Origin of the sequence: Chryseobacterium sp. PET-29 (assembly GCF_025736815.1) — a bacterium.
GTDB lineage: Bacteria > Bacteroidota > Bacteroidia > Flavobacteriales > Weeksellaceae > Chryseobacterium > Chryseobacterium nepalense.
This window is the reverse complement of sequence record NZ_CP107053.1, coordinates 288,357-403,699: the sequence shown is the minus strand read 5'-3', so window position 1 is coordinate 403,699 and position 115,343 is coordinate 288,357. Positions and strand designations below refer to the sequence as shown.

Sequence of the window (115,343 nt, the reverse complement as noted above, 5' to 3'; positions counted from 1 at the left end):
TCTAAATTTTAAAATTTCCTATCGATGGTCAGCGGTCAATGGTCATGATTCATTCAATTCCATAATAGATAACGGATCTTTTATGAGGATCAGCCGATACTTCCCTACTTTCGGATATCAAGCCGGTAATGAAATTGAAGATGAAGAAAAACGGGCAGAATTTAAGCTGGGAAAACAATCGGAATTGAAAAAATTAGAAGCTCCCGAGGTAGTCAAAAAGGATTTTATTAATCTTGATATGACCGTTTCCACAGAAAAAGATCAGATTGCGGTAGGAACCGGAGATCTGATTCAACATTACCGTAAAGATAACCGAAACTATTTTCATTACAAATCGAATGGAATTCCGTTTCGCTTTGCGGTTTCTTCTGCCAGATACCAGGTAAAAAGCATCATTTATAAAGGGATAACAATCAATATTTTCTACAGCAAAAAACATTCGGAGAACGTAGATCATTTACTTAAAAATGCTAAAATCACGTTGGATTACTGTACAGAGAATTTTGGAAAATATCCGTTTAAAACCATCAGCTTTGCGGAAGTTTCTTCATTCACCAAAGGTTTTGCCGCTACCGCCTATCCATCATCCATTTTTATGACGGAAGATATGCTTTTCCATGCGAATATTCATGCAGATCGAGGTCAGGATGTTATCAATGAACTTGCCGGACACGAACTTTCGCATCTCTGGTGGGGAAACAGTCAGATCGATCCCGACAACAGAGAAGGTGCAACAATGTTAACCGAAACACTGGCTATGTACACCGAAATGATGATCTACAAAAAAATGCACGGTAAAGAAAAAATGCTGGAAAAACTGAAAATGCATCAACAGATATTTGATAATGAAAAAGGGTTATCTGAAAATCAGCCGCTATACAAAGTGAACGGTGAAAATACGTATATTTCTTATTCAAAAGGTGCGGTGATTATGGTAAAGCTTAGCGAATTGATTGGAGAAGATAAAGTAAATACAGCGCTTAAAAATTTCCTTTTACACAATCAATATCCTAAAAAACCCACGAGTCTGGATTTGCTGCAAGAATTTTACAAGGTAAGTCCTGATGAAAAGATTAAGAAGAAAATCTATAATTTATTCAGTTCTGAATAACTTTAAAATCTGTAGACATCATCAGATCACCAATCACATTTCAATTAATGAAAAAAGATCCCCGCACTTTTACATTGCGGGGATCTTTTCAGGAAGTATTTCAAAATCTAAATAATTTGATGGTCATATATCAATCTTCTTTGGTCACTTTGACATCAGTAAAGTGTCCTAAAGTTCCGGGGCCTATCCATAATCCAATACTTCCCCGAAGATCTTTACCCTGCTTCAGGTCGTTGACGATCAAAGTAGGCTGAGAAGAACCATTAACATACAATCTGGCGGTTTCATTCTTTACTACGATTTTTATTTTGATCCATTCTGCAGGCACAATATCCACGTATGATTCATATTTTTCCGGTGTTTCCTTTCTTAGTTTTTCCCAGGGGAATCCCGGAATGGAAATATATTGGCTGGAGTGGTTTCTGCGAACCTGATCGTCTGCACGGCCATTGGTAGGACGTAAATAAAAAACTTCCATTTTGGAAGCATCTAAAGCTGCCCTGAATGCAATACCTACAAACCCACGAGCTGTCTCTCCCGCGTTTGCCATAGGCTGGCCACTAATTGTAGCTTCAATAACGCCGTTATGAAAATCAACATCTTTAAGGATCGCCAGTGTGTTGTCTCCAACGGCCTGTCCTGGCATTTCCAAGACAAGGGCATTTTTACCCTTATAGACAGATTTCTTGGCAGTTACCTGAAATAGCAGTACATCAGATGGTAATAGGGTGCTGTTTTGTGCCTTGGATTTCGAACCAAACATTAAACTAAATCCCAAAATAAATAACAGCTTTTTAAGCATACGAAAGGTCATTTAAATATTTTACCCGTCTAAAATAAGAAAAAAAACGATTCTCATCTTCTAATTTCCGAATGCTAAGCAGGGCTTTAAAAAAAATAAAAATTAAATCTATTTTCATTGTTAAATACAAAATCGGACAATTGCTTAACCCAAAATAAGAAACCTTTAGGCAAAATAACCAGAAGAATTCCAATGATTTTTTTAAATTTGAGTTAATAGATACATTGAACTCATGGAAAAACCTGAATATGCTGAGATATTAATTCGGCTGGCAAAAAAAGATTTATCAGTCAGAGAAAAGCTTTTAAGGGAAAATCAATTGGGTGGTGGCTATCATCCTGAGATGGAAAAAATCCATCGCAAAAATGCAGAATCACTCCGCAATATCATCAAAGACATTGGATTTCCCGGCATTTCAAAGGTGGGCGAAGAAGCAAACGAAGCAGCATGGCTGATCGTTCAGCACTCCATTGCAGAACCTAAATTTATGATGGCTTTTTACGGATTAATGAAAGAAAATGAAATGGATATCAATAAAAAGCATTTGGCATATCTCTATGACAGGATTCAGTATTTTCAAGGCAAACCTCAGCGCTTTGGAACCCAGCTCAATGCAGATGGAAGCATATATCCGGTTATTGATAAAGAACAATTGAATACCTTAAGAGTGGAATATGACCTACCCATTATTTCTTCTGATGATTTGAACCGTATTGCCAGAGTCGAAGATATTGAGCGTATCGAAAATGAAAACCATAATTACATGACATGGCGAGATGGCGTTGGTTGGAAATCAATTTAGTATTGTTATTTACTTAAGTTCCTATTAAATTTTGCCAAAATTAAAAAGCTACTCAATAGTCCGCAATAATCTAAAGCGTATGAGCCCAGAAGAAATAAATAAAAAGATAATACAACATCTGTAGAATTCGACAATGTGCTATTCTTTTATTTGTAAAGCTCGATAAAAAGTTATCTTCCAGAATTTTACGATGCTTTGAAAACAAATTTTGCCCAATATAGAGCTGAAAAGGTTTATTACATACCTTTAGAATTCTGTAGAGAACGTTATACTTACCTTAAACTCAATCCCACGATTTTTAAAGTTTTTAAATTCCTTATTAAAACAAGAAGCAATTTTTCAAAACAAAAAGGTGATTATGTTATCCTCAACACTGATCTTTTTAAATTTTATGAAATAGAATTCGCTAAGTATAAGTTTATATAACTAAAAAATTTGCAGCAGGCATAATCGATATTTTAAGAAAGTCAAATACGTATATAGTCCTTCAAAAAAGTTGACAATAATCTCAAAATTAATTAAATTTATTGTGTATCCGTTATTTCCATTGATTTTTATAAAGACTACCAAAATAAGAAGCTAATAGCATATCTAAATTTAACTATCAATTAATATCGTAAAAAGTCAAATATTGAACGGCAAATTATGTTTTGGAGTTGTAATCAACTGAAAATATAAAACTTCGTCATTTCGACTAATATTATAACCGATTTGACTTAATTCTAGCTTCGGTAAATGTCCAACTTTGCATCAACAAATTAATCAAAATCATGCAAAAGACAATTTTTATAACCGGAGCTTCATCCGGATTAGGAAAGGCAACCGCCCGATTATTTCAGGAAAAAGGATGGAAAGTAATCGCGACCATGCGAAGACCCGAAGAAGAAAAAGAACTCAATCAACTTCCCAATGTAGCCCTGCTGGAACTTGATGTTACTGATACTGTAAAAAGCCAGGCAACTATATCTGAGATTTTAAAATCCCAAACCGTCGATGTCGTGCTTAACAACGCAGGTTACGGCCTTGTCGGTCCCCTGGAATCATTAACCGATGAACAGATCCAAATGCAGATCCGGACCAATTTACTGGGTGTGATTCATATCACTAAAGCCTTTCTTCCTTATTTTCGGGAAAGAAAAAGCGGAACATTCATCAATATCACCAGTACATTCGGCCTCTTGGGATATCCTACCTGCTCCATCTACAATGCCAGCAAATTTGCCGTGGATGGGTTTTCAGAAGGCCTGGCCTACGAGCTCGCACAATTTGGAATCAATGTTAAAGTCATCGCTCCGGGAGGGATGCAGACTAACTTTACAGGGAGATCCCTTCAGGGAGGAATGCATGAAGCATACAGTCAGCTGGTAGCAAAGGTTAGCGAAGGCTACAGTGAGGAGCAGATCGCCAATTATACAAAAGCAGAAGAAGTGGCTCAGATCATTTACGAGGCTGCGACCGACGAAAAATCCCAGCTCAGGTATGTTGCAGGCAAAGACGCTGTTGCCCTTTACCGGGAACGGTTGGAATTAACACCGGAAGGACAGTTTGAGAAGATCCGCCAACAGTTTATATTCTAGCCGAAGGTCATTCCCGGACTATAATTTTTAGCCGTCCGGGAATAACTTACTAATTACTTAAATTTGTATCATGAAAAAGCAACCGGTCATCTTTAATTCCTTATCCCAGCTTCATAAAGCAATGGGACAGCCGGCCCCTTCACATCCCCTCATCAGCATTATCAACTATGGGGAAGCCCGGTTTGACCCCAAGGATTTCGAACAGGGCATCATCCTGAACTTTTATAAAATTTCCTTTAAAACAAGCTTTTCCGGAAAATTGAAATATGGTCAGGGTTACTACGATTTCGAAGAGGGAGGAATGTCGTTCATTGCTCCGGGCCAGTTGCTGAAGATACAGGAAGAAGAGGCTGATTATGATGGGATGACTCTACACATCCATCGTGATCTGTTAAGCCCTTACCCGCTGGGCTCGAACATAAGGCATTATGGCTTTTTCAACTATTCTGCAGCAGAAGCGCTCTACCTTTCGGAAAAAGAAAAAACAACGATACTCAGTATTTACCGGTTTATCCAGGACGAGCTAAGCGAGCGCATCGATAAGTTCAGTCAGGACGTGATCATTTCCCAGATCGAGTTGCTGCTCAATTATGCCAACCGTTTCTATGACCGGCAGTTTCTGACCAGAAAGGCGGTCAACAATGACCTTCTTGCCAGGCTCGAACAGCAGCTGGAAAGTTATTTCAATAATGACATGCCGGTGGTCAATGGAATTCCTACCGTAAATGCTTTGGCAGAGAACCTTAAGGTAACACCGCGCTACCTGAGCGATCTTTTACGAAACCTCATTGGATTGAATACGCAGCAATACATTCATGAAAAGGTTATTGAGAAAGCCAAGGAATATCTTGCTAAGGACAAACTCAGCATCGCTGAAATTGGCTATCAACTGGGGTTTGAACATCCACAGTCGTTCAATAAATTATTCCGAAGCAAAACTTCCACATCTCCTTCCGAATACAGGAAATCTTTAAATTAGTAATGAATATCTGCTATGTTCCAGATACATAAACTTTGAGAAATATTCCCTTTAATCAACTTTTGCGATATACTTTTACCGGGGACGCTGATATTATCTTTATTTGTCCACCATCTTTTCCTGTGCAGGCGAGTATCTGTTGCCGTGTATTTTGATTGCAGATAGCTGCTCATTAATTTTCGTAATTTCGTCAGTCGTAAAATTTGCATTGGCAACGCCGATATTCTCTTCTAATCGTTCTAATTTTGTTGTGCCTGGAATAGGAACGATCCAAGGCTTTTGTGCCAGCAGCCACCCCAACGCTACTTGTGAAGGTGTAATTCCTTTTTTCTTTGCCACCGATTCTACAAAATCTACGATTGTCATATTCGCTTTAAGATTTTCTTGCGCAAACCGAGGCACAGTGCTGCGGAAGTCGCTGCTGTCAAATTTTGTATCCGATTTGATCTTACCTGTCAGAAATCCTTTGCCAAGTGGGCTGAAAGGGACCAATCCAATTCCCAACTCTTCCAGTAATGGTAAAATGTCCTTTTCAGGATTTCTGTAAAACATAGAGTATTCACTTTGTAAGGCTGTCACGGGATGCACTTCATGAGCTTTCCTAATATTGGTTACACCCGTTTCAGAAAGCCCGAAGTGTAAAACCTTTCCTTCTGTGATCAAATCTTTTACTGCACCGGCAACATCTTCAATAGGTACGTTAGGATCAATCCTATGCTGATAATAGAGGTCGATGTGATCGGTATTTAATCGCTGTAAAGATCCTTCAACCACCTTTTTTATATGTTCAGGTCTGCTGTCAATACCTCCCCAACGGGATTTATCCGGATCTCTTTCCAAGGACTTAAATCCGAATTTAGTAGCAATCACGACCTCGTCTCTGAATGGCTGGACAGCCTCTCCCAATAGCTCTTCGTTTACGAGTGGTCCATAGACCTCGGCAGTGTCAAAAAAGGTAACCCCGCTTTCGAACGCCTTGCGAATAAGAGTAATCATTTCATTTTTATCCTTTGCTTCCCCATAGGACCAGCTCATCCTCATACATCCAAGACCTATAGATGAGACTTTTAATTGATCATTTCCTAAAAATCGCTTTTTCATTTTGTTTGTTGCTTTTTATTAATAATTAGGTTTTATTTTCTTTTACAGATGCTTCACAACTTTGGCAGGAATCCCGGCTACAACTGTATTATCGGGGACATCTTTAGCAACTACAGCTCCTGATGCAACGACGGAGTTTTCTCCTACGGTAACACCGGGTAAAATGGTGGCACCTGCTCCGATCCATGCATTCCTTTTAATGCATATTCTTCCAGGCACCAATGAATGTCGTAGTTCAGATTCTACAGGATGCCCTTCTGACAGAATACTCACTTTAGGAGCTATCAGTACATCATCTTCGATCGTAATACCACCAAGTCCGAGAAATACACAATCAAAATTGATGAATACATTGCTGCCGATCTTAATATCCTTACCATAATTGATGTAAAGCGGCGTGAATACAGTTGTCGTTTCGTCAATTTCGGCACCAATGATTTCACCGAGATAATTTCTTATTTCCGAAGCTTCTGCCGTACTGTTTAGTTTCATCAATATTTTTTTGGTTTCATAAGAGGCATCCCGCATTCTGATGCTCTGGGAATCACCTTGATGAATAGTCTCACCTCTTTTCAGCCTTTCGAATATGTCTTTTTCTCCTTTCATCGCATTATTCTTTATTAGCAGTCTCGTAATCTTCCTCATTTACAGCTTCCATCCATGTATTTTTATTAGATTCATGATCAGGCATTATGGATAGATGTGCAAACCAACTATCTTTTGTAGCACCATGCCAATGCTCTACATCGGGTCCGATCTCTATAATGTCCCCTTCTTTGATCGTTCTGCTCTTTTTTCCACGCTCCTGAAAGAGTCCTTCCCCACCTACTACAATCAAAATCTGTCCGTTTGTATGCTTATGCCAATTGTTTCTGCAACCCGGTTCAAAAGTCACATTAGCTATTGGCAGATTCAATTCTTTATTGGATGTAAGAGACGCTACATACGATTTGCCGATAAAATACTTTGATAAATCTGTATTCTCTTTTCCAACCGGAAATGCACTCACTGTGGATTGGCTATTGCCATCTTCTCTTCTATTATTAAATTTGCTGAAGATCGTCATCATAGTCTTTGTATCCAGAACATTCATATCCATTAACTTCAGAGATTTAACCATAGGAAGGGTCGACTCTTTATATTCTTTAAAGTGAGGTGTTTTCAAATGGCTTTCGTAAGCTTTTTTGTCTACATATATCTCTACAATTCTAACCTGATTGGGATTTTCTTTCTGGAACATCGGGAAAATAGCAATTACTCCGGGTTCAATTCTTACAGAAGCTGCCGATTCTTCTTCCAGTATCGATTTGTACCGATCTAAGAATTCAGGTACAATTTCAATTTCCGAAATGCGTACCATCATATCACTTGCAATCAAAGGCAGCTCTTTTTCACCAATAGCATTTCTTAATACATTGCCTTGCTGAGGACTAATGTACTGATCAATGATCAAAGCCAATTCATTCAATTGCTCATCCGTAATACCAGTATTTTTTCCCATACCGATATGGGCTTTCAACTGGGGTTCTACACCGGGCATAGCTGCCAATGCCGAAATCGTCACAAATTCGCGCTGACGGAAATTCAGCACATCACTGTTAAAAATATCTGCAAAAAGATGCTCTTTTAAAAAAGCGTCAGCTCGCGGTGCGAATTCTCCGAAACCCGGCGCAGGTTTTTGCTGGGGTGCTTGGGTTAGTTCTTCCAGTACTTTGCGCCCCTGCTCATACTTATCCTGCGACGTATTCTCTACAGTAATTTTTTTTCCTTCTTTGTCTATGATGCCTTTAGCTGCTCTTTCTTCTACTACCGTCTTAAAAACCCCTAAGGCATTTAAACTGCGAGGAAATCCGCAATAGGCATATAGTTGAACCAAAGCTTCTTTTATTTCATTAATCGCAAGGCCTGAATCCAGACCTGAATTCAGAACTTTTGAAAGATTTTCCGTATCTCCTGAAGCGGTAAGGGCTGATATGGCAGACAAATTTTGCTGATGGTCATTTAAGTAGGTAAAACCATTACTTTTCTTTACTTGTGCATTCATTATATTATTCATATTGATTGTGAAAAAAAACGCCCACAAAAATTTTGTTATTTTTAATTTCATAAGATTATTTATTTCGCTCATGGAGCTGACTTGGTTTGTTATAATTTTTCCCGTTTTCCGTATTATTCAATTTTCAAGAATAAATTGATTGATCCAAATGATGACAAAAACAAAGTTCTTCATTGTCTGGATTAATTTATTTATACAGAATACGGAAATATTTACCACTTTTACGGATTTGCTTTATAACATTTAATTACTGTCAAAAGGTTTTATAAATTTGTCTAAGTAATAAAATAAGATGGAACAGGTCATCAGAATAGATACTGTACGACAGTATAATGACGCGATGGGTGCTGACACAAAACATCCTTTGGTAAGTGTGGTTAACTTCGACGAAATTCCTACCTATGTACAGTTCAGGAGGTATATGGGCTTATATTGTGTGTTTCTTAAAAATATAAAGTGTGGTGATATACGTTATGGCTGTCAGCCCTATGATTATGAAGACGGGACACTGGTTTTTATTGCACCTGGCCAGGTGTACGGCATTGACAGCAGTGGGAAGATTATTAAACCATCTGGAAAGGCTTTGGTATTTCATCCGGATATGATTACAGGAACCCACCTGGGAAAAATAATCAAAGACTACACTTTCTTTTCTTATGACGTCAATGAGGCACTGCATCTTTCAAAAAAAGAACGTGCAATTATCAATGACTGCTTCGATAAGATTGATAGTGAGATCGATCTAAATATTGACAAGCACAGTAAAACACTGATCGCATCTAACATAGAACTTTTATTAAATTACTGTATGAGATTCTATGACCGGCAGTTCATCACCAGAAATAATGCAAATACAGATCTATTGGTGAAGTTTGAAAGTCTATTGCATGACTACTTTAGATCCGGGAAATCCCAGGCGCTAGGATTACCCACCGTAACTTATTGTGCAGAACAATTAAATCTTTCGGCCAATTATTTTGGTGACCTCATCAAAAAAGAAACGGGAAATACGGCACTTGACTATATACAGACAAAATTGATTGAAGAGGCCAAGGAAAAAATATTTGAGTCTAATAAACCAATAAACGAAATCGCCGATGAACTTGGATTTAAATATCAACAGCATTTCACTCGTCTTTTCAAGAAAAAGGTTGGTGCAACTCCCCAACAATTTAGAAATCTACATTAGGCGGTAAATAATTAATGTTACTTTATATTTTTTCTATAAACATTGAGTTTCAAATTTAAATGTACAAAGGTCTATGATTTTCTAGGTGTGTATTTACAGATTCGTACTCTTTCAGATGTGGAGTTTGAGCTTATACCCTAAGCTGGTGCGGCCATTTTTATATTTTATCTTGGTGTAAAAGCCAAAAGATCTGACTGATGCAACATCTTTTACATGGAAAACTTTCTTAAAATGTTTGTTGGAGGAATAAAAGACCAGACCTGAAGTTAGTTTGTGATTCTTTTAGTAAACAATTTAAGGGAAGCATTTAATGCCAAAAATACGGCAGTAAAAATGGCAGAAATATAAACGGTCCCGTTATGATTTTGGTTGGCAACCCCAATAGCTACCAATGCCCAGACAGCTACCAATGCAAATGAAACCATACCCCGCTTCCACACCATATATAAGTGAACAAGCGTGGCAACGGCAAACATGATAATAGTCCAACTGGTCTCGGAAAAACCAAAACCTGACCATTCTATTTTCTTGAGATAAGCCGATACATTCGCGATCAAAGCAACGGAAATCCAACCTGAGTAAATATAAAAAGGTAACCGAAGAAAGACTGCTGTTCTCAAGTCCTTCGCTTCTATTGTTCCTTTGCTATTCATTATTATTTTCATCAATGAAATAAAGATAAGGATCATAATCGGGATGCTGATTAAAGTATATTCGTACAGCCAAGCCACGATCCAGAGACAATTTGCCACGCAGGAAATAACAAACCACCAACCGATATTTGAAACTGTTTTTTCCTTAACTTCCGTATTTTTTGTAAAAGAACCATAGTAGATGACAAAGCCGAGAAGACCAAGATAGATCAGTCCCCAAATGGAAAAAGCATAACCAGCGGGTGTAAATAAATTCTGATACTTTCCTGAAATACTTGCCATTGTTTCGTTATTGAAAAAGCCGGTATTGGAAAGATAATTGACACCAATGGTTACAATTAATGCCACTATATTCAAAATTTGATAACGTTTTACCATATTTAATTTTTCAAAGAATGTTTCTCATTTTAGCAAGTTAAATTAAACAAATTTCCTCAAACCTGAGAATGATACACAAAAATATTGTGTGGTTCTTGGGAAAATTAAATTTAGATCTAATAACACTTTAAAAATGTAACTTTAAGAATTATTTTTTAATCCAGAATGTATTCAATCCTTGAAAAATTTATCCGAAGCAAAGGCGATATCTCTCAGGAAAAACTGGAGAAGATAACCTCCTGCTTTAAAGTTTTGAAGACGAAGCGAAACGAAATTTTGATTCAGTATGATGAGGTCTGCAAATATTACTATTTTATCAACAAAGGCTGTATCAGGCTTTTCACGACCACGAAAGACGGCCTGGACAGTTCGCGATATTTTGCCTTTGACGGAAATTTTGCAACCGCCCTTCCCAGTTTTATAAACCAGAAACCTGCAGAAGAATATCTTCAGACCATCGAAAAATCTGAACTGCTCTATATTTCACGTCAAGATTTCTATCGTCTGGTTGAAACAATGCCGGAATTTTCAAAAATATATACTGAGATTCTGGAACTCGGATTTATATCACCGCTCAAAAAAGAATCTACGGATTTCAGGGTTTTGACGCTTTAGAAAAGGTAAAATGGCTGATTGAATTTCAACCTCAGCTTTTGCTTCGCGTTTCCAACAGAATGGCTGCATCGTATCTCGGTATATCACCCTCCACCTTAAGCAGAATAAAATCTAAGCTGTAAAAACCTTGACTTAGAGCAACGTTTTTGATTGTGAGACCTTCTAACTTTGTAAAAAGTTATGACAATATCATTTATTGCAATTTCATTTCATCATCATTTGTAGGAATTACATCCTCAAAATAATTTTAAATCAATCTAAAAAAATGAAATCACTTATCATCACCATTCTTCTGACCGTTTTGTCAATCAATACTACGGCACAGAATAAAGATTTTCAGCTCTCTACCCATATTCTGGATGTTTCAAAAGGCCTTCCTGCTCCGGATGTTCCAATCAGACTGGAAAAGTATAATCCACAATCCAAAGTGTGGACTTATCTGGACGAAAAAAAGACAGATGCCAATGGCAGAATTCCGAATTTTCTACCGTCTGCGTTTGCAAACAAAGGTATCTATAAACTTATCTATCTAACAAGCGATTATTTCAAAAAGAATAAAACAGAAAGCTTTTATCCTTTCATCGAAGTTGTTTTCGAGATCAAAGATGAAAATCATTACCACGTTCCCATTACGCTCTCACCGTATGGCTACTCCACTTACCGGGGAAGTTAATTATTTTTCAATTTCACCCTCACTTTGAATCCTATTTTAAGTGACATCATACTTTAATGAACCCATTTAATTTTCTAAATTGAATGGGTTGTTATTTTCAATGAAAAAATAATGATTCCTAAAATATTTCAAAATATCTTATTTCATTCTGACCACCACTTTGCCTTTCGCCCGTCCGCTTTCCACGTATTTCATGGCATCATTGGTTTGGCTGAAAGGAAATACTTTATCAATTACCGGTTTTATAATTCCTGCTTCAATTAATTCCGTAATCTCCGAAAGTTGTCGCCCGCTGGCTTTCATAAAAAGGAAATCGTAACTGATGTTTTGTTTTTTTGCCTTTTTTCTGACTTTACTGCTGAGCAATCCGACAATAATTTTCACGTACCAAGGGAGATTTAGCTTATCGGCAAAATCAGGTGTGGGCGGTCCGGAAATAGAGGTGATTTTTCCGCCAGGCTTTACAATTTCAAAAGATTTATCCAAAGTTTTGGCATCCTGACTGTTCAGCACAAAATCATAATCGTGAAGCAGATCTTCAAACTGCTGTGTTTTGTAGTCGATGAGTACATCTGCACCCAGACTTTTCAGCACATCAAAACTTTTTTCGCTGGCTGTAGTGGCAACCGTCAATCCAAGATGCTTCGCAAGCTGGATGGCAAAAGTCCCCACACCGCCGGATCCTGCCTGGATAAATACTTTGTCACCTTTTTTCAGGTTTGCATTTTCTACCAATGCCTGCCACGCCGTCAATCCCACCAACGGAATAGACGCTGCTTCTTCCATAGAAAGGTTTTCGGGTTTCAGTGCCACATCTTCCTCGTTCATTGCAATCTGCTCTGCAAATGTTCCGAATCTGTAATCTGCAGGTCTTGCATAAACGGCATCGCCTTCTTTAAATTTTGTAACTTTTGAACCTACTTTGATAACAATTCCCGCCACATCGTGACCTAAAATAAAAGGTGTTTTATATTTCAGAAATATTTTGAACTCGCCATCTTTGATTTTGGAATCCAGAAGATTGACACTCGCCGCGTGGATTTCCACCAACACCTGATTGTCTTTAACAACCGGATCCGGCATATCGCTCAGTTGCAGTTCGCCTCCTTTCTTGTAATTTTTAATGATAAATGCTTTCATAGTTAATGTGATGTTTTGATGTTTTGATGAGCTGTTTTTGGGTTCACCAGACTGAATGCTAATTTCGGGAAAAACCGGTGAAGGAAATACATAATTTTACTGTCGCCTACCCGAATGGTGTACTGGTTTTTTTCTAAACCTGAAATTAAGCCTTTTACCAATTGTTCGGGCGTTAATTTCTTACCTGTTCTGGACGCCGTCATTTCTGTATCCACAACGGGCGGAAGTAACTCAAAAATTTCCAGGTCACTGCCAATGATTCTGAGATGTTCCCGCAAAGCTTTGGTGTAAAACGCAAGTGCGGTTTTGGTAGCAGAATAGGTCGCTTCTACCAAAGACGGAACATAACTGAGAATTGAAGTGGTGTTGATGATGGCCGCTTCTTTTCGGGATTTCAGCATTTCCATAAAAAGATTGTTGAGGCGGATGATGCCGATGTAGTTGACCTCCATTTCATAAGCTGCGTTTTTTACGTGATGATCATTGGCGATACCCAAATTAATTGGAGCCACGCCCACACCAGCATTGTTGTAAAGAATATCGATCCCACCAAGCCCAAATACTTTTTCAAAAAGTTTTTGAGCATCATCTGCGTTGGAGACGTCACTCTGAATGGTAATCAGATCCGGAAACTGCTTTTTGGCAGCAGTTAATTTATCCTGATTTCTGCCTGTTATGATGACTTTTGCGCCTTTCTCCAGAAACTGTCTGGCGGCTTCTAATCCTATTCCTGATGCGCCACCGGTAATAAGAATGGTTTTTCCCTGAATTTTCATTGCAATGATTTTTTTTGATAAAAAGCCACTCCGGATTATACCTAAAGAGTGGCTTCTTAATCGGTTAAGAATTGGCTTCCTGGGCAGCTAATTTTGCCATTGCCTCGCCTACGGCAGCAGCATATTTTTTCACTTCACCTACAGGAATATCAAACTGATCTTTTTCTAATCCCAAGAATAGTTCCTCTGCCACTTCTGATGCAGGAATTCCGTTCTCCCCGCCGACATAGGATGAAAATTCAGTATTGGTCAAAGGAGGATAAACTTCATAAATCTGCAGGTTTTTCTGCTCTTCATAAGTATATCTTAAAGCCACTGTATAACTGTGTAAAGCTGCTTTTGTAGCGCCGTAAGTCGGAAGGAATTTGTGGCTTCCATAAACGGCCAAAGAAGAAATATTAACTACTGCTGCATCATCTTTTTGTAATAAATGAGGAATCATAAGCTCATTGAAATGTATGATGGCGATATAATTCACATTCATTTCAATCTGTGCTTTCTCAAATGCATTGGTCTCTTCACTTAAAAGGTATCCAAAAGCAGCTCCGGCGTTGTTGATAATCACATTCACCTCAGGATGATTGTTTTTCAATTCTTCTGCCACACGAATTCTATCTGCTTCTACAGCAAAATCCCCCTGAATTCCTACAGCGCCCGGAAGCTCTTTCAAGGCATTGTCCAGACGTTCCTGATTTCTTCCGTTAATGATGATGTGGTTGCCCTCAGCGGTTAATTTTTTAGCGATGGCTAAACCAATTCCGGCACTTCCTCCGGTGATGAATACGGTATTTCCTGTTGTTTTCATTTTTTCTGTTGTTTAAATGTTGTTACTGTTGTTGATTTGATGACATTTTTTTTTGCGACAGGGATTTACTTCGTACAATTCGGCCTAAAGGCCTCGGGTGAAGCGGCATCCTTTTGTGGAGCTTCAGCGGAACAAAAGATATAGCGGAAAGCCCGCCCGGTCGCCCAAATATTTTTATCGGTTAAGCGTAGGATAATCGGTGTAGCCTTTTTCTCCCGGTGTGTAAAAAGTCGCCTGATCGGGCTGACTGAGCGCAGCATTGGTCTTGAAACGCTCTACCAGATCCGGATTGGCAATAAACGGAACTCCGAAGGAAACCAGATCTGCATCGCCGTCCTGAAGCACTTTTTCGGCTGTTTCTTTGTTGAAACCACGGTTGATAATGATGGTTCCTTTGTAAATTTTGCGAAAATGTTTGGCCACTTCCTGTATGGCGTGAGGATTATTGGAAACGTCTGTAAATGGCTCGATGAGATGAACGTATGCCAGATTGTAATCATTTAATCTGTTGACGATGTAATTGTAAAGCTCAATAGTTTCATCATCGACCAAAATTCCCATAATGCCGCTTAGCGAAGGATTAAGACGGACTGCAACTTTCTCTGTATCTGCCACTTTTTGGATGGCATTCAGAATCTCGAACAAAATTCTTGCTCTGTTTTCCACCGAACCACCGTATTCATCGGTTCTCAGGTTGGCATTTTTACTGAAAAACTGCTGTAGCAAATAACCATTGGCACCGTGAATTTCTACACCGTCAAAACCCGCTTCGAAAGCGTTGACAGCGGCATTTGCAAAATCTTCTACCGTTCTTTTGATATCTTCTGTTGTCATCGGTTGCGGCTCTCCCGATAGCTGAAAACCTGATGCCGTGAACACCTGCTGTTGCGGATTGACATTGGATGGAGCCAAAGGTTTTTTACCACCGTGCAAATCCGGATGAGAATAAGCTCCCGTATGCCAAAGTTGCGCAAAAATTTTGCCGCCTTCCTGATGAACGGCTTCTGTAGTCAGTTTCCAGCCATCAACCTGTTCTTTGGAATAAATGGCAGGAACATTAATAACGCCGACCGCTTCCGGGCTTATGAAAGTACCTTCTGTGATGATGAGACCTGCGGTTGCTCTCTGCTGGTAATATTTAGCGGTAAGTTCAGTTGCTTTGTGCTCCGGATTGTCTGATCGGCTTCTGGTCATTGGCGCCATTACGATGCGGTTTTTCAGCTGTTGTCCGTTAAGGTCGTAGCTTTCAAATAAGATTGTATTCATATTAAAAATTTTATTGAGATTAATATTATAAAATATACTTTTTAGTATATTTTTGGTTAAAAAAAATTACAGACTGTAATTCTGGAGTTCATCTTTCAAATCCTGAACCAAATCATACATTGGTTTTGCAGAATCGATCGTTCTACAGATGACAATGCCCCCTTCTATGGCCGCAACCATCTTAAAAGCAAATCTTTTTGGATTCAGTTTTGACGAAAATTCTCCGCTTTCTATGCCCTCCTGAAGAATTCCGGAAAGCGCTTCCTGACCTGCTGCAAATCTTGCCGCCACTTTCTGTTTAATGGAAGGAAAATTGTCGTCTGCCTCCACTGCTGTGTTGAACAACGGACAACCGCCGTCTATAAAAGTATTGATGGGATTTTTGTAAAAATCCATAAACGCGTTGATTTTGTCTTTTGCACTTTTTTCCTTCAAAACAGCTGCGGTAATTTTCTCAGTAAGATGATTTAGAGAATATTCTATGACCTGCTCGGAAAGATCTTCCTTTCCCTGAAAATGTCCGTAAATACAACCTTTCGTCAATTTCGTAGCTTCCAGAACATCATCAATGCTCACACCGGAAATACCCTTTTCATTGTAAAGTGGTGCCGCTGTTTCGAGAATAAATTGCTTTGTTTTTTCTGCTTTGGTTGCCATTGTAGTTTATTTTTTAATGCTTTGCGAAAGATATTAAGAAATAGGGAACATTGCATTTCCGGTTGCGGTATTTTCGGGCTTTACCTCTTCCTGAAGTACATCCCAGTGCTCCACCAACTTTCCGTCTTTCACTTTAAAAATATCTACAGCGATGTAGTTTTTGCCGTGCCAATTGGAGAAACGACCGTGAACCATCACGATATCCTCATTTTCCGTTACCGTTCCTACTTCATATTTGAAATCTTCCGGCAATGTTGGAATAACCTGTTTCAATGCGGCGGTACCGCTAGGCAAAACCGGATTGTGCTGGATATAATTACTGTCGAAATAAAGATCCAACGCAGACAAATCTCTTCGACCGAATACCGATGTTACTGCTCTTGTTACTAATTCTTTATTGGTCATATTTACTGATTTTTGCCTAAATTGATTAGTTCTGTTTTCTTGTTAAAAAATCAGATAATGAATTTCTGATACAAATATACTAAAAAGTATATTTTAAAAACAAATAAAATATACTAAAAGTTTTATTTTATTAGACAACAGTGATAAATAGTCACGGATAAAGAAGATTAGTATATTGTTATAAAGTTTTTTAAAAACCAAATGAAACCTTTTTGTTGTTGAATCTTTTCTTCAAATCTTTGAGATAAATGCTCAAAAATATAGATTCCCCAAAATTTGCAAAGCAAGTCGGATAAACCTTTTCCCTCAACATACTCTTTAACAACTTCTTCAAATTTTAGTAAATCGTTTCCTGTTAATTCTGCAAGTTCCTTCATTATTTCGCAAGAAGCATTATTAGCTGCAGTCTCATCCATTCCTTCATTTGTTTCAGAACAAAATACAAGAAGAAAATCCAAAACTTCTTGAAAAGTCTTCCCTTGCAATGATCCAAAACCAATGTCAGTTAAGGTTTGTTGTAAACCAGTATTTCCAAGTCTAGAAAAGAAATTGGCAATTTTACCAGCAGATCTAATTCCAGCTCTACCTATCGAAGAAGATCGACCACTAGTAAAATTAATAAATCATGGTTTCGGAAGTATTATTAGTAAAAGACATTTCACAAGAAGTTATTGGAAAACTTAATGCTAATGACAATGAAACCTTATTATCATTACTTGAAAAGGAACTGATTAAATATCCTGAAAATGCTAGTATTCATAAAGTATTTATTGAAATGATGGTGCAAAATGTGGCTGGTGTAATTTAATCGTATGGCAGAGCCATTAAAAAAACTGACAATAAAAAGATACCAAAATTTACTTGTATCTCTTTTTTTAGATACAATAAAAAATATACAAGAATAAATTCATAAATTTGTATAAGTGAAAAATTGTAAAAGACATATCACTTTAGTTTTACTGTTAATTTTGGGATTTTTACTGACTCCCAACTTAAGTTATGCCTGTTCAAAAGCATCAACTAAAACAGCACATCAGAAAGTTTCAAAAAATCATCACGAAAGAGCAGAAAAAAAAGACTGTTGTGAAGATAAATCCTGTAATAATCATAAACACGATAACGATTGTAGTGGCCGATGCAAAGACAGCTCCTGCAGATGTGGAAACTCTTCATTCAGCATTTTGATTTCTACTGATCTGAAATCAAATATTTCTTTTGATTTAGTTGAAAATCGTCAGTTTGAACTTACACAATCCTATTATTCTTTAGGGTACTACTCCATTTGGCAACCGCCAAAAATAGGTTGAAAAACTAGTTGAACAGCCATAATTCCGTCTTGTCAAAAGCAAATCTGCTTTTGAATTATCGACTTTAATTTTAATCAGAAATGGATATAAGAAAATCTATTTCTCAAAAAGTAATTCTTATGAAATCAATATCAAAAATATTGATGGCAGTCACTGTACTGTTATCATCAGTCAACATTTTAGCTCAAATTAAAAATGCAAAAACAGAAACCTTTAAAATCTATGGCAACTGTGATATGTGCAAATCTAACATTGAGAAAGCAGGAAATCTAAAAAATGTCGCCCAAGTAGTTTGGAACAAGGACACAAAAATGGCAACATTGAGTTATGATGAAAAGAAAACCAATCAGGATGAAATTTTGAAACGTGTGGCATTAGCCGGTTATGATAGTGAAAAATTTCTAGCTCCGGATGATATCTATGCCAAACTTCCGGAATGCTGCCAATACAAACGAGACTTAAAGCCAGCCGCAGCAGTTAAAGATCATACTATGGATATGAACTTTGAGCAAAGTAATCATAATCACGCTGGAATGGCGATGGAAAATTCGGGAAATCAAAATCAATCGACGTTAAAATCAGTATTTGAAAATTATTTCTCTCTGAAGGATGCTTTGATAAATTCTGATGGAGCTATTGCTTCTGCTAAGGCATTGTCTCTTACCAAAGCTATCCAAAGTGTTGATATGACAAAGCTTTCGACCGAAGAGCATACTGTATGGATGAAAGTATTGAAAGACCTATCTTTTGATTCAGAGCATATTTCGGATACAAAAGATGCTTCACATCAGAGAGACCATTTTGTATCGCTTTCCGAGAATATGTATAAATTAATGAAGATTGCAAAACAAGATACTCCAGTTTATTATCAACATTGTCCGATGTTCAACAATGGTAAGGGTGCCAATTGGTTAAGCAAAGAGGAAGCCATTAAAAATCCTTATTACGGCTCACAAATGTTGACTTGTGGTAGTACCGTTGAAACCATTAAATAACAGCAATATGATTCCTCTCAAAAATAACATTTTGCGGTTATTCCAGGCTATTTTCTTGCTTGTATTTTCACAATTACTTTTCGCACAGAAAGTCGTACGTTATGAACTGTTTGTAAAAGACACTTTGGTTCATTATGCTGGAAAGGAAAAAAGAGCCATTGCCGTAAACGGACAAATTCCGATGCCTACACTTACTTTTACCGAAGGCGATACAGCAGAGATTGTAGTCCATAATCAATTGAAAGAAAGCACTTCACTGCATTGGCACGGGGTTTTTCTTCCCAACAAAGAAGATGGAGTGCCGTGGCTTACGCAAAAACCCATAGCTCCAGGTGAAACTTATACGTATCGTTTTCCTATAATACAAAACGGTACGCATTGGTATCATTCACATTCGGGATTACAGGAGCAGATTGGGATGTATGGAAACTTTGTTATGAAGAAAAGAAGCGACGACAAAACTTTCAGAAAAGGAATAGATGATTTGCCGGAAGTCCCCATTGTTTTAAGCGAATGGACTGATCTTAATCCTAAAAACATCAACAGAATGCTCCATAATGCCAATGACTGGGCTGCGATTAAGAAAAATGCGACACAGTCTTATGCAGAAGCCATACGTGAGGGTTATTTTAAAACCAAACTTAAAAACGAATGGAAACGGATGACAGCAATGGACGTAAGTGATGTCTATTATGATAAAGTATTAATGAACGGCAGCAACGTTACTGATTTAAAAACCATCGATGGCAAATCTTTAAAAGCAGGCGATAAAGTGAGGCTAAGAATATCCAATGGTGGAGCATCATCGTATTTCTGGCTGCGTTATGCAGGTGGAAAAACTACGGTAGTCGCCAATGATGGCAATGATGTAGAACCTATAGACGTGGATCGGTTGATCATCGGTGTTTCAGAAACCTATGATGTGGTCGTTACCATTCCTAATGATGGTGTGGCTTATGAATTTCTGGCAACCACTGAAGACAGAACGCAGTCTGCCAGTTATTTTGTAGGTGATGGCATTAAACAGTTAATCTCTCCTCTTCCCCGTCTTAAATATTTTGAAGGAATGAAGATGATGAACGGGATGATGAAAATGAATGGCGACCTGGATGATATGGGAATGAAAATGAGCCTGAACAAAATGGATATGAATGTAGTAATGTATCCCGAGATTACAGGAAAAGAAGAAAATAAAGAAGATCATAGCGGACATAATATGGATATGAAATCGGGAATGAAGATGGACGACAATCCGAATCGATACAACGCCAACGCTTTGGGAGACATTACGACGCTTAATTATTCGATGCTGCAATCTCCTTATAATACTACATTGCCTAAAGATGCACCTGTAAAAGAACTAAACTTTACACTCACCGGTAATATGAACCGCTATGTCTGGAGTATGGATAATAAGATCCTTTCTGAAACCGATAAAATCCCCGTGAAGAAAGGCGAAATATTACGTATAACTATATACAACAACTCGATGATGCGCCATCCGATGCATCTTCACGGGTATGATTTCCGGGTAATTAATGGAAAAGGAGAAAAATCACCCCTTAAAAACGTGTTGGATATTATGCCTATGGAGACCGACACTATTGAATTCTTAGCCAAAGAAGAGGGAGATTGGTTTTTCCATTGCCATATTCTTTATCATATGATGTCGGGTATGAACCGTGTTTTTGCAGTCGGTGATTATCAAAATCAAAATTTACCAGATAAGAAAGAGGCCTATAATATGTTGCAGAAAGAAAGTAATATGCCTCATTTTATGGTTGAAAATGATTTTGCAACCAACGGAAATGATGGACAGGCCATGTTGCAAAATGCAAGATGGAGTTTAGGTACAGAATGGCGTTTAGGCTACAACAGTATGCACGGTTACGAAGTAGAAACTCATTTTGGCAGATACATCGGAAAAATGCAGTGGCTGATGCCTTTTATCGGTTTCGACTGGCGGTACCGCAAAATGGGAATTGACCAACAGGAAAAAAACTTATTTGGACAGACTAATGAAAAAGACACCAGGAGAGCATTTAGTCTGGGTGTTATGTACACTTTGCCGATGCTGGTCAACCTTCAGGCAGAAGTTTATCACGATGGTATTGTAAGATTAGCATTGATGCGTGAGGATATTCCGATTTCTAAAAGGTTGAGAGGAGGATTTATGGTGAATACCGATAAAGAATATATGGGCGAACTGAAATACATTATCAATAAAAATGTCGGAATCCGGGCTCATTACGATAGTGATATGGGTTGGGGAGCAGGAATATCGTTGGTTTATTAATATTATTTAAATTTCAGAATAAATTCAGGAAATCCTGACAGAAGAAGTTGTATTTATATCTTTAATATTATATATACTATTTTCAGAAAAAAGCTGGCGAAGCTAAACAAAGGCATATTTTTTTGCAATCTTAATTCAGAATTGAAAGATAAACAAAAACTAAAACTGCATAATAAATAAACTACAAGAAATTACTGGATAAAATTGAGCTTTGTAGTTCTTGTTTAATTTGGCTCAAACGAATTAAATCATCGACAAAAGTGTTTGAAGATACGCTCGTCGAGGTCACAAGACCGACATTTGAAGATTTTACTCTCTTATGTCGGTTTTTTTATTTCCTACTTTCTAATCAGATGATAAGATATACTATTTACACGAATTATATAAATAATTTCGATTAATACTCATTTCCTAGAATATCACAATTACAATATGGAATAACCTATAGGCTTAAATGCGTAATTATTAGACATTTCAGCTGAACAAGCTGTCATACCAACAATAAGATCCATCGCTGCTTCAATGATTATATAATCTCCAGCTGCACTTTTGGGAGGAAGCACACTTATTTTACCAGTCTCACCATTAACTGCAACATTCATAAAAACGTTAAAGCAAATAGGAATGCTATCAGGTTCAATACCAAATGGTTTTAGTGCTTCACAAAGATTACCAAAACAGCCGCGGTGAGGATTTTCATCGCCGTATATAATTCGGAAGGTGTCGGCACTGCAGGGAGTTAACAGAAAGTCATGGCGGCCCACGGTATCCTCAATAATATTAAACATAATATTACTTCTGTTTGAATAGAAGGGATTTCCTTTGGTCAGAAATATGGTTTCTGCATAATCAATTGTTCTTCCGGATGAAAGATATTCTTTGGTATCATTTAGATTAAAACATATAAAATCTGAAACCTGCTCTCCTTTGATATCGGTAATTTTAAGTTTTTCTCCTTTTCGTAGAATAAATGCGGTACCGCTTCGTGGTTGTATTGTATTCATTAATTTTTATATTTATAAGGGCATTCCCAATTTTTATCATATCTCATACCACTATACTGATACACTTCCGAATCATCACCAAAATCATGAAGCATCGGATTAATGGAGCCGCTAAGCGCAACATCCCTTTTACGCACAATATTTTTCATTTTGTCATACCTTTTTAATGATCTCAATTCTTCAAATTGCTCATGTGGATTAAAAACAATTGCCGGATAACGGAATCTTCTTGCATCCCTGCTGCTTCCCGGGGAAAGCCCAATAATAAAAAAAGCTTCTTCTTTCAGACTAAAACTAAACTGTGGAGATGACGGGTCTGAATCTACACGGGAATCATAAGGATATCTCTGTGCATCCAGATCAGACAATGCCTGCAACCTCTGCCAAAGAAGACTGTCAAACATCTCCTCATTGATAGAATGCGTTTCGGGAAAGATCACACAAACAGTGTGAAAATCGCTATCTGCCGCTCTGTACTCATCAATGAATTTATAAATGAAATCCAGGATTTCCTGATCATCTTTCGGGCAAGCCAAATGACCGGCAACAAAAATATGCATATGATCTCTCGTAAGTGCAGCCTTAGCTGCTACACAAGGAAATATCTTGTCGTCAATAAATGACCTGAAAGCATCTCGTACTGCCAGGGCATGCTCTGTATTTTGTGAATTGTTGTTTGGTGTCATACCTTAATATACGCAAAGCGTATGCCACCGGAAAATATACCCGACTTTGAAATATCCTAAGAATTTCAGACAGGATTAACGCATAACTGATGTTAATAGACTGATGTAAAAACATACATGAATGACGGCAAAAGATATCTGACAAAGATCAACCTTCAAAAAAATTCCAGTAAGAAATAACGAATGAAAAGGCAGTTTCAATTACTATAAGTAGGGGGCGTATAGTAGATCGATTGCTATATTTAATTAAACGACTGCCTGAACTCCAAAGGCGAAAAATTAGTCTTGGTTTTAAAAAGTTTACTGAATGATTGCGAATGTTCAAAGCCCAGTTCATACGCAATTTCCGAAACGGAAAGATTCGTTGTCGATAACTTTTCTTTCGCTTTTTCTATAATTGTATTCTGAATAAACTGTTGTGTATTTTGTCCGGTCAGTGAACTCAGCAAATCACTTAGATAGCGTTGCGATAGCTTTAATTCGGAACTTATGTATTTAACTGACGGCAATCCGTTTTTCAGACTGTTGCCCTCCTCAAAATAACGGTTTAAGAGTTGGTCCAGAGAGCTGACAATATCGTTGTTGACGGCTTTTCTGGTAATAAACTGCCTGCTGTAAAAACGGTTGCTGTAATTCAGTAACAATTCTAATTGTGACACCAAAACATCCTGGCTGAAGCCGTCAATATTATTCTCAAGTTCAACGGCAATTGAAGCAAATAAACCTGCGATGATCTCTTTTTCCTTAGCGGATAAAAATAATGCTTCCGACACATCATAAGAGAAAAAACCATATTGAGGTATGGTCTTCCCCAAAGGATAGTTTCGGATAAAATCCGGATGAAAATAAAGCGCAATTCCTTCATAGCTTTCTATTTCTTCGGGAGGGAAAACGATTTGTCTGGGCTTCAGAAATGCCATTCCGCCTTCTTCAAAATCATAATATCCCTGTCCGTATTTGATTTGTCCCGTAAATGCTGTTTTAAAGGAAATTTTGTAAAAATCAAGGCTTATTTTCTGTCCTCTGGGAAATGTCTCCATGGGCACATTCCGATAATCAACCAATGCGATCATTGGATGCAACGGCGCAGGAAGCTCCAATAGACGCATCAATTGGGATATACTGTTGATATGAAAGATATCAGATGATTTTTGCATTTCGTTACTAATTTAATCAATTTTGTTTTGACGGGCGAATTACCAGTTCACCAATTTCAACATCGTTTGGCTGGCTAACTGCATACATTACCGCATTGGCAATGGCTAAAGGATCTAAAGCCATTTGATCCATTTCTTTTTGAATGGCCGTTCTCATTTCTTCGTTTTTGATGCTGCCAGCAAAATCTGTTTTTACAAACCCCGGCGATATTCCCGTAATGCGTATTTTTCCGTCTGATTCCTGACGAAAAGCTTCCGCAATGGTACGAATAGCATTTTTTGTTCCGGCATAAACGCCCATCATCGGGGTAATTTTTAAGCCAGCCGTAGAAATAATGTTGACGATATGTCCCGCCTCCTGCATTTTAAAAACAGGAATTGCTGCGGCCATTCCATAGAGTACACCTTTAAGATTAATGTCGATCATTTCTTCCCAACCTTCAAGATCCAGATCGTCAATGCGGCTTAGCTGACTGATACCGGCGTTGTTTACCATCACATCCAATTTCCCATATTGGTCAACAGCTTTATGAACCAGACGATCAAGATCAGCTTTATTCTTCACATCAGTTGTAATACAGGCAGCTTCGCCACCTGTACTTTTAATGTCTTCCACAAGCTGCAACAACTGTTCTGTACGTCTCGCACCTAAAATAACTTTTGCTCCGTTTTTAGCCAATTCAATGGCTATGGCTTTACCCATCCCGCTGCTTGCACCGGTAATGGCAACTACTTTTCCTTTAATATTATGCATTGCTTGTATTTTTATTTGTCAATTTGCTTTGCTAAAAACTCAGGATAACGGTCACCTGCAAGTGTAATTCCTTTCACCGTTATATCAATATTGGCAAGCTCATCCTGGGTTAAAATAATATTTGTACTGGCAATATTTTCTTCTAACCGATGCAGCTTTGTGGTTCCGGGAATCGGTGCAATCCACGACTTTTGGGCTAAAAGCCAAGCTAATGCCAATTGTCCTGTGGTCACATTTTTTTCTTGGGCGATTTCGGAAAGCGCCTCCACCAAAACCCAATTGGCCTTTATATTTTCTTCCGTGAAACGTGGGAGAACATTCCTGCGATCAACAGCCTCTAATTTTGTATTGATGGCACCCGTGAGAAAACCTTTTCCCAAAGGACTGAACGGGACGAAGCCAATGCCTAACTCTTCCAGAGTTGGTATAATCTCATCTTCCGGTTCACGCCAGAATAATGAATATTCGCTTTGTAATGCTGACACAGGGTGAACTGAATGTGCTTTCCTTATCGTTTTAACGCCGGCTTCCGATAAACCAAAATATTTTACTTTACCTTCTTGTATGAGGTCTTTCACTGTTCCGGCAACCTCTTCTATCGGAACATTGGGATCAACCCTGTGCTGGTACAGCAAATCAATGTAATCTGTCTTTAATCTTTTGAGTGATGCTTCAGTTACTGCCCTTATCGTTTCTGGTCTGCTGTCCAAACCTACTGCCGGACTGGCATCTTTACACCCGAACTTTGTGGCGATCACTACGTCTTTTCTATAAGGTTTTAATCCCTCTCCAACAAGCTCTTCATTGGTATAAGGTCCATAAGCTTCAGCAGTATCAAAAAAATTGACTCCTCTTTCAACGGCATTGCGCAGTAGCGTTATAGCCTCTTTCTTATCAAGCCCTTTGCCATCCAAAAAATTTAAACCCATACAGCCAAATCCCAATGCGGAAACTTCCAACCCGCTATTTCCTAACTTTCTTTTTTGCATAATTAATTTTTTTACTTGTTTTTAAAACTGACCTCAATTTTCAATTACAAAATTCCTTAATCTCATTCTATAAAAAGTAGTCCAATTGGTAATTGTTGTAGTCAATCAAAATAAAAAACAGTTACAAATCTTTATGAAAAATATTGGTAGTAGTATTGAGGCAAATAATAAAATTATAAGTTGGGCGGCATATATCAAACTGCTTGTTGCAGCAACCCTGTAACCGCTTCTGATCAGTCTAAGGAAAGTCCCATTCCTTGGAGGCCCCCGTTACAAACCATACTTTATCCGTATCCACATTCTGATTTTATTAATGACACAAAATTAGAGTGACAATGTACATCAGCGATAACCAAATTGAAACAATAGATTACAAAAATCAAACAACTGAAACCCTTTAAACCGATCAAAGTAAGAAAATCGGAAAATATAGCACCTGATTGTTGCTTCCAACCATGAAAGCAATCTGAATAGGAACAATTCTTGTCATCATTTGATCAGTCAATAAAAATTATGGATAAAAAAGTTTCTAACAATACGGGCGACCACCTTGCCAATGAACGGACTTTTCTGGCTTGGGTTCGTACGGCAATCGCCATGATGGGATTCGGATTTATTTTGGTAAAATTTTCCATTTTCCTTAAACAGATATCTCTTGCATCAGAGAATCACCTTCTTTCGCACGTTCAGAATGGACAATCCAGTCTGACAGGTGTATTGCTGGTTGGTGCAGGTGTAGTCGTATTAATCCTTTCGTACATCAATTATTTACGGATTAAGAAGCAGATTAACAGCAATTCTTACGTGGGAAACAATATTATGCTGCTTATCCTTGCCGTCATGCTGATCTCCTTAAGCATCTTTCTGATTTATTATTTAATCGGCAACCTATAACAATGGACAATTGATAAAGTCTACTATCGTAATTACATAATAATTAAATATTATCATTTTGAGTTTAAAAATTTTGTACAGCGTTCTATAATTATAATTGCACTTATTATTCAGCAGCATTAGCCATCACGGCTTTATTAATTACTATCTTAATAAACAGACTACAGGAAGATTTATCCCAAACCTACTGGGAGAAACATCACTTACAGAACGCTTTATTTCCCTAATATCTTTTTCCTGTGATTGGCTCCCCAGTTATGCAATTCCTCAATAACTTTTTCTAAAGTAAAAACATAATCTATTGCCGTATATTCCACCAATACAGGAAATTCATCATAAACTGTGCGTTTGATTAGCTGATGTTCCTCCAGATCTTTCAGTTCTTTAGCTAAAACTTTTGAGGATATTTTCGGAATGCTCCTTTCTATTTCCCTGAAGCGTTTATGACCGCTCATAATAGAAATAATAATGAGAATCTTCCATTTGCCGCTGATGACGTCAAGGGCATCACGCACGGTCAGCATTCTTGCCAAACATTCGTTTTTAGTACTTTCCGGAAATTGATCTGTCATATTGCTTACTTTAAGGTAACTGCTTACATTTGGGTAACTGCTTACAAAATGTAAGCAAATGTACGTAATTTTGTATCATTAAAAATGTAAATAAAATTTTCAACAATTAATCCTTAAAGAATGACAAAACAGATTGACTTCGTAAAAAATCCTGATAAAAAATCCAAACGTATCTATTGGATCATCACTAGCTTTACAATGGCATTGATTATATTGCCATCCTATTTCGCACCAAGAGAGTACCTCATCCAGGCGGTAAAAAAGTTACAGTTTCCTGATTACTTTACTCTTGAACTGGACATCTTAAAAATCGTTGGAGCTATTGTTATCCTGGTTCCGCGTATCCCTACGATGTTCAAAGAATGGGCCTATGTTGGTTTCGGTATCCTGCTATTGTCGGCAAGTCTGGCGCACGGCATTGTCGATGGATTTGTAAAGGGTGTTGCACCGCTTGTTCCTTTTGTATTTCTTGCTGTATCCTACTATTATTTTCGAAAACTTAATTATGAAAATTAATTCATTGACGTTTTTCCGACAATTAGAGGCTGTCTCAAAATGCAGCCTTTTTGTTTATCTTATCGGCCCGAACAAAATTTTCGCCTCAGCGGTGATCATCATTTATTTTCAATATATTTAATTCATTTATACACTTTATAAATTCTCTTTTCCTATCTTCTTTAAAATAAGGTAGCCCTTCAATACCATTTTTAATATCGCTATACTTTATTGGTAAATTATAAGTTTTAATCCCTTTTCCTGCAAAGTAATAGTTCCTGGCATAAATAACTGATTTCGGTGTATATTGATCTATTGCCAAACATTTTTCAAAGGCATTAACTTTATCTTGGATGACCAATTCGTATCTAAAATACTCATCGACATAATTATTCCTAAAATCTTCTGTAGAAAGCTTTTTTGTGTAAAAAACAATTTTATTTTTCTCTTTAACTTTAGTATAAGAAAGACTGTCATATCGTAATTTATAAGGACTCGCAGTAACCTCAAAAATATTTTTATTATTTACAATAAAAATTCCGTTATAAAAACCTTCTTCATCATGGAAACCATCTTCTATATACATGTGAGAATATTTTTTATCTGGATTTATATCATTGGCCTTTGCACCCAATAATCTAAAAATTTGATATCCTTCTGTAAGCATCTTTATTTCTGTTGAATCACGATAAGTAAAAGAGTTTCTATCTCTTAATAAATTTACATTCATCCGTCTCAAAAAAATCCTTTCTTGAGAATTACAAGAAGAGAATAACATAATACTGAACAGTAAAATAATATTTTTCATTTTTCGAATTTAAGATTATCTAAAACGATTTTTTTTTTGAATGTGATACATGCAGCAGCTCTGTTAAGTACGTTGGCCAATATGTTAAATTCCATTTGCAATATCCTGCTGGAGCTCTTTTTAGTTATATTCGTAGTTGTATTTACTCCGGAGGTATCCGAAGTATTCCTGTGTTTTAATCCAAAAGCGTTGTAATCATTTTTCAACAATCACCAACTGTGCGCCTTCTCTGGGAAAGCTTACCCTGATGTTGCCCAAATGGTCAACATCGGTGTACTTTTTAAATTAAACCTGCTGAATTATTTAAATGATAATAAAGAGACTGTAATTTCAACAGTCTCTTATTTTTTATTAGTAATGATTGCAAATTCGACAGATAGGAACAAGAAATCATAACCAAATAATAAATATCACCATTTACCAATAATGGCTATATCATTATCTAAAAATTGCTTTAACATTAAAATATCAAATTCAGAATCTTTTTTTATCCATTTATTACGATACAATAATTCATTAAAATAATATCTTATTGAAAGAATAGGATTGAATTTAACTCCATTAAAATTAATAACTTTCGTATAAAATATTTCTCCAAAACTATTTTTTTCTTCTGCTGTTAAAATCTCCAGGGTTAAATTCTTCTTTGTTTTATATTTGGATTTAATGTAGTCTATACTATATAGTAACAACGGAATTTCAGCATCAACAATAAATTCATTAACATCGGCTGTTTTTAAGTAATTATTAATAACCGTATTTATTTGTATATCATTATTAAAATCAATATTGTATTTGTTAGTAAAATTTTGTTTAACCTCATTAAAAATTTGATCAACATTATATTGATTCTGACCTAAAAATAAATTCCTATTTGTATCAGATAAGCTGAAATTATCTTTAAATTTCTTTTTTAATTTTTTATGATATTCTTTATCAACATAAGTAACCAATTCATTATAATCGTTAAAAATTGTTTCTTTTTCTTTATCCATTAAATAGATCTTTTCTTCTTGATTGGGATAATAAAATACTTTAACATCATTTGTAAAATCAATATAAAATATTACATATCTCATTTCATGCTTACTATTTTGTGAGTGCAAAATTGCGAGTTTTTTTTATTATCTGATCACGGACTGAAAGTCTGCGAAATCGGGATTGTCACTAATTCTGATACATGACTAAAAAATTATCTACCATTTTTTGAAGACGCCTTTTCAGAGCAATAAACTGAAGATGAGGATGGAATCGGTTTTCCTTTTTCAGTATAAACATAATTCATTGATGATTTTGCACCTCTTTGTCCTAATTCATATGCTTTTAATATTGAATAATTCCCATATTTACTTTTATATTTATCAAATAACGGACGCGTACCATTCGAATCAACATCTCTATTTTTTCTTTAATCTCTTTTGCTGGAATAATGGTTTCAAAAAAAAGGTGCATTCCATCGTCACCCGTACCCTCTTCATATACCTTTCATTGATTCGATATAATCACATAATTCATATCTAAAATTGAAATCTTCAGATATGTCATCGCCCCAAAATGGGATCAAAATATGGTACTTTTCCATTTATTTCCAATTTTCTAATTTCCATCCTTCTTCCAAACGCTCTTTTAGATAGGTGTCATTCCAAACGCTATTAGGAGAGAATTTCAATTGCTCCTCTGTTAGACTCTTAAGATGTTCTACCTCATTTGTTTTTTTATCGATGATAAGCCACTCTGCGCGATGCAGGTAATGTTCTGTCCTAAAATATCTTGGTGTGACAAAGTCACGAGGGAGATCAATGTTTTTTACAAAATCTATAATTCCTTTTTTTAGTGCCGCTTTGACAGGAAATTGCACATAAAAAAAATCTTCTAAGAAAAACCGCTCAATATTATCTGGAATCTTCGTATGTAAATCATATGACACTTTTACCAGCTCAACATCACTTTTATCATTTTCGGGTGACTTAACAAATTGTAAAAAGCCAAGTCCTTTTTTTGTGGATATAGAGTAAATATCGCCTAATTGTACTTTTTTCATTTTTAAAATTTTATATCTGCGTTTTCTAATAGTTGTTTACCTAGTTTGAGACTTTCTCTTCTTATCAATTTGACCTGTTAATTTATAATGAGGAATTGACATCTCAGATACATCCTTATTGAAATTTTTTATATCTGCCTTAAATGTCAAATTCTTATAATTTTCTAAATCAAAAAAATCTACACATTTTTCAGTAGAATAAAAAGTACTAAAATCTGTTGTGTCAATAGGTAAAATATAATCAGAATTATTAATAACTTAATTTCTAAAAATTTTCATTTAACTAAGTCATTGTTAGAATCAATAAATTTTATATGACTTTTACTTGTGAAATAAAAAGAAAAATATAAAAACATGAGATATATCAATTTTTTTATAATTATGAAGATATTTGAGAATGTTTTTATCGACAAAAATAACCAAGAGTAGGAAATACCTACTCTTGATTTATATTAATTTGTTTTTAATTTTTATTGATTTTAAACAAGTTAATGATTGGAAATTATGCCATCACTAACTTTGATACACGACACCAATATATTGATAGCGACCATTTATAATTATTCATAATTAAGAGTTATACTTTGACCATACTTTTCTAATCCTTCAAAACTATTAAAAGTAATCTTTTTTTCTTCAAAAACTATTGAAAATATAGGTGGGGCATTATCAAAAAAAGTTGAGTTTGTTAGAAGGTTAAACTTGTTAGAAGTTCTTGACTTTTGTAAAACTTTATTACCAAAAAAAATAAACCCATCCTTTCCTCCTTCAACTATACCTATCATCTTATATTTTGGAATTAATAAAATGGGATTAAATTTGTTATTTTCTCTTTCATCAAAAAAGATAAGTATTTGATAAACACTTTCTTTTTTATTATCAATCTCTGACTCTACAATTCTTGAGTATATCTTAGCTGGGATACTCTTTCCATTACTATTAGTTAATGAAAATGTATTCTCTGGTTTAAGAATTGTAAAATATTGAACACAACAGAGAATTACTAATAGAAAAATAAATGTAATTATTGAAATAGTTCTTTTCATAATATTATTGACCAAAAAGTTTTAAATTACTATGCTTTATTATACTGTTAAGTTTGGGAGTTCCAACATATCTTCGGTAGACATATCCATTAGTTCCTGGCATATTTTCTAAGTGTTTATTACTGTAACCATAATTTGACATTTTTACTCTATCATGAGAAGCATAAATAGATTCTGTACTAGAGATAATAATCCCAACATGGCCACTGGCATCGTCCCAACTAGCCGAAGCTGCTACAATATCTCCTGGTTGAGGTGAATTTACAACTTGCCAGCCAGAAATAATATAATTAGGATCCGCCCATTGACCAGCAGTTATAGGAGTGCCAAAATTTATGATTGAAAGTAAACCATTAGGACCGGGCATATTGATTCCAGTTTCTTTTAACACATCATCAACAAATAAATTACATTTATTTGTATTTGCTGCAAATCTACCTTTTTCTATTTCATATGCCCACGATTTACTATCGAAATGTTTCACCGCATTCTTAACAATATTCTGACGGATTTTCATTATATCATCATCTCCAAACTGCGAAAAATCAATCCCTTGGAAATATGATGGTTCAGCAAGATATGCCATAATATCTTTATACATCTGAGTTTCTCCGAAAGTGGTACTTCCACCACCACCTGAATTTTGATTTACTGCTCCAAGTGAATTGGTACGATAGACTTTTACAGAATGAGACTGACTTAAAAGGTAATTCATCGCATCCCATTCATCCAATGTGGTACGCGTACCATTCGAATCAATGCTTTCGTAGTCACCTGTGCCCCAATTGTATTCTACACCTCTTCCATCCGGATCGACAAACATGATAGGATTATTAACGGCATAATTGTATGGTGAATGCCTTCTGTACACTTCCGCCAACGGATCCACAACGCCCCATCTACCGATATCCGGCATATAGAATCGGGCACCGTAATCGTACATACCAATTTCCTGCTGGAATTCCTTTCCGTTATATTCGTAATTATAATTTACCCCGGAGGTATCTGTTGGATTTCCGTGTTTTAATCCAAAAGCGTAATAATCATTTTTCTCAACGATTGCCGCCTGTGCGCCTTCTCTGGTAAAGCTTACCCGTACATTTCCCAAGTGGTCAATGTAATTGTAAATATACTTCTTTTTTATAAAATCATAATACCCTTCCGAAGTGGCAAAGAATTTCAGGCCGTTTGTATTTAAAAGATCTGTAATTTCGTAACTGTATTGGAACCCGTCAATATATTCGGTATCGATAAAAGTATCCTGTTTTAATTTTCCGGAAAAATAAAGGAATCTCTTTTTTATCTTAACGCCGTCCGCCCGGTAAGCGTACTGAACGTTACTGTAAATGTCCTCTCCGTTTCTGGTGACATAATCATTGAATTTGATATAATAAGGCAGGTTGAGGTAGTTGTATTTAATCTGAAGAATACCTTTATCCAAATGCTTGGTCATATTCCCGTTATCATCATAGGTAATGGTATTGCCCGAGGTATCCGGATAGCCGTAGTAGTTGGACGTCTGATCAGCTACTGAAGTAAGCCTGTTTCCGTTATAGGTATATGTGAGCGCATCGATCTGTTCCGCAAATCCTGAATATGATTTCTGATTTCGGTTCAGTCCCATGATGTTTCCGTTGGAGTCATAGCTCATATTCTCATTATAGAATCCGTTCTGAGGAACTGTGGTTTCCGGTTCCTGATAAACCGCACCGGTAAGCCGGTTATATCCGTCATACTGATAGCTGTACCTTTTCAGGATACCATCTGCAGCCGTTTTCCAGTTTACTTCCGTAATATTTCCATTATAATTGGCCTGTGCTACGGATGCATTGGATGTAGAACCGAACTTAACCTCATAACCAAATAATTTACTCCCTAAATTGGCCGGATCATTGATTTTACTTACCCAGCCTCTGGTGTTATAGGTATACTGTATATCCTGGAGATTATTCCCTACTTTTTTACTGGTGAGCTGTCCGAGTTCGTTGTAGGTATAGTCTGCCAGCAATTCTTCCGTAAGGCTATTAACCTGATGGTAGTGCTGTTTAAGGCGGAACTGGTTATCATAAATAAACCGTTCCTTCACCGATATTTCAGTGTCGGTGCTCAATTTTTTATGATAGGTGTTGGCCAAAAGAACCACTCCGGAAAAATCCAGCTGCTTTTCTGTCTTGGTATATCCTCCCAAATGGTTTTTGCCCTGGCTTCCGACCGGTCTTCCGGTAAGATCATACCAGATGTGGGTGGAAGACCAGTTATCATCATCCAGGTTTTTCACCAGCGTAGCCGTTGGCATTGCCCTGGTGCTCCTGATGCTGGTGATTCCATTGGCGGTCACCGTAGAAGAACTGGAAAGTATGCTCTGGCCTAAGATCGTTTCAGGTCTTGGAAGCGTATTATTAAAATTCGTTCCCGGATAAGTATCATAATAGTTCACACTGTACAGCGTAAATGTTCCCGCAGGATATGCCGAATTGCTGTAAAATACCTCCTGTGTATTCTGTATAAAGGAGGTAGAACTTCTGGCCTCATTATTCAGTCCTTTTAAATCGGCATTTGCCTGTTCCTGGGCTCTTGTTCCTCCCGTGAAACGGCCTGTATACACGATCCGTCCAAATTTGTCATATCGGGTAAATAGCCACTGGTTTGGAGTATCAGGATTATTTTTCATATTGGCATCCTGAGTAGCCACCAAACGGTTCTGCTGGTCATACACCATATATTCCCATCCTTTTCCGGGAAGCTTTTTCTCAATGAGCCTGTACTTGTTATCATAAATATATTGATAGCACAGGTCATTTAATACCTGTTGCGATAAAGAATTGCTATTTGCCGCGATACTCTCTACAGCCTTAGGAGAAATCACAAAGGCAAGCATGTTCAAGTCGTTATAGATATAATAGGTGTCCTGCTTAGTGGTGCCCGATTCTTTTCTTACCAATATGGTCTTTCCTTCTGAGTTTTTGAATTCACTGGTTGTATTGCCGTTCTCATCGGTAACAATGGTTTTGGATAACTGACTGTTGCCGTATGTAGAGATTCCAGTAATGGATGTCGTTAGAATTTTACTGCTCCATGCCGCATCCGTAGCAAATCTTTTAACCTGGTCCGATGTCGTATTGGTAAGATACTGTGTTTTGACGGTATGCCCTGTGTTCATGGCCCATTCTGTGCCGGGATTAGCAATCTCTAATGTTCTGGCCATCGGTGAAGCTTCCAGTTTTTGCTCCGTGTACGCGTTGGATACTCCGTAATAGGTATTGGCCGAAGTTTCCGAAACAGTATTCTGGATGCCCGAATTGGCCGTAGGAACCGGAACAGGAAGAATCGATTTTACCTGCCTTCCGAGATCATCATACACAACAGGTGTGGCAAGATCCTGTCCTGAAGGAGTAACTTTTACCTGTACGACCTGTTTTGCTCTTCCCAGTCCGTCAAAATACTGTACGGTTTCATTCTTCTTACTCCCATTTGCAGATAAATATACTTTGGTATAGATATAGTTTTCAGAAGCTGTAGGAGTGGTCTGTGCATGGGCAAACCATGACAAACCAACCCCTATAATAGAAAATAAACTTTTCAGCTTTCGTTTTACGGCATTGTTATATACTGTATGTAATTTCTTATACTTTTTCATCTTATTAGTTTTTATTATGATACTGGTGCTCTTTAACCGTATTTCCATTCACATCTAAGACTCTGCTTAACCTGTTATAAGCATCATATTTGTAAAATTCCATCATTCCGTTGGGAGGAATAACCGTAGTGATACCCACCAAAGGATTATACGTGTAGCAGGTTACCATAAAATTTTGAAGAGCAGTATTATTTTTAAAAGAGTTCAGGGCATCTGCCAATACCTTTTCCGTTGTTTCTTCCTGGGCAGCGGTCGCATTGGCGTCACTATTAGAGGCATTCACAATTGCCGTGATCAGCGAAGCGGGAATATCCGACAGTTTGGCACCTTCTATTTTAGCGATAGGCACTGTTTTATTATATCCCCAGATAATTGTGGTTGGAAAACCTGCTGAACCCGCATCAGGAAAACTGGTATACTGTACCGGATTGCCTTTATCATCATAGAGATCATATGATATATTCTTAAAGGATTGGGATGGAGTATCCGGAAAATAGCTGATCTGTGATGTCGGATAATAATTTGAGCTGTTGTCAAATTTGGTTTCAGATTTTGAAACCAGCTTCCCGTTTCTTTTCATTTCAGCTTTTACCGGAACCGAAATAATTCCTGCATTCCAAAGCTTTGGAGTTTCCAGGGCTACACCCCACGGATAGGTAATATTCTGTTCATTTACTGTTCCATCAGATTCTGTTGTTTTTTTATAAATAATATTAAAATCTTTGGTGTCTCTTACTGTTTCCGAAGTCACCGTCAAGAGATCAGATCCGGTATGCGTGGTGGTTGTAGAAAACTGTTTTTTAATCATTGAATTTTTGCCGGCAGAAGTATTGGTCTGATAAAATTCATAGTCATTGGTTTCTTTGGCAACAATGGCATTCTCTTTATTATAGACTTCTGTTTTCTCGACAATACCGTTCATTAAAAGATTATAATAGTTCAGATCCGCAACTTTTAAGGTCCCGTCAGAATTTAGATTTTCAGGATAATCTTCCAGGGTTTTGACATAATACTTGGTATAGCCTCCATTTTGTCCTACCGTTTCTTTTACGTTTTTATAGACAACCCCTATTTCATCCTCATAAAAAAAGCCGCTTGTTTTCGTATTATCTGTAAATTTCTGATAGTCATAGCTTTTGGTCTGCGAGGGAACTAAGGTATTTCCGTCATAGTATTCGATCTTCTTAATGCGGACTCCTTTTCCTGTTGAATAATTTGGAAGCGGCTTGGATTTATAGCGGATACGCTTAATGACAACCGTTCCTTTTCCGCCCGTACCCGTGATTTTGATCGTATTATTTCCGGACATATATTTTTTATGTCCGTCGGATGTTAAAATTCCTGATGTGATTTCTGCATTTATGAAAGGATTTCCGTTCTCATCAACAATGGGGCTGTTATAATATTCATTTGCTATAACCCAATATTCCAGGTAGCTTGACCCTTCTGTATTGTCTGGGTTTGCTGGCAAATTAAAAAGGAGATTTGGGCCGAAGTTGGTATCAAAATTAATACTGGTAATATCCTGGTAATATTGCGCTTCCCGATCTGCTAAAACATACGGGGGTGCCGACATGAGCAGGTAATCATCCGTATTTTTGTTAATATAATACTGGTTAGGCTCATACTCATACTTAACGGTACTTCCTGTCGGAAATTTAATGCTTGTCAGTAAACCTAATCCCAAATATCTGGGATTCTCTGCCTCATTTTCAAAGCAGGGCTTATACGGGTTAACGGCTTCTGTCCATCCAACATTATCAAATGGATTCACGGCATAAAAGAATTCTGTTGCCTGGTACTCTGAGAGTAATGCATTGTATTTTAAAATCTTGCTGAGGATTCTTTTGTTCTGTGTTTCTGAATAAAGGCAAGGCGACGGCAATGCAGGGGTGTAACCGTAAGGGTAATTGTAACCGCTTAAAACCGACTGAAATGCATACTTCTGAACTACTTTTCCTGAAACGGTCTTCAGTTCTATACTTTCCAGTTGAAACGGATCAGAGTATGACTTTCTCTTAGTTGCATCAAAGGAATAGTTTACATTGATTTCACCATAGTCATGGGCTGTAATTTTTTTCGTTTTAAGACTTTTTACCGGGTACAGAATGCCCGCAGTACCAACTGTATAGTTATCTTCCTGATATTCAAATTTTAAAAGTTCCACCCCGTTTACATCCACAATTTTTGACAGGTAAAAGCCAACAGGAAATGTCTGAGGATTTCCAGCCATATAAGCATAGGAAATATCGGTCTTATCAAAGTAAAATTTGGTTCCCGCTTCATCGGTAATGATAAAGTTGTACTGTCCGTTTGGTTCGGTAAAAGTAATATTTAACTTATCATAAGTCAGTTTACGGAATATATTAACTCCGGATGAATTCTTGCTCAGGGAAAATTTTCCGCTGCGCCCCAATACATTATAATAATAAGTATCTTCAGGAAAACCGTTGAAAGGATTGATATTCCTGTAAATAAGAGCCGTTAATCCGTAGGTAGACCATCCTAAGCCCAGATCTGAAGCCTTATTGTAACGGCCTGAGTTATTGGGGTGGTAATTCATCCCACAATTAAGAGCAATATCTTTGCTATGCGTTGCCAGAGAAAAAAACGGAATATTGGTTTCCGGAATACCGGAAGATATGGCTACAGGAGATTTTACATAAGTCGGTAAAGAAGCCGCTGACGGAGCTGAAAGAAAATTCTCTTCAATAGTGGCCGACTGGGCTGAAATAAGGCTTACAGAAAACTTTGCTATAAGCAGTATTGTTATAAAGTTTTTCATTCTCATAGTTATTTCTTAATCAATTTAGCACTCGCTGTTTTGTTATCATTCGTCTTCACCGTCACCAGATACGCTCCCTGAACCAGGTTCTGTGTATTGATCTTGGTCACTTTATTTTTTGTTTTCAGGCTCTGCAATTGTCTTCCGCCCATATCATATACAACAATTTCTGCCTCGAACTTTCCATCACCCAGCTTCCAGCTTCCATCTTCCATTCCAATCTCCACATACGCATAATCACTCACCGGATTTGGGTAGATCTTGATATCCTGCTTTTCGATCAGCTGGTCAATCTGCCTGTCACCCAGCTTTACGATCTTCCAGTTTTCTTTGCCAAGCTCTTCGGCGCTGGTTCCGGCCAAAACTATAGAACCATCCCTGTTCAGCTTTATATCCGAAAGTCTTTCCTCTTTTTTCCTGGATTCTCCCTTCACATGCTTTCGCCACTGCTCATTGCCATTCTGATCCAGATACAGCATCCAGAACGTTTCATCATCACTTTCTATCCTTCCTTCAGCCTGGGTATAGCCTCCCAATAAAACGCCTTTAGACTTCCCGCTTCCATCTTCCTGCTTCCCGGCTATTACACTCATTCCCATCAATACATCCCGGTTCTTGAAATTGTAGGACTTCTGCCAGATCTCTTCTCCTCTTTCGTTGAGTGAGATCAGCCACAAATCGGTTCCTTCTTCAATGCCTACGGTTTTATTCCCTGACCGTTCAGACCTTGATTCTCCTCCGATTAAATAACCTGTAGAGGTTAAAGCTAATGTTCTCAAATGGTCATCGCCTTTTCCTCCGAAATTCTTTTCCCATTCTACTTTGCCGTCTTTATTGAGCTTGATGATCCAGTAATCACCCTCCCCGAAATTGCCGCTGGCTTTTGGCATCTGGCTGCTGGCTTTACTTCCCGCTTCCGGCATCCCGCTTCCAGCTACCGCTCCGCTTCTGGAATACACGCCCAACAATGCGCCGCCGTCTTTTGTAGGAATCATTTTCTCAACTTCATCCAAACCTTTTCCGCCTAAAATAAGCTGCGATAATTCTTTTCCGTTTTTATCTAATTTAATGACCAAAACATCTTTGGATCCGTAACCCAAAGTTCTCGTTCCCTGAGGCTCTCGAAGGGAACCTGTCATTATATTTCCCGCCACAAAGAACCCCATATCCGTGGTCTGAATTACTGCCCTGGCTTCTTCATCCGAACTACTTCCAATCGTTTTCTGCCACAATTCATCCCCGAATTCATTGATTCTGATCAGCCAAAAATCAGATCCGCCTTTGGATTCTTCTTTTTTGTCTAAGCCTTTCCCGCTGAATGAAGTTCCTGCTAAAACGAATCCACCGTCCTGAGTGTTCACCGTAGCCGAAAGGAAATCATGGTTCTGCCCCGAGAAATATTTCTCCCAGACTTCTTCGCCCTGCTGGTTTAATTTAACCAAATGAAAATCGTAACCGTTGTTGGGCTGCTGGTTGTTGGCTAAAGCAGCGGTCCCTGAGGCTCTCGAAGGGATGCTGCTTCCTGTTATTAAATACTGCTGGTCGATAGTGGTGGTAACCTGGGAAAGAAAATCCTGGGTGGAGGATTTGATGTCTTTCTGCCAGACTACTTCCTGGGCAGAAACCCCCAGAACAGAGCACAAGAACAGTGCTCCTGAGTAGATTTTATTCATTCCTAATGTTTATTTCGAGTTGTGTTGATTATTAATTTTAAATCGCCGCAAAAATACTTATTTTATACAAGCTGGGGAAAAACTACAATATCAATTTATTATGAATTTGATCAGATAAAATATTTCCCCTTATTATAAATATCATTCGCAAAACTATAATCCATTAACGACAGAACATGTCGTTTCTTATATTAACATGATGAGAAAAATCAGGTAACCGTTGGAATGGATATTAAAACTCAAATAAGAGGCTGTCGAAGATTTGACCAATATACAATCTCTAATTACGGAAGGCTGAAAAGCCTGGAACGGCAGGCGTCTTCGCTATTCGGAAGGAGTAGCAAGGCTTATGTATTATCACTTTATTGAAAAGTTTGATTACAGCGATCGGGGTATTTCCATCATGTCCAAAGACGGGGACAGCCTACATGTACACCAGTCGAATGTACAAAAGGAAAGCAACATTTACGGCTAACCGGGCAAGGAACCGAAATGTTATTTATTAGCAGGAAAGATTAAAGTAATTAGTTTTTCTCTGACTGATATATATTTTGTTTAATCGTTGGCATAAATTGAGATATAATACCGGTATTTTTCTGATAACAATACCCGATTATCATCATTATCAACGCAGGTAATAAAAGTATTAACCCCTCAGTTGCAAAGTATTTATGAAGCAATAAAGCCGCTAAAATGAGAATCCATCCCGATATGAAATAGTAATTTGCCAACCAGCAGCTTCGGTATTTCGGGTCTTTCTTTCGGTAAGGAATGATAATAAAGCTAACATGTGCAAGAATGGCTCCGGTTAAAATATCAATGACATGATGTTGATAGGTAGTCAATGTTGAAATTCCTAAAAGAATCAGCCAAATCATTAGAAACATCCGCCAATTGGTAAGATCTTTAAATACCGACCAGAATATAAAAGCAAAAGCAATATGCAGCGAAGGTGACTGGTTAAAAGGTGAATCAAAAGTATGTAAAAAAGAAAAAGGAAGTTTCAGGATACTGTTGGATACCTCCGGTTTTGTCAATGAAAATCGTAAAGGAACCGTAATAAAAAATATTCCGGCGATAATAATTACAAAAAGCATCCTCCATGTTAATATTTTTAGTTGATTTTTATTTTTACATGAAAAAAATACGAGACAGAAAAAAAATCCGCTTGCCATATACGGAACAATTGATAAAGGCACGAATGGAATTGATCTCTCAAAGTCAAAAGTAAATGATGGCAGATGCCCTAAAGAAGTAGCATGCCACGTACACAGATTGTAGACAGCCATGAATACAATTGTACAGACGGATAATGCAAAAGCCTGCTGCCGGATTTTCAATTGCTTTTCAGTCATTGATCTTTTTAACATAACTATTTTAAAAAAATGATATATAATGATGTACCAAAAAATCCCTGATGCACAGGTTTCTCTATAAAAATTATTTTTATGGTACTTGCTATTACGCTCTTACAGCGTTCAGTTGCATGAAGGGCGTCGTCTTAAAAAAACAGCCGGAATTTCTTCCGGCCATGAGTTGATTAATTACTTCTTTTTCTTCTTTGACGATATAACGCTTATGGCAATAGCAGTAACGGCCGCCGTTGCAGCCATCTTCAGTAGAAAATTCTTTCTGTTGTATTTCCATTCTGCTCCCCAGCCACGCTCGGCAAAAATATTGGGCAAATGACCTTTTTTTAAGTCATCAATAATCCCTTCCAATGCACCGACGCGATCTGCCAATACCAGCGGAAGCCACCTGCCATAGCTTGATTCACTGTATTTAAAAGCAAATTTTCTGATTTCTCCGTTAAGACCTTCCGGCGGTGATGCCGTTCCAAAAGCAGCGGTTAAATTAGGCCGCTCTACTGACTTCAAAATTTCAACGTCTTCAGGCTGCTGTTCCGGTCTTTGCCAGGCATAACCTTCATGTTCTTCGTTGGTACGTTTCTTCATGGGATAAACGGGATCATTTTCAGGATCCGCATCAATTCCCCAGCCTTTTATATGAGTATAATCTGCCTGTTCACTTTTCTTAAAGTCGGAAGGCTTTGTTTCGTCTGTAATCATGTTGTACTATTTTTGGGTTAAAAACTTTTAAGCAGTTGGCGGAATAAGCACAGTCTTTATGCAACCGTCAAGCTTTCTTGAAAATATATGATACGCATCCGCTACTTCTTCCAGCGGAACGCGGTGAGTAATGATTTGTTTCGGATCAAGAATTCCGTTTTTTACGTGTTCGATAAGCTTAGGCAAGTGACGTTTCACCGCCGCCTGGTTAGCCCGAATCGTAATTCCTTTATTCACCACATTCCCTATCGGAACCAAAGCATCCGTAGGACCGTAAACCCCTACAATAGAAACAATTCCACCTTTTTTAACGGAATTAATAGCCCAATGAAGTGCCGTTGTAGAGCCACCCTGTAAAAGTAATTTTGTTCCCATGACAGTATTCATGAAATTTCCTTTCGCCTCGCAGCCTACGGCATCAATGCAGACATCGGCACCCAGAGAATCAGTCTGTGTTTTTATGAAGACCACGGGATCGCCGATACTGTTAAAATTATAAGCTTCGCATTGTGCATATTTGGCCACAAAATCAAGCCTGTATTCCAGCTCGTCGATGACAATTACCCGTCCTGCTCCAAAAAGCCATGCCGATTTAGCCGCCATAATACCGATAGGTCCCGCACCGAAAACCACTACCGTATCGCCTTTCTGAATACCCGCCATTTCTGCTGCCTGATAACCTGTAGGAACTACGTCTGTAAGAAGCACGGCATCATCGGGATCCATCCAGTCGGGAATAACGGTTGGGCCTACATCTGCGTAAGGTACGCGGGCATATTCTGCCTGTCCGCCCTGATATCCTCCGGCGGTATGGGAATATCCAAAAATACCGCCTACTGCGGTGGCCATCGGATTAGATTCATGGCAATTGCCGTACAGCTCCTGCTTGCAAAAGGCACATTTACCACAAGAAATATTAAAAGGGACCATAACCTTATCCCCTACTTTAAGGTTTTGTACAGAAGAGCCGATTTCAACGACTTCTCCAATAAACTCATGCCCAAAAGTAGTGCCGGTACGAGTATCGGGAACAAGGCCATGATAAAGATGCAGATCCGAACCGCAAATGCAGGATCTTAATACCTTCACAATAGCGTCTTCCGGATGTTCTATTTGCGGCTCGGGCATATTGCGGTCTGCGCGCACGCGGAAAGGTCCGCGGAAATTCATTGCTAACATATATGTATATTTTGTTGGTGATGCCATAGGTAAAGCAAAACAGAGACCGCCATAACGGCTTTTACTATAATTCCAGCACTATGTGGTATCTAAAGTTTTTTTGAAAAAGTATGTGGTAATAAGCAGATTGTTAATAAAATTTAAAAAATAGTAGATCATTTATTAAAAAGATGTCTGCAAATTGAAAAAGATTATAATTACAGCGATTAATCGGCCTTACATTAATTTTTATATATCAAAATTGTAAAAAAAAATCCCGGCCAAACCGGGATTTCAAATTTCATATTCAAGCTTACTTAATCTCCACAGGAACCGAGATTTTATCCCAATCCATGGTGAATCCGTTTTTGTTGATCTTGTAAACCAACGCTTCCTGGGTGGTTGGTAACGCTTTTGTTTTTACATCTACGCGTAAAGCATCTTTCGCCTGATCGTATTTATAAGCGCCCCATTGTTTTGGCTCTTTGTTGAAGATAGCCGTCCACAAACCGCTGGCTTTAGGGATCAGGAAAAAGCTGTATTTTCCGGCCGGAAGTTTTTTACCCTGAACGGTAATGTCTTTACTCGTTTCAAAAGTAGTGGCTTCATTGGCACCGGCACGCCAAACTTTATCGTAAGGTTCCAGTCCGCCCCAGATCGTACGTCCTTTCACGGAAGGACTGCTGTAATTGATAGTAATGTCGGCATCTTTAATTTTCCCTGTCGCAGTCATTGGTGGACTTGCCGGTTTTTTAGTTTCCTGTGCAAAGGCATTTACGGAAATCGTCATGGCCGCAACAAGAATGGTAGCAGATTTAAAAATTGTTTTCATAACACTTTATTTGTTTGTTGTCAAAGTATATTTTTCAGAATGATATTTTTTACCTGTTCTTAGGCTGATGTTACCTTTATGCTAATAATACGCTCGCAGATCGGGCAGATTTAGCAGATTTTTTTGCGTAGATATCTGCGTCATCACCATAATTTGCGTGAGCTTTGGTTTTCTGCCAAAATGTAACCAGGCTTTTTATCTTATTCTTTTTCGTTTACGAATGTACTGCTTTCGGCTTATAAAACAATAACCCAATTGCTGAAAATAAAATGACCGCCGCAGCGCCGATGACATTGAGCCACAGGAAAGAAACAATATCGAACTGATAAACGGCAATAATCACAATTTCAGAAAGAATTGCAGAAATAAAAACGTTTTGACCGTTAATTTTTTTATAGTAAAAGGCGACCAGGAAAATCCCCAATATCGGACCGTAGAAAAGGGAGCCTAATACATTCACCGCTTCAATAAGAGAACCCATCTGCGTGGCAAACATCGCTACGCCAATCGAGAAAATTCCCCAAGCTAACGTATGCAGTCGGCTGTACTTCAGTTCGGTTTTCTCATCCGGAATTTCTTTTCTGAATATCAGATGAATATCTTTTACCGAGCAGGCTGCCAGAGAATTCAGCGCCGCAGAAATGGAACCCCAGCTCGCTAAGAAAATGACTGCAAACAATAACCCGATCATTCCGGCAGGCAGGGTATTTTTTACGAAATACAGAAAAATATAATTGGTATCCGTTTTTTCCGCGTTATAATTCGATGTATTGATTGCTTCCTCTACCCTTCCGTGGAGTGCTTTTACCTCAGCCTGCGTGTTTTTAAAATCTTGAATTGTTTTGTTAAGCTGAGGAGAATGTGTCTCTTTTAATTTTAAAATTTCTTTCGATTCTGCATTAAATTTTGCCTGCAAATCCCGATGCTCTTTTTCGAACACCGCGGCCTGTTCAGGTTGCATCTCTTTCAGATTCTGATAAGAACGTTCATTAAAATAAATCGGAGCAGGCTTCAGGGAAAAGAAGGCGAAAAGCAAGGCACCGATGAGAAGAATTGAAAACTGCATCGGGATTTTAACCAATCCGTTCAGCAGCAAACCCATTTTTGCATTGGTATTGTCTTTTGCGGTAATATACCTTCCCACCTGACTCTGATCTGTCCCAAAGTAAGAAAGTGCCAGAAAAAAACCACCAATCAGTCCACTCCAGATATTGTATTTATCTTTCCAGTCGAATTCTGTGGTAATGACATTCAGCTTTCCGGATTTCCCGGCCAGATAAAGGGCGTCTTTAAAACCGATTCCGTTCGGCATATTTTCAATAAGCAGATAACCGGCGAAAGCCATGGTTCCCAGAATGATAAGGAACTGAAATTTTTGGGTATGGGCGATCGCTTTTGCGCCACCGACGTAGGTATAAATCAACAAAATGCCACCTGTTAAAACATTGGTCAGATAAATATTCCAGTTCAATACGCTGGATAAGATGATGCTCGGTGCATAAATGCTGATTCCTGTGGATAATCCTCTTGAAAAAAGGAAAAGCAGCGAAGTGAGCACTCTTGTTTTTTTATCAAAACGGTTTTCTAAATATTCGTAAGCCGTGTACACATTCAGACGCTGAAAAATCGGGATGAAGGTAATACAGATAACGATCATCGCCAAAGGCAGACCAAAATAATACTGAACGAAACGCATACCATCAGTATAGGCCTGACCCGGCGCCGAAAGAAAAGTAATAGCACTTGCCTGAGTTGCCATAATCCCGATCAGCACTATATACCACGGCATTTTATTATCTGCTTTCAGGTAAGACTCGTTGCTTTTTTGGCCACGGCCTATATAAACCCCGTAAATCACCACTGCAACGAGGGTAAAGATGAGAACAGTCCAATCTATAGTACTCATGACCAGAATTTAGTAAAACAATAATAAAATACAATCTGAAAAACCAGCGCAGCTGCCAATAATATATACCAGAGATTCCAATTTTTAAGTTTTTTGTTCATCAGTTTTTCTGTGCAGATAAAAAGTTTAAAAATAATCTTGCGGCACCTGCGTTTCCGGCAGGCAGCTGTCGGAAAAATGCCAGCGGCGTATAAATAAAATTACCCTTTCCATATTTGGCATATAAAGTTGAGCCTTTCAGCGGCTCCTCGCCGGTGTCATGCATTTCGAAAAGCGGTTCATAAGCGGCATCCCATTGATCAGGAAAATAAGCGCCACGTTCCTGTACCCAGCCGTTGAAATCATTTTGAGTGATCTTATTCGGGAAGTTCAGTAACTTATGATTAGGGTTTAAGAATGTAACCTCAGCATTTTCTTCAGTTACCCGTTTATTGGCGATATGCAAATTATATATTCCCAGCTGGTCAACGGTTGTATCCTGATTGGTGTTATACTGCATCACCAGATTTCCTCCGCCTTTCACATAAGACCATAAAAAAGGCATCCAGCCTCCCAGTTTTTTCTCTGTGTTGTTGGCACGAACTCCCAGTACGATAGCATCATATTGCGACAGTTTGTTCTGAGTCCCGTTTCCAGATTCATTTACATTGCCGTAGAAATCTTCGTCTTTCAGAATATCTACCTGAATACCTGCAATGCGAAGAAACTCAGGAATGAAATCGCCGGCGCCTTCGATGTACCCTACTTTTTTAACATTCGTCTGAATATCACCTTTCATAACAGTAACCGATGCCAGTGCAAAATATTGCAGGGAAGGTAAATGCGGATACTGGATTAATACCTGTTTTTTGTCATAAGCTATCCCATCTGCCAGAAAATTCGCCTCCAGTTGCAGGTGATCCGATTGTATTGAAGCCAGCTTCGTTTTTGGAATTATATAATCTACGGTAAAATATTTTCCATTAACCGATTGTAAATCACCACCGCCTAATCGTTCTCCATTATACATCAGGTTTACTCTTCCATTGCTTAAAGGTTTATCGGAATTGACTTTAAAATTTAAACTTACCCGTAAATCTTCATTTTCTTTAACCAGATAAAGAGGTTGCGTAAATTTTACTTCTAATGCAGGAACAATGCGTAAAGGTTCGACGACATCGCCGCGTACAGGGTCCAATTTCTTAAATGATAAAGGAAGCTTTACCTGAAAATTTTCCGAACCTATTTTTAAAGTCAGTAAAACATTCAATGGTGAATCTGTCTCGGGTAAACCGACCAAAGTATCATTCGGAACAGAGAAAGTCGCCGCATTTGCGGGTGGTTTTGCTAACCAGTAAGGCTCCGTAAGTGCTGCATCTGCAGGAATCTGAATATCTTGCTGAATGGTAATTAATGAATCTTTTGCCAGTTTTCTGTTGAACTTTTCTGACTGGGTTAACCATTTTATATGTTCTAAAACGACAGGGCTTTCAGCTCTTGAAATCATATTCAACCTGAAATTGTATTGATCGCCGGCAACAGCTTCAGCCCGATTGGTAACGACTTCACCCATAAATCCTGCACAGCTTAAAATAATATGATCAAGAGATTTAATTTTATCCTTTTTCAGGTCTGAATCCTTTAATGCCATTACCTTTTTCCTCAAAACAAGCAAAGCGGGCAAACTAAGGTCCGGATGATTGAAATTGAATGTAGAAATAATCTTATCCAAAGCCTGGTCAATATCGGGACTTCCTTCTTTAGTCCAGGTTTTACTGATTCCGTCAAAAAGACTTGTTTTTGCAGGCTCACCATCAACATGTGAAAAATATTCGGTTTTAATTCCGGCTACAGACTGTGTTCCTGCACCCTGACTTTTATGCAGACTTCGGCTTAATCCGGCCAGCTCTCCGTAGCCCATTCCCAGTTGGGCATCATATTGCCCAACCGTGATTTTCAGTTGATTTTCAGCGGTTGTATTGACCGAACCAAACCTAAACGTATTCCACAATACGCGTTTTGGCTGCCATGCATTAACATATTTCAGCTGATTCGGGAAAGCCGCTTTATCACCGGCGAGCTTAAAAGCTTTTTCTGCGACCACTGCCGAAGCCGCATGTTGTCCATGACCTGCCGCAGCTGTAGGAGGAAAACGACAAATAATCACATCAGGACGGAATTTTCGGATTACCCAGACCACATCAGCTATAATACTGTTTTCATCCCATTGTTTAAAAGTATCAGTTGTATTTTTGGAAAACCCGAAATCAATGGCGCGGGTAAAAAACTGTTGGGCGCCGTCCAGCTTTCTTGCTTCTAAAAGCTCATGCGTTCTGATTAAACCCAATGCAGCACCCTGTTCGGTGCCTAATAAATTCTGACCGCCATCACCTCTGGTTAAAGACAAATATCCTGTTTCCACATTCCGGTCGTTTACCAGCCAGGAAAGTAGACCTGTATTTTCATCGTCGGGATGTGCTGCAAGGTATAAAACTTTAGGCAGGTTTTTGAGTGTTTTAAGTTCGCGGTAAATTTCAGAAGATTTTGCAGGCCGGACCTGTTGAGCCGAACAAAAACCCGTATAAGCGCTAAGAATAAATACAATGAAAACTTTTTTGAACATTTGAATTGGCTTTGCAGGGCAAATATAAGTAAATCGTTTTTCTTAAAATTAAACAATAAGTATATAGTATAAAAATGCAGTTATTATGATGAATCACTCTTTAAAGGTCTTAAAAAACTAATGAAATTTATAAGTTAAGCGAAATAGTAAAACTTCTACATTATAATTCACCATTTTCAGGAAAACTTTCAATATCATGATTTTTTATTCCTTTTAAGGAACTGTTTGTGGTGGTTTCATCGTACATTTTAACGACACTAAGATCTCCATTTGCTTCAATAACCACAGCAAGTATTTCATCTATATTCTCTATACCTTTCTGGCGGATGGATGCCAGAATTTCTTCTTTGGTAACCGATTCCTTTTCCATATTGCTTTCAAGATAGATGCCCTTATAAAACAAAAGCTTCGGTGATGAATTGAGTAGCTTCTCCATAACTTTCGACTTGCGGGAAAGTTTTGCGAATAATAACTGCATGGAAATAATAAGGAATAATACAACGACACCTTCAGTAAGGCTCACTTGTGCAAGCATCATATAAGCCAGGACCGACCCGAGTGTTACCGTTACCACAAAATCGAATGCATTAAACTTGGCGAGTGTACGCTTTCCTGAGATTCTTATAAACAGAAAAAGTGTTACAAAAGAAATGACGGTAAGTAACGCAACATGCCCTACTTTAGTCCAGCTTTCAAAAAATATATTATCCATAGGAAGTGTTTTTAAATTAATCCTGACTTATTGATGTTTATCAAGTACATCTGCAAACATCCAACCATTAGATTTTTATAACATTTATCAGTTATTTAAATAAACAAAAGAAAATCATATGTTAAAAGCTTATTTTCAACATACTCTTTGAATTATTCTCATAATATAATATGTGCTTAAATCTATTGCAAATCGCACAGGATATTTTATTCTCATTTCAACTTAACCTATTAAAAGATAATCTAAATTTGTAAACAAAATAACAACAGTGAGTAAAATACTGGTCATCGACGATGAAGAGAAAATAAGAACACTTTTATCTAAAATTTTAAGTCTTGAAGGATATGAAGTTTTCCAGGCTTCAGATCTCAAAAATGCGATGAAAAGACTGGAGTTTAGCGATATAGACGTTGCAGTATGCGATGTAAAGCTTCCGGACGGCAGCGGAGTGGATTTTGTGAAAAAAGTAAAAGAAAAATATCCCTCGCTGGAAATTATTCTCTTAACTGCTTACGGCAATATTCAGGATGGTGTTCAGGCGATTAAAAACGGGGCTTTTGATTATATTACAAAGGGCGACGACAATAATAAGATCATCCCACTGGTCTATAAGGCACTGGAAAAGGTTTCTCTCAATAAAAGAATTTCCCAGCTCGAAAAACAGTTGGGAAACAAACATTCATTTGAATCGATTATAGGACATTCCAGAAAAATAAAATCTGCGATCGAATCTGCGAAAAAAGTAGCGACCACTGATGCAACAGTACTGCTTACCGGTGAAACGGGAACCGGAAAAGAAGTTTTTGCCAACGCTATTCATAATGCAAGCAACCGTACAAAGTATAATTTTATTGCCGTAAACTGCTCTGCCTTCAGTAAAGAACTATTGGAGAATGAACTCTTCGGACATAAAGCAGGAGCCTTCACCGGAGCCGTAAAAGATTCGAAAGGAATTTTTGAAGAGGCCGATAAAGGGACCGTTTTCCTGGATGAGATCGGCGAAATGCCAATGGATCTTCAGGCTAAATTATTACGTGTTCTGGAATCCGGAGAGTTTTTAAAAGTAGGAGACAGTAAAACTACTAAGATAGACGTAAGAATTATTGCAGCGACCAATCGGAACCTCGAAAAAGAAATAGAAAACGGAAATTTCCGGGAAGACCTTTTTTACCGCATTAACATTTTTACCGTACAATTACCGCCTCTTCGGGAAAGAGTGAGTGATATCGAAGAGCTTACTTATAACTTTCTGAAGAACTTTTCTCTAAAAACCGGCAAAAAAATATCCGGCTTTTCAAAAGAGTACGGAGAAGCCCTGAAAAAACATCCCTGGAAAGGAAACATCCGTGAGCTACGGAATGTCATTGAAAGAAGCACTATTCTTACCGATGGAGAGGAGCTTCAGGTAGAATCGCTCCCTCAGGATTTTCAATATGATCAGGAAATCAATATAAAAGGTAAAATCCTTTCGGCTTTTGAGCTGGCAGGTGCCGAAAAAATTCATATCCAAAAAGTCCTGAACTATGCCAATGGAAACAAAACCAAAACGGCAGAACTTTTAGGCATCGCGCTTACAACATTATACAGGAAAATAGAAGAATATCAGATTAAGTAGAGAGGTAAGAGGTGAGAAATAAGAAGTAAGAAGTAAAAAGTAAGAAGTAAGAAGTAAAAAGTGAAATGGAAAACGTAATAAATATTGCAGCGAATTTCACTCCTCTCACCTGTCACTTCTCACTTTTTACTTTCAATTGCCAGTTCTCACTCAAATAAATCCTTTCATAATAACAGCATCAACCCTTTCATTTTGAAAGGGTTTTTTGTTGTTTAAAATCTATATTAAATTTTAATATGTTGAAATTCAATATTTTATATAAAAAATTCTCAGCTGGACCAGCATTTGAAAAATAGTATGGCATAACAATAATCGTTCGCTATGCAAAAATGGAAAATCAGGATGTACAGGAAAACAAAGACCTGGCATTTATTAGCAATCTTCTATGGCCTTTTGGTCTGCTTCGCAATTACATACAGAATTTTTAATCAATAAAACATGACACTTTTATTAACCATCTCGGGTATTGTACTTTTTGTACTTTTTTTTCTAACCGTAAAATATTTTGAAAAAATATGACAGCATTATTCATCATCGCCATCGCCGTATTTGTTTACATAGGCTACGTGCTGATAAAACCGGAAAAATTTTAAAACCGGTAAAAAAGTGAAACGTGAAAAGTAAGACGTCCTTCTGATGTTCTTTATTGTAGCTAATCACCACTTACCTCTTATTTACAACATCTAACTATCTAAAAAATGAATACAGAAATTACAGGAATTTTTCTTATGTATGCTCTCGTGGTTTTGTTTGCAATTCCGCTGGGAAGATATATGGGAAAGATCTTTACCAAAGAAAAAACCTGGCTGGATAAAATTTTCAATCCTATTGACCAATTATTTTACAAAATTTCCGGTGTAAATCCTGAAAAGGAAATGAACTGGAAACAACACCTTGCCGCTTTACTCACCATCAATATCGTTTGGTTTCTCATTTCCATGTTTGTGCTCACCAATATGGAGTGGTTACCACTCAATCCGGACTATAACCCTTCAATGAGTGGAGATTTGGCATTCAATACAGCAGTGAGCTTCGTTACCAATACCAACCTTCAGCATTACTCGGGGGAATCCGGATTATCTTATTTAGGACAATTAACCCTAATGCTTTGGCAGTTTATCTCTGCAGCCTGCGGTATTGCTATTGCTGCCGTTGTTTTCCTTGCAATGAAAGAAAGAACTACAGATAAATTAGGGAATTTCTATTATTTATTCATCAGAACCTGTACAAGAGTTTTATTTCCAATTGCTGTAATGGTAGCTTCTTTATTGGCTTTCAGCGGAACTCCGATGACTTTTGAAGGGAAAGACACCATCACCACTTTACAGGGAGATCAAGTGGAAGTAAGCCGCGGCCCGGTAGCCGGATTTGTAGCCATCAAACAGCTGGGCACCAATGGAGGCGGATTTTTCGGTCCAAATTCTGCACATCCACTGGAAAATCCAAGTTATTTTACCAATATTGTAGAAACAGTATCGATAATGCTGATTCCGATTGCGATGGTATTTGCGATGGGTTATGTTTTAAAAAGAAAAAAACTGGCATGGACAATTTTCGGAGTGATGACTGTTGGATTCCTGTTGTTATTAACCCCAACGATAGTTAATGAAATGAATGGAAACCCTGCTATTGAAAAAATGGGAATCACTCAGAATTTAGGAAGTATGGAAGGAAAAGAAGTTCGTTTCGGACCTGTTGCTTCAGCATACTGGGCCATTAACACCACCGTAACCAGTAATGGTTCTGTGAATGCGATGCATGATTCTCTGACTCCGCTTTCAGGAATGAATACCATGCTCGGAATGATGGTCAATGCATTTTACGGAGGTGTGGGTGTAGGTTTTCTCAACTTTTACATCTTCATCATTCTTGCTGTTTTCATCAGTGGACTGATGGTAGGAAGGACCCCTGAATTTTTAGGCAAGAAAATAGAGGCAAGAGAAATGAAAATTGCAATGATTATTGCACTTCTCCACCCGTTGCTGATTCTTGCAGGAACTGCAATTGCAAGTTATATGGTGGCCCACAATCCCGCTGAATACGGCAAATGGCTAAATAATCCGGGCTTTCACGGCTTCAGTGAAATGCTGTACGAGTTTACCTCATCAAGTGCCAATAACGGAAGCGGCTTTGAAGGACTGGCAGACAACAATCCATTCTGGAATATCGCCTGCGGAATTGTAATGCTAATGGCGAGATATTTACCCATTATAGGTCCGGTAGCTATTGCAGGAAGCCTTGCTGCCAAAAAATATATTCCGGAAAGTGCAGGAACCTTAAAAACAGACACCGCGACATTCGGTTTAATGGTATTTGCGGTAATTGCTATCGTGGCAGCCCTGTCATTCTTCCCGGCTTTGGCTTTAGGACCTATCGCTGAGTATTTTAGTATGTGAGAAGTAAGAAGTAAGAAGCTAGCTGTTAAAGGTAATGCAACTCGTGCAAAACATCCCAATCCCTCTCACGTCTTACATCTCACGTCACCTCTCACTTTTTACTTTTACATCTTACTATTACCCTACTCACTAAGCAATTTTCGCTTCAAACCATAAGTAAGTTTACCAATGGTTTCGAGTTTATGATTTAGCAAATTAAAATCTTCATCAGATAAAAATTCTAACTCTACTGAAATGATAAACAAGGTATCAAGTTCTGCAATAGAACCAATAGCAATATCAAGAAATCTTACAAATTCTTTCTTACTCGCTCTTGCAGCACCTTCAGCAATATTTAGAGAATTGATAATGCAGCTCTTCGCATCTGCGAAGTAATGCCAAAAAGTTCTTCTTTAGGAAAAGAACTGGTAATCAGATATAAATCTTTTATTAACCAAATGCTGTCGCTCCAGGCTTTTAAGTTTCTATGAGGTTTCATCAAAAATGTTTTTAAAATAATAAATATATGTACAAATTCTGGAAGTTAATTAAAAGTAAAAAATTAGAGGTTCTAATAATCAACTTTTTACATTTTACATCTTACTTCTCACATTTTACTTCTAAAAAATAAAAAAATGAAAGGAAATAACAATTTGTTTCAGGCAGAATTAGTTAATGAAGCGCTGAAACAATCATTTATAAAATTACACCCGGCAAAAATGTTCCGAAATCCGGTAATGTTTATGGTGTACATAGGAACTTTGGTAATGGCAGGCGTTTGTTTCTGGATTGCCTTGGGAGAACAAAGCCAGGGAAGTCTGGTCTACAATATTATCGTAACATTAATATTATTCATCACTTTACTTTTCGCCAACTTTGCTGAAGCTATCGCAGAGGCAAGAGGAAAAGCGCAGGCAGATTCGCTGAGAAAAACAAGAGAAGAAACGCCTGCAAAAATGCTGACTTCAAATGGAGAAATTAAAATAGTTCCGTCTAATCAACTGAAAAAAGGCGATGTATTCGTTTGTGAAACGGGAGATATAATCCCATCTGACGGAGAAATCATTGAAGGATTGGCAACAATTGACGAAAGTGCCATCACCGGAGAATCGGCTCCCGTAATCCGTGAAGCCGGCGGTGATAAAAGCAGTGTAACGGGAGGCACAAAAGTTCTTTCTGATAAAATAAAAGTGAAAGTAACAACGGAACCCGGCGAAAGCTTTCTTGATAAAATGATTGCCCTGGTAGAAGGTGCTTCCAGACAGAAAACACCAAACGAAATTGCTTTAACTATTTTGTTGGCGGGATTTACCTTGGTGTTCATCATCGTTACGGTTACTTTAAAACCATTCGGTGATTATGCCAATACACCGATTACTATTGCTGCATTTATCTCTTTATTTGTATGTCTTATTCCTACTACCATCGGAGGATTGTTATCAGCTATCGGTATTGCGGGGATGGACAGAGCTTTGAGAGCCAATGTAATCACTAAAAGTGGTAAAGCAGTAGAAACTGCGGGAGACATCGATGTTTTATTACTGGATAAAACCGGAACGATTACTATTGGAAACAGGAAAGCCACCCATTTCTATCCTGCGGATGGAATTAGTGAAAATACATTGATTAAAGCTGCGGTTTTAAGTTCAATGGCTGATGAAACACCCGAAGGAAAATCCATCATAGAACTTAGTGAAAAGTTAGATGTAAAAGGTATTGTGAAGGGAGAACTGGCACTTCTTACTTCTCACTTCTCACCCGCATACATCAATTTCACAGCAGAAACAAGAAGTTCCGGTATTGATTATGAGAATACACGAATCAGAAAAGGCGCAACTGATGCAATTAAAAATATTGTTACAAATTCGGGCAATATATTTCCGGCAGAAGTTGAACAGAAAGTCAGGGAAATCTCTCAAAACGGCGGAACACCGCTCGTGGTTTCAGAAAATGAAAGAGCACTTGGGGTTATAGAACTTCAGGATATCATCAAGCCGGGAATCAAAGAGCGTTTTGACCGTCTGAGAAAAATGGGTATTAAAACGGTGATGGTAACCGGGGATAATCCTTTAACCGCAAAATTCATTGCTGAAAAAGCGGGTGTTGATGATTTTATCGCAGAAGCAAAACCTGAAGATAAAATGAATTACATCAAAAAAGAACAGGCAGAAGGAAGGTTGGTCGCCATGATGGGTGACGGAACCAATGACGCGCCGGCTCTTGCTCAGGCCGATGTGGGTGTAGCAATGAACAGCGGAACCCAGGCTGCAAAAGAGGCCGGAAACATGGTGGATCTTGATAACGACCCAACAAAACTGATTGAAGTTGTGGAAATCGGAAAACAGTTATTGATGACCCGTGGAACGCTTACAACCTTCAGTATTGCAAATGACGTAGCCAAATATTTTGCGATCGTTCCCGCTTTGTTTATTGCTTCAATTCCGGCTTTGCAAGGTCTTAACATTATGGGACTCCATTCACCTGAATCTGCGATTCTTTCAGCTGTAATTTTCAATGCAATTGTAATCCCGATGCTGATTCCGCTAGCTTTGAAAGGAGTGGCCTACAAACCCATCGGTGCAAGCGCATTGTTAAGAAGAAACCTTTTGATCTATGGTTTAGGAGGTGTTTTAATTCCATTCATCGGAATCAAAATTATAGATTTAATCGTATCAGTTTTTATTTAAAAAGTAAGAAGTAAGAAGTGAAAAGTAAGAAGTCAAATTTGTTTATAGAACTTTAGCCTTTGTTTTACCTATGCTTCTTACTCTCATCGTATCCATATTTAATAACATTATTGTGAGAAGTGAAAAGTAAAAAGTGAGAAGTGAGAAATGAAAAGTCAGATTTATTTACGCTTTAACAGTTACTTCTTACCTCTAACTTCTTACTCTCAATCATATCCATTTTATTTAATAACATTATTGTGAAAAGTAAAAGTGAGAAGTGAAAAGTCAGATTTGTTTACGTTTTAACAGTTACTTCTTACCTCTAACTTCTTACTCTCAATCATATCCATTTTATTTAATAACATTATTGTGAAAAGTGAAAAGTCAGATTTATTTACGTTTTAACAGTTACTTCTTACCTCTAACTTCTTACCTCTCACTATTAAAACCAAATATTCAAAACTATGAAACAAAATATATTACCAGCCATCAGATTAACATTATTCTGTGCTGTGTTTTTTTCAGGAATTTATACCTTTTTAATCTACGGAATAGCTCAGGCAGCTCCGAATAACGGAAAAGGAGAAATCATTTTACGTGAAAAATCAAATGTTAAAAGCAAGCAGTCCGGAAAAGCTTCTAACTTACCAAAAACTTCTTACTATTACGCCAATATAGGACAGAAATTCGATAAGGATGAATATTTCTGGTCCAGACCTTCCGCGGTAGATTATAACGCTGCAGGAGCGGGAGGAAGTAATAAAGGACCTTCTAACCCCGATTATCTTAAAGAAGTTGAAGGAAGAATTGAAAATTTTCTGAAACACAACCCAACGGTTAAACGGTCTGAAATTCCTTCGGATATCGTTACAGCAAGCGGTGCAGGTCTGGACCCGAACATTTCTGTACAGGCTGCCAGAGTTCAGGCCCAAAGAATTGCCGACATCAGAAAAATCGACATCAATACGGTAAACACACTTATTGAAAAAAATATCGAGCCTCCTTTCCTTGGAATATTCGGAACTGAAAAAATTAATGTTTTAAAACTCAATATCGCATTAGACGGTTTGAAGTAATAAGTAAAAATAGTGAAAGGTAAGAAGTGAGAAGTATTTGAAAGCTTTTCATTGATTACTATCTTTTTACTTTTCACATTTTGCTTCTAACCTCTTTTAATAAAATTTAAAATGAAAAGAAAATTATCATTACTTGCATTCGTAATGCTTGGTGCAGTTTCTACACTGCAAGCTCAGGAAGAAACTAAAAATCCTTTAAAAATCTCCGGTTATGCAGAAGTATATTACCAGTATGATTTCAATAATCCTGAGAACAATACAAGACCCGGATTCGTGTATAGTCACAACAGGAACAATGAGGTAAACCTTAATTTAGGATTTGTAAAAGCCAATTATGAAACTGAAAAATTCAGAGCCAATATTGCGTTAGGCGCAGGAACTTATATGAATGTCAATTACGCAGCAGAACCCGGCGTTTTAAAAAATATTTATGAAGCGAACATAGGGGTAAAAATATCAAAAAACAAAAACCTCTGGATTGATGCAGGTGTAATGCCATCACACATTGGTTTTGAAAGTGCGGTCAGCAAAGACTGCTTTACTTTGACAAGAAGTATTTTGGCAGATAACTCGCCTTATTTTGAAAGCGGTGCAAAAATCTCTTATACCAGTGACAGCGGAAAATGGTTTTTGAGCGGACTTGTTCTGAACGGATGGCAGAGGATCCAGCGTGTAGACGGAAATTCTACGGTTGCCTTCGGACATCAGCTCACTTTTAAACCTAATGAAAAGATTACTTTAAACAGTAGCTCTTTCATAGGCAATGATAAACCTGACAGCATCAGACAAATGAGATATTTCCACAATCTTTACGGAAGTTTCCAGATCAGTCAAAAGTTTGCCTTTATCGCAGGTTTTGATATCGGTGCAGAACAGAAAGCTAAAGGAAGTGAGCAGTATAATGTTTGGTACTCTCCTGTCCTGATTGCCAAATATGCTCCAACACAAAAACTAAGCTTTGCTGTAAGAGGCGAATATTACAGCGACGAAAAAGGCGTTATCATTGCAACGGGAACAGAAAACGGATTCAAAACTTTCGGATATTCTTTCAATGCAGATTACTGGATTCTCCCTAATCTTGTCTGGAGAACAGAACTTAAGAATTTAAGCAGTAAAGATGACATCTTTTTGAACCGGGATAATATTCTGAAATCAAACAGCCCATCTGTAGCAACCTCATTGGCGGTAAGCTTTTAATGAAAAGTGAGAAGTAAGAAGTGAAAGGTAAAAGGTGAAAGGTGAAAAAATTACTAATTATTTCTTCTCACTCTTACTTCTCACTTCAAACTTCTTACTTCTTACTTCTCACTTCTTACTTACTTTTCACAACTCTTAAATCATTACATTTGACACACATAATCCGTTATGAATAAAAATTCTGCACAGGATTTCCTTGACCTGATCAAAAAATCAAGACGGGGAAAATTTAAAATCTACATCGGAATGAGCGCCGGTGTAGGAAAAACCTATCGTATGCTGCAGGAGGCTCACGCTCTTCTGGAAAACGGAATTGATGTGAAAATCGGCTATATTGAAACCCATCATCGTAAAGAAACACATGCTTTATTAGAAGGATTGCCTATTATTCCAAGACGGAAATTATTTTACCGGGGTAAAGAGCTTGAAGAACTTGATGTTCAGGCAGTTTTAAATCTTCGTCCCGAAGTAGTAATTGTAGACGAGCTTGCGCACACCAACATTGAAGGCAGCAAAAATGAAAAAAGATGGCAGGATGTTGTTGAGATTTTAGATGCGGGAATCAACGTGATTTCTGCGGTCAACATTCAGCATATTGAAAGCCTTAATGAAGAAGTAAAGGAGATCACCGATATTGAGGTAAAGGAAAGAATTCCTGATTCCATTCTTTCTCAGGCAGATGAGGTGGTAAATATCGATCTTACCGCTGAAGAACTCATCAACCGTCTGAAAGCAGGAAAAATTTATGACAAAACGAAAATTAACGCAGCATTAAACAATTTTTTCAGGGCAGAAAGTATTTTACAGCTTAGGGAACTTGCCTTAAAAGAAGTTGCATCACAGGTAACGAGAAAAGTAGAATCTGAAATAACGATTCATAAATCGTTGAAAAAGGAAAAATTTCTGGCCTGCATCAGCTCGAATGAAAAAACGGCAAAGAATGTAATCCGAAAAACAGCAAGACTGGCAAATTATTACAACAGCCAATGGTACCTTTTGTATGTTCAGGTTCCGAGTGAAAGTTCGGATAAAATTGCATTAGACAAACAGCGGCATTTAATTAATAACTTTAAATTAGCCACAGAATTGGGTGCGGAAATTATAAAAGTGGAAGATACCAAAATAGCACATGCTGTCATGACACAGTGCGAAGAAAGAAATATCACCACAGTCTGTATCGGAAAACCTCATCTGAACCTCTGGAAGATTATTCTGGCAACCGATACTTTCAATACGTTGCTTAATAAACTTTCCCGGGAAAATATAGATTTGGTTATCTTGAGTTAGATGTAAAAAGTCAGAAGTTAGAAGTTAGAAGTTAGAAGTTGAATGTAAAAAGTTAGAAGTAAAATGTAAAAAGTGTTATTCTTTCATTTTTTACTAAAACCTTTCATTATATCCTATGAAAATTAAAACAAAACTCAATATAGGTGTTGGCGTTTTATTTGTGATGATTGTCGTACTTTCTGTATTAAGCGTATGGAATATCACAAAACTGAAAAAAGACACCAATAATATTCTTGTTGCGAATTACAATACGCTGGAATATTCCCGGAATATGCTGTTGGCTCTGGAGGAAATCAATTCGGACCCGTTGGCTTTCGAGGTGTTTGAAAAGCATCTGGAAAAGCAGAAAAAAAACGTAACGGAGCCGGGAGAGAAAGAAACTACGGAGAAAATAATCACGCATTTTGCAAGCCTTAAAAATAATCCGGAAAATACCAGCCTGCAGTCTTCCATCAGGAAAGACCTTACGGAACTGATGCAGCTTAATATGTCTGCCATTCAGCACAAAAGCAGCGTTGCGGATGATACTGCCCGTGATGCCATTACCGTTATTTCCGTGGTGGGAATGATCTGCTTTTTACTGGCATTTATTTTAATGGTAAATCTTCCTTCCAATATTGCGGACCCTGTACGCCAGCTTACGGCAAGTATCCGCCAGATTGCCAATCAGAATTATAAGGAAAGAGTACATTTTGAAGGCAGCAGCGAATTTAGTGAACTTGCAAATTCTTTCAATACCATGGCTGAAAAGCTTCAGGAATATTCCGAAAGCAGGCTGGATAAAATTTTAAAAGGTAAAAAACGTATTGAAACGCTGATCGATAATATGCAGGATCCTGTAATTGGTATTGATGAAAATAAAAGAGTGTTGTTTGTAAACAATGAGGCATTAAGCATTACCGGACTTCAGAAAGAAAGCTTCGTAGGACAATTGATTCAGGACGTGGCGATCAACAATGACCTGGTGCGAAATATCATCAAAGATCTCCTGTATCCTGATGAAAGCAGGGACCTTGAATCGATGAAAATCTATGCTCATGGAAAAGAAAGCTATTTTGAAAAGAACATCATCGATATTAATATTGTCCCGACCGGTGAACAGGACAGCCAGTTTATCGGGCAGGTAATTATGCTTCATAACATTACGCCTTTTAAAGAGCTGGATCTTGCAAAAACCAATTTTATAGGAACCGTTTCACATGAATTTAAAACACCTATTTCATCTATCAAAATGGGATTACAGCTTCTGGAAAATGAAAAAATAGGCAGCCTGAATGACGATCAGAAAAATCTTGTGAACGGGATCAATGAAGATACCAACAGGCTTCTGAAAATCACCGGAGAACTATTGAACATTGCCCAGGTTGAAAGCGGCTCGATGAAATTAAATATTGCTCCGTCCAAAATATCAGACATTATAAAATATGCTGTGGAAGCGAATAAGGCTGCAGCAGAGCAAAAGAATATTACTCTTAACATTAAAACCGACGAAGGACCTGAACTGGTAAAGGCCGACAGTGAAAAAACCTCATGGGTTCTTAATAATCTGATTTCTAATGCCATACGGTATTCTTATCAGAATTCAGAAATTATTATTAAAGTTCAGGAAGTCAATCATCATATTGTTTTTTCAGTGAAGGATACGGGACAAGGCATTGAACCAAAATATGTTAACAGGATATTTGACCGTTATTTCAGGATTCCGGGAAGTAAAAAAGAAGGTACGGGTTTGGGGCTAAGCATCAGTAAAGAGCTGATAGAATCTCAGGGCGGCAATATAGAAGTTGAGAGCGAATACGGCGCCGGAAGTACCTTCAGGTTTACGCTTGAAAAGATTTAAACAGAAAAGCAACTGTAAATTTTTATGACCATAATAATCCTGCGCCGCTTCGAAGAAGCGGCGCAGGATTTAAATAACTTATATAATTTGTAAGATACTGTTTACATAATTGATTATTAATATTATTCTTACCAGATCATGTCACAAGGCTGCAGACGTTCTGCAATCACTCTCAATGAATTAGTGACATATAATCTAAGGAAGCAGCGTGATTCAATATTATACACTTTATTTCCCTTAATTCTTACTTCCATACCGTTTCCTGTATGGTCAAAATTATAAATGACAATTTGTTGTTTCGGATAGATTTCCCTCAGGTTTACGACCATCATGTCTTTAGAATATTCACCAATAATATGGATCAACCTGTTTCTATCATTTAATTCCAGATATCCTGACTGGTCAATTTCGTATTCATGAGGATCTAATCTTATGGCGTATTCTGATTCATCATTGATAATTTCGTCCCTTAAATCTGCGATCTCACCATTAGGAATAAAAAGTGTATCCGGTCTTTCTTTATCCGATTTAAAATTATTTAAAGCTTTTACGGATCCTTTTACAACGAGTTTATCTTTGCCGTTAGATGGCATTCCCATTCCGAAAAGGCTGTATTTACATTCGAAATTCAGGCCGTCAAAATTATCATAACCGGAGCCATAAAAATAGTATTCATTCTGTTTCGCAGCAAGAAGCCTTGTTGTCTGATTGTCGATAATCCCGGATTCTCCGCCAAAATAATTATCTGCCAGTACCAAACCTGTATTTTGGAGAACTGTAAATTCTTCATTCAGCTTTAATCCGTATTGATAAGCATAATTCCACTGCTGAATATTAGAAACTGTAAAATCTGCTGTAGTCCAGATCTGTACCCATGCAGTCCACCTTCCTCCCACCATCGTCCTTTGATACGTAATATTAGGAGTATTTCCTGAACCGTATGAAGTAGCGGTTTGCTTTACCCAGGTACTGTCGTGGGTTTCAACTGCCACATACCACCATCCGCCGTTATTCATAGGTGCATTGGCCAATCCGGAACCTCTGTAAAAGCCTGTTTTAAAGTAGCTGTTTAAATCCGAACCGGGAATCATCACAGATGTACCATCCGGAGTACTTAAAAAATTGTTCTGCAAATAGGCTTGTGTTGCCAATGCGATATAAGCCTGCGTTCCTCCATTATTAAAGTAGATGTAGGGATATTGCGAACCGTCTGCAGATGGATAATTACCTGATGAAAAACCTATTCCTGTAGCATTTTCCAGCGCATTGGCTTTCCCGTTCAGCTGATTTAAATTAACTGCATGAGCTCCTAAAGTACCGTTAGGAATTACCGGACTTTGAGCGAAAGTATTGGTATTGGTAAATGTCTGTACGCCTGCTAAAGTAGCATATCCTGAAAGCTGGGAATTTAAACCTGACTGGCTTATAAACCCATAGCCATTCATATAAGAACTAATATTTCCTGAATGAATAACGTCTTTCCAATCGCTCCATCCCTGATTTCCGGAACCGTAATAAGAACCTCTGAACTTCATTCCCCCGCCACCTCTTTCAATAGTCAGCTGTTGTCTTCCGTCCGAAGAGTTTAGGTTTAGAGTTGTTGTGAAACTATATCCGGAAGTAGGACCTTCCTGCCTGTAGATTCCTGATTCTGAAACATCTTCTAAAGCAGGTACATGTCTTAAATTCTTAAAAGGATTATAATTTCCTTCATGCAATATCATCCAGGATTCAGACCCATCTACATTTTCTATTCTTGGATCTATGCCGCTGCTTCCTCTGTTAATATAGACTCCACCACCTGCTTTTTTGTAGATCTTACCCCCTTCAAAAAAATTGATTCCGGAATTATCAAGATTAAAATTAATATTCCTGTCCAGATAAACTCCTTTTATATTAAATGTATAAATGCTGCCGGCTCCTTCATAATCAAAATGAACATTGGTATTGGTCTGTAATACCATATGCGGCAGCGATGGGTTACCAAGATAAAGAGTTTCTTTCTGAGGATTGAATACCTGTGCTCCAATTAAATTATCGCTATAAAAATATCCGTAATTAGATCTGAGGCCGCCATTCTGATCTATTATTAATGATGCCGAATTACCTCCTGAACCCGGAACTTTTAATTGAATAAAATCACCATATGATCCATCCCACCCTCTTTTTAGAAGAACTCTCTGGATCCATGAACCGGCTCCTGCGGTAATTAAAGGATCAACAGATTCATTAAAATCAATCGTTTCATTTTTAGCATAGAATGTTTCTTTTATTCTGGAAAAGACAGAGCTGTTTACTTCATACACTTCAGCAAAAGCCAAAGTAAATTCCATTGCCGTATCCGGGCCATCAACATATACATGACCTCCATTTCCAAAACTGGTTCCTGTACCACATATAACAGCTCTTACATAGGTTTCCCATTTTCCCGTTCCGGATCTTGGAGTCAGCCAGCTAACTGAAGCATGATCGCCCATATAGTTTTCGGCATTGTTAAATGAATAGCCTATAGGCAGCTTAGCCATAAACTTCTGGATAAACACAGCATTGGCTCTGGCATTAAACCCTAATATAAATCCACCCAACCCCGGCGTAGCTCCATTACCATTATAATTAAATCTTAGCTGCATTCCTGACCTGTTTGGCAGATCAGATGCGGCTTCCCTGGTCATGGAAACTGTACCGTTGCCATAATTATTATAAACTCCTATTCCATTTGCGCCATATCTGAATTCTTCATCTCCATATAAAGGATAAGCTCCCTGCAATGCAAGATTAAGCAACGAAAAAGGCCCCATCTGCGGATTGGCTACCGATAATCTGTCCCACCCCGAATAGATGGTATTCTGAAAACCTATCGTTTTGGTGGCATCAATGGTTTGGGTAGTATTGGACGTAACAAAACTTCCTAACTGAGAAGACAGTGCAAAATCCGAAATAGCCTTATGGCCTCCTCCTCCCAACAAGATTAATGAATTATCGGAATTGGCTTTTATAAATCCCTGAGAATAAACAGTACCCGGGAAATTTGTATTTCCACTTTCATCAAGAAGGGTAGCTGTTCTTATGAGACTTGTAAAAAGGCCACCGTACTGACGTACATAAATCGGTTCGTTACCATCATCACCTGTTGCTATTTCCAGATAGCCCTGATTTGATCCTGCTGTATTGCCATACACCCGCCAGTAATCATTATCACCAACCTGCCCCATAATTCCGCCCACATTGTTTCCGAAATTGATCATGCCGGTCATTGTCCCGCCAGCATTTGGTAAGTAATCATTTAAGTTGGATGAGGTTAAAAAATCTGAAACCGCTTTGTGGCCGCCTCCGCCAAGGAGCACATAATTATTATCAGATCCGTCTTTTATATATCCTGCAGCCCTTACATAATCAAAATTATTTCCATTGATGTCCATAAAGTAAAAACCATTACCTCTGTAGCTTACTGTTGCGGCATACAGTCCGGGCTGATGGAATGATATTGTTGGATAAACCAAATTGGTATTGCCGTTTCCGTTCACCATTAAAGGAGCACCTGAATAGCCGTTACCATCTCCTCCGGCAAAAGTTTTCTTGGAAATTATGGTCTGTTCTGTATGAAGACTGACAAAATTACTGGAATTTGCCGCTACACTGTTCCATCTGTCAATTTCTGATTGTGTAAAATTTCCGGTATGCCAGTAGTCAACGTATGACTTATATGGGGAAACTCCCTGCGGGCTTCCCTGAAACTGTCTTATTCCAGGTCCTGCTTTGCTAAACATAATTAGGTTTTGATTTCCGCCGGAAGAATCCTGATATCCTCCAAAATGCAGGTAATCAGCATAATGACTAGCCTGATCGCCATTGTTAAACCAGTTTGTAAAACCGATCTGAAAGTTTTGAGGTAAAATATGGGCCGGCTGAATGTTTCTATTGTCCCAATATCCTGCGAAATGTCTCCAGTTTCCTAATTCTGTGGAGTTTATTCCGTAAACGGGATGTGAGGTTGGGATATAGCTATTAGGATTAAAATTATTCGGAGTCCAGAAATCTGATAAAGACTTATGATCTCCGCCTCCTAAAAGAACCTTACCATTATCAGAACCATATTTATAGAATGCTCTTGCGGTAATATTTTCAAAGCCGCTGCCATTAACATCCGTAAAATAAAATCCCTGAGCATCACCTCTGTAACTAACAGTTCCGGCATACAAACCAGATTGATGAAAAGCAATTGTTGGGAATATCGTATTTGCAGGACCATTACCCCTCAGCTGCAGAGCGGCTCCCAGATAGTCATTTCCGGTAGCTCCGTTAAAGTCCTTTCTTGCATTAATAAGCTGTTCTTTATGAGTATTTACGACTCTCGAATCTCCATTAAAATTAGTGCTTAATATTGTATATTGGAGAAGCAGTGGTGTAACATCGCCTCCCCAAACAACATCCCAGCTGGAAGACAAAAATGTGTCGTCTCCCCCATATGCCTGTACATCTGTAATTGCTATTCTGGAATAAGCAACCTCAATAATGGGTCTTATATAGAAAACACCCGTAGCGGGATCTTTATAAAACTCTATTCTATCTATGTGTGCAGAATCACCTGCTTTCCAGGTAACCGTAGGCTCATAAACATCTCCTAAATAATTATAAATATTAACTTGAAACTCATAGAAAAAATGCGGATAATTATACAGTTTTACGGTAAAAGTTATCATATTTCCAGGCCTCGCTCCAATTTTAATTAAAGGATTCGACTGATACCCTCCATAAGAGCCTGCAAAAGCGGATAAGGCAATATTATTGCTAATTATTGACCCGGAGTTTTGAAAGTGCCCTACATTTGAGATATTTTTAGAATTAAGATCGATGTTTTGTGAAGCCCCGTTAAAAGGCACATAATTACCTGTTAAATTATTTAATTGTGATGCAACCCAGCTTTTATACGCTATTTGTTCCCAACCGCTCCAGTTTCCGCCACTAATTGACTTTACAAACATCTGGTTTTCACTATTAAAGCCCAACAGGTTTCCATAGTCTCCATCATGTGATGCGATACTGAGTATTGAGTTTGAATTTAGTTTACTGGGAAATAAATTTGCCGAACTTTGATCAACCCGGGTAATAAATTTAAACTTATTATTTTCAAATAACCCGTGAACATCTGCCAGATATGATCCGTCTTTAAATAGATAATCATGCGTATGACTGTTTACGGAGAAGTCTGAAATTGATTTTTCTCCACCACCTCCCAAAAGAACTTTACCATCATCGGAATTTGCTTTTCTGAATTCAGATGCAACGATGCCTTTATATCCTGTATCATTAAAATTTTTAAAATGAAAATATCCGTCAAAATTGATCTTTCCAGCATCCATTCCCGAGCTGTAGAACACAATTCCTGCTTTTGCGCCACCGGTTCCATAAGTCCACAATGTAGTATCTTCCGGATTGGAATTTCCGGAAACATAGAATACTTTCCTGCCACCGACGTCCTGTGGAGTATTGGTAGTCATGAGACTTAAATCAGAAACTATTTCCGCATGTGTCCTTTTGCTTATCTTTTTCGTTAGAGGGTTCCATACCAATACAAAACCTGTATCGTTCGGAACTCCTTTCACGATAATTTCGCCTTCTACAGCGATGTGATTGTTAAAATATTCCGGTGCGATCATTAATCTAATCTTGCAGTTAAAGTAATTCTGTATTCATTCGGGGAGAGAGGTGCCAAAACATCTATCTGTACATCATTTGCAGAGAGAGGCAGGAAGCTTACATTTATTCTTCTGTTATCTGTATTACGATAGCAGGTATAGTCGACATCCCAGGCATTCCAGCCGTGCGTGATAACAAAAGTTACCGAAGAGCCATCACCAATATACCATGTTTTAGATTTGATTTTCGAATCCAGGACCGCTCTTGTTGATCTGGGAGTCATTGCTTTAGTAGCGTTGCTTCCGGCAAGGGCTTCAGCATCCGTAGCGATCTGAATAAGTCCTTTTACCGAATCTGTAGCATCTACAATATCCGGAATTCCTTTTTCTATGATCTGATAATTGGCCGGTACATTTGACCCGCCATCCGTGTTGGCAATAAGATGGTCTCCCACAGAGACAGGATTATTTCCAACCCAGCCATTTGCCGTAATTACCCATACCATCCCGACTTTTATGCCGGCTGATGTAATGGGTGACGGAGCAGCCATGGAACCTTCAACAGCAGAAGGAACATACCCTCCCGGCTGATAAATCAATGCACCTGTAAGACTTTGTCCTAAAAGGTTTTCAACATACGTTTTGATTTTATTCGACGACCATGTAAACGTTCCCGACTGAACGGCATCATTCAGGAAAATGGAAACAATATCTGCGTTGGTAAGGTTTCTTCCTGCTACTTTAATAACATGTCCGGAACTGTTGGTAAGAATCTGACTTAACAAAAGAAGTCCGCTGGTCTGATCTGTCTGGAACGGATTATTGGTAAGAGGATAATCCGGATGCACATAATTATTTGCCAGATTAATCCATTGATTTCCATTCCATTGATGCAGCTCATTTTTGTAATCAATGATCCAGCCCGCGGGAACTCCGCTTGTGTCGGGAAGTGAATCAAAATACTGGAAACGTGTACGTAGGAGTTCTCCAAAAAAATTATCCTGATTTGCGTTGTTGCTTATTACTGCGTTTTTATTCATGGTATTTTATTTTTTTATGGTTTAACTTTTAAAATGAGAATATTGATTGGGTTAACGATTTGGCCCAGCATATTAATCTCTATGGTCTGGTTGGTTGCATAATCGTCGATATTTATTTTTTTACCAGTAACACTATCGCGTGCCTGGATGATTACATTTTCCGTTTCAACAGGGTTAGAAAATACTGTACTTCCGGTAATCTGTACTAGGGCGCTTGTTGGGGTCTCCGAGATGACCAAAACCTTTTCGTAAATCTGCTGATTAAATTCCTGTTGATTTTTAGGGCTTTTCAGCCAGCTGTAATCCAGTAGGAGCTTTACTTTATCTTCTTTTATTCCTTCCTGTGAAATCGCTTTTAATGCTTCAATATCAATACGGTTTTTCTTTATGAAATCAACTATTTCCTGAAGTTCATCAAGAGATAAATCGTTGGATAAGAGTAACTTTTTGATATTTTCTATTTCTGACTCCAGATTGGTATCCGCCACCTTCAATTCGTTAACAAAACCATCTGTTTGTATTTTAGTGTATACATTTACAATTCCCAGTTTATCTTTCCAGCTGTTAACATGAGTTGGCGTCAGATTACCTGCATTCAGTAAAGCCAGGTGCGCGGAATGAGCATCAGAATCACTCAGGTGTTCCTGAAACGCTTCTGCACCGGCAAATAATTGAGAAAGATCTTCAAGCCCTTCAATATTCTCAACCGGAATTGGGTAATCCTTGTGATAAAACGATGAAAATGTTGCTTTGAACTGTGCTTCAGTAGGAAAATCTCCGCTTTGAAACCAGCTGAAAATTGTATTTAATGGTGTATTCATTTGATTGTTGAAATTAGTCTTGATATAATTGAGAATAAGTGAGACATTAAAGCATTTTAAAACTTACTTATTTCATTAAATGATTCTGATTTGTCTTTGGAGGATTAAGTTTTTGCACCGGGCAAAAGAAACTGTATGAAATTCAACCTGAATCATAAACCTGTCTGTTGAATTTAATGATTACCGTTATGCTGTACTCTTCAAATTTCATGTTTTTTCAGTTACCGGGAAAGCTTTTTAACTGGTATAGTCCGTAGCTGCAGTAAGTTTCCATTCAGGATCCTGATCATTTAATAATTGCAGAAGTACATTCTGTCTGTATAAAATTTGTCTGAATAATAGGTCGTCATTAAAATAAATCAGCGCACAGGAATATCCATATACGCTGATAAATTATTGCTGAACGCAAATATTTTAAATCAATGATTTACTTTGCGTTACATTTTTTGCTAAGAAATATTAAGAAGCAACGCAGTTTCCTATATTCATTGTTTCCTGGATTATTCTTCCGTTGCTGTTCATGTAATACCTTGCGCTGCTTTTTGGAGGTATGGTAAAATTCACACTGGTATTGTTTACTATAAATTTTGCCTGATTTCCACTAACGTTCATAACAGTAATTTCCTGATATTCAGGCATAAGACCAATTACTATTGATCCTCCGTCAAGAAGTGTCAATTTTACAATCCTGTTTTTGGTGGCGTATGAATTTGCAGTACCAATAAATTCCTTATCATCCGGTCTGAGCCGGATATATTCATCTTCGCGGGCTATTTCGTGGGACAAACGATATAAGCTCCCGTCTCCGCCATATACATCATTATTATTGCTGGATTCCGAATAAATACCATACGGAATTCTTATAGTTCCGTTAAAATAATGATTATGAGAATCTGTTGGTTCTACACCACCATAACCGATATGCCCGTTATTTAAATTAATAGCAACGCCATCGTAACCTCCTGTTTTACAGCCAACTTTTACATAGTCTTTCTCTTTCGCGGCAATAAGGAGATCATTCTTTTTATCAAACAACCCTGCGATCTCAGCCGAATTGAGATTTAACAGCATAATTTCCCAACCCGGAAATGGTTCGTTAAGCTTTACAAATCCGTCCGTTAAATTAATAAGCTGGGATACGTTTACCGCATGATTATCCAATGTCCCAGCGGGGATTACGGGGCTTTGAGTAAAAGTTTTAGTATCATTTATCGTTTCAACTCCATTTTTGCCCACAAATTGATTCAGAGCTTCGCTTTTTGTATAGTAATTGCTTAAAGCTGACTGCTGTACGGAGTTATTCCAATTGGTAATATTACTCTGATTGAAATCTATTTCAGACCACACTCTCAGCCAGCCACTAAAACTGATACCATCATAAATACGCTTCCAGGTTCTGCCATACTGTAAATCACTGTACTCCTGCACAATCCGGGTACTGGAAGTTTTATAAATATTTAAACAGCCGGCCAGACTAACCGGGTAATTTCTTGCTGAAGTAGCATTAGAGCTGGCATGCTGATAGTAAAAACCGGGCGTCAAAAATGTATTCAGGTCGGCAGTAGCAAGTAATGCGGCAAATTTAGGAACTGAACCGGTATTATTTTGATCTACCCATGTTCTTGTTGCAACAACTTCCGTAGCAATTGACAGAAGCTGAGTGTATGTTGAAACATCCGTTTCGATGGTTTGTGTCCATCCTTTAGACCAATCGAAGTTCGCTCCCTGATGAAAAGCTGCAACTCTTTCAACCTCTACTTTCAGATAGGTATTCCAGACCGTATTTGATTCCCCAATATTAATACAAACATTGCCGGAAGCATCAAATCCTACATTAATTACCGATGAAGGAAAATTATCAGAACATTCGATAATAGCTTTGTGATTGCTGTTAAGTACAGTTGCGGAAAACTTATAAAAAGATACTCTTACGGTTCCTAATATCCTGGCATTCCATCCGAATATTTTGATTGTTACATCAAACATCGTTGCAAGCGAGGTAGCCTGTGGAAATTTAAAACTTAAAATTCCTGTCTGGGCACCAGCATAAAGTCTTTGGTACACTTTATTAAAAACCCGTGTGTTATTTTCAAATCGTGAAAGACTTCCTGTTGTGAAATTAATATTTTTATCAGCCATATTAATTTCTGTGCCTGCAGGAATATATGAGGCATTATCTACAGAGCCATCAGCTTTTAAAAACTGGGCCGCAGTACCGTTGACTACTCTATAGCCTTTCGCAGAAGTATAATATGCGTAATTAATATCCATTCTATAAATCTAAGTTGGTTACCACTACTGAAATTGGATTAGGAGGTGTAGAATCAAATTCTATTGCTACACTTGTTGTATCGATTGGTTTTATTCTTCCGTAAACTTTGTAAGAAGTAACCGTATCACGCATGGTAATCTCAACGTTCAGTGTGTTTAGGTTGTGAGCTAAAGTTGAAGTTCCTGTAATATTCGTAGTGTATGTTTTTGAAACATTGCTTCCGTCAGTAACCAAACCTTTAGCGTTTACGGTAACCCGGCTGTACGTTCCTGCAGTTACCCCTGAAGGCGCCAATGTTAATGCCGAAGTAACATTTGCCGAGCCATCGAAGGAAACATTCCACGTTCCGTCGCCAGAAGCGGCGATTGTTCTTGGGGTGGCTAATTTAGCTGCCGATCCGGTGGTATTGATGGATGCAGTCCCTGTTAACAATGTTGCCGGAACAGCAGTAACGGGAATGGCAACGTTTCCGGATCCGTCAATCGTTTGTGCCGTTGCGGTAACTCCAGAAAGTGTAATGGTTCTTGCAGCAGTCCATTTTGTAGCAGAAAGAACATTTTTCGCTGCATCCGCAGTATTATCGGCGTTGCTTAATCCTACATGAGATTTGTTTAAAATGACAACTCCTGTTAAGCCATTTACAGAATCTACGGCTCCTGAAGTAATATAAACGAATGTTGTTCCCGTCCAACGGTATGTTTTGTTGGTATCAAGAGACACATAAATTTTACCGGTTTCGCCGGCAATAAGATTGGTATAAGCCGCTTCCTTATAGAACTTTCCGTCGGCAACTTTATAATATCCTTCCAGAACATCATCCACGTAAGAAGGCAACTGAGAAGCAGGAACCAACCCGGCACCATCAAGCACTGCAACACCGTTTGCCGCACCCTTTTGTGACAATGGGATGTAATTGGTAAGATCCGTTGTTGTAGGTACAGATCCCAAAGAAACCGTTATTCCGCTGGCGGTCTGGGTAATTCCCGTAACCACGTTCCCGGTTCCTGAAGTTGTAACCGGAAGAGAGAATGTAGTTCCTGTAAGGGTTAAACCATTACCTGCAGCATAAGTTGTATCCGTGGAATCTAATTTAATGGTATTTCCGGATTGACTGATAGACATATTGGCACCCGCAGCAAGCGTAATATCTCCGGATACTAAAGAGCCGGATGTACCTCCTTTCACACGGGTAACCGTATCCGGCGTTGTAAATGATCTGTTTGCCGAAAGGTCATAACTTGTTCCGTTAATTGTTAACGTCCTTGTCTTCGGAACATAGTCAGTCGGAGTAAAATTTCCGTCATGCCAGAAAGAGCTGATAGAGCGCGTTCCGCCACCGGCTGTTAAGATGTCGTTGTCTGTTTTTCCTACGATTTTGTATCCGACAGAACTGTGATAATAAGCATATTTAATATCCATAATTATAATTTTTTAATTGTTAACTGAATCATATTTGGTGGTACTGAATCAAACAGTACATCAATGGTATTAGGATCAATTCTCCTTACTTTAATTGGTATTGAAAATAGGGTAACGGTATCGTATGCGTCTATTGCAAAACTCAATGTATTAAGGTCATGTTTTATCCTGGAATCATTCTGCACCTTCTCCTCATGTCTGATTTTTTCGGAGCCGCTATTTTCGATTTGCCGGATTTTGTCATACACTAAACTGTTAAACTGGCTTTGATAAGTAATAGTTCCCCAGTTTGAATAACTTCCCACAAGGCTGATTTTATCATCCGAACTGCCTCCTGAAAAAAGATCGTTAAGCAATTCTATCTGTCTCCTGTTTTCTTTGATATAATGTACGATTTCGTAAAGTGTATCAAGATTTACATCATCGGAAGAAAGCTTACCGGTAATTTCCTGAATACGTTCAAGTAGATCATCATTTTTTTCGCGGAGTATATTTAAAATTTGTTCTGTCTGTACTTTTGTATAGACATTTCCTGTATTTTCGTCACCATCTATGGTAGCAGTTAAATTGATTTGTAATTTTTCTTTCCATCCGTTGATATCGGCAGCAGTGAGGTTGGATGCGTTGAGCTTTGCAAGCACTGAAGTATGTGCGTTTTCATCTTCCAGGTGATTGTTGAAAATTGTGACAGGAAGTATATTCTGAACTGCTTCCTGTAAACCTGTGACTTCATCCATCCTGATTCTTTCATCTGTGTGACGGAATGAAGAAAAGGTTTGTTTAAATTGATATTCTGTAGGAGAATCACCTTTTTCAAACCAGCTGAATATTGTTGTTAATGGTACTGCCATGTTTATCGAAAATTAAGTTTGAGTTCTTCTATGATCACATTTTTTTTATTTTTGATTATATTCGTATCTACATTTTTCATTGGCTTTAATTTCATTTTAAGTGATTATAAACTCATTGAATTCAACTTTTCTTTCATTCGTTTTTTAGGAATACAAAGACGGAAAAGCGCAGTCCCTATTTCGAAAAAAACAGTTCGGCTTCCGCTTTTCTTCGCCTGATCAGTCCGTTCAGGACTTTACCTCCGGCGGTAATATATCTTGATGTAAACCAGTCTCTTATGTTTTCCGGATTTGCTTTTTTATTGATTAAAGAAAACAGGGTATCAGATCCTCCCGTATTGTAGGTATGGGATACCAGCGCATCAAACTGGTTTTGTGTGAGCGCAGTTTTAATTTTATTGCTGACTATTTTTTCATAAGCCGGTAAAACGGATGCGAATAATTCCGTTCCTTTTTCTTTGCTGATGGCGGGATCTTTCATGGTTACTTTTTTACCGCCCGGATAATAGGTGTTTCCATAGCCAATTGTAGGGATTCCTGCCGAATCCAGATAAGGTTTTGAACTGAAACCTTCAAATGATAAAATTAAATTGATTCCATTTTGTGATGTTTTCATCTTTTGAAATATTTATAGGTGAAAAACAATAGGATCACAGTAATTCCGAAAACGGTGATGAAAATCCATGCTGCAATTCCAAAGCCTGTTACTTTTATTCTTTTTGTTTCCTGGGAAACGACCGATGCTGTTTCTTTTTCAGTTTCTTTGGAAACAGCATTCTTATTTACCTTCAGGGAAATATTATTGAATGCTTCTTTTTTATTTTCAGTCTTTTCGTTCGATGCTTTTGCATAATGATTGCGAATGGAATATTCTGCATTTCCCATAATGGAAATACTCTGAACAGTATCTTTCCCGACAACATTGTGGAAAACAAAAGGGCTGGAGACATCAGATTTCCCCGTAATTGAAAAATCCCCGGATATTTCGTTGATTTTTTCATTGACTGCAAGGTCTTTCGAGTTGCTTTGAATTGTTTCTGAACTTTGTAAATTCAGGGAATCAACTTTCACTGTTTCAGTTTCCCGGGTATTTTCTTTTGAAACGGTTGTAATTTTTTGTTTGCTTCTGCAGCAGCCGAGTATTAGGCCACTGAATATCATCAGCAGCAGGATTTTTGCTTTCATCAGCTTTATTTTTAGTAGTTAATTGTATGATTGATTGGTTGGTTTAAAACCAGGAGAGCAAAGCTGCACCGTGTTTTCGATACATTTTCTTCACTTCGTTACGAAAACACTCGAACAGACGTGAGTTTAAACTGATGGGATTTTATGTGAAAATTTTATCTTCTTTTACATATTCTTTTCTGATGCTTTCCAGCAGCATATCGGGACTTACTTTATAATCAGGATCTCTTAATGCAATTGTTTTTAAGCTTACATCCTGTATTATGTTCATAATATTAGACCCTGTAAGTTCATACCGGTCGGCAATTTCTTCCAGCTTAACTCCCTCAATATTCAGCTGCTCGGGTATATTATTCTTCCAGATACGCAGGCGTTCTTCGTACTTTGGATTACTGAATTTTATGCAGCTCTGGAAACGCCTTGTAAAAGCTTTGTCCATATTATTTTTAAAATTGGATGCCAGAATAATGAGCCCTGAAAATGTTTCTATCCGCTGGAGTAAATAAGAAACTTCCTGATTGGCATACTTATCATGGGCATCCCGCACATTGGTTCTTTTTCCGAAAATAGCATCAGCCTCATCAAAAAATAAGATCCAGTTTTTATTTTCTGCCTTATCAAATAGTTTTGCCAATTGTTTTTCTGTTTCGCCAATATATTTTGAAACCAGCATAGAAACATCCACCCTGAAAACGGGACGTTTTGTATATTTTCCTAAAAGACTTGCTGCCAGGGTCTTCCCTGTTCCCGGATCTCCGTAAAACAGAACTCTGAAACCGGGTTTTAATTTTTTCTGCATGTCCCAGTCTTCCATAAGAACCCTGCTGCTGTTGTACCAGGATTCAATACTCTGAATTTCATCGAGTGTATTCTGAGGAAGGATAAGGTCTGTCCAGGAACGGTGGGTGTGTATCTGTTCTGCCGGGAAGTCGTTGCTCATTTTCGGCAATAATTCTGATCCGAAAATAATGATATTAAAAGCCTCCTGATGAACACTTAACTGACTATTTTCAGCTCCATACTCCTTTCCTGAGCCGGAGAATGTAATAATCTCATCTTTAACCAACACAGAATCTGAAGCAAAATAATCCAGAGCTGTTAATCTTTCTGAAATATTCTGACCGCCCAAAATATACTGAACCGTCTGAACCGTAGGATAAAAGAGTCTTCCATTATCATTAACCGAACAAAAATCAAACAGCGGGCTGTTGGGAAAATCCAGGTAAATACGCTTCAGAAGTGCAGGATCTAATCTTGGCAATAAAGCCATTAAAAGAATGATAACTTCCTGATGCGCAAATTTTTTCTCTGAAATATAGTTTCCTAATGGAAAACCTGTATGGTCATCGGATATGAATCCCGGCGCTCCCATAAAATCTTCTGAAGAATTGTTGATACGCCAGGTTATCACCTCTTCCAAATGCGTAAATAGTTTCTGTATCTGTTCTGCCTCCATTGGTTTTTAGTCTTTTATTTTTGAAATCAAAACCATTACCTGTTTATCTTTCAAATAAATTTGCCTTATGCAATTGTTAAAGCTTTTTGATGTTAAAAATGTTGGAAAAAAATGACCATCAGTAATATTAAATACTGTAACTCATAAAGGAAAGTCTTACCATAACTGCGTTAACAGTTTTTTTTGAAAGTCTTCTCATACCGGAATTCCTACTTTTTGATAATCAATTTCCGTTTCACGGATATTATTACCTGCCCCGGAAAGAAAATAACAGATATGATAATCTTCATTTTGCATTATGGATAAGATTCTGATTTATTCAAAAAATTCCAATATTTCAGGGTAAAAAGGGTTCCTGTCAGGGAGCATCTTACTCGGGTTGTTAAAATATCATGCATTTACATCTCTGATGCTGCATTTTATTCTCTGATCTGTGTTACCAAACCTCAGCCTTAAAGCTGCTCACAAATGAGTCTGAATAATTGTTGTAATACTCAGTTTTCATGGTCATTGTTTTTATATTTTATCTTTTTTTAATAATTTTTTCATCAATCTGCAATGTTTTAATAATGTTTTGATGTGGTTGTTTTCAACCTATTTATATTCTGAATTTATTGTATTTTCAATGAGAATAACAATGGTTGTAAAAAAGGAGCCTCAACCGGAAAGCAGCTCACATTAGAGAATCTTACGCAACTGCCGCAGCAACTGTTTTTATAAAAGCTTCTCATCCAAAGGAGTTCCTACTTTTTAAAGAATCAATCTTACTTCTGAAAGAAAACAAGAGATTTTGCAACCTGTTATTTTACATCCCGGCAAGATTCTGATGTGCATCGGAAAATTCCGGTATTTCAAAAGTAAAAGGTTTCCAAGAAAGGAGAATCTTACCCAATTGAGGCTATCTTTTTTATTATTAATTTATAATGTAATTAATCAGGTCCTTCTCATCGCGTCCCAAAAGGATTTTGATAGTGACAGGATTTGATCTGAATTTTGTTCCGTTCACCTCAATCTCCAAAAGCATCTGGATCAGAGAATAGGGTTTTCTGTGATGCACGGAATATCTGAATGAACCAGGTCTGTTGAAAGTACCTGCCGGATAAAACTCCTTGTAGTCTGCTCCAGGTCTGAAATAGTTTACAGGATTAATATCAAGTTTCATCTCGTTTGATGTTACAGGATATTCCGACTGCCTGCCCCAGGTTTTTGCATCTTCATTACATTCCTTGTAAAATCCGGGTGGCTTTAAATAACCACTGTAGAGCCTTTTTTTCTGTTTATAACGTTGGATGATGATTTTCGGCTTGTGTTTATCAATATCCAATTCGCCTGATAATTTCACGTTTAGGTATCTGTAGCCGAAACCCCTTGATAAAACATGATTGTACCCGTCTATATCCTGCGGCGGATTGCCCGTATCTTCAAGGGTGATGTGCCCTCTGTGTGAATTTTTGAGATCCTTGGCCACATAAAAATGATATTTTTTTGTCTCATACTCTCCTGCCGGTTTTACTTCGATTCCGAAATTAAACTCATTCAGATGGACATAATTATCTATAAACCTGCCAAACTGACCCTGTGTTGGATATTTACCCGTTTCAAAATAGGTTTTCAGCTCTTCTCTTTGGGTGAATTTATTTATTTCTTCCATAATATCTTAATGTTTTTATCTTATGTCCTTCGTATGATGCCATTTCAGCTGATGATTCCCTTTTAAAAGTATGTTTCAGCATTGAAGTTTTTTGTCTGAATTATCTTAAAATGTATTTATGTATTAGAAATAACCCCCAACCGGAAAGTAGCCCAAATTTGTGAATCTTACCCAACTGCCGGGACAGCTGTTTATGAAAGTTCCACCGTAAACGGAGTTCCTACTTTTTAAAGAAATCAATCTACTCCTGAAAAAAACAACAGATTCTATGATCGTTTCTGTCATTTTACTTCCCGGCGAGATTCTGATATAAACACCAGAAAATTCCGATATTTCGAGAGCAAAAGGTTTCCTGCGATTGAGGATCTTACCCGATTGAGGATTATTTTTATTATTGATTTTGTAATTGCTTACATTTCGCTGATTCTGCGATATCCAAATAATTTTTTATATTAATTGGAAGGCTTGTATTGCCTGAGAATTGAATTTCAAAATTGCAATTTTTCTTTTTATCAGACAAGTTTTTCGCCTTGTCTCTTCTGTAGCTGCAGTAACTCTTGTTCTGCATAAGCGACTGCTTTATTTTTATTGACACTGCAAAGTTGATACTTATTTTCTTATTATAAAAGCTTTTTGCCCTGTCTTGTCTGTAGCTGCAGTAACTCTTATTTTTTTAAAAGTGAATGACCTATTAGTTATTCTGAAAATACAAAGCTCTTTCTTTTTTTCCTATTATAAAAGCTTTTTACTTTATCTGTTCAGTAGTTGCAGAAGCTTTTATTTAGCTTTCATATTGGCATTCGATTCTGGCATTTCTTATGCCTGCCAGAGCACCTCCTGCAGAGACATTGATATTTTTCTGTCCTGGTATCAAAGAGGCTTTCATTAAAAGAGTATCATTATCTGCATCATAAATCCTGCATTCTATGGCTTTACTAACTTCGGTGAGATCTGCTCTGTAAAAACAAGCCAGAAAGTCTCCAAGGTCGTAATGATCTGTAACCATATCTTCGGAAATATACCTATTAGACCAGTAATTTCCGTATAAAGCGTATTCAATAAGTATTTCGGTTTTATTAACAAAAGTAAGATGTGTATGTAAATTACTTATTTTACGATCAAAATCCTCATTACTTATTCTTACAGAAATTTTTTTATTTTCTACTGTTCCCATTTCAAAATCCCCGGGAATAGGAGGCAGATTATTTCCGAAAAGCCTGCTCATTGTAGCGCCATCATCGATCTGGGTGTTCAGGTAGTAATATCTGTGCCCTTCTAATTGGTCTACCAGAAAGTCTTTTGTCCTGACTGTGTAAGGAGCGCTGCCCTGGAAATATCGTTTTTGTTCTTTGTTTTCGGTTTTGCCGATTGTAAAAATTTGGTCTTCGCCTTCTTTTGAATGTACAACAATCGCAAACTTCTCATTTTCAATATTACTGGTATTGTAAAGAATATATCCATTATCAAGAGCAGCCAGGTTGTTGGCGAGCGTGACAAGTTCTTTATTCGAAACGATATCATCTTTAAGGCTAAAAAAATCAATCAATTCCGCAAACTGACCCTCTGTGGGATATTTACCTGTTTCAAAATAGGTTTTTAATTTTTCTCTGGTGGTTATTTCGTTTGTTTCCATGTATTTTTAGTATTCTGTGCTGCTTTTGATTTACAGGTCAAAATTCATATTTTTTTTGTTTTTATAAAAGCTTTTTGCGGTGTAGGTTCTGTAGTTGCAGTGACTTGTTCTTTCTCAGGTCTGATGTTTATAACGATAATGGAATGTCGTTGGTTTTTGTGTATTCAAGAATAATGTGAAGTGACCAGTCTGCTTTTTGCCCATTCATTTGTCTAAAATTAAGGTAAGCATCGTCATGAAAGAATTTAACCGATAAATTTTCGGCATTTGCGATATGATAGCTGTAAGAGCCTATTCTTGCTGTACCGTTTACGAAAATGTGATCTATATTTAATGATGATAATTCTATTGATTTTTCAATTTCTGCCTCTGAAATATTTTCCATCAACACGCATCTGTAAAGAGGTTTTTTATATTCATTATCAATCTGAAAATAGCTCCCGGTAAACATTTCTTTAAAATAGTGATTTCCATTTATTTTATCTTCAATTCCAAATGTACCGTCAGATTTTGCAACGACGTTCTGCGTAAATCCGGAATCTGCTTTTGGAAGACGATGAACTTTTAATGAAGAATCAAAATCCAACGTTCTTTTCACAAAATCTCCGCCTATGAGAGGAAGTGTAACATTGTGGTTGAGGACGGTTTCTGAGGAGTGGATGACCAATTTATTACTGGTATTACCGCCAATGGGAGCATTAGCACCAATGGTAACATTATTATTCCCTTTCAGATTATTGGGAAGGTCTGTGGTATATCCGGATCTGAATCCTAAAAAAGTATTAAAATTATATTCCTGGGTATGCATCGCTCCGCCATCAACAAACCCGGAATGGCTTCCTAAAGCCGTATTGCCGTATCCTCCTATAAAATTGCACATAGCCACTCTGCCTACTGCTGTGTTATTATGGCCTGTAGCAAAATAATATAATGCGGCCTGTCCTACAACAACATTCCAGTATCCTTCTTTCAAAGCAATCATTGAGCTTGATCCAACCACCGTGTTTCTGATACCGGTTGTGAGTTGCCATAATGCGTGACTTCCAAATGCCACATTTCCATCTCCTGTGGTAACATTCTGTAACGCTCCGAAACCAAAAGAACTGTTGTAAATTCCCGTATGATCGGGATTCATGTTTCCAAACCATTGCGACCATGTTGTTTTATTGATTCTTAGTTCAATTTTAGTGGAGGGTGTTGATTTACTTTGTACGAATTTAATTCCCTGCTCCGGCATCTGATTGTCCCTGTTTACAACGGTTCCCAGAGTTTCCTGTGAAGTTATATCTTCTTTATGCCAGTAAGAATCGATCCATTCTGCAAACTGACTTTCAGTTGGATATTTACCGGTTTCAAAGTAGGTTTTTAATTTTTCTCTGGTGGTTATTTCGTTTGTTTCCATGTATTTTAGTATTCTTTACTGCTTATGATTTGAAATTCAAAATTCAAGTTTTTTTTGTTCTGCTGAAAGTTTTATGCTGTATGGATTCTGTAGTTGCAGGAAGTAGCGTAATGAGGTAAAACAGGAAGGGATGCAGATGCAGAAAGTTATAATTCGGACTGTCTATAACTTCAGTCCAAACTTAGATCTCGCTTCAGATCAAAACAACAAAGGCTCAGATTAAATCCAAGCCTTTTATTTCAGGTAATTGTTAAAAAATTATCTTCTGCTAATCAAGATTAAAAAAGAAAAAAACGACTGCTGCCCATTCTTTTTTTACCCCTTTTGCATAGCCGATCGTTATGTGGCTTCTGTTTTCTACCGTTCCGTCGTCTTTGATATAGCCTATAGTAACATGGCTTCTGTTTTCTATCGTTCCGTCTTTTTTAACGTATCCTACGGTAGAATGACTTTTGTTTTCGATGGTTCCATCACTTTTAATATAACCAATAGTTCCATGGCTTTTGTTTTCAACAGTGCCGTCATTTTTAATGTATCCAACGGTCGCATGGCTTCTGTCTTCAATAGTACCGTCGCTTTTAATATATCCTGCCGTATTGTGGCTTTCGGATTCTATGGTTTGAGCGCTTATAATGGAAATATTTAACACAAGTAAAAAAAAGAATAGTATTTTTTTCATGATGGATAATTTTATCTGGTGATTGACTTTTGATTTTCCTCATACCAATATAAGACGAATTTCCCGAAATAAAAAAGCGAAATTTCCGGCTGGAAATTTCGCTTTTTTATAGTAAATTATTAAACATGCGTAGGCAAGTCAATTTATCTTGAACTTTCTTTTTTAAGATGTGATCTTTTCTAATCCTAATATCAATTTTTTGGTCAAATTATTCCTACATCTCCATATTCATCTAAAATAAAAAATGTAACTATATTTTTCTCAAAATAAACCATACACGGTACATTTGTATCCAAATAATTATCCTTTCCTTCCGGATGAGTAAATTTTTTATCCTTGTATTTAAAATTACCATACATTGTTAAAGAATAGTTTAACACAGATGGCAAAATGTTGTTTTTTTGCAGTTCAATAAAGGTATCTTGAGAAACAATATTATACATAGTCTTAGATAATCCCGAATAAGAAAAATCTTCTTCCGTATAAAACATAAGTTCATCATCTATAAGCTCTAAAATCAATGCATTAATAGTTTCTAAAGAATGATCCCCTAACGAATATTTATCAACCAATTCTTTTATTTCGTCATAATAAGATCCAGATTTAGGATTTTGTAAATCTATTTGTATTATTCCTGTTGCCATATTATTATTTTGTTTAAATTGTTAATCCAAATATACTATATTACTATAAAACATTTTTGAGTTTACCTTTAAATTCCCCATTGCCTATGGCAATTACAATGTCTCTGGTGGTAGTATTACCGGATGGTTTTATTTGATATACAGTTATTACTTCATCAGTAGCATTAAACACAATTACAGGATCTTTACTATCGTAACTTGTATGTTTTGGCACATCCTCCCCTAATACATAAGTAGTTCGTGCATAATGCACTTGTACCCTGTTAGCTTCTGCTCCCGTAATTTTAAAGGCTCTTCTCATTTTTTCTTTACTTGCTTCTATTTTTTTATGTGCAGTATCCTCATTAAATCCTAAAGTTTCCTGCATGGTTACAAATTTAAAGTTAACATTAGGATATGTAGTTAATAACTCTCCTATGGATTTTTTTATTATTGACCCTACAGAACTACCTGAAAGTACGGGTTCTACAATAGTAAATGTAATGGCTTGATTTTCTTTTCCTTTCATTGCATTTTTTACGTATTTCACTATATCTTCCGGTTGTTGAGTACGATGATCTTTACCTGTTGCCATATCTTTTGGCATTTTTTGAATCTTTTCATTTTTTATAGTAGTGCCTTTCGCTACAGCATCTCCCAAAAATGAACCTCCTGTCTCTGTAGTTATAATAAATTCTTGTCCTTGTAATTGGTTTCGCATATCTTGTATAGCTTCATGATATTCTTCTACAAACGGAGAATATATAGCACCTTGTGCAATATCCCACTTACGAATAGCTGTTGAACCAGATACCATCTCTTTTCTTAATTGAATTTTCTCTCCCTTCTTCAGTTCTGGCACATGTGCAATAAAGTTTTGCATTTGTTTTCTTGCACTTTCCGGATATTTGCCTTCTTCTAAATTTACTTCTTCATTTTTTACAAAAGCAATTTGTTGTATGCTATATTTTAAATCTTTATTCTCATCATCTCTTTCAACATCAGATCCTTTTTCTTTTGGGTTTACTTCTCCTTCAATGTGAGAAGTTTCTTTTCCTTCTTTATCTACTTTGGTTGTAACAATCTTAAGCTCCTTCAATTCATAGGTTTCTTCCAATACATCTAATTGTTTTTGAATTTGCTTTTTGTCGAGGCTTTTGTCTTTCAGGAGTTTTGTCCCTTCCATAATCCCTTTATGCAAGTCTTTTTTCATTTCTTCCTGCGTACGGGTTTCTTTCTCATTTTTAGCTTTGCCTTTCTTATCCTTATTACTAACCCCAATCTTACTCAACAGCTTACCTGCCTTCCCTTTCACAAAAGTCCAGAACTTCACAATGGCATTTTCAATACGCTGTCTGATTTTGCGAATTACGCCCAAAACCTTATCAGCCAATCCGCCAATTCCCAGTAATGAAGCCAAAAAGCCAATTAAAACAGGAACCGCTTTACCCAAAGCATTTTCTATGGATTTAGCCACGGCACCTACGTTTCCGCTGGCAATGGCTGCCACGCTGTCGATGAAGGCCTTAATCAGCTCCATAATCTGTGCGGCACGCTGGATGAAGAATTTCACCACATCAATAATCGCCATGGCAGCTTTTATAAATGCTCCTACCGGAGTCAGCAAGCCCATAATCCATTTTATTCCCGCCTGGATTACCTGGGTCTGGATCATATCCATAATGGTATCCATGATCGTGGCTTTCAGGTCGGCAAACTGGTCTTTAAGATGTTCCCAGAGCCCGGCAACACCTTCTTTACGGACGATCTGCACCATTTCAAAACTGGTTTCCAGAACTTTCATGACCGGCTCTCCGATCACTCTTGCACCGATGGCTCTGATTCCGTTCCAGGTCAAACCAAGCACCTGTGTGGTGATTGAGAAAATTCCTTTAAGAGAAAATATATCTTCCGGCATGGTAATGTCGATGCCTTTTGTTGCACCGGTGAGCCAGGTGAAGAAGCCGGTTTTAAGATGCGTCCAGATATTGGCCCCGAAATTGGCAAATCCCTGCCCGACGCCCGCAATAAGATTTTTAAAGAAGCCTATCGGATCTGCTATAATCGCCATGACAACATCTGCAATACCGGATAATAAATTGGTAAGGGTGTTTTTAATTTCAATAATAATGGCAAATACACCGCTCAAAGCGTTGAGCGCTTTGTTTATGAAACCGCTGTTTTGGGCTTTCAATTCTTCAATTCTGGAATCAATACTTGCTACGTTTTCGGCATATTTTTTAGCTAATACATCGATGAGTGCATCTTTTTTACTGTTCACACTTTCTTCCAGCGCATTGAATTTATTCTGAATTTCAGCAATGGCCTCTTTACCTATTTTACGCAGGCTTGGCGATAAGCTGTTGACATACGTCTGTACGTCTTTTTTACCTTTGGCAATTTTCGCTTTAGCAGCATTAAGCTGGTCGGTAACATGGGTTGCAATTTTATCAATATGCTGATCCATGGTTTCAATATATAATGCTTTACCACTTACAAAATATTTATTGACCTCATCGGGAAGTCCGGTTGCTTTATCCCACAGCCATAATCCGGCAGTCGCTAAAGCGCCGTATTTGGCATAAGCATCACCGTAACGCTTCTTTTTGTATTCTTTCATTCCCTTATCTACATGATCTTCAAATGCTTTTTTGGCAATCTTGCTACCGTAGTCGAACATCTCTGCAACTTTTTTATCAAGATTGTTTAAAATACCATCAACTTCTGTTTTAGAGCTGTTGTAGATACTATTGATATGATCGGCTATTTCTTTTCGTTTCTGGCTGTCTTTGGTTGCAGTATTCTTTTGTTCGCCGTGCGCATGATTCAATCCGCCTTTGCGTGCATTATGCATTCCGCCAATATGTTGAACGGCCTGTGATTGTGCCTGTTGCCGGGTTTTAGAGAGTTCGGCATTTTCTGTTTTCCTGAATTTCTGTGTGGCGGCAGTACTTTCTGTTTTTGCCTTATTTTTTTCGTCTAAGGCTTCCGTAAATGAAGGCTCGTTGGAGTTGGCGAGCATTTTATCCGTTACTCCATGGGTTTTCATTTCGCTGTCAATGGTATTGGTTTCTTCCTGAAGAGGCTTTTCCACGCTTGCAGCATCTCTTTTATTAGGCATTGCTTTTGCGGCATTCGGAACATTAGGAGCTTTTCCGGTATTAGGTGTCGGCATTTTGGCAACGGAGCGAACAGGTTGTGCCCCAATGTTAGGTTTTGCCGCAGTAGCTGAAGCAATATCATTGGTTGCTGCATTTTTTTCATTCTTAACATCGGCAACTGCATTTTTATTGACCTGCTGTATGTTGTTGTTGTTTTCGAAATCATCAGCTTCAGCTTCATCTTTAGGAAGTCTGATTCCTTCAATTTTCTTCTTTAATAAAGCTTTAAAATCATCTTTGCTGAATGTTCCGGGTTTTTGCGCATCCATATGATCCACCTTACCTGCCTGCGCCATACTTTCGCGTTCGTTTGCAGGTGAAGGAGCAGCAGCCTGTGCTGCATCACTTGCTTTTTGTGCGGGTTCATGGCTTTTTTGAGAATGTGCTGTTGCGGCTATTTTACCACTTAACTGTGTAAATTCGGGATTGTTTTGGGCATTTGGAGAAGGTGCTGCTTCTACGCTTTGCTCTTCCGCTTTATCTTTAGTCCCGGCTGCAGGTTTCCCTTCTGCCTTATGCTCAGGTTTAACAGCTGTTTCCGTGTTTGTTGTTTTTCCTTCCTCAACTTTTTTGCCTTCCTGATATACTTCAGCCTGCTCCTGTAAGGTTTTTGGAGTATAGTTGCCTGTTTTAAGATTTTGATAATCTTCTATCTGGTTAACATTCAGGGTGGCCATATAGTCTTTTTCCATCTCCTTGGTTTCGGGATGGTTGATATCGCCAGTCTTCTGTAAATTTTCCTGAAATCTGCCGTAAGAGATCTTTGAGCCCTGATCATAAATATTTTGCGAACCGTGAACGGCCGCCGGTGTACCATTGAGGCTCACCTTGCTATCATCTGATGTGGCGGATCCTGGATTGCTGACTTGATTACCAGATTTTTGTGTTTGTATCGTAGTCATCTCTACCTCTGACTGAGGCAGAACCACCAGATCTTTCTGCTTTTGCTTTTTATTTTGGTTTTGGTGGGCTTTGTTGTCTACTTCTACAGGTTTTGCTGCTTTCATGACTTAGTTTTTTTATTCATAGTTGATGGGTAAAAGACATACAAAACGCAATTGAAATGAATTGCGTTTTATATACCTGTTGAATGTGAAAAATCAGCTCCGGAGCGGGTGATTTTTTTAAGAATTTAAGTAATCGGAAATGGCATTTTGCTTTTGTAATGAGAAACAGGTAATGATAAAGCCACTCCGTTTTTTTGTCTCCTGTGTTTTTTCGAGTTTTAAATTCTCTGGTTCAAAAATCTTATTTTTTGATGAGAATACCCTGTTTTTTGAGCGATGGATTCTGTAGTTGCAGTAAGTAAGGAAATGCTTTGAGGCTTGAAGCGGGATGAATGAAGCAGGACGCTATTGCGTTTAAAGGACTTATTCTGTAGAAAATCTAATATCCATTGTTTTACTGAATATAAAAGTAAAGGTCCGGATTATAAAATCCAGACCTTTAAATAATATGTTTTAGTTGTTCTGTGAATAGATTTTGACTTTGATTATCCCCTAAAAAGGCGATTGATAATTTTTTGCATTTTTTCATCATTCGGCACAACACTTTTTAATAGATTCATTTCTCTTATAACGATTTCTAAATCTAAATCATATCCATCATACATTTTTCTTGAACCAATTTCAATTCTTAACTCTATTAATTCATTTATTATATCCAAAGTGAAACTATAAAAAGGTTCCTTTCTTAAAACATTGGGAAAATCATGCAATAATACATCACATATGTTTAATAGTTGCATGTAATTTTTAATAGGATCACTCTCCTTAAATGATTTAAATTCTTTTGTCAAGCTTTCGATATTATTCATACAAACTACTTATAATTTTTTTATCCTAAAAAAACTGAACATATTATGCTATATTTCTGTATTTAAACAGTAGCTCTTTATTTGAGAATTATGTTTAACTTCTCAATTCAATAATTTCAGATACCACTGCTTTATACAGATCTTCTCTTAATGCACTGAGTTTTTCATTGGCTTCAACGTCAACTTTCTCGTCTTTATATAGTACGAAATCGTTAAATGAGCCCATACCTCCATATATATTTTTTATATTTGAAAGTGCCTCTTCTCTATTAATCACATATAGATTTCCAAGCTGTATAAAAGCTTTGCTTTTTTCGTGATCTGCCTCTTCCAATAATTTACTTATTTGCAGGCAATAGTCTTTAATTGTCATATTTTCTTTATTTTAACGGATAACTTTCTAAAACTTCAACTCCACTGATTTTCCATGGCTCGGAGATAAAAATTTGTTTTGTACCTCCCAGATAAATTCCTCCCTGTCCGGCAATTTCTCCTTCATAAATAAAAGTTCCGGCCGGTATTTTAATTTTATATGCCATATTTATGATCGATTTATCTCCTGTTGGCCATACAGGAAGTATTGCTTTATCTATTCTAACCTGTAACACCCCAGCCGGAGGATCTTCAGAAAAATATTGACCAAGTGGCTTGCCAGATTCTCCGGCTCTGTAATAAATTTTGTCTTGCTTCAATTTAGAGCCTTTATATTTTCCAGCCATAAATGATGATGATTGAGTACCAGATAATTCAGGAGCACCATCCTCAAGAATAATTCTGTCCTCATAAATTACTACATTAGGATCTTTTTTAAGGTCTGAATTTTTATCAAATATACCATCTTTAGTTGTTTCAGCATCAAGATCATTGTTATTATCTATTTTTTTACTTCTATCCTTTAGTGGCTGCTCATGCATTCTGTCCGGAACGGTTTGCTCTTCAAAAGGAAGCTGATTTAAATTGCGGTTTTGAGGTGTCGTAGCTTTTTTCCTGAAAGGCTCAGTCACCCATTCCTGTGCTTTTTTATAAGCTGCTTTGAAATTCTGAGCCCATTTCATCCAGGTTTCTTTTTTGAAAACCGATGTTATCTTGCGAGGGATAGAAACAATTTTTGCTTTTAAACCGTTTTTTACATTAATAAACATCCGTTTACCAAAAGTTTTCGGATTTCTTTTGGCCAGATCTTTTATAGAAGCGCCCCCTTTTTGTGAGGCTTTCCCTCCGATTATTGCCAGAATAGCCATTCCTGAATTGGTAATATCACTTTTCAGCTCGCCGGAATTTTTAAATAAAACTTCAGCCGTTTTTGCCGTATGGATATCGTAAATATTTTTTATTCCGTTGAGTACATTCAGTCCCAGTGCAATAGCTCCGATCCAGAAGGTGATGGTACCCATCGTTATGGTTGCTCCTCCCAGCCAGGCCGCTAACGGGGCCAAACCACCCAAAGTGAAGATGGATCCTACCGTTGCCGCTAATGTTAAAACACCCAATATTCCGGTAATCACACCTGCAATAGCGAGTACTTTATTGGCTATTCCTGCAGCTTTCTGAAGAATCATTCCTACAGGATCCTGGGAGAATCCTTTCCAATTCGTCAGATCATCCCAAATTCCCTGTATTGAACCTGAAATGGTATGATACCACTCTTTAGGATTAATAATAGAGTTGATGAGTTTGCCCACATCAGACCAGGTTATCGAAGTAATATCATTCCAGATACCGGAAAAAGCAATGGTAATAGACATCCAGAGTCTTTTTAAACCGGTAATCCTGTTCAGGTTTTTGGTTACCAGATTTAACGGTTTCTGTAAAGCATCTTTTCGCTTATTATTAAAGTTTTCTATTTGGCTATTTCTGATAGTTTCTACATTCTCGCTGATGGAGTTTTGCTGTTCGGACTGATCATGATCATAATTGGCTGTTACCTGTTCAAATTTTTCTTTTAAAAGGTTTTGTTCATTTGGATTTAATCCTCTTACAAAAGCGACCTGATCATCCTGTGTTTTTAGTTGCGAAAAATCAATCAATAAACGTTCTGAAGGATCAAGCTCTTTGGGAGCCTGCTGAATTTTATCTTTTTCTTTTTGTGTTAGGCTATTTCGTCCCTCAACGGTAGCCATGTTTTTATAGTACGCATTCTGGGTTTTTATAACATCACGCTCAATACTATAAGAATCACGCAATAAAGCACTAGCTTCTTTGTCTAATTTTTTGCTTTCCGATTCAGCTGCCTTTAGTTTTGGGTTAAGTTTTGCCAGCTGTTTTTTAGCCTCATTATTCTGTTTGGTATCTGCCGCGAGTTTTGCTTCTGATTTCCGTATAGATTCTTTTGAAGATAAGGCTTCCTTGCGTATTGCCGTATTTTTAGCTTTAGCCTGCTGGGCTTCCTGAGTTAATTTCTGAACAGTATTTCCCGACTGTGAAACTGCCTGATCTATTGTAGCAGCGTTGCTGTTGAGCTCTCTTAATTTTTGAGTAAGCTTTCCGGAATCATCATTTTCCGGATCCTGATGTTTCTGCGATCCGCCGAGTAAATCAGTTGCTTCTTTATGCAAATCTGTTGATTTTGATTTATTCTTATGATACTCTTCCTGATAAGTTCCAACTTCCTGCTCTACTTTCTGCTGCCTTTTCACGGAAGTTTCCAGTCCTCTTTCCAGTTGATTCACTAAAGTTTCCTTTGTCTGAATGCCGTCTTCCGATTTTTGCAGATCATCGTCTGACTGATGAATTGTTTTTTCAACCTCCCTGATTTTATTTTTTAATCCTTTTGCTGCCTCATTCTGTGATTTCACCTGGTTCCTTGCTTCAACTCCCTGATCTCTGAATTCCTGAGCTGCAGCAACAAGACCAAGAATATAAACGGTAGTTTGTGCATCCGGCTCTACTTCAGCCTGCTCACTGTCAATAGCTTTATCCATTCTTGGCATAAGAACAGGTTGAATATCATTAGGAACAACAACTTTTGCTTCTTCTTCTCCTTTGGTTTTTGTATTTAATTTTTTATTGTCGGATTTTTTCTCATCATTTCCTTTTCTTTTTTCAGATTGGAAATTTTCACTTTTATCTGCGGTCTTTTTTGAGCTGCTGGCATTGACATCAGATAAAACCGGTTTAATCTGAGTTTTTTTAATTTCAGCCGGCTTCTCCTTCGGCTTTTGATCTACAACAGGTTTTGGTACCTTAGGTGTAGGATCAGCGGCTTTTACAAGTTCTTTTTCTTCTGTTGTTTTTACTTTATTTTCAGATTTTTTAAGCATCTGATGAACCACAGCCTGCTCCTGCAAATTTTTTGGGGTATAATTTCCGGATTTAAGCTGATGGTATTCCTGTACCTGACTGACATTCAGGGTAGTCATATATCCTTTTTCCACATCCTTCGTTTCCGGATGACTGATATTTCCGGTTTGTTGTAAACTTTCCCGAAGCTTTCCGTACATCACCTCCGAACCTTGGTCGTAAATGGTTTGCGAACCGTGAACGGGCGTTACTTTGCCATTTGAAGCAACCGGGTTTTTATCTGCTTTTGTCAATCCTTGCTTACCGGCAGTGTCTACGGATTTTTGAGACTGCATCGCAGCAGCTTTCATTCCGGAAAAAAATTTTGCCAGCGGATTTTTCGGTTTTGGTTTTATATTTGGGTTATGATGGGCTTTTTTGACTGTTTCTACAGGTTTTGGTGCTTTCATGACTTAGTTTTTAATTTCATAATTGGATGTAAAAAAGACATACAAAACGCAATTGAAATAATTGCGTTTTATATACCTGTTGAATGTGAAAATCGGACCCGAAGCGGGTGATTTTTAAAGAATGCAAGTAATCAGAAGTGGCGTCCGGCTATGTATGAGAAACAGGTAATGATTGAGCCACTCCAAGTTTTTTCCTGTTATCTGAGCTTTTAAATTTTATGGTTCAAAAATCATATTTTTCTGTCAGAATACCTTGTTTTTCGTACGATGAATTCTGTAGTTGCAGTAATGTATTTTTAAGTACTCAATTGCTTTGATTGATTTCACCTAAAGGCCTGCAGTTCATATTTACTTTTTCACCTGATCTTCAGGAAATCCTATTGCAGGTTCTTCCTTTTGATCAATTTGCTTTTCTGCTCTGATGCCGTATCGGGTTTCAATAAAAAGGTTTACTGCTTTTTCGATCCAGTTTGGCAGATTAGTGGTGATCATCTTTAAGAATTTATCATAACCGTAACCCAGTACAAATAATATCCCTGTCGAATACCATTTGTCGTGCAGTTCGGCCCTGTTCATAAGATAACTCATGGTAAACCCTACGATAATAACGATCATCAAGGTAATCAGGTGTTCCCACGGCTTTTTTTTTTCTTTATTCTGTATTGAAATTAAGACCCTTAATAATCCGCCTGAAAATGCAATGGCAGTTCCGATTAAAAGGGCTTTTATACTATCTAAATTCATCTTTTCTCTTAATATATATATATTGATTCAAATTTTGATTTTGACGCACGGTCAGATGCATCATTTATTCCAGGTCGAGGATGTACATATCATCCAAAAACCTTTTGCTTTTCTGCATGTTTTTGTTTTCGTCCATATAGGCTAATTCATCGATAATATCATCAATGTTTTTTCTTGGATTTTTGTTTATTTCTCGGTTTTTCTTTATTTTTTTTCTTCTCTTTTTCATGGTTACTGAAGTTTTAAATTGAACACTTTTTTAATTAGTAATAATTCTTCTAAGGGCACAAGGTTCCTGCCTCAAGCTCATCATTAGCTTAAACAACAGAACTAAAAGCAAAAACCTTTTTACCTTAGTAATTACCTGTAAGATGAATTTATGAAAGACTTTAGGACAACCCTTTTTATGAGTATGGTTTCGGGTCGTTATTTGAGTTATGTAGTCCTGTTCTACATTATAAGATTATAATGCAGATTAAATTCATGGTTATTATCAGTTTTTAAAAGAAATACGAATAAGACCGGATGCAGATCTATGCCTGAAGAATGATATTGTATATTGTTCTTTCGGATAAAAAAAGCATCTCTGTAAGTTCGGTTACAATTACCTTCATCTGTTTATCCTGATTACGCTTTACATAATCAATGACAAAATCTTTTCTTTTTTCTACTAATTCTTTGCTACGTTTCATGTTTGGTTAAAGTTTTTATGTTAAAAGTTTTTTTTAAAAAGACACCTCAGCTTTCTTATTTATTGTTTAAATAAGACCATAAGAAACCCTAAAGACTTGTTTCAAGCCTTTGAAAGATGTTCATTACATTATTGTTTTTGATTTTTAGAAAAGCAGATCCGCCATTCTTAATCTTCATAACAGCATCCAGCCTTTCTGCTAAATATTACCTATCGTATTTTCCGTTGCTGCTATCAAATCAATGTTTTTATAGGCGAGCCACTTCGTTTACCGACCAGTAATTCGTTTTAAAGAGCGCAACATTATATCTTATAAGATGATAAGTTTGTCTACAATGTGTATTAGCATGTGCAACAATCCTTACTGATAACTACAATTAATCGATATTTTATATGTTAACAGTTACAATATTTATATTTCGGCTTGCTTTTTTATTATTGGCAATAAGGAAATACTTAGGAAAGCAGTTTCATTTCTGCAATGAATAAAAAACAACCGCATTTTATTCACCATCATACACCACAACACGCATCAAACTCATTAAAACAAGTACAAAAAGCGCAATTTTTACATTTATAAAAACCAGAAATATTTTTTTTGTTCGTTTAAGCGCCAGACAAAACAAAAAGAGGAAATCTAATTTTTTAAAGTCCTTAAGTACAGAAAAAGCATTTAAACCATTGATTATAAATAGATATTTAATTCAAATAAAGTTTCTAAACTTCAAATAAAAATTAAATCATCAATATAATTTTGTATATTTGCAGTGTTCCATCTTAACTGTGAAACAAATATACGAACAATGTTCGCTTTTAAAAAAATAATTATGAATATTTTTCGTAATTTTTTTACACAATGACCATAAACACATCAAAATGAACTATTTAGAATTCAAAGAAATCAGGAAAAAGCTTAACATGAAGCAGGCCGAGATCGCAAAATCCATAGGAGTCGGCACCAGAGCCGTACAATACTGGGAAAAAGGCGAACGGAAAATACCTGAAACCACGGCTTATTTCATTACCAATCTCCTGTTGAACCAGGAGAAAAAACAAAATGAAGACAGTGCCTCGCCGCTTGCTTTTTCAGACCTGAAGATAATGAATGTCCCTCTGGCCAATCAATATGCACAAGCAGGATATCTCAGCAGATTTGCTGACGAAGAATATATAGAAAGTCTCCCTACAATTCCTTTTACCGACGATGTTGAGCACCGCGGTGAGTACATGTGTTTTGAAGTGAGAGGAGACAGTATGGACGACGGATCCTACGAAAGCTACCTGGAAGGTGATATCATTTTATGCAGGAGTATAAGACAAGATTACTGGATGAGTAAGCTGCATTATGATAAATGGGATTTTGTAATTGTTCATAAAGAAAAAGGCATCCTGGTAAAACGAATCATTAACCATGATGTTGAAAAAGGCATTATTACCCTGCACTCTCTTAATGAATATTACGATGATTTCGAAATCCATCTTCAGGATGTTGCCAAACTGTTCAACATCATCAGTACAAGACGTAAGAATAACAGAAGATAAAGAGATCTGACTTAATAAAATCCTCACAAACGGAGGATTTTATTAAGACATACTCAGATCATGCTTCTTATCAGGTTGCACAATTATATGAAGTTGAAATACTGGTTATCAAGCCACTGGAAGGGTCTACATTATAAATTTTACTTCCGTTATAACTTCCGAACCTCACCCATCTGATCCCCCTGTCTTTAAAGCCACTGCTGGCTACACCCGTATCAAAGCTACCCAGGTTCGCCGGGATTGCCGGTGTAATACCATCGCTCAGGTAAATATAGCTTCCTTCCTGCGGAAAAGGTGTTGTAAGACTGATTGTCTTCTTCAAAACGCCTTCGCTCCAGCAAATACTTGCGCCGGACTCATTGCTATTGGTGGGATCTTTAAATTTCGCCGAAACACAGAAAGCATCCGCAAAAGTATAAGGTGCTTTTTTAACGATCCATCTTTTGGATTCAAACTGAAATACATTAGACCAGTCTGAAATTCCGGCTGGAGATAAGCAATGTTTTCTGGCCCTCATATAAAGAGATGTATTTTCAGGAATATTTCCGCCGTCCATATAAACATTTTCAAGCGGAGTGTAATCAAAATCTACCCTGAAGTGAATAACATCATTAAAGTCCGGATCTGTTGCTATCTGATATTCCGGTGTATCAAGATTTGTATCATCCACCATGTAATCCATTACAATCTGCCCGTTTTCTCGTACCTCTACATTTTTTATAGCCGGTGTTTCGCAGACGGACGTTCCACAATTACCAATTTTAAAAGAACTTACTTTTCTGGTAACAACTCCTGAAGCTGTTAACTCTACTACCAGTTCGTATTCCCCGGATTTTATAATTGCAGGAAGAATTACCAAACCCCCATTAGACGGCACCGGAGTGATATTGAATACCGTATATGGATCTGCCGAATCCTTTATTTTGTAGGACGCGACGGCACCCGTTATAGGAACGGAAGAGGTATAATGTACCTCAAATGAAATATTGCATGTTGCTATTGCCATTATATTATATTTTTTATTTATCGGTATAAAAAGAGGTGTTTAAAAACTCTTAATAATTAAAACACCTCCTAATAAGATTATACAGAAATCTGTATTTTAATATTACCTGCACTCAAGAGTAAGGTGATATATTACAGATCATTAGCTATCCTTCGAATACACTTACCTGCACAAGATCGGTAGCAAAAGCACCACTATGAGGATCAATAACCGTGAGCTTAAATTCGTAAGTGCCGATGATAAGGTTTTTCACTATTAAAAAAGGTTTATTAACATCCATAAGCGTTACTGCAGGACCCTGTGTCTGTATCCAAGAATAATACAATGTATCCGCTCCTGATCCGCTTCCTGTCAATACAAAGGAATTTTTAGATAAAGGGAACCTTTGGAAATCTCCTGCTTCAGCTCTGATAGTTGGCATTACGCCTTCGCAGCAATTTCCTTTGGGGAATGAAATATCATCAATGGTTGTAACAGGACCATTATACCAATTTCTGATCGTAATGATCTGAGTACAGCCGTTGCTATTTACATTCACTGTTATTACAGGAATTTCAGCCGGATTCAAATCGTAATAAATGTAGTTTACATTTCCTTCTCCATCAGGTTTCAGATTGACAAAATTACCATTCTGTAAGAAATCCCAATTGTAATCATAGGTTGTAAATCCAGTTCCCGAAATTTTAAATTTCACTTTTGTCTCATTGGAATCTCCCGGCGGATAAATAACTGAAGCCACCTCAATATGTACATCAGATTCCTTATTCACCTTGATAGTGCAACTGGTAGGTTTTCCGTTAACCGTGAAAGCGATAGCTTTTCCATATAATTGCGGGCTTACCCGAGAAGGATTAAAGACATACTGTCCGCCGACTGACTGTTCTACGCCACCATCCAAACCTGAAGTGACAACCGCTTTTACATCTCCGTTCATAGGATACACGGTAAATGGTATTGAGCCAGCTTTAGCACAAATAACCGTAGTTGGAAGTGTTAATTTAACATCAATTTTCGGGGTGCAACAAATGTAAGGAAGTGAAAAATCTGCAAAAACCACCGGGTTTTCTGATGACTCATACATAATAATAAAAGTACCGCCTTTTTCCACTCCGCGCCTGTGCTCCAGTCCGGGATGTTTTTCTACATATTCATTGAAATATGCCTTAAACATGTCTTTATTATCTATAAGCTCTTCCAAAGACAACATCATCACATCAAATCCCAACTGTTTTTCATCCCTGATCTGGTTTAGCATATTGAAAGCTTTTTCATAATGCATTCCCTGATGTCCTTCTATATTATAAAATGAGTTTTTGTCTATATTAAACAGTAGAGGTTCCTGAATATGCACATCCGTCGACAACCAATTATTAAAGGCTAAATTATCTCTGTATGAACGATTGCCTGTTTTATCATAGTTCCAGGTTTTCAGGAATTCTTCACTGATTGTGTAGTAGAAAGGAACCGCTTTAGTACTAAGGGGATTTAATTTTTGCGACGGAGTGATTTTAATCTGCGCACTGCCGTTATCAGCAACCGTAAAGTTTCTGAAATTCTGTACCTGCTGTGTAAAACGGCTGATCAGCAATTGTACTCTTGCAGAGTTTTTTTCATCATCCAAAACGGATGAATTGTAAAACCGGTGTCTTGAAAAATCCAGTTGCTTAACCGGAACCAGTTTTCCCAACATAATGTGTTTGGGAAAAGAATTCAGGTCCGGAAGATTTACCGTAAATGCTTTAGGCAGTAACTTTATAATTTCACTATAAGTATCTGATAAATCTTTGATAACATCATATGCATACTGAAAACCCGCATTTTGACCGAGAAAGCTTTCCAATGTGTTTTTAAATCCCTGATAATTAACAGCAGGAAGCCCTATTAACTGAGCAATCGCATTGATTTTTTCGAAAATAACTTTACCATACTGATTGTTCTCCAAAACATCAGCATACAAACTTTTTATATCAGAAGATAAAAAAGATGCATTAACGCCCTGTTCTGCAATAAGTTTTTCTATAATAACACGCTCCTGCTTCCCATATTTAAGGATATCTTCTATAAATAATGGATGTGGCTGGATACGATCCATCGGAGCCGGTACAAGCGCGCCGCTATCCGGATCTTTTACAAGAACATTTTCTCCAAGAATATTGATAATACCTTCAGCGGTAGTAACCAATACTTTGAGATTCCGGATCTGCTGAACGCCGTGATTGTCACAATCTACTCCCCTGCAGGGCTTAATTTCCTTTTCGTAGCTTTCAAGATAAAGAAGGACATATTTATCCTCCAAACCGGCAAGATTACTGATGGGTTGAAAATCCGAATTTGCTTCCTTTGCCGTAGCCAGCTCCCAAAGTTCAATTTGATTGCCAAGTCCGTTATTTTTACGAAATGGCTTATATTTCACTTTGAAATCCTCGTATACTTTAAAATGTGTGAAGTCTTTGTTTTGTATATCAATGGTTTTCAGTTCACTTACATATAAATCTTCACTAATCTCATTGGTATTGCTTAAAGTCAGCAAATCACCATCTGTCGTTACCGCTATTCCTTGCGAAAGGCGTATGCTGCTCAGGAGTTTACCGGCATAAATAAGATCCGGTCTGAAACCGCAAACAATACCCACCCCCTGAAGCATCACTCTGGATAAACGGTCCTGATCTTCAAAAAAGTCTAAAAACTCATTGAACTGGGGATGCTTTACATACTGTCCTTTACTGAATTTACGGTACTGGGTTGATATATTACTTAATTGATTATTCATTATTATTAATTTTTTAATGATTTATGAAAAAGCTTTATAAGCTTCTCAGGCAGAAAATTTTCTGCCCAAGAAGTATATCATCACGATAGAATATGATATTCTGATCATGTGATGTCTTTATCATATTAACCTCCACAACCATTTATAATTGCAGTTTGAATAGCACTTGCATTGTAGCTGGTGTTCCATGAACCTCCGGTTCCGTTGGCAAGCTCTTTCCAGATGTATTTTCCTTCTATCTGCTGCTCTACGCCAGCTCCCAGCACAATTACCTTGATGGACTTGGAAAGGCAAACTGTTTTCAGCCTGTTAATTTCTGTTACATCCAGTCCGTTTGCAGTATCATCATTACCTCCAGGTACAATATCTGTTATAATGATCACATATTTGGCCACGCCATTTCTGAATGCACCGGCGAAATCATGCTCTACCACTCTGCTTAATGCCATATCGGTAGGTTCCGGACCTCCCTCTCCCCATCCGAGGCTAAGGCCTCCGGTAGGATTATTAATTTTACCAAGCTGACTGGTAAATGTGGAAACATTATTTTCTGACATAACCTCCATTGCCGTAATCCACTGGTATTTTGAACCAATTCCCGTATTAACAAATCTCTGGGCTGCCGGCAGGCTTGTGTATGCCGCTGCTGAGCTATAGCCCGAATTTGTTCTGGAATTTGTTTCATCCGCCAGTACGATACCCAATCTGTATGGATTAGGAGACGACTGATTCTGTATTGTTGTTATAATACTACCCGCTCCGGTTTTAGCAGCCTCAATCTGACCTCCCATACTCGCCGTATAATCAAATATGAAAACTACATCCATACCTGAATTACATGGTGGCGGACCAATTCTGACAGTTACTGTTGCTATATTACTGTCTAATTCGCCATCATTTATATGATAGGTAAAGGAATCTAAAAGAGTGTTTGATCCGTTATGAGTATATCTGATTTTGCCATCAGGTCTCAGTGTTGCTGTTCCGTAAGCCGGCTGAGTGTCTATAATAACGGATAACGGTGTATTTCCTAAATCGTAATCATTATCTTTAACAGCAATGTCCACATGTTCGTTATTTGCTACGGAAGCATGGTCGTTTACAGCTACCGGAGGAGATTTAACCGTAATAAATACCGTAGCAATATTACTATCATCTCTGCCGTCATTAACACAATACGTGAATGAGTCTTCAAGATTAGCAGAACCATCATGGGTATATTTGAATGTTCCATTGCTGTTCAATATTACTGATCCATGTGAAGGATTTGATTTTTTAATTACGGTGAGTGCATCATTATCCGCATCATAATCATTATCTAAAACAGGTATTGTTACAGATTGTCCGATCAGGCATGAAGCTTTGTCGTCTTTGGCAATTGGCGGAATATTCGGTTTTTCTTTTGAGCAGCACAGGTAAGGTAAAGAGAAATCTGCCAGAACCTGGTTGTTGGCTTCCGACCAGTACAGCAACACAAATGTACCTCCTCGTTCTACACCAGCAAGATGTTCCAAACCTGATTTTCGGTCTAAGAACTCACTTAAAAGTTCACTTACCACATCATCTTTTTTAGGATCCTGCCTTACTACAGTAACACCTTCTCCTTCTTTGGAAAACTCAGCTTTATTAAGCAGTTTTAATTTTTCATCCAGTTTTGAGATTGTGAGAAGGGTATTTCGCGAATCGCTTTTTTCCCTGCTGATATCGGAGGAAATTGATATTAGATGTTTTCTCAGGTCATCAATAGATACAGTTTCTTTATCCGGCTCAACGGGAGTTTCCCCTTTTTGCAAAAACAACGCGATTACATCAAAAGCCAATCCGTATTTTGTTTTGATATCACTGATGTTCTGCATCGCGGTTCTGTATGGCATTCCAATATGACCTTCGATCCTGTAGAAATCATTATCATCAATATTATAACTTAAAGGATCCTGAATAAAATCATCACCTGCAAGATTTCCCGTGTGGTAACTTAGGTTGTAAGTTTCCCTGTCGGTTTTAGTTTTTTCATAGTTCCATTTATTCAACAACAAGCTGTCGACATTATAATAGTACGGAATAGCTTTATCACCTAATCTGACAAACTGATTGGAAGGAGTAATTTTAACCGGTCCGATATAAGACTGGAATCCATTGATTTTCTGTACAAAACGATTGGCAAGCATAACCACTCTTTCATAATTTTCATCCTCTGTTGTGGTTACCGGTGAGTGGTAGAAACTGTGACGGTAAAGGGTATCCTCCCCTAATTCCAGTGATGCTCCTACACGTCCCAGCAAAAGGTGTTTCGGAAATGAATTGATATCCGGGCAGCATTCTGCATCAAGATGCAAAATAAGGCCCTTTATTTCATTGTAAGTATCAATTAAATCTTTGAGCAAATCATAGCGGTACTGATAATCCTCCAGTCTTGGAGTTTCCGCAGGATATAATACGGAAGTCAGTTTATCAATAAGCGCCTGGCCACTGAAATTGAGATTTATATTGAAAACATCAGCAATTTTATTAAAACCGTCACTAAGCTGGGTAACGGTACTGAATGCGTTCTGGAACCTCATTTTAAGATCTGAAGGTCTTACAATGCTTTTATCAAGAATGACTCTTTTAGCCTCTAATTTAGGCAGTGTATCAAAAAGCAACTGATATGTATGATGAGCTTTATAAATAGTATCTTTTGCATCCCCCGAAGAGATCAGATTAAGCACCGCATCAGAGTCTGCCAAAAGCACTTTAAGATTAGAAACCTGCTCGGCACCGTTGTTATCGCAATCTGCGTCCTGACATGGCGTTTCATCATTAGAATAGCTTTCCAGATACAGGATAATAACTTTATTGTAAATGGTGTTGCCTAATTCTTTTACATTTCTGAAACCACCGCCATTAGGAATCAGATTATATTCTTCCTGTGTAATTAATTCTAAAAGAGGGATCTGGTTATTGCCGATACGGAAATGTTTATATTCCACTTCATCCGTATAACTTTTATAATATTTGTAGCTGTTAGCGTCAAAATTTATGGTAACCTCAGAAGAAGTGCTTCCTTTTTTACGCAGTGTAATAATATCCCCGTCTGTGGTAACTCCTGCTCCTTGAGAAATCACAACGCTATCATAATCCACCAGATCCAGTTTCTGCATCTGAGGAAGTTCCTCCATGAGAATTTCAGAACCTGAAAGCGAAAGAGGACTGAGGTAAATAGATTCAAAGCCGCAAGCCAATCCAACTCCGCTCAAACGGGTTCTGGACATCCTGTCCTGATCCTCAAAATAATCTATAAATTCGTTTAGTTGCCCTTCAGTTAACGCCTGATTTTCGTTGAACTTTCTATATTGGGTTGTTACGTTATTTAATTTGGTATTCATTATTTATCAATTTTTATATGTTTGATTGTCCTAATATGATTTTTCCGTCCAGGCTGTCATTATCATCTTTTGCACAGTCCAGAAGTCTTCCCGGTCTGTAAATATTATTTAGATTGGTAAGAGCAATCAATAGCTGATAGATGCTGTTTCCTAAATTCAGCAGATTATTTTTAGATTTATCCGACAGGTACTGTTTAAAAGCAACTTCAAATTCTGAGAGGTCACTTTTAGCGGTCTGCGTTTCTGTGAAGCGGTCTCCCACCCAGCAGATTTTTGCTAAAACATGCGCCGGAATTTCCTGCCTGATAACAGTTTCAGCATAGCGTCTGAAATCAGGATCCTGGAAGCGGTATGCATAGCCTGGAAGAACAATGCTCACACGGTAGGAATAAGGGTCAAAAACATCTGTTTCACAATCTTCTTCACAAGAATGCATGAAGGTTTCCGAATACTGCACAGGATCTGTGGCAGCCACATCTTCAAAGTCATACATTATTTTAAAAGTCTGCTCTATTTCCATGCATCCAATACCACCCATCTGCTTGTAATCTTTAACGGCGGGCTTCAATAACAGATGCTCTACCAGGAAAATACCTTCTTCTGTAAAATCATATTTGAAATACTTTACCGTTTCCCGGATTCCATTTTTCAATGCATTAAGATTCTGGTAAGGATTTGTTCTTTTATGAGTAGCAATCACATTCTTCTCCGGAGAATCATCAATTACATCAAAATAATAGTTACCACCACCGGAAAAGCGGATATTCATGTTTCCGATGAAACAATTATTGTCTTCGCACGGACCTAAATTCTCCAGTGCATTTTCAAGATCTTCTTCATCAATCTGGATAATCTGATAGATTGCTTCGTTCAGGATTTTAGTTGCGGCATATTCAATCTGATAATTTTTTATGGATGATAAAATAATATTGCCTGAAGCATCTTTTATTTTCCATGTAAAGTTGTCCTGGTTTCCATTTTGTGTTTTGGTGATTAACACCGGCGACTGGGATAAATTTCTTTGGCTATAATCCTTAATTCCCAATAAACGGGCGATCCTTTTTTGGGCACCGGAAATATTGTTGGTGTTCCAAAGGTCCGAATCTGCAAAAAGAGTATAGTTGTAGCCCAATCCGCGGTCTTTACTTATCGAAGCATATTCGCTAAGGAAATTTTGCTTGTTATTAAGGACAATTTCGTCTGCAGAGTTTCCATATAATGACTTCATCAGGAACGTATAGTCGCTGAAGGTTTCTGCAAAACGGGAAATCAAATGATCCAGGATTTCATTACGGCGTTCCACGCTGTTATCCAATTCTTCATACAAAGCATCAGTAAGCGCATCATCATTTCCGGTTGGATAATCAGAAACCAATTCGCCGAATCCTTTAATATTTTTCAGGGCCTGTGTGAAATAGGTTCTTTTCAGATTTCCGTTTACACTTAAAATTTCCTTTACTTTTTCAAGATGTTTAAAATAGCCCGCGAGAATCTGATCAAAAAACAACAGATACGCTTTCATTTGTTTTGCGAGCGCTTCTCTTCGCGGGGTGTGGTTTCCTATAATTCCGGAAATTCCTACGCCGTAGGTATCGGGAAATTCATTGAGAATGGTAGCATATTCCGCTACATTATAGGATGTTCCCTGCGGTAAAGCCAGTTCTTTATTCTGCCTCGCATCCTCTCTCAGCACCTCTTCTTCTTTTTTAAGAGTCTGGAGGTATTCCTGAACTTTTTTATCGTTAATATTTAATGGAAGCGATCCTTTACTGTAGCTGAAAGAGCTCAGTTCGCAAAGCTCCGGTTTTCTGCCTTTTTCTATGCAGATCAGCCACTCGTTATTCTGTTTGATCACGCTATCACAGCCTGCGATAGAAATCTCATGAATTTCTTTTACACCGTCAATTTTCATGATTTCGCTTACGATATCCGAAAGGCGGACTTCTGTTCTCAGCTGGCTGTTTTTCAGTTCTTCAGTATCAATAAAACCATTTTCCAAAAGCGGGCCTTCAAAGATCTGATCCGTTGTTAAACCTTTTTCCAGCATTTGCTTTAACGAGTAAAAATGGATCTCCGGAGACAGGTAATTGTTAATAGCTTTTAATACTTTGGCATGTACGAGTTCTTCATCGGCTTTATTTACCAACCCGATACGCGCGCAGACTGCCACTTTCTGGATTTCAACTTCTTTAATTTCAGCAAGATCTTCACAAAGGCTTCTGTTGGCATGATAACGTTCCAATATCTGAAGGTTGACACCAATTTTTCCGCACCCGCTGTTTTCTTCAGTAACATCATCGGAGTAGTCTACGTAAAGATCATACATCCCTTTTACATCAAAGCTTTGTACTTTATCTCCGATAGGCTTAAAATCCATGTTTCCTGTTTTGCAGTCAACATATAGTTTTTCATTGTGGGGGACCAGCCAGCAGTTTCTTATCGGTCTTTTATGACCTGCCGTAAAGCTGATGTCTATGAAAAGTTTTCTGTAATCGAGCTCCGTTAAAGGTCTTGAAGGCAGAATTTCCGTTGCTTTTAAAAATTGGGCATGGATATTTTTATCTTCATCTTCAGAGGTGAGAAGGTCCTCCATATTGAGGTTCATTCTCATCCCGAGATCTGTTATGGCATAGCTCAGAACTTCCAGCGTGGTAATTCCCGGATCGTGAGAGTTATAATCTGTCCAAAGTTTTCCTCCCAATTTCTCTATGTATTCAATACCGGTTCTGCGCAGAAAGTGAAAATCGGACTGATCCCCGGTTTCTACATTTTTCGGTATGCTAATGTGCTTATTTTCTGACATGGTTATGTTTTATTCTTTTTATTATTAAATACATATTTGTTCTGCGATAGTAATTTGGTGCTGTTTTGCAGATACGAGAATGGATTTCGGATCTACTTCTATTAAAGATTTCTTTTGTATCACATCATTTACCAGTATTTTGATTTCATCAATATAATCAACGTAATACAGCTGCTCCAGGTAGTTGATGAGATGATTAACATTCAGTTCAACATTAAAATCAATGTCTTTAGAATCTGTGAAGGCCCATGGCGAAATGTATTTCTTTATGTCTTCGTCCAATTGTTTCATGTAGAATACTTCATCAAAATTTTCAAAGATCTTTACAGTGGCCTGTATTTTTGCTTCTTTATAATTAGGATTAATTACCTGAGCTTTAACGTGCATTGTATTTAATTCATTTACATATTTCTGAATTTTGTTGAGGCTGGCCCTGCTCACTCTTGGCTGGTAGACGTCGAAAGCATTTTTATTTCTGATATTCGGTACCACCATCAATGTAACATGTCCGGGAGCCATATATGATTTTTCAGAAGTATGGTTTAAACATTTCACTTTGAAAACTTCCGGAAACTCCTGCAATACAAGGTTTTCATAATCCCATTGTGTAATAGCCCTGTGTTTGTGTCTCAGACGCTCGCTTACTCTTCTGTAAAATTCAGAATCGGCTTCTTTGTACTTTCCGTCGAACGAATTGTATGGCTGGCTAACCGATTTTACCTGAGGAACCCTGGTAATTAGTTTCGAAATCGTGTCGGCTGGCAAACCATTGGCCAAATGTGCCACATCGTTACCCTGATCCTGGAATGTTGCTAAAACTGCCTGTGTGTATATTCCCTGAATTTTACAAACAGCATCATAGCTTCTTTTTGATCTAGCCCTGATCCACACCAGTCCGTCTGTAAGCATTGTATGGCTGGTGTTGTTGTCTTTCGGGATCTTAAACTTTACGATACCGGATTCCAGGAATTTCCTTGTTTCGTTTTTCAGCATGTTTTGTGAAAGGTCGATCCATGTATTGCCGGACAGAATATGCCATTCGATGAACTCTTTTTCCTCGAAAGTATCCACTAAAGGATTTTCACTTCCTTCCAGCATCTGGATCAACAGGGAAACAGTGGTTTGTTTTGCAGCTTCAAGACCGATGTACAGCTCACCTCCATTTTCATGTACGGGAACGATGCTTTTCGTTTCAGTTTCTTTTTCATATTGCCCGAATACGTCTTCGTGGTACAACTGTACACCTTTGTTTTTGGCAGCTTTTCCGTTGAAATCTTTATCTAGATAAGAATAAGCAATTTCTCTTGCACTGTAATTCAGTTCGATATCTTCCGCAAAAGGAATGTATGGTTCGTTCGGAACAAGCTTATTTTTAGCAGGATCGCTGGATAGTGCCAAAGTATATAATTTAGGGTACACATCCTGTAATGCCGACTGGTTTATCGTTAATCTGATAGCCTCGCTCGTTCCGGGATCGGTATTGGTGTTTTGGATGGAAAATTGTGTTTTATATCCGTTTTCCATTTTCCTGAACAGTTCAATATTATTGCCTTTCTCTTGCCATACTTCTTTTTCAAATAGCGCAGTATCTGCCGTGAAATAAGCATCCGAACGGACAATTGACGGACCTTCTAACGACTCAAACTGTTTTACACTGATATTTTGATTCGGCTGAATTACATACCCGCTGTATAAATTAGTTATTGAATCCGGTGTGTTTTTCCAGTTGATGGTGATGTCTGCTTTTTCCCATTTTTTGGAAAACATTTCAGGACATTTGATGTAAAAATTAGATCCTTTAACAGGTTGTGCAGTGAACGGATAATAAGGTTTTTCAGCGTTCAGTGTATTGCTGTCGTTTTCGATCTGAAGAGATTTTACGCCTTTTACTTCTACCGCTACTTCAACATTTTTTACCAGCTTTTCCGAAAGTGCCTCATAAAGCATATAGTATTTTTCTCCTTCAATCACGAATCTTACCACAGGAAAGTCTGTCTGGAACGTTTGTAGCAAAACATCCTTATTGTATTTTACCACGGCTGGAAAATCTTTGGTTAATGTAAAGGAAAGCACCAGCTGATCTGCACTTTTCCTTACACATTTCAAAGCCATTCCGGAGATCCATTCTTTTTCTCCGCTGCACAATACTTTAATATTATTTTCGATATCTCCGGCTGATAAATCCTGAAACTTCTGAGCAGAATTTTTAGTAAAATCAATTTTCACGGTAATGATTCTCTCGCCTTCTTCCAGATCAAATAATGATGATGCGATTGCAAAACCGAGTTTCGCTTTCGGGAGTTCCTTGTAAATGGATTTTTCGGAAACAGTTTCATCAGCATTATAACCGAAAGGCCACCAGTAATTGCTTTCCTCCGGGAGTTTATCTCCTAAACCATCTACCGAATTGGCAACCGGCGCCATCTTCAGCTCTCTTTTTTTAACATCATTGAGAAAGCTTTTAATCTCCACAACTTTTGCCTGGTTGGCAACAAGCTCTTCGCCTGTTTTGTAAACGCGTTTTTTTCCGTTGGCGTCTTTATCACCATCCAGCAATGTTCCGCCGGGAATCCTTTCCTGGATTGCTTTTTTGGCTAATTCAAAAATCACATAGACTTTATCAGGTCTTGCCTCATTTTTTTCAATCTGAAGAATTTCGTTATAATAGAAATCCAGATGTCTTTTGGTTAAATTATTAAAAGCTTTTTTTGAGAAATCCAATAATTTTAAAAAGCAGACAAACAGGGTGAGGTGGGGAGTCAGGTTGCTGTCCTGTTCAAACTGGGAAATAAGATCTGTAACCTGTTTTTTCATACTTTTATATTCAATGCTTTCCCTTCTCGGTACAGCATTGTCATCATCACCCAGGAAAAAGTTTCCCCAGTTTCCTTTGGGTGTTGTATTATCATCTTTATCGAAATAGTTTACACGCTGAGCAAAATTATTTGCGAATAATAGCCAGTCAAACAAATCGAAATCGTGTAATTCAAGATTGCCCGGATCTAATTCTGCTAAAAAGCGCTGCATTTGTGATTTTCCTTCACGATAATGTGAAAATGTATCTGTTTTTTTCATTTGTTTATATTTATCTTTCTATGTTCAGATGCAATACTTATGTAGTGTTTGGTAGTATTTAAAATGGCTACAGACATCCCGTAATTCATTATATTTCGGTAGCTTCTTCTTTGTAAAAAGGAAAAACCATATTGCTTCTTGTATTCGTATTTCTTACTTCGTAGTTAATTTCTATTAAAATTTCCCCTTCAATTTCGTCCTGAGCATTAATTTCAATACTTAAAATATTGATTCGAGGTTCGTGATATAAAATAGCACGCTCAACGATTCCTTTCATTTGTGTAATGAGCGTTAAGTCCAGTGGCTTAAATAGCATTTCCTGCAGGTCACATCCGTAATTCGGGAACATGACGCGTTCACCGGGACGTGTAGACAGGAGAATCATAAGGCTGTTGTTGATGTCTTCCACATCTGATGTCATTGCCAGCTTTCCTTCAGTCTCATTAAATTCTGGCGGAAAGCTCCAGCCTGTTCCTAAAAAATCTGTATTTATTTTCATACGTTATTTATTATATTAATTGTAGATCTGCATCCGTAACATAGAGCTTTGGTTTTCATAACTGCTTGTTATTGATTTTTACGTTTCTATTGTAAGGAAGATACCATCTAAAAATGCGGCTTATGATGAAGTGAAAACTGCAAAAAAATATTATCCGCCTATTAAAACAGTAGCTTCACCTGCGGAGATCACTCCTCCGTGTGCCGTAGAATCTCCCATTCTTGCGGCCGGTTTTCCACCGATCATTACGCTTGAAGATCCTGATGCAATGGTATCTAAAGGACCTGTGCATACGGCTTTATCCCCTACTCTTGCGGCCGGTTTCCCGCCGATAAGTACTGTAGGTTCTCCCGCCGGAATGATGGGTCCGCCTACATGCGGAACATTTCCTGTAACCATAGGACAGGTATGCATGTCTGTAATTCTTGCTGCCGGTTTCATACGATTAATTGATTTTAACCTGAGAGCCTTTTACCACAGTTACCGCTCCCGATTTAAGTTCCGAACCAGAGCTTCCTTCCGCTTTTAGCTGCGCACTGGCTTTTACATTGATATTGACTCCTTCCATACTGATGTCACCTTTCGCTTTGATCTTGATATCTTTTGAACTATCCATGCTGATCCCGTCTTTGTTAAGTATAAACGTATTCGCATGTTCGTCTTCAATCTTAATGATATCCGCATCTTCGTCTACGATTATCTTTTTGCCTTTCGGGGTTTCCAGGGTATAGGAAATTTTGTCGTCATTGAAGATCATTTTCATTTCGCTCCGGGTTACAAATCCTTTTTCATGATTGTCATCAGAAGCTACAATAGGAGCCGGTTTTGTACTGCTGTTCAGCATTCCGAGAACTACGGCATCATTAGGATCATCATTAATAAATCCGATAATAACCTCATCGCCGATTTCAGGTCTGAAGAAAGACCCTCTGTTTTCTCCGGCGTCCAGGGTGGCTATTCTTGCCCAGATTCCTTCTTCTTCATTATTAATGATAGGAATCTGTACTAAAATCCGGTCTTCTCCATCCGGGTCAGATTCCAGTTGTGAAACGATTCCTACGTGCAGTCCGCTTATGGCAGGAATAATTCCTGAACCGGGCATTTCGCTTACGTCATAGGTTTCTGAGAACCACGTTGGAGAAAGTCCGAACTGAGCATCTACCAGCCAGTTTCCATCAATAATTTCATGACGGATTCCTGTTACATATATTTTTCCGTTAAACCTGTCTCCAACTCCCTGAAGGGTTAATGTAACACCTGGTTTTACCGATGGTATTCCCTGGAATTTTACTCTTCCCCTGGTTTTTGCCAATTGCTGGAAGGTGGCTTTAGCGTCTCCCCATTGCTGTAATTCATCCTGGGTAAGATTGCCGCCATGTTTCAGCTGCAGGTCTTCAATTCCAAAAACTTTGGCCAGATCACCGGAAGAAAGATTTCCGTTAAGACTGATGGCCGGATCCTGAGCTTCCACTTCCGTTAATTCCTGGTCTGTATAGCTCCATGTTTTAGCGGTAATTTTGCTGAACTGATCCCTTGCATCAATTTCACCGTCGAATTCGTGTACGGATGATCCAAAGACAACGGTTTCTACTGCTTCGCCGCTGAAATCAGGCTTGGCAACTTTTACGGTTCCATCATCAACAAAACACAATTTTCCGTTGGCCTGCGCTCTGGTTAACATAAAATCCCAATCAGATGACTGAAACTGAACCAATTCCTTATGGGTATTTGAAGTAGCTTCCACATCGGCGGTAGTTCCGCTGTTGCCAATCAGTTCCTCGATGATATCACTGTCTTTGCTGTCGTAGAAATATTTGCTTTTTCTTCCCAGTGTCATTTTTACTGCCTTATCCCTGCATTCGATGATGAGATAAGAAGATCCGTTTCTGACTTTAATATTATGCTTTACAACCACTCCCTTAAAAATCGTTTCTTCTTTAGAATGGTATCCGGCAGTGATTTCAATTTCTTTTCCGGGAATCAGTAATTCTTCATTGCTGAGTTTGAAATCCTGTTCCGGAACACTACCATCTAAAATAACAATGCGGGCATAAGGAATTCTGTTGACTTCTTTTTCTACGATAATGCTTTTCACACCATATTTCCCAGGCAATTCGGTACCTCCGGACATTACTTTAAAAGTAGTCAGATCCGGATTTTTTGCTGTTTGTATATATCCGCTATTGTTCATATTACGATCTTTTTTCTATTGGCGGAAAGTAGAGTTCACTCCCTGGTTTTAATTGCCTGAAATTAACGAGGCCATTTGCTTTGGCAACTTCCAGATAGTATTTGGAGTCTCCGTAAATTCTTTCGGTCATTAAAGGAAGGGTATCTCCATCTTGTACTGTTCTTTTGTGGGTGAGATCCGGAGACTGTTTATTTTCTTCTTTCGCAGCAAGTTCTTTGCTGATTGATTCACTGAATTTTGCTTTTCCTATAGCTCTTAATGCTTTTCCTTCGTTGGTAAACATTTTATAGTCTATGGTAAATTCTGAGAGTATTCCTTTAAAGTGAAGGTCTCCCCAGGTGATAACGACATTATAGGGCTTGTGAATAGTTCCGTCAAGCTTACCGGTAGCATTATAGAAGTCTGTTATCTGTTGCTCAACAGCTTTCTTTATAAAAGCATCTTTTTTTCCTAATTTTTCAGCAATTGTATTTATTAGTTTATTGCCGGGATTTGCCTGTGTTACCCCTGTACCATCAAAAAGAAATTCCAGCTGCAAGTCTGAAGGAGGTGATGCGATATAACCTAAACTGGCTTTAGAACTGCCTTCTGCCTGATCGGTGTTATGTTTGGTTTTGTAAGTCATTGAGAAGCTTGTAGGATTGATAAAAGCTTCAAAAGCATCAGTATTAATTTTGCTGCTGTTACTATAAGTATCATCCTTATAAGTGTCTATCTTTAATTTTGTAAGTGCTCCTCCCATTATCTTTCTTTTTTACGTTGTTGAATGTTTACTGCCTGCTCTACACTTTCACTCACGGCCCGCATGATCTTTGCCTCATCTACTGATGTAGCAGTGGTCTTAGCTGCTGTTTTCTCGTCCACATTTATTTTAATGTGAAGCTCTTTTATTTCTATTGGCATTTCGTTTGTTTTTAATTGATTTTTAATTTAAATATTTAAAAACCAATGATTTAACCTATATGTTTTAAAAAATCCAAGCACATAAAGAGTGCGTTCAGTCCTGTGATAGACTAATCTGTTGTTGTTTTCTGAAAAATAGTTGTGCTAAAAGTTATCCTTAGGCGAAGACACTTTCAGGTGCTCAGATTTGATTTTAGAAATTACAAGCCTAAGCTTGCTAACGATGAAGGTATCGTGAAATATCTGTATTTCAGTTCTATTGTTTCAATAGCCAATTTGCTTTCTTCCGCATTGAATTCCGAGACTTCCCATCTCACCGGGTAAGCTCCCACTACATTCCAGACCATCAAAGGTGCTGTAGACTGGAGTCCTCCTGAAAGGGTAACGATGAGGTTTCTGGGTTCAAATTCAAAGTTTTCCATCGCATTTCTGCACCAGCTTATCAATCCGGAACTTACCATTAAGCCACGCTTAAGAACTAAATTGGGATATTTTGGCCTTAAAGGAAGCTGATGGATAAATCTGTTTTCGCCTCCTTCGGCATATTCTTCGGCTTGAATGTCTGTGTATAAACCAGATATAGACTGAAATCTGGAGTCAATACCCTCTGTTGTTGAAATCCCGTTAACAATAAAAGAGAAACTGGTTGGAGGATATAAAAGAGCCATGATTAGTTATTTTCAATAGTTAATCCTTCGTGCGCAATTTCAAGGGTCTCGATGGCTACCTCATTCCCATCTGCTTTCAAATCGCTGGAAAGCATTTTTACAGGGAAAGCATTTTTAACTTTCCAGGTTACTGCTGGATTTCCGTTCTCATCTAAAAGAGAAATAGTAATTGATCTTCTCTCAACCGTATTGAGCTGTACAGACCGGAACCACTCGAAAAATTCATTGTCTCCCTGGAAAGTCCCTCTTTTTAGAGTGATATTACTGAACACTTTCAATCCCGGCATCTTTGTTTTACTGAAATCAGGGCTGGCTCCATGTCTGTATTCAACTACAGCCGTTTCTAAATTCATTCCCGATGCTTCAGTAAACCCTAATTTTGTTCCGCCCCAATCTACTTCAAAGGCAAACTTTACTAATGGATATGTACTCATAATTGTATGTATATTTTAATTGTTATTTACTTTAAGTTTTATGCTTCCTGCAGCTTGTGAGAAAAACGAAGCACGATAAATTCTGCAGGACGTACTGCTGCCATACCGATCTCAATATTCATTCTTCCTTCCAGAATATCCTGTGCAGACATGGTTTTATTTAAGCCTACGCTTACATAATAGGCTTCTTCAGGCTTGCTTCCTGCCAAAGCGCCGTCCTGCCACTGCTGGTTCAGGAAATTTTCGATCATCGTCTGTACGCGGATCCATGTATTGGCCGTATTGGCTTCAAAAACGAAACGCTCGGTCGATTTTTTTACAGATTCTTCCACCATATTGAAGAAACGGCGTACTGAGATGTATCTCCATTCGTTGCTGTTGCCGTCTAATGTTCTTGCTCCCCAAACCATAGGTCCTTTGCCTGTAAAGGTTCTGATCGCATTGATGGATTTACCGGATGTAGGATCTACGTTAAGACCTTCCTGATCTTCGTGAGAAATTTTTTGGATTGGAGCCACTACATAGTTCAGTCCCACGTTTGCAGGCGCTTTAAACACTCCTGAAGTACTGTCTACTTTAGCATACACCCCTGCCATTGCTGATGATGGAGCCAATACTACCCTATGAGATTCCATAGCATTTTTTGCAAGGTTGTACAGTTCTGTATCATTTGTTTTCCAATGTTCCAGGGTATTGTTTCCTACAGTAATCGCAGGGTCATAGCTGTACGTAAGAACCGTTTCCAATTTTGGATAATACGCCGCTCCGTATTTTAAACGTTCTCCACTTGGTCCGGATGTTACATTGCTTCTAAAATCAGAAACTGCAGTATTAGAGTCTCCAAGTACATCCATAATAACAAATCTGTCTTTCATAAGCTCTGCCTGATCTAAAGCTTTTTCGAATAAATCGTAAGCTGTGCTTAAATTAGCAGCATCCGGCAAAACGATAAGTGTTGGCTCATCTTCTTTTTCAAGCGTATCAAGCCCTGCAATCATATCATCAAAATCTACAGCAGCCGGAAAGCCTGTTGCCAAATCTCCTACTGAAACAATATAGCAAGGCCCGCCACCATTGGCGAAATACATTTGCATGGCATAATACATTTTGAAAGCACTTGGTGTTAAAGTAGCAGTTACTGTTCTCGGTGTATTTGCTGTTGCAGCGTTTACAACAATTGAGAATTCTTCATTTTTTGCTTTTCCGAAAAGTGTTTCATATTCCAGCAGGGAAGAAATTCTTGTTGGCTGGTTTTTCGGGCCTTTGGCAGTATATCCAATGAACGCCGGGATGGCTGTTTCTACTTGTGCTACAGACGGCGGGAATTTTGCAATTTCCTCTACGTAGACTCCTGGTGTTTTGTAATTCATTTTTTTTAATTTTTAAAGTTAATATTCGTTATTTTCAATAGTTAATCCTTCGTGCGCAATTTCAAGGGTTTCGATAGCGACCTCATTCCCATCTGCTTTCAAATCGCTGGAAAGCATTTTTACAGGGAAAGCATTTTTAACCTTCCAGGTTACTGCTGGATTTCCGTTCTCATCTAAAAGAGAAATAGTAATTGATCTTCTCTCAACCGTATTGAGCTGTACAGACCGGAACCACTCGAAAAATTCATTGTCTCCCTGGAAAGTCCCTCTTTTTAATGTGATATTACTGAACACTTTCAATCCCGGCATCTTTGTTTTACTGAAATCAGGGCTCGCTCCATGTCTGTATTCAACTACAGCCGTTTCTAAATTCATTCCCGATGCTTCAGTAAACCCTAATTTTGTTCCGCCCCAATCTACTTCAAAGGCAAACTTTACTAATGGATATGTACTCATAATTGTATTATATTTTAATTGTTATTTACTTTAAGTTTTATGCTTCCTGCAGCTTGTGGGAAAAACGAAGCACGATAAATTCTGCAGGACGTACTGCTGCCATACCGATCTCAATATTCATTCTTCCTTCCAGAATATCCTGTGCAGACATGGTTTTATTTAAGCCTACGCTTACATAATAGGCTTCTTCAGGCTTACTTCCTGCCAAAGCGCCGTCCTGCCACTGCTGGTTCAGGAAATTTTCGATCATCGTCTGTACGCGGATCCATGTATTGGCCGTATTGGCTTCAAAAACGAAACGCTCGGTCGATTTTTTCACAGATTCTTCCACCATATTGAAGAAACGGCGTACTGAGATGTATCTCCATTCGTTGCTGTTGCCGTCTAATGTTCTTGCTCCCCAAACCATAGGTCCTTTGCCTGTAAAGGTTCTGATCGCATTGATGGATTTACCGGATGTAGGATCTACGTTAAGACCTTCCTGCTGTCTATCAGAAATTTTTTCTGTTGGTGCTTCCACGAAATTCAGGCCTACATTAGCCGGGGATTTCCATACTCCGGAAACGCTGTCTACTTTAGCATACACTCCTGCCATTGCTGATGATGGAGCCAATACAACCTGCTTAGATTCGATGGCTTTTTTAGCCTGATTATAGAAATCTGAGTTCGTTCCTTTTAATTGTTCTAAACTTGCAATCCCGAATGTACCTGTAACTAAAACATCAGCCTCATTATAATCGTAGCTTAATATTGTTTTCAGTTTTGGATGATAAGCAGCTCCGTATTTTAAACGTTCTCCACTTGGTCCTGATGTTACATTGCTTCTAAAATCGGAAACTGCAGTATCAGAGCCTCCAAGTACATCCATGATGACAAATCTGTCTTTCATAAGCTCTGCCTGATCTAAAGCACTGTTGTATACCGAGTAAGCAGCAGTAATATCCGCTGAATCTACACCTGCCAATTCAAGAGCATAAGCTTCTGCGTTCTGGGCAACAGTTGTAGCAGTAGTAAAGAAAGTATTATAAATACTTGCAGCAGCTTGTGCGGCCGTCTTCGCTCCTGCAGCATTGGCAGCATTCTGAACGGCTTTAGCAACAGCTTTCGCAGCCTCATTTTCGGTAATCTGACTAAGAGTACTTGAGCCAGAAACTGGATAAGTGGCAACTTTGGCATTGGCAGCTGTAATCGCAGCCTGAAGGTCTCCTCCACCGTCAACCGCTGTAACAACGACGGCAGCAACAGCACTGGCGGCAGCTTTGGCTTTAGAGGCTAATAACTCATTATCTTCTGCAACCTGAGCAGCAGCCTCAGCGGCATCAACTTCAGCAGCTACAGGAACCAAGCTTTGAATATCCGGGAATATGATAAGTGTTGGTTCGTCTTCTTTTTTAAGCAGTTCAAGACCGTATAATAAAGTTCCTGCGGCTGTAGAACTTCCAACGGTTACCTGATTTGTATAATCTCCTACGGAAACGATATAACAAGGCCCGCCGCCATTTGCGAAATACATCTGCATGGCATAATACATTTTAAAATTGCTTACTTTAGTCTGTGTTGCAGATGCAACGCCATCCTCAAAAGCTACTGCAAACGCTTCCGGATTTGCTTTTCCGAAAAGCTGCTCATACTCCAACATAGAGGTAATTCTTGTTGGCTTATTCTTCTGGCCTTCCGCAGTATATCCTATAAAAGCGGGAATAGCCGTTTCAACTTGCGCTACGGAAGGCGGAAATTTTTCATGCTCCTCCACGTAAACTCCAGGGGTTTTGTAATTCATTTGTTAAAAATTTTTAAATTAAGATTAATATACCTCGAAGTAAACTTCGAATGTTTTTATTGTGACTGATTCTATTTCAGATTTGTTATAATTGGTGTGAGAAATTCAATACGATAAATTCCGCAGGACGTACCAATGCTATTTTTACGGTTATATTCATTGTTCCTGCTTTAACGATATCACCTGAAACTTCAACATGATATGCTTCTTTTGCGGTACTTCCGGCCAATGCTCCATCCATCCATTGCTG

At 37.9% G+C, this 115,343-nt stretch carries 92 protein-coding genes (2 of these 92 cut by a window edge); 21 read left to right on the top strand and 71 right to left on the bottom strand.

Annotated elements, in window-relative coordinates:
- Nucleotides 1-1,111 carry the 3' end of a M1 family aminopeptidase gene (locus ODE14_RS01755; RefSeq protein ID WP_263602726.1) on the top strand. Its footprint begins 2,066 nt before the window's first position, so only the last 1,111 of its 3,177 coding nucleotides appear in the window; its start codon lies beyond the left edge, outside the window; the stop codon is at nt 1,109-1,111.
- A gap of 130 nt (nt 1,112-1,241) precedes the next feature.
- Here ODE14_RS01755 and ODE14_RS01750 read toward each other — a convergent pair whose 3' ends face one another.
- Complete coding sequence (locus ODE14_RS01750) at nt 1,242-1,913, bottom strand: hypothetical protein (RefSeq protein ID WP_263602725.1); 672 nt, start codon at nt 1,911-1,913, stop codon at nt 1,242-1,244.
- 232 nt (nt 1,914-2,145) lie between these two features.
- Between ODE14_RS01750 and ODE14_RS01745 the strand changes: the two genes are divergently transcribed.
- The 3 genes from ODE14_RS01745 to ODE14_RS01735 all read left to right on the top strand — a co-directional run bounded on the left by ODE14_RS01745 (nt 2,146) and on the right by ODE14_RS01735 (nt 5,271).
- A complete protein-coding gene (locus tag ODE14_RS01745; protein WP_263602724.1) occupies nt 2,146-2,715 on the top strand; it encodes a DUF6624 domain-containing protein in 570 nt (189 codons plus the stop codon).
- A gap of 770 nt (nt 2,716-3,485) precedes the next feature.
- A complete protein-coding gene (locus ODE14_RS01740; RefSeq protein WP_263602723.1) occupies nt 3,486-4,292 on the top strand; it encodes an SDR family oxidoreductase in 807 nt (268 codons plus the stop codon).
- A 70-nt stretch (nt 4,293-4,362) separates the two neighbouring features.
- Nucleotides 4,363-5,271 carry a helix-turn-helix domain-containing protein gene (locus tag ODE14_RS01735; RefSeq protein ID WP_263602722.1) on the top strand — a complete coding sequence of 303 codons (909 nt, stop codon included), beginning with the start codon at nt 4,363-4,365 and terminating at the stop codon, nt 5,269-5,271.
- Between the two features lie 99 nt (nt 5,272-5,370).
- On the opposite strand, the gene ODE14_RS01730 is transcribed toward ODE14_RS01735, so the two are convergent.
- Genes ODE14_RS01730 through ODE14_RS01720 form a run of 3 tightly spaced genes read right to left on the bottom strand, consistent with a single transcriptional unit; the run spans nt 5,371 to nt 8,416 of the window.
- Nucleotides 5,371-6,372, bottom strand: coding sequence for an aldo/keto reductase (locus ODE14_RS01730; protein ID WP_263602721.1), 1,002 nt, complete (start codon nt 6,370-6,372; stop codon nt 5,371-5,373).
- A 42-nt stretch (nt 6,373-6,414) separates the two neighbouring features.
- Nucleotides 6,415-6,978, bottom strand: coding sequence for a DapH/DapD/GlmU-related protein (locus ODE14_RS01725; protein WP_263602720.1), 564 nt, complete (start codon nt 6,976-6,978; stop codon nt 6,415-6,417).
- Nucleotides 6,979-6,982: 4 nt separating this feature from the next.
- On the bottom strand, nt 6,983-8,416 hold the full coding sequence (locus ODE14_RS01720) for a carboxymuconolactone decarboxylase family protein (RefSeq protein ID WP_263602719.1): 1,434 nt from the start codon (nt 8,414-8,416) through the stop codon (nt 6,983-6,985).
- Between the two features lie 304 nt (nt 8,417-8,720).
- Between ODE14_RS01720 and ODE14_RS01715 the strand changes: the two genes are divergently transcribed.
- Nucleotides 8,721-9,617, top strand: coding sequence for a helix-turn-helix domain-containing protein (locus ODE14_RS01715; RefSeq protein WP_263602718.1), 897 nt, complete (start codon nt 8,721-8,723; stop codon nt 9,615-9,617).
- Between the two features lie 266 nt (nt 9,618-9,883).
- Here ODE14_RS01715 and ODE14_RS01710 read toward each other — a convergent pair whose 3' ends face one another.
- The gene (locus tag ODE14_RS01710; RefSeq protein WP_263602717.1) at nt 9,884-10,618 is read right to left on the bottom strand and encodes a tryptophan-rich sensory protein; all 735 of its coding nucleotides are present in this window, start codon (nt 10,616-10,618) and stop codon (nt 9,884-9,886) included.
- Between the two features lie 195 nt (nt 10,619-10,813).
- Here ODE14_RS01710 and ODE14_RS01705 point away from each other — a divergent pair, with 195 nt between their 5' ends.
- A complete protein-coding gene (locus tag ODE14_RS01705) occupies nt 10,814-11,263 on the top strand; it encodes a Crp/Fnr family transcriptional regulator (RefSeq protein ID WP_263602716.1) in 450 nt (149 codons plus the stop codon).
- 265 nt (nt 11,264-11,528) lie between these two features.
- Nucleotides 11,529-11,936: a hydroxyisourate hydrolase gene (gene uraH, locus ODE14_RS01700; RefSeq protein ID WP_263602715.1), complete on the top strand. Its 408-nt coding sequence runs from the start codon at nt 11,529-11,531 to the stop codon at nt 11,934-11,936.
- Nucleotides 11,937-12,074: 138 nt separating this feature from the next.
- Here the strand turns inward: uraH and ODE14_RS01695 are convergent, their stop codons facing one another.
- From ODE14_RS01695 to ODE14_RS01665, 7 genes are all read right to left on the bottom strand, one after another.
- Complete coding sequence (locus tag ODE14_RS01695; protein ID WP_263602714.1) at nt 12,075-13,076, bottom strand: NADP-dependent oxidoreductase; 1,002 nt, start codon at nt 13,074-13,076, stop codon at nt 12,075-12,077.
- Between the two features lie 2 nt (nt 13,077-13,078).
- The gene (locus ODE14_RS01690) at nt 13,079-13,852 is read right to left on the bottom strand and encodes an SDR family oxidoreductase (protein ID WP_263602713.1); all 774 of its coding nucleotides are present in this window, start codon (nt 13,850-13,852) and stop codon (nt 13,079-13,081) included.
- A gap of 64 nt (nt 13,853-13,916) precedes the next feature.
- Nucleotides 13,917-14,657 (bottom strand): SDR family oxidoreductase, encoded by a 741-nt coding sequence (locus ODE14_RS01685; RefSeq protein WP_263602712.1) that lies wholly within the window; start codon nt 14,655-14,657, stop codon nt 13,917-13,919.
- Between the two features lie 174 nt (nt 14,658-14,831).
- Complete coding sequence (locus ODE14_RS01680) at nt 14,832-15,923, bottom strand: alkene reductase (protein ID WP_263602711.1); 1,092 nt, start codon at nt 15,921-15,923, stop codon at nt 14,832-14,834.
- A gap of 66 nt (nt 15,924-15,989) precedes the next feature.
- Nucleotides 15,990-16,580 (bottom strand): TetR/AcrR family transcriptional regulator, encoded by a 591-nt coding sequence (locus tag ODE14_RS01675; protein ID WP_263602710.1) that lies wholly within the window; start codon nt 16,578-16,580, stop codon nt 15,990-15,992.
- Between the two features lie 33 nt (nt 16,581-16,613).
- A complete protein-coding gene (locus tag ODE14_RS01670) occupies nt 16,614-16,985 on the bottom strand; it encodes a nuclear transport factor 2 family protein (protein ID WP_263602709.1) in 372 nt (123 codons plus the stop codon).
- A gap of 167 nt (nt 16,986-17,152) precedes the next feature.
- Nucleotides 17,153-17,401: a hypothetical protein gene (locus ODE14_RS01665; protein ID WP_263602708.1), complete on the bottom strand. Its 249-nt coding sequence runs from the start codon at nt 17,399-17,401 to the stop codon at nt 17,153-17,155.
- 209 nt (nt 17,402-17,610) lie between these two features.
- Here ODE14_RS01665 and ODE14_RS01660 point away from each other — a divergent pair, with 209 nt between their 5' ends.
- The 3 genes from ODE14_RS01660 (at nt 17,611) to ODE14_RS01650 (ending at nt 21,583) form a co-directional block, all read left to right on the top strand.
- Nucleotides 17,611-17,793 carry a hypothetical protein gene (locus tag ODE14_RS01660; RefSeq protein WP_263602707.1) on the top strand — a complete coding sequence of 61 codons (183 nt, stop codon included), beginning with the start codon at nt 17,611-17,613 and terminating at the stop codon, nt 17,791-17,793.
- Between the two features lie 618 nt (nt 17,794-18,411).
- Nucleotides 18,412-19,287: a DUF3347 domain-containing protein gene (locus tag ODE14_RS01655; RefSeq protein WP_263602706.1), complete on the top strand. Its 876-nt coding sequence runs from the start codon at nt 18,412-18,414 to the stop codon at nt 19,285-19,287.
- 7 nt (nt 19,288-19,294) lie between these two features.
- Nucleotides 19,295-21,583, top strand: coding sequence for a multicopper oxidase domain-containing protein (locus ODE14_RS01650; RefSeq protein WP_263602705.1), 2,289 nt, complete (start codon nt 19,295-19,297; stop codon nt 21,581-21,583).
- A 425-nt stretch (nt 21,584-22,008) separates the two neighbouring features.
- On the opposite strand, the gene ODE14_RS01645 is transcribed toward ODE14_RS01650, so the two are convergent.
- The 5 genes from ODE14_RS01645 to ODE14_RS01625 form a co-directional block, all read right to left on the bottom strand.
- Nucleotides 22,009-22,587, bottom strand: coding sequence for an urea carboxylase-associated family protein (locus ODE14_RS01645; protein WP_263602704.1), 579 nt, complete (start codon nt 22,585-22,587; stop codon nt 22,009-22,011).
- On the bottom strand, nt 22,587-23,273 hold the full coding sequence (gntA, locus tag ODE14_RS01640; RefSeq protein WP_263602703.1) for a guanitoxin biosynthesis heme-dependent pre-guanitoxin N-hydroxylase GntA: 687 nt from the start codon (nt 23,271-23,273) through the stop codon (nt 22,587-22,589). The genes ODE14_RS01645 and gntA overlap by 1 nt, the downstream gene beginning before the upstream one ends.
- 242 nt (nt 23,274-23,515) lie before the next feature.
- Entirely contained in the window at nt 23,516-24,430 is a 915-nt protein-coding gene (locus ODE14_RS01635; protein ID WP_263602702.1) for a helix-turn-helix domain-containing protein, read from the bottom strand.
- A gap of 16 nt (nt 24,431-24,446) precedes the next feature.
- Entirely contained in the window at nt 24,447-25,184 is a 738-nt protein-coding gene (locus ODE14_RS01630) for an SDR family oxidoreductase (RefSeq protein ID WP_263602701.1), read from the bottom strand.
- Between the two features lie 11 nt (nt 25,185-25,195).
- Nucleotides 25,196-26,173, bottom strand: a complete 978-nt coding sequence (locus ODE14_RS01625; protein WP_263602700.1) for an aldo/keto reductase — start codon at nt 26,171-26,173, stop codon at nt 25,196-25,198.
- A gap of 513 nt (nt 26,174-26,686) precedes the next feature.
- On the opposite strand from ODE14_RS01625, the gene ODE14_RS01620 reads away from it, so the two are divergent.
- Nucleotides 26,687-27,067 carry a YidH family protein gene (locus ODE14_RS01620; protein ID WP_263602699.1) on the top strand — a complete coding sequence of 127 codons (381 nt, stop codon included), beginning with the start codon at nt 26,687-26,689 and terminating at the stop codon, nt 27,065-27,067.
- 215 nt (nt 27,068-27,282) lie between these two features.
- Here the strand turns inward: ODE14_RS01620 and ODE14_RS01615 are convergent, their stop codons facing one another.
- The gene (locus tag ODE14_RS01615; protein ID WP_263602698.1) at nt 27,283-27,639 is read right to left on the bottom strand and encodes a winged helix-turn-helix transcriptional regulator; all 357 of its coding nucleotides are present in this window, start codon (nt 27,637-27,639) and stop codon (nt 27,283-27,285) included.
- 120 nt (nt 27,640-27,759) lie between these two features.
- Between ODE14_RS01615 and ODE14_RS01610 the strand changes: the two genes are divergently transcribed.
- Nucleotides 27,760-28,155: a DoxX family protein gene (locus tag ODE14_RS01610; RefSeq protein ID WP_263602697.1), complete on the top strand. Its 396-nt coding sequence runs from the start codon at nt 27,760-27,762 to the stop codon at nt 28,153-28,155.
- An 85-nt stretch (nt 28,156-28,240) separates the two neighbouring features.
- Here the strand turns inward: ODE14_RS01610 and ODE14_RS01605 are convergent, their stop codons facing one another.
- The 14 genes from ODE14_RS01605 to ODE14_RS01540 form a co-directional block, all read right to left on the bottom strand.
- Nucleotides 28,241-28,942 (bottom strand): hypothetical protein, encoded by a 702-nt coding sequence (locus ODE14_RS01605; protein ID WP_263602696.1) that lies wholly within the window; start codon nt 28,940-28,942, stop codon nt 28,241-28,243.
- A 410-nt stretch (nt 28,943-29,352) separates the two neighbouring features.
- Nucleotides 29,353-30,021: a hypothetical protein gene (locus tag ODE14_RS01600; protein WP_263602695.1), complete on the bottom strand. Its 669-nt coding sequence runs from the start codon at nt 30,019-30,021 to the stop codon at nt 29,353-29,355.
- A 503-nt stretch (nt 30,022-30,524) separates the two neighbouring features.
- Nucleotides 30,525-30,983: a hypothetical protein gene (locus tag ODE14_RS01595; RefSeq protein WP_263602694.1), complete on the bottom strand. Its 459-nt coding sequence runs from the start codon at nt 30,981-30,983 to the stop codon at nt 30,525-30,527.
- A 560-nt stretch (nt 30,984-31,543) separates the two neighbouring features.
- Nucleotides 31,544-32,029 carry a hypothetical protein gene (locus ODE14_RS01590; RefSeq protein ID WP_263602693.1) on the bottom strand — a complete coding sequence of 162 codons (486 nt, stop codon included), beginning with the start codon at nt 32,027-32,029 and terminating at the stop codon, nt 31,544-31,546.
- A 4-nt stretch (nt 32,030-32,033) separates the two neighbouring features.
- Complete coding sequence (locus ODE14_RS01585) at nt 32,034-35,666, bottom strand: RHS repeat-associated core domain-containing protein (protein ID WP_263602692.1); 3,633 nt, start codon at nt 35,664-35,666, stop codon at nt 32,034-32,036.
- A gap of 4 nt (nt 35,667-35,670) precedes the next feature.
- Nucleotides 35,671-38,451 (bottom strand): hypothetical protein, encoded by a 2,781-nt coding sequence (locus ODE14_RS01580; protein ID WP_263602691.1) that lies wholly within the window; start codon nt 38,449-38,451, stop codon nt 35,671-35,673.
- Between the two features lie 8 nt (nt 38,452-38,459).
- Nucleotides 38,460-40,124 (bottom strand): T9SS type A sorting domain-containing protein, encoded by a 1,665-nt coding sequence (locus ODE14_RS01575; protein ID WP_263602690.1) that lies wholly within the window; start codon nt 40,122-40,124, stop codon nt 38,460-38,462.
- A gap of 524 nt (nt 40,125-40,648) precedes the next feature.
- Nucleotides 40,649-41,494, bottom strand: a complete 846-nt coding sequence (locus ODE14_RS01570; protein WP_263602689.1) for a phosphatase PAP2 family protein — start codon at nt 41,492-41,494, stop codon at nt 40,649-40,651.
- A gap of 174 nt (nt 41,495-41,668) precedes the next feature.
- On the bottom strand, nt 41,669-42,193 hold the full coding sequence (locus tag ODE14_RS01565) for a hypothetical protein (RefSeq protein WP_248393990.1): 525 nt from the start codon (nt 42,191-42,193) through the stop codon (nt 41,669-41,671).
- Between the two features lie 27 nt (nt 42,194-42,220).
- Entirely contained in the window at nt 42,221-43,372 is a 1,152-nt protein-coding gene (locus ODE14_RS01560; protein WP_248393992.1) for a zinc-dependent alcohol dehydrogenase, read from the bottom strand.
- 292 nt (nt 43,373-43,664) lie between these two features.
- On the bottom strand, nt 43,665-44,183 hold the full coding sequence (locus ODE14_RS01555) for a DUF2911 domain-containing protein (protein ID WP_263602688.1): 519 nt from the start codon (nt 44,181-44,183) through the stop codon (nt 43,665-43,667).
- Nucleotides 44,184-44,397: 214 nt separating this feature from the next.
- On the bottom strand, nt 44,398-46,089 hold the full coding sequence (locus ODE14_RS01550; protein ID WP_263602687.1) for a sodium:solute symporter: 1,692 nt from the start codon (nt 46,087-46,089) through the stop codon (nt 44,398-44,400).
- Nucleotides 46,090-46,189: 100 nt separating this feature from the next.
- Nucleotides 46,190-48,691, bottom strand: coding sequence for a PIG-L family deacetylase (locus tag ODE14_RS01545; protein WP_263602686.1), 2,502 nt, complete (start codon nt 48,689-48,691; stop codon nt 46,190-46,192).
- 160 nt (nt 48,692-48,851) lie between these two features.
- Nucleotides 48,852-49,403, bottom strand: a complete 552-nt coding sequence (locus ODE14_RS01540; RefSeq protein ID WP_263602685.1) for a DUF421 domain-containing protein — start codon at nt 49,401-49,403, stop codon at nt 48,852-48,854.
- A 268-nt stretch (nt 49,404-49,671) separates the two neighbouring features.
- On the opposite strand from ODE14_RS01540, the gene ODE14_RS01535 reads away from it, so the two are divergent.
- From ODE14_RS01535 to kdpA, 3 genes are all read left to right on the top strand, one after another.
- Complete coding sequence (locus ODE14_RS01535; protein WP_263602684.1) at nt 49,672-51,018, top strand: sigma-54-dependent transcriptional regulator; 1,347 nt, start codon at nt 49,672-49,674, stop codon at nt 51,016-51,018.
- Between the two features lie 515 nt (nt 51,019-51,533).
- Nucleotides 51,534-51,611 (top strand): potassium-transporting ATPase subunit F, encoded by a 78-nt coding sequence (locus ODE14_RS01530; RefSeq protein WP_248394956.1) that lies wholly within the window; start codon nt 51,534-51,536, stop codon nt 51,609-51,611.
- 105 nt (nt 51,612-51,716) lie between these two features.
- Nucleotides 51,717-53,414 (top strand): potassium-transporting ATPase subunit KdpA, encoded by a 1,698-nt coding sequence (gene kdpA, locus ODE14_RS01525; protein ID WP_263602683.1) that lies wholly within the window; start codon nt 51,717-51,719, stop codon nt 53,412-53,414.
- Nucleotides 53,415-53,536: 122 nt separating this feature from the next.
- On the opposite strand, the gene ODE14_RS18710 is transcribed toward kdpA, so the two are convergent.
- Together ODE14_RS18710 and ODE14_RS01520 are read right to left on the bottom strand one after the other, a co-directional pair.
- Nucleotides 53,537-53,692, bottom strand: coding sequence for a four helix bundle protein (locus ODE14_RS18710; RefSeq protein WP_412059351.1), 156 nt, complete (start codon nt 53,690-53,692; stop codon nt 53,537-53,539).
- 56 nt (nt 53,693-53,748) lie between these two features.
- Nucleotides 53,749-53,892 (bottom strand): four helix bundle protein, encoded by a 144-nt coding sequence (locus ODE14_RS01520; protein WP_263602682.1) that lies wholly within the window; start codon nt 53,890-53,892, stop codon nt 53,749-53,751.
- Between the two features lie 136 nt (nt 53,893-54,028).
- Between ODE14_RS01520 and kdpB the strand changes: the two genes are divergently transcribed.
- The 5 genes from kdpB (at nt 54,029) to ODE14_RS01495 (ending at nt 61,462) form a co-directional block, all read left to right on the top strand.
- Nucleotides 54,029-56,080 carry a potassium-transporting ATPase subunit KdpB gene (kdpB, locus tag ODE14_RS01515; protein WP_263602681.1) on the top strand — a complete coding sequence of 684 codons (2,052 nt, stop codon included), beginning with the start codon at nt 54,029-54,031 and terminating at the stop codon, nt 56,078-56,080.
- Nucleotides 56,081-56,526: 446 nt separating this feature from the next.
- The gene (locus ODE14_RS01510; RefSeq protein WP_263602680.1) at nt 56,527-57,138 is read left to right on the top strand and encodes a K(+)-transporting ATPase subunit C; all 612 of its coding nucleotides are present in this window, start codon (nt 56,527-56,529) and stop codon (nt 57,136-57,138) included.
- Nucleotides 57,139-57,249: 111 nt separating this feature from the next.
- Nucleotides 57,250-58,335 carry a porin gene (locus ODE14_RS01505; protein ID WP_263602679.1) on the top strand — a complete coding sequence of 362 codons (1,086 nt, stop codon included), beginning with the start codon at nt 57,250-57,252 and terminating at the stop codon, nt 58,333-58,335.
- Between the two features lie 168 nt (nt 58,336-58,503).
- Entirely contained in the window at nt 58,504-59,622 is a 1,119-nt protein-coding gene (locus ODE14_RS01500) for a sensor protein KdpD (RefSeq protein ID WP_248394013.1), read from the top strand.
- A gap of 115 nt (nt 59,623-59,737) precedes the next feature.
- On the top strand, nt 59,738-61,462 hold the full coding sequence (locus ODE14_RS01495) for an ATP-binding protein (RefSeq protein ID WP_248394014.1): 1,725 nt from the start codon (nt 59,738-59,740) through the stop codon (nt 61,460-61,462).
- 128 nt (nt 61,463-61,590) lie between these two features.
- Here the strand turns inward: ODE14_RS01495 and ODE14_RS01490 are convergent, their stop codons facing one another.
- From ODE14_RS01490 to ODE14_RS01390, 21 genes are all read right to left on the bottom strand, one after another.
- The gene (locus ODE14_RS01490; RefSeq protein WP_263602678.1) at nt 61,591-67,119 is read right to left on the bottom strand and encodes a pyocin knob domain-containing protein; all 5,529 of its coding nucleotides are present in this window, start codon (nt 67,117-67,119) and stop codon (nt 61,591-61,593) included.
- Nucleotides 67,119-68,138 (bottom strand): hypothetical protein, encoded by a 1,020-nt coding sequence (locus ODE14_RS01485; RefSeq protein WP_248394016.1) that lies wholly within the window; start codon nt 68,136-68,138, stop codon nt 67,119-67,121. Before ODE14_RS01485 ends, ODE14_RS01490 begins: the two co-directional genes overlap by 1 nt.
- A gap of 14 nt (nt 68,139-68,152) precedes the next feature.
- Nucleotides 68,153-68,959 (bottom strand): hypothetical protein, encoded by an 807-nt coding sequence (locus ODE14_RS01480; protein WP_263602677.1) that lies wholly within the window; start codon nt 68,957-68,959, stop codon nt 68,153-68,155.
- A 459-nt stretch (nt 68,960-69,418) separates the two neighbouring features.
- On the bottom strand, nt 69,419-71,230 hold the full coding sequence (locus ODE14_RS01475; protein ID WP_263602676.1) for a pyocin knob domain-containing protein: 1,812 nt from the start codon (nt 71,228-71,230) through the stop codon (nt 69,419-69,421).
- Nucleotide 71,231: 1 nt separating this feature from the next.
- Nucleotides 71,232-72,650, bottom strand: coding sequence for a hypothetical protein (locus ODE14_RS01470; protein ID WP_263602675.1), 1,419 nt, complete (start codon nt 72,648-72,650; stop codon nt 71,232-71,234).
- Between the two features lie 2 nt (nt 72,651-72,652).
- A complete protein-coding gene (locus ODE14_RS01465; protein ID WP_263602674.1) occupies nt 72,653-73,501 on the bottom strand; it encodes a hypothetical protein in 849 nt (282 codons plus the stop codon).
- Nucleotides 73,502-73,676: 175 nt separating this feature from the next.
- Nucleotides 73,677-74,117 carry a lysozyme gene (locus ODE14_RS01460; protein WP_263602673.1) on the bottom strand — a complete coding sequence of 147 codons (441 nt, stop codon included), beginning with the start codon at nt 74,115-74,117 and terminating at the stop codon, nt 73,677-73,679.
- A complete protein-coding gene (locus ODE14_RS01455; RefSeq protein ID WP_263602672.1) occupies nt 74,114-74,686 on the bottom strand; it encodes a hypothetical protein in 573 nt (190 codons plus the stop codon). Before ODE14_RS01455 ends, ODE14_RS01460 begins: the two co-directional genes overlap by 4 nt.
- Nucleotides 74,687-74,828: 142 nt before the next feature.
- A complete protein-coding gene (locus ODE14_RS01450) occupies nt 74,829-76,142 on the bottom strand; it encodes an ATP-binding protein (protein ID WP_263602671.1) in 1,314 nt (437 codons plus the stop codon).
- Nucleotides 76,143-77,055: 913 nt separating this feature from the next.
- Complete coding sequence (locus tag ODE14_RS01445; protein ID WP_263602670.1) at nt 77,056-77,793, bottom strand: hypothetical protein; 738 nt, start codon at nt 77,791-77,793, stop codon at nt 77,056-77,058.
- A gap of 781 nt (nt 77,794-78,574) precedes the next feature.
- Nucleotides 78,575-79,426, bottom strand: coding sequence for a hypothetical protein (locus ODE14_RS01440; protein WP_263602669.1), 852 nt, complete (start codon nt 79,424-79,426; stop codon nt 78,575-78,577).
- Between the two features lie 127 nt (nt 79,427-79,553).
- The gene (locus tag ODE14_RS01435; RefSeq protein ID WP_263602668.1) at nt 79,554-80,828 is read right to left on the bottom strand and encodes a hypothetical protein; all 1,275 of its coding nucleotides are present in this window, start codon (nt 80,826-80,828) and stop codon (nt 79,554-79,556) included.
- A gap of 268 nt (nt 80,829-81,096) precedes the next feature.
- On the bottom strand, nt 81,097-81,507 hold the full coding sequence (locus ODE14_RS01430) for a 5-fold beta-flower protein (RefSeq protein WP_263602667.1): 411 nt from the start codon (nt 81,505-81,507) through the stop codon (nt 81,097-81,099).
- A 203-nt stretch (nt 81,508-81,710) separates the two neighbouring features.
- Complete coding sequence (locus ODE14_RS01425) at nt 81,711-82,151, bottom strand: hypothetical protein (protein WP_263602666.1); 441 nt, start codon at nt 82,149-82,151, stop codon at nt 81,711-81,713.
- A 43-nt stretch (nt 82,152-82,194) separates the two neighbouring features.
- Nucleotides 82,195-86,298 carry a hypothetical protein gene (locus tag ODE14_RS01420; protein WP_263602665.1) on the bottom strand — a complete coding sequence of 1,368 codons (4,104 nt, stop codon included), beginning with the start codon at nt 86,296-86,298 and terminating at the stop codon, nt 82,195-82,197.
- 485 nt (nt 86,299-86,783) lie between these two features.
- Nucleotides 86,784-87,107, bottom strand: a complete 324-nt coding sequence (locus tag ODE14_RS01415; RefSeq protein WP_263602664.1) for a hypothetical protein — start codon at nt 87,105-87,107, stop codon at nt 86,784-86,786.
- Nucleotides 87,108-87,201: 94 nt separating this feature from the next.
- On the bottom strand, nt 87,202-87,480 hold the full coding sequence (locus tag ODE14_RS01410) for a DUF6966 domain-containing protein (protein WP_263602663.1): 279 nt from the start codon (nt 87,478-87,480) through the stop codon (nt 87,202-87,204).
- 7 nt (nt 87,481-87,487) lie between these two features.
- Nucleotides 87,488-90,796, bottom strand: a complete 3,309-nt coding sequence (locus ODE14_RS01405; protein ID WP_263602662.1) for a hypothetical protein — start codon at nt 90,794-90,796, stop codon at nt 87,488-87,490.
- 348 nt (nt 90,797-91,144) lie between these two features.
- Nucleotides 91,145-91,540, bottom strand: coding sequence for a hypothetical protein (locus tag ODE14_RS01400; RefSeq protein ID WP_263602661.1), 396 nt, complete (start codon nt 91,538-91,540; stop codon nt 91,145-91,147).
- A gap of 64 nt (nt 91,541-91,604) precedes the next feature.
- Nucleotides 91,605-91,769: a hypothetical protein gene (locus tag ODE14_RS01395; RefSeq protein ID WP_248394042.1), complete on the bottom strand. Its 165-nt coding sequence runs from the start codon at nt 91,767-91,769 to the stop codon at nt 91,605-91,607.
- Nucleotides 91,770-92,073: 304 nt separating this feature from the next.
- Nucleotides 92,074-92,232 carry a hypothetical protein gene (locus ODE14_RS01390; protein WP_157456450.1) on the bottom strand — a complete coding sequence of 53 codons (159 nt, stop codon included), beginning with the start codon at nt 92,230-92,232 and terminating at the stop codon, nt 92,074-92,076.
- Nucleotides 92,233-93,107: 875 nt separating this feature from the next.
- On the opposite strand from ODE14_RS01390, the gene ODE14_RS01385 reads away from it, so the two are divergent.
- Nucleotides 93,108-93,773, top strand: a complete 666-nt coding sequence (locus ODE14_RS01385) for a S24 family peptidase (protein ID WP_248394044.1) — start codon at nt 93,108-93,110, stop codon at nt 93,771-93,773.
- A 70-nt stretch (nt 93,774-93,843) separates the two neighbouring features.
- On the opposite strand, the gene ODE14_RS01380 is transcribed toward ODE14_RS01385, so the two are convergent.
- The 16 genes from ODE14_RS01380 to ODE14_RS01305 form a co-directional block, all read right to left on the bottom strand.
- Nucleotides 93,844-94,779 (bottom strand): hypothetical protein, encoded by a 936-nt coding sequence (locus ODE14_RS01380; RefSeq protein ID WP_263602660.1) that lies wholly within the window; start codon nt 94,777-94,779, stop codon nt 93,844-93,846.
- Between the two features lie 145 nt (nt 94,780-94,924).
- Nucleotides 94,925-97,549, bottom strand: a complete 2,625-nt coding sequence (locus ODE14_RS01375) for a PKD domain-containing protein (protein ID WP_263602659.1) — start codon at nt 97,547-97,549, stop codon at nt 94,925-94,927.
- A gap of 125 nt (nt 97,550-97,674) precedes the next feature.
- Nucleotides 97,675-100,914: an Ig-like domain-containing protein gene (locus ODE14_RS01370; protein WP_263602658.1), complete on the bottom strand. Its 3,240-nt coding sequence runs from the start codon at nt 100,912-100,914 to the stop codon at nt 97,675-97,677.
- A gap of 13 nt (nt 100,915-100,927) precedes the next feature.
- Nucleotides 100,928-103,717 carry a hypothetical protein gene (locus ODE14_RS01365; RefSeq protein WP_263602657.1) on the bottom strand — a complete coding sequence of 930 codons (2,790 nt, stop codon included), beginning with the start codon at nt 103,715-103,717 and terminating at the stop codon, nt 100,928-100,930.
- A 24-nt stretch (nt 103,718-103,741) separates the two neighbouring features.
- Nucleotides 103,742-106,792 carry a baseplate J/gp47 family protein gene (locus ODE14_RS01360; protein ID WP_263602656.1) on the bottom strand — a complete coding sequence of 1,017 codons (3,051 nt, stop codon included), beginning with the start codon at nt 106,790-106,792 and terminating at the stop codon, nt 103,742-103,744.
- An 88-nt stretch (nt 106,793-106,880) separates the two neighbouring features.
- The gene (locus tag ODE14_RS01355; protein WP_072884160.1) at nt 106,881-107,291 is read right to left on the bottom strand and encodes a GPW/gp25 family protein; all 411 of its coding nucleotides are present in this window, start codon (nt 107,289-107,291) and stop codon (nt 106,881-106,883) included.
- Between the two features lie 150 nt (nt 107,292-107,441).
- The gene (locus ODE14_RS01350; RefSeq protein WP_029297107.1) at nt 107,442-107,732 is read right to left on the bottom strand and encodes a PAAR domain-containing protein; all 291 of its coding nucleotides are present in this window, start codon (nt 107,730-107,732) and stop codon (nt 107,442-107,444) included.
- Nucleotides 107,733-107,736: 4 nt separating this feature from the next.
- A complete protein-coding gene (gene vgrG, locus ODE14_RS01345; protein ID WP_263602655.1) occupies nt 107,737-109,482 on the bottom strand; it encodes a type VI secretion system tip protein VgrG in 1,746 nt (581 codons plus the stop codon).
- A gap of 1 nt (nt 109,483) precedes the next feature.
- Complete coding sequence (locus tag ODE14_RS01340; protein ID WP_248394057.1) at nt 109,484-110,224, bottom strand: CIS tube protein; 741 nt, start codon at nt 110,222-110,224, stop codon at nt 109,484-109,486.
- A complete protein-coding gene (locus ODE14_RS01335) occupies nt 110,224-110,385 on the bottom strand; it encodes a DUF5908 family protein (RefSeq protein ID WP_248394059.1) in 162 nt (53 codons plus the stop codon). Before ODE14_RS01335 ends, ODE14_RS01340 begins: the two co-directional genes overlap by 1 nt.
- Before the next feature lie 200 nt (nt 110,386-110,585).
- Nucleotides 110,586-111,053, bottom strand: a complete 468-nt coding sequence (locus ODE14_RS01330; RefSeq protein ID WP_248394061.1) for a phage tail protein — start codon at nt 111,051-111,053, stop codon at nt 110,586-110,588.
- A 2-nt stretch (nt 111,054-111,055) separates the two neighbouring features.
- The gene (locus ODE14_RS01325; RefSeq protein WP_248394063.1) at nt 111,056-111,487 is read right to left on the bottom strand and encodes a phage tail protein; all 432 of its coding nucleotides are present in this window, start codon (nt 111,485-111,487) and stop codon (nt 111,056-111,058) included.
- A 38-nt stretch (nt 111,488-111,525) separates the two neighbouring features.
- A complete protein-coding gene (locus ODE14_RS01320; protein ID WP_248394065.1) occupies nt 111,526-112,857 on the bottom strand; it encodes a phage tail sheath family protein in 1,332 nt (443 codons plus the stop codon).
- Between the two features lie 18 nt (nt 112,858-112,875).
- Entirely contained in the window at nt 112,876-113,313 is a 438-nt protein-coding gene (locus tag ODE14_RS01315; protein ID WP_248394067.1) for a phage tail protein, read from the bottom strand.
- A gap of 37 nt (nt 113,314-113,350) precedes the next feature.
- Nucleotides 113,351-115,093 (bottom strand): phage tail sheath family protein, encoded by a 1,743-nt coding sequence (locus tag ODE14_RS01310; protein WP_263602654.1) that lies wholly within the window; start codon nt 115,091-115,093, stop codon nt 113,351-113,353.
- An 85-nt stretch (nt 115,094-115,178) separates the two neighbouring features.
- Nucleotides 115,179-115,343, bottom strand: the 3' end of a protein-coding gene (locus tag ODE14_RS01305; protein WP_263602653.1) for a phage tail sheath family protein. The gene runs 1,557 nt beyond the window's last position; 165 of the gene's 1,722 nt are visible here — the last part of the coding sequence; its start codon lies off the right edge, out of view; the stop codon is at nt 115,179-115,181.

Excerpts from the sequence above, each read along its gene's own strand:
- ODE14_RS01625 (WP_263602700.1), bottom strand. The coding sequence starts at position 26,173 with ATGCAAAAAAGAAAGTTAGGAAATAGCGGGTTGGAAGTTTCCGCATTG.
- ODE14_RS01565 (WP_248393990.1), bottom strand. The coding sequence starts at position 42,193 with ATGATTACAGACGAAACAAAGCCTTCCGACTTTAAGAAAAGTGAACAG.
- ODE14_RS01660 (WP_263602707.1), top strand. The coding sequence starts at position 17,611 with ATGGTTTCGGAAGTATTATTAGTAAAAGACATTTCACAAGAAGTTATT.
- ODE14_RS01715 (WP_263602718.1), top strand. The coding sequence starts at position 8,721 with ATGGAACAGGTCATCAGAATAGATACTGTACGACAGTATAATGACGCG.
- ODE14_RS01490 (WP_263602678.1), bottom strand. The coding sequence starts at position 67,119 with ATGATCGCACCGGAATATTTTAACAATCACATCGCTGTAGAAGGCGAA.
- ODE14_RS01435 (WP_263602668.1), bottom strand. The coding sequence starts at position 80,828 with ATGGAAACAAACGAAATAACCACCAGAGAAAAATTAAAAACCTACTTT.
- ODE14_RS01455 (WP_263602672.1), bottom strand. The coding sequence starts at position 74,686 with ATGAAAGCAAAAATCCTGCTGCTGATGATATTCAGTGGCCTAATACTC.
- ODE14_RS01420 (WP_263602665.1), bottom strand. The coding sequence starts at position 86,298 with ATGAAAGCAGCAAAACCTGTAGAAGTAGACAACAAAGCCCACCAAAAC.
- ODE14_RS01480 (WP_263602677.1), bottom strand. The coding sequence starts at position 68,959 with ATGAATACACCATTAAATACAATTTTCAGCTGGTTTCAAAGCGGAGAT.
- ODE14_RS01695 (WP_263602714.1), bottom strand. The coding sequence starts at position 13,076 with ATGAAAGCATTTATCATTAAAAATTACAAGAAAGGAGGCGAACTGCAA.
- ODE14_RS01315 (WP_248394067.1), bottom strand. The coding sequence starts at position 113,313 with ATGAGTACATATCCATTAGTAAAGTTTGCCTTTGAAGTAGATTGGGGC.
- ODE14_RS01470 (WP_263602675.1), bottom strand. The coding sequence starts at position 72,650 with ATGGATATTAAATATGCTTATTATCACAGTTCTGTCGGATACAAAATC.
- ODE14_RS01720 (WP_263602719.1), bottom strand. The coding sequence starts at position 8,416 with ATGAATGCACAAGTAAAGAAAAGTAATGGTTTTACCTACTTAAATGAC.
- vgrG (WP_263602655.1), bottom strand. The coding sequence starts at position 109,482 with ATGAACAATAGCGGATATATACAAACAGCAAAAAATCCGGATCTGACT.
- ODE14_RS01320 (WP_248394065.1), bottom strand. The coding sequence starts at position 112,857 with ATGAATTACAAAACACCAGGAGTCTACGTAGAGGAAATTGCAAAATTC.
- ODE14_RS01595 (WP_263602694.1), bottom strand. The coding sequence starts at position 30,983 with ATGAAAAAAGTACAATTAGGCGATATTTACTCTATATCCACAAAAAAA.
- ODE14_RS01505 (WP_263602679.1), top strand. The coding sequence starts at position 57,250 with ATGAAAAGAAAATTATCATTACTTGCATTCGTAATGCTTGGTGCAGTT.
- ODE14_RS01675 (WP_263602710.1), bottom strand. The coding sequence starts at position 16,580 with ATGGCAACCAAAGCAGAAAAAACAAAGCAATTTATTCTCGAAACAGCG.
- ODE14_RS01370 (WP_263602658.1), bottom strand. The coding sequence starts at position 100,914 with ATGAATACCAAATTAAATAACGTAACAACCCAATATAGAAAGTTCAAC.
- ODE14_RS01610 (WP_263602697.1), top strand. The coding sequence starts at position 27,760 with ATGACAAAACAGATTGACTTCGTAAAAAATCCTGATAAAAAATCCAAA.
- ODE14_RS01520 (WP_263602682.1), bottom strand. The coding sequence starts at position 53,892 with ATGAAACCTCATAGAAACTTAAAAGCCTGGAGCGACAGCATTTGGTTA.
- ODE14_RS01665 (WP_263602708.1), bottom strand. The coding sequence starts at position 17,401 with ATGGATGAGACTGCAGCTAATAATGCTTCTTGCGAAATAATGAAGGAA.
- ODE14_RS01655 (WP_263602706.1), top strand. The coding sequence starts at position 18,412 with ATGAAATCAATATCAAAAATATTGATGGCAGTCACTGTACTGTTATCA.
- ODE14_RS01400 (WP_263602661.1), bottom strand. The coding sequence starts at position 91,540 with ATGAATTTAGATAGTATAAAAGCCCTTTTAATCGGAACTGCCATTGCA.
- ODE14_RS01680 (WP_263602711.1), bottom strand. The coding sequence starts at position 15,923 with ATGAATACAATCTTATTTGAAAGCTACGACCTTAACGGACAACAGCTG.
- ODE14_RS01355 (WP_072884160.1), bottom strand. The coding sequence starts at position 107,291 with ATGAAAATAAATACAGATTTTTTAGGAACAGGCTGGAGCTTTCCGCCA.
- ODE14_RS01645 (WP_263602704.1), bottom strand. The coding sequence starts at position 22,587 with ATGAATACAATACAACCACGAAGCGGTACCGCATTTATTCTACGAAAA.
- ODE14_RS01500 (WP_248394013.1), top strand. The coding sequence starts at position 58,504 with ATGAATAAAAATTCTGCACAGGATTTCCTTGACCTGATCAAAAAATCA.
- ODE14_RS01745 (WP_263602724.1), top strand. The coding sequence starts at position 2,146 with ATGGAAAAACCTGAATATGCTGAGATATTAATTCGGCTGGCAAAAAAA.
- gntA (WP_263602703.1), bottom strand. The coding sequence starts at position 23,273 with ATGACACCAAACAACAATTCACAAAATACAGAGCATGCCCTGGCAGTA.
- ODE14_RS01390 (WP_157456450.1), bottom strand. The coding sequence starts at position 92,232 with ATGAAACGTAGCAAAGAATTAGTAGAAAAAAGAAAAGATTTTGTCATT.
- ODE14_RS01705 (WP_263602716.1), top strand. The coding sequence starts at position 10,814 with ATGTATTCAATCCTTGAAAAATTTATCCGAAGCAAAGGCGATATCTCT.
- kdpB (WP_263602681.1), top strand. The coding sequence starts at position 54,029 with ATGAAAGGAAATAACAATTTGTTTCAGGCAGAATTAGTTAATGAAGCG.
- ODE14_RS01335 (WP_248394059.1), bottom strand. The coding sequence starts at position 110,385 with ATGCCAATAGAAATAAAAGAGCTTCACATTAAAATAAATGTGGACGAG.
- ODE14_RS01600 (WP_263602695.1), bottom strand. The coding sequence starts at position 30,021 with ATGAGATATGTAATATTTTATATTGATTTTACAAATGATGTTAAAGTA.
- ODE14_RS01690 (WP_263602713.1), bottom strand. The coding sequence starts at position 13,852 with ATGAAAATTCAGGGAAAAACCATTCTTATTACCGGTGGCGCATCAGGA.
- kdpA (WP_263602683.1), top strand. The coding sequence starts at position 51,717 with ATGAATACAGAAATTACAGGAATTTTTCTTATGTATGCTCTCGTGGTT.
- ODE14_RS01605 (WP_263602696.1), bottom strand. The coding sequence starts at position 28,942 with ATGAAAAATATTATTTTACTGTTCAGTATTATGTTATTCTCTTCTTGT.
- ODE14_RS01615 (WP_263602698.1), bottom strand. The coding sequence starts at position 27,639 with ATGACAGATCAATTTCCGGAAAGTACTAAAAACGAATGTTTGGCAAGA.
- uraH (WP_263602715.1), top strand. The coding sequence starts at position 11,529 with ATGAAATCACTTATCATCACCATTCTTCTGACCGTTTTGTCAATCAAT.
- ODE14_RS01630 (WP_263602701.1), bottom strand. The coding sequence starts at position 25,184 with ATGCATAATATTAAAGGAAAAGTAGTTGCCATTACCGGTGCAAGCAGC.
- ODE14_RS01465 (WP_263602674.1), bottom strand. The coding sequence starts at position 73,501 with ATGGCAGTACCATTAACAACAATATTCAGCTGGTTTGAAAAAGGTGAT.
- ODE14_RS01425 (WP_263602666.1), bottom strand. The coding sequence starts at position 82,151 with ATGGCAACAGGAATAATACAAATAGATTTACAAAATCCTAAATCTGGA.
- ODE14_RS01635 (WP_263602702.1), bottom strand. The coding sequence starts at position 24,430 with ATGCAAAAATCATCTGATATCTTTCATATCAACAGTATATCCCAATTG.
- ODE14_RS01385 (WP_248394044.1), top strand. The coding sequence starts at position 93,108 with ATGAACTATTTAGAATTCAAAGAAATCAGGAAAAAGCTTAACATGAAG.
- ODE14_RS01650 (WP_263602705.1), top strand. The coding sequence starts at position 19,295 with ATGATTCCTCTCAAAAATAACATTTTGCGGTTATTCCAGGCTATTTTC.
- ODE14_RS01620 (WP_263602699.1), top strand. The coding sequence starts at position 26,687 with ATGGATAAAAAAGTTTCTAACAATACGGGCGACCACCTTGCCAATGAA.
- ODE14_RS01670 (WP_263602709.1), bottom strand. The coding sequence starts at position 16,985 with ATGACCAATAAAGAATTAGTAACAAGAGCAGTAACATCGGTATTCGGT.
- ODE14_RS01555 (WP_263602688.1), bottom strand. The coding sequence starts at position 44,183 with ATGAAAACAATTTTTAAATCTGCTACCATTCTTGTTGCGGCCATGACG.
- ODE14_RS01445 (WP_263602670.1), bottom strand. The coding sequence starts at position 77,793 with ATGGAAGAAATAAATAAATTCACCCAAAGAGAAGAGCTGAAAACCTAT.
- ODE14_RS01740 (WP_263602723.1), top strand. The coding sequence starts at position 3,486 with ATGCAAAAGACAATTTTTATAACCGGAGCTTCATCCGGATTAGGAAAG.
- ODE14_RS01430 (WP_263602667.1), bottom strand. The coding sequence starts at position 81,507 with ATGAAAAAAATACTATTCTTTTTTTTACTTGTGTTAAATATTTCCATT.
- ODE14_RS01375 (WP_263602659.1), bottom strand. The coding sequence starts at position 97,549 with ATGAATAATCAATTAAGTAATATATCAACCCAGTACCGTAAATTCAGT.
- ODE14_RS01540 (WP_263602685.1), bottom strand. The coding sequence starts at position 49,403 with ATGGATAATATATTTTTTGAAAGCTGGACTAAAGTAGGGCATGTTGCG.
- ODE14_RS01495 (WP_248394014.1), top strand. The coding sequence starts at position 59,738 with ATGAAAATTAAAACAAAACTCAATATAGGTGTTGGCGTTTTATTTGTG.
- ODE14_RS01730 (WP_263602721.1), bottom strand. The coding sequence starts at position 6,372 with ATGAAAAAGCGATTTTTAGGAAATGATCAATTAAAAGTCTCATCTATA.
- ODE14_RS01415 (WP_263602664.1), bottom strand. The coding sequence starts at position 87,107 with ATGAATAATATCGAAAGCTTGACAAAAGAATTTAAATCATTTAAGGAG.
- ODE14_RS01440 (WP_263602669.1), bottom strand. The coding sequence starts at position 79,426 with ATGGAAACAAACGAAATAACCACCAGAGAAAAATTAAAAACCTATTTT.
- ODE14_RS01560 (WP_248393992.1), bottom strand. The coding sequence starts at position 43,372 with ATGTTAGCAATGAATTTCCGCGGACCTTTCCGCGTGCGCGCAGACCGC.
- ODE14_RS01365 (WP_263602657.1), bottom strand. The coding sequence starts at position 103,717 with ATGTCAGAAAATAAGCACATTAGCATACCGAAAAATGTAGAAACCGGG.
- ODE14_RS01360 (WP_263602656.1), bottom strand. The coding sequence starts at position 106,792 with ATGAAAAAAACAGATACATTTTCACATTATCGTGAAGGAAAATCACAA.
- ODE14_RS01550 (WP_263602687.1), bottom strand. The coding sequence starts at position 46,089 with ATGAGTACTATAGATTGGACTGTTCTCATCTTTACCCTCGTTGCAGTG.
- ODE14_RS01530 (WP_248394956.1), top strand. The coding sequence starts at position 51,534 with ATGACAGCATTATTCATCATCGCCATCGCCGTATTTGTTTACATAGGC.
- ODE14_RS01570 (WP_263602689.1), bottom strand. The coding sequence starts at position 41,494 with ATGTTAAAAAGATCAATGACTGAAAAGCAATTGAAAATCCGGCAGCAG.
- ODE14_RS01585 (WP_263602692.1), bottom strand. The coding sequence starts at position 35,666 with ATGAAAAAGTATAAGAAATTACATACAGTATATAACAATGCCGTAAAA.
- ODE14_RS01340 (WP_248394057.1), bottom strand. The coding sequence starts at position 110,224 with ATGGGAGGAGCACTTACAAAATTAAAGATAGACACTTATAAGGATGAT.
- ODE14_RS01725 (WP_263602720.1), bottom strand. The coding sequence starts at position 6,978 with ATGAAAGGAGAAAAAGACATATTCGAAAGGCTGAAAAGAGGTGAGACT.
- ODE14_RS01380 (WP_263602660.1), bottom strand. The coding sequence starts at position 94,779 with ATGGCAATAGCAACATGCAATATTTCATTTGAGGTACATTATACCTCT.
- ODE14_RS01735 (WP_263602722.1), top strand. The coding sequence starts at position 4,363 with ATGAAAAAGCAACCGGTCATCTTTAATTCCTTATCCCAGCTTCATAAA.
- ODE14_RS01485 (WP_248394016.1), bottom strand. The coding sequence starts at position 68,138 with ATGAATAAAAACGCAGTAATAAGCAACAACGCAAATCAGGATAATTTT.
- ODE14_RS01460 (WP_263602673.1), bottom strand. The coding sequence starts at position 74,117 with ATGAAAACATCACAAAATGGAATCAATTTAATTTTATCATTTGAAGGT.
- ODE14_RS01510 (WP_263602680.1), top strand. The coding sequence starts at position 56,527 with ATGAAACAAAATATATTACCAGCCATCAGATTAACATTATTCTGTGCT.
- ODE14_RS01545 (WP_263602686.1), bottom strand. The coding sequence starts at position 48,691 with ATGTTCAAAAAAGTTTTCATTGTATTTATTCTTAGCGCTTATACGGGT.
- ODE14_RS01350 (WP_029297107.1), bottom strand. The coding sequence starts at position 107,732 with ATGAAACCGGCAGCAAGAATTACAGACATGCATACCTGTCCTATGGTT.
- ODE14_RS01395 (WP_248394042.1), bottom strand. The coding sequence starts at position 91,769 with ATGAAAAAGAGAAGAAAAAAAATAAAGAAAAACCGAGAAATAAACAAA.
- ODE14_RS01410 (WP_263602663.1), bottom strand. The coding sequence starts at position 87,480 with ATGACAATTAAAGACTATTGCCTGCAAATAAGTAAATTATTGGAAGAG.
- ODE14_RS01475 (WP_263602676.1), bottom strand. The coding sequence starts at position 71,230 with ATGGATATTAATTACGCATATTATACTTCTGCGAAAGGCTATAGAGTA.
- ODE14_RS01325 (WP_248394063.1), bottom strand. The coding sequence starts at position 111,487 with ATGAGTACATATCCATTAGTAAAGTTTGCCTTTGAAGTAGATTGGGGC.
- ODE14_RS01580 (WP_263602691.1), bottom strand. The coding sequence starts at position 38,451 with ATGAAAAACTTTATAACAATACTGCTTATAGCAAAGTTTTCTGTAAGC.
- ODE14_RS01750 (WP_263602725.1), bottom strand. The coding sequence starts at position 1,913 with ATGCTTAAAAAGCTGTTATTTATTTTGGGATTTAGTTTAATGTTTGGT.
- ODE14_RS01590 (WP_263602693.1), bottom strand. The coding sequence starts at position 32,029 with ATGAAAAGAACTATTTCAATAATTACATTTATTTTTCTATTAGTAATT.
- ODE14_RS01450 (WP_263602671.1), bottom strand. The coding sequence starts at position 76,142 with ATGGAGGCAGAACAGATACAGAAACTATTTACGCATTTGGAAGAGGTG.
- ODE14_RS01330 (WP_248394061.1), bottom strand. The coding sequence starts at position 111,053 with ATGGCTCTTTTATATCCTCCAACCAGTTTCTCTTTTATTGTTAACGGG.
- ODE14_RS01575 (WP_263602690.1), bottom strand. The coding sequence starts at position 40,124 with ATGAATAAAATCTACTCAGGAGCACTGTTCTTGTGCTCTGTTCTGGGG.
- ODE14_RS01405 (WP_263602662.1), bottom strand. The coding sequence starts at position 90,796 with ATGAAAGCACCAAAACCTGTAGAAACAGTCAAAAAAGCCCATCATAAC.
- ODE14_RS01685 (WP_263602712.1), bottom strand. The coding sequence starts at position 14,657 with ATGAAAACAACAGGAAATACCGTATTCATCACCGGAGGAAGTGCCGGA.
- ODE14_RS01310 (WP_263602654.1), bottom strand. The coding sequence starts at position 115,093 with ATGAATTACAAAACCCCTGGAGTTTACGTGGAGGAGCATGAAAAATTT.